This is a genomic window from Pseudomonas sp. RT4P38 (genome assembly GCF_054897765.1).
In genome coordinates this window covers 860,449-975,130 of record NZ_CM142703.1, presented here as the reverse complement: position 1 = coordinate 975,130, position 114,682 = coordinate 860,449, and the positions used below count along the sequence as shown (strand labels likewise).

Genomic DNA, 114,682 nt, shown 5'->3' with positions numbered 1-114,682 from the left:
TCATGATGCGCATCGGTGAATTAGCCCAGGCCAGCGCCGTCAGCCGCGACACGCTGCGCTTCTACGAGCAGCGTGGACTGATCGCGGCGCAACGCAGCGCCAACGGTTATCGCGACTATCCGCCGGACATGGTGCAACTGGTGCTGTACATCAAGACCGCACAGCGGTTGGGATTTACGCTCGCCGAGATCGGCAACAGCGTCGCCGCGCTATGGCAGTCGCCCGATCCGGACAGCGCCGTCACACAATTGCTGCAAGACAAACTCAAACTGATCGAAACCCGAATGGGCGAACTCGGCGCGCTGCGTCACGAGTTGCAACAACGGCTCGGGCAACGTTGTCCATTGAATCCCTGACCTCATTTATCAAGGAAGCCACTTATGTCTACGGTAAAAACCGCACTCATCATCGGCGCCTCCCGGGGCTTGGGCCTCGGCCTGGTGAAAACCCTGTTGGCCGACGGCTGGCAAGTCACCGCCACCGTGCGCAACCCGCAGAACGCCGAAGCCTTGCAGGCCTTGGGCAAGGTGCGGATCGAAAAACTCGACATGGACGATCAGCAGGCAGTCATCGCCCTGAACCAGCAGCTCAAGGGCGAAGTGTTTGACCTGCTATTCGTGAATGCCGGGGTCAAGGGGCCTGACGTTCAAACACCGGGGGGCGCGACCCTGGCCGAAGTCGGCCAACTGTTCTTCACCAATGCCGTGGCACCGATCAACCTGGCCCAGCGCTTCGTCGGGCAGATCCGCCCGGACAGCGGTGTGCTGGCGTTCATGAGTTCGGTGCTGGGCAGTGTGACCATGCCGGATGCGCCGGAGCTGGCGCTGTACAAGGCGAGTAAAGCGGCGCTGAACTCCATGACCAACAGCTTCGTCACTCAACTGGGCGAACAGAAACTCACCGTGCTGTCGTTGCATCCGGGTTGGGTGAAGACCGACATGGGCGGTGAAGGCGCGGACATTGATGTGGACACCAGCACCCGTGGGTTGGTCGATCAGGTGAATGCGTATACCGGCAAGGGCGGGCATCACTTCGTGAATTACAAAGGCGAAACCATTCCCTGGTAACCACCACCGTTCCCTGTGGGAGCGAGCTTGCTCGCGATAGCGGTTGCACATTCAACATCGATGTCGACCATTAGTCCGCTATCGCGAGCAAGCTCGCTCCCACACTGGATCTGCGGCGCGCAATCTGAGTAAACTCCGCACCTCGTCCCCGCGACGACCCTGGATCAGCAGACAGGGTAATCACTGAGCTGGCAACCCTGAACCCAACTTTCAGAGGAGCCGGCCAACATGCCTGCGACCCGTACCTGGTTAAAAAATCCCCTCGCGATCTTCACTGCCAATGGCCTCGATGCCCGTGGCGGCCTGGTGCTGCAAGACGGTTTGATCGTCGAAGTGCTCGGCGCTGGCCAGCAACCTTCTGCGCCTTGTGGACACGTATTCGATGCCCGCGAGCATGTGATCCTGCCGGGACTGATCAACACCCATCACCACTTCTATCAAACCCTGACCCGCGCCTGGGCGCCGGTGGTCAATCAGCCGTTGTTCCCGTGGCTGAAAACCCTCTACCCGGTCTGGGCCCGCCTCACACCTGAAAAACTCGCCCTCGCCAGCAAAGTCGCGTTGACCGAATTGCTGCTGTCTGGCTGCACCACCGCGGCCGATCACCATTACCTGTTTCCCGAAGGCCTGGAAAATGCGATCGACGTGCAGGTCGAGAGCGTCCGCGAACTGGGCATGCGCGCCATGTTGACGCGCGGCTCCATGAGCCTCGGTGAAAAGGACGGCGGCCTGCCGCCGCAGCAGACCGTGCAGGAAGGCGAAGTCATCCTCGCCGACAGTCAACGCTTGATCGCCGAGTACCACGAACGTGGCGACGGTGCGCAAATCCAGATCGCCCTCGCGCCGTGCTCGCCGTTCTCGGTGACCCCGGAAATCATGTCCGCCAGCGCCGAACTGGCGAACAAACTCGACGTGCGCCTGCACACCCATCTGGCCGAAACCCTCGACGAAGAAGACTTCTGTCTGCAACGTTTCGGGTTGCGCACCGTGGATTACCTGGACAGCGTCGGCTGGCTCGGCCCGCGCACCTGGCTCGCTCATGGTATCCATTTCAACCCGGACGAAATCGCTCGCCTCGGCGCCGCCGGCACCGGTATTTGCCATTGCCCGAGTTCGAACATGCGCCTGGCTTCCGGCATTTGCCCGACCCTGGACCTGACCGCTGCCGGCGCGTTGCTGGGCTTGGGCGTGGACGGTTCGGCGTCCAACGATGCGTCGAACATGATGCTGGAAACCCGGCAGGCGCTGTACATTCAGCGGCTGCGTTATGGCGCCGATAAGATCACGCCGGAACTGGTGCTGGGGTGGGCGACCAAGGGTTCGGCGAGTTTGCTCGGGCGTACCGATATCGGTGAACTGGCGGTGGGCAAGCAAGCGGATCTGGCACTGTTCAAGCTGGATGAACTGCGGTTCTCCGGCAGTCATGATCCGGTGTCGGCGTTGCTGCTGTGCGGCGCTGATCGGGCGGATCGGGTGATGGTCGGCGGCAAGTGGCGGGTGATTGATGGACAGGTTGAAGGGCTGGATCTGAAAGGCTTGATTGCCGATCACAGCCAGGCGGCTCGGCAGCTAATCGCCGGTACCTGACACAACACAAATCAAAACTGTGGGAGCGAGCTTGCTCGCGATAGCGGTGTGTCAGGCACTACTAATGCCAACTGAGACTCCGCTATCGCGAGCAAGCTCGCTCCCACAGGGGTTGTCGTTGTCCTAAAGACCCAGCAGCGACAACATGATGAACGTCGCAAACAACACAAAGTGGGTCATGCCTTCGATGGCGTTGGTTTCGCCATCGTTGAGGTTGATTGCGCTGACGATCAGGGTGAGGAAGATCATCACGGTCTGCACCGGGGTCATCGCCATCTGGAACGGCTGGCCGGTGTAGAGCGCCATCGCTTCCATCACCGGCACGGTCAGGATCACCGTCGACAGTGACGCGCCCATGGCGATGTTGACCACCGACTGCATGCGGTTGGCCAGTGCCGCCCGCAACGCCGTCAGAATTTCCGGCGCCGCCGAGATTGCCGCCACCAGAATCGCGGTGATCACTGGCGGTGCGCCCGTGCCTTCCAGGCCCAGATCGAGGGTCTTGGACATCACTTCGGCCAATGCGCCGATCACCACCACGCCGAATACCAATGTCCCAATACTCAACCCAAGACTGATGGGCTCAGGTTCTTCCTCCGGGACTATCTTGCGACGTTTTTCCGGGTAGCTGTAGCTGAAGAAATAACTGTGCGGCCCGACCTGCATGCGCAGGAACAGGGCGTAGAGCACGATCATCGCGCCGATGGTGAACGCCGAATAAATCTTCCAGTTGGCCTCGGGAATGAACTCCGGCACCACCATGGAAACACCCATGGCGGTGAGAATCATCACGCTGTAGCTGCGCGCCGAGTCGTCGTTATAGGACTGTTCGCCGTACTTGATCCCGCCCATCAATGCGGCCAGGCCGAGGATGCCGTTGATGTCGAGCATCACTGCCGAATAAATCGTGTCGCGCACCAAAGTCGGTGAGGCCTCGTTGCTCATCATGATCGCCAGAATCACCACTTCCACCAGCACCGCGGCCAGCGTCAGGATCATCGTGCCGTAGGGGTCGCCAACTTTTTCCGCGAGCAGTTCGGCGTGATGGGCGACGCGCATGGAGGCCGCGACGATGAATGCGATCAGCACCAGGCCGGCGGTCAACGCAATGGGTTGGCCGCTGTGCAGCATCCAGTGTTCCATCGGGTAAGCGATGAATGCTGCGATCAGGGCAAGCAACAAAAACTTTTCTTGCTTGAGGAGTGTGAGCATTGCGGGCCTTTTTGCCGTGTGAAGCGAAATCAGTGTGATGAGCTACTGACTGCGGGGCGGCGCTAACGTTTCGTTACACCTTAGCGCACCAGTGGATGGCGTGGATTGGCGGGGGCGCACCGGGATCGTTCTGTGATGGTCGGTCGGGCCTCTTCGCGGGCAAGCCTCGCTCCTACGGGTTTCGCATCGCTCTTGTAGGAGCGAGGCTTGCCCGCGAAGACCTTCACTCGGTCTGGAAAGATTTGTTGTCTTGTTGGTCAGCAATTTGCATTGGCCTTGCCAACCTCACAACACCATGGAGTTCAATTTCATGCACAAACGTCCGTTGAAGAAGCTGCTTTGCGCCGTCGTCGCAGCCATCGGTCTGAGCGCCAGCCTGACCGCCAGTGCCGCCGACCCGCTGAAAGTCGGCTTCGTCTATATCGGCCCGATCGGCGATCACGGCTGGACGTATCAGCATGAACAGGGGCGCAAGGCGCTGGCCGAAAAATTCGGCGAGCGGATCACCACTAACTATGTGGAGAACGTCGCCGAAGGTGCCGACGCCGAGCGGGTGATCCGCAACATGGCCAAGGACAACTACGACCTGATCTTCACCACGTCCTTCGGCTACATGAACCCGACCCTGAAAGTCGCCAAACAATTTCCCAAGGTGACCTTCGAACACGCCACCGGCTATAAGCAGGACAAGAACCTCGGCACCTATCTGGCGCGCACGTATGAAGGTCGCTACGTCGGCGGTTTCCTTGCGGCGAAGATGACCAAAACCAAGAAGATTGGTTACGTCGCCTCCTTCCCGATCCCGGAAGTGATCCGCGACATCAACGCCATCCAACTGGCCCTGAACAAGTACAACCCGGGCACCGAGATCAAGGTGGTGTGGGTCAACTCCTGGTTCGATCCGGGCAAAGAGGCCGATGCCGCCAACGCGTTGATCGATCAGGGCGTGGACGTGGTGTTCCAGCACACCGACAGTCCGGCACCGATCCAGGCCGCCGAACGTCGCGGTGTGTATGCCGTGGGCTACGCTTCGGACATGGCGCACTTCGGGCCGAAAGCGGTGCTGACGTCCATCGTCAACGACTGGGGCCCGCACTACATTCAGGCGACCCAAAGCGTGCTCGACCACACGTGGAAGTCGCAGGATTACTGGGGTGGTTTGAAGGAAGGCACGATTGAGTTGCCGATCAGCGATCTGGTGCCGGCGGCGGTGAAAGCCGAGGCAGAGCAGATCATTGCCGACATCAAAAGCGGTGCTTTCCACCCGTTCACCGGACCGATCAAGGATCAGGCAGGCGCCGAGAAAATCGCGGCGGGCGCGACGGCGAGCAATGCGGAGCTGGCATCGATGAACTACTACGTCGAAGGCATGAAAGCCGACATGCCGAAGTAACTCCCGAGGCGAACACAGAACCCCTGTGGGAGCGAGCTTGCTCGCGATGAGGCCATTACATTCAGCATCACCGTTGACTGTAAGTCCGCCATCGCGAGCAAGCTCGCTCCCACAAAAAGCTCATTTCACATCAGGAATGCAGTATGAACAGCCTTCCCATCATCGACATCTGCCCGCTCTACAGCGATGACCAAACCGCCTGGCAATCAATCGCCACGCAAATCGACCATGCCTGCCGCGAGTGGGGCTTCTTCTACATCAAGGGTCACCCGATCAGCGCCGCGCGCATTAACGCCGTGCTCGACAACGCCCAACGTTTCTTCTCCCTGCCCGCCGCCGAAAAACTCAAGATCGACATCACCCAGACCCGCCACCACCGAGGTTACGGCGCCATCGCCACCGAACAACTCGACCCGAGCAAACCCAGCGACCTGAAAGAAACCTTCGACATGGGCCTGCACCTGCCGGCCGATCACCCTGACGTACTGGCGGAAAAACCGTTGCGCGGCCCCAACCGTCATCCGTCGATGCCCGGCTGGGAATCGCTGATGGAGCAGCACTACGTCGACATCCGTTATCTGTCGACGCCGCACCGGGTAATCAGCCCGCTGGGCGTGGACCGTTACTCAATGCCGTTCTTTGCCGAGCCGCACCCGGATACGGCCATCGAATGCCTGCCCGGCTGTCAGGATGAACGGCACCCGGCAAAGTATCCGGCCACCACCTGCGCCGAATTCCTGCTCTCGCGCTTCGCCGACACCTACGCCTATCGACGGGAACAGGAAGCGGTGGGATGAACCGGCTGGTCAGGTTTTACTAATTGTTTCCACGAGCATCTGTAGAATGCACGCCATCTGCACCTGATGAGAAAAGACTATGTACGACTGGCTGAACGCCCTGCCCAAGGCAGAACTGCACCTGCACCTTGAGGGTTCGCTGGAGCCTGAGCTGCTGTTCGCCCTGGCCGAACGTAACAAGATCGCCCTGCCGTGGAGCGACGTCGAAACCCTGCGCAAGGCCTACGCCTTCAACAACCTGCAAGAGTTTCTCGACCTGTATTACCGGGGGGCCGACGTGTTGCGCACCTCTCAGGACTTCTACGACCTGACCTGGGCTTATCTGTTGCGTTGCAAGGCGCAGAACGTGATTCACACCGAACCGTTTTTCGACCCGCAGACCCACACCGACCGTGGCATACCGTTCGAAGTGGTGCTCAACGGCATCGCCGCCGCGCTGAACGATGGTGAGCAGCAACTGGGCATCACCAGCGGTTTGATCCTGAGCTTCCTGCGCCACTTGAGCGAAGAAGAAGCCGAGAAAACCCTCGATCAGGCGCTGCCGTTCCGTGATGCGTTTGTCGCCGTCGGCTTGGACAGTTCGGAAATGGGTCATCCGCCGAGCAAGTTCCAGCGCGTGTTCGATCGCGCTCGGCACGAAGGCTTCCTGACCGTCGCCCACGCAGGTGAAGAAGGCCCGCCCGAGTACATCTGGGAAGCCCTCGACCTGCTGAAAATCCAGCGCATCGACCATGGCGTGCGCGCCATCGAAGACGAGCGTTTGATGCAGCGGATTATCGACGAGCAAATCCCGTTGACCGTGTGCCCGTTGTCGAACACCAAACTCTGCGTGTTCGATCACATGTCTCAGCACAACATTCTCGACATGCTGGAACGTGGTGTGAAAGTGACCGTGAACTCGGATGACCCGGCGTACTTCGGCGGTTATGTCACCGAGAACTTCCATGCGCTGTATACCCATTTGGGTATGACCCAGGATCAGGCCAAGCGTCTGGCGCAGAACAGCCTGGATGCTCGGTTGGTCAAACCGTAGGACTCACCACATAACCACTGTGGGAGCGAGCTTGCTCCCACAGGGTTTGTGTTTAGCCAACGGCTACCGGCTCAGTCAATTCCTCCAGCGTCTTGCCCCGGGTCTCCATCCCGAACACCCAGACCACCCCCGCCGCAATCGCAAAACACATCGCCCCCAGCGCAAACACCCCACCCTGCCCGGTCATCGGGAACACCAGCCCGGTCACCAATGGCCCGAGTAACGAACCCACGCGGCCAATCGCCGAAGCGAACCCCGAGCCCGTGGCCCGCGCCGATGTCGGGTACAACTCCGGCGTGTAGGTGTAAAGCACCGCCCACATACCAAACAGAAAGAACTGCATCAGCAGCCCCGATGCGATCAACAGGCTGACGTTGCCGCCAAACACCGCGCTCTGACCATAAAGAAACGCCATCACCCCGCCGCCGAGCAACGTCACCACGCACACCGGTTTACGCCCCCAACGCTCTACCAGCCAGGCGGCCATCAGGAAACCGGGAATCCCGCCGAGGGAAATCAACACCGTGTAATACACCGACTGGGTCACGGCAAAACCCGACTGCTGCAGCAAGGCACTGAGCCAGGACGTCAGGCCATAGAAACCCAGCAAGGCAAAGAACCAGACGCTCCAGATCATCATCGTGCGCTGGCGATACAGCGGCGACCAGATTTGCTGCAATGCGGAAAAGAAATTACCAGGCGTACTGGCCACTCTCGGAAGGCGGATCGGCTCAGGCAGATCCGAACGTCCCAGAGATGCCCGGACCCGATCTTCGATGCGCAGCAAGACCTTGTCTGCCACGTCATGGTGCCCGGCCTGTTCCAGCCAGCGCGGTGATTCTGGAATGAAAAAGCGAATCGCCAGGACAAACACCGCCGGTACCGCCAACACCAGGAAGATGTCCCGCCAGCCAATCACCGGCAGCAGGAAGTACGACAGCACGCCGGCGGCGACGAAGCCCAGCGGCCAGAAACCGTCCATCAACGCAATGTAACGCCCGCGCCCTTTGGCTGGAATCAGCTCCGAGAGCATCGACTGCGCGATGGGAAACTCCATGCCCATGCCGATCCCCAGCAGGATACGAAACAACGTCAGCGTTTCGACGTTCTGCGCCGTAGAGCACAGATAACTGGCTATCCCCCACAACACGATGCTCCACTGGAACACCGGTTTGCGGCCGAAGCGGTCGGCGAGCATGCCGGACAGTGACGCCCCGACGACCATGCCGAAAAAGCTCGAACTGGCCAGCAACCCGGCCTGTGCCGTGCTCAGGCCAAACTCGGTTTTGATCGAGCCGAGCAGGAAAGTCATCATCGCCAGATCCATGGAGTCGAAGAAAAACGCCAGGGCAATGATGATGAAAATGATCCGGTGATAGCCGCTGATGGGCAGCCGTTCCAGTCGTTCTGCCGCGCTGAAGTCTCGTGTTTCCATGCCACATCCCCTCAATCCGAAAGTCCCCGGACGAGTGTGCGCGATAGCCGCTGGGGGTTACTGCTGGATGCGACCTGTTCGCAGCTCTGAACGACGCCCGAAGCTTCGGACGTCGATCTCGATGCGTCTACAACGCCATTTCCAGCTCGGTTTCCTTGGCGAACCGATGGATTTCACGCTGCCCCGCGGCGGTGATCTGCAAGGCTCGCGAATCGTTGGGCAGGCTCAACCAACCGGACTGCATGAACAATTGCAGCAACGCCGCCCCCAGTGATCCGCCCATGTGTGGGCGTCTTTCGCTCCAGTCCGGACAAGCGCAAGCGACTCGGCTGTTGCGATGGGCCAGCGCCTGGATGAACACACCCCGCGTCGCCAATTGCGTGGCGCCCTTGTGAGTGATCATGACCCGCTGATCGGACTGTTCGATCCAGCCCGCATCCAGCAGGCGCTGATAAAGATCGGCGGCAAGGGTGCCGCCCAGATGGTCGTCGCAAAGCCTGGCGCGCAATAATGACGAAGGCGCCACCGGAGGTTTGGCGAGGGGGGCCGTGCGCTTGAAAACGTCCGGGATTTCCCGAGGCGTGCTGGCCAGGGTGGCGCTGGCCAGTGCCTCTATCGCGGCACCCACTTCGGGCGCAGCAAGACGGAAGAACCGCTTGCGGCCGCGGATTTCGACTTTCAACAGACCTCCGGCGGACAAACGCCCCAGATGTGCACTGGCCGAAGACGGTGACAGGCCGGCCAACAAGGCCAGCTCTTCGCTTTGCCGCGCCGAGCCGTCCATCAAGGCCCACATCATTGCGCTTCGCTTTGGGTCAGCCAGCAGCGTGGCGATCTGGCTGATGCAAGGTGCATGTTCCATGTATTCACTCCCTGTTGAATCGTTTCGTCTACTGCTCAGAGACATCTTGACCAGTAATGTGTCGTCGGCCAAGGCGAGGAAACCGCCATAACCCGGGCAAAGCCTGCCAATCGCACAGGCCATTGCTTCGCAGGTTTCGCAAAGCCGCGGCGATTGACCATGGGGCCTGGCTGACTCGGATGTGGACTCGCCATTGCGAGATCGACGGTGCGTACATGAGGCGAGCGCTAGTATAGGCGGGTTATCCGCCGGTTCCTGCCCTTGGGAAACCATTGGTGGTGATAGTTCCTGAGTGAAATTTCGCTATTTGCCTGCGACTAATGATCGGGGCCCGATAACGTCGGAAATTGGCTACGCAACCGGGCGCATCGGCTGGCGAGCATTTCCCGCAAAAGGTTCACCGGCTTACTCAATTGTGCGCGATGGGCGCACAACAAATTCAGCGGTGCGCGCTCACAGAGCAGTTCCGGCATGAGCACTTTCAATCGACCGGCCAGCACATCGGCGGCGACATCAAGCCAGGATTTGTAGGCAATCCCGGCACCCGCCACGGCCCACAGCCGCACGACATCGGCATCATCGCTGAATCGATCGCCGCTGACGGTCAGGCTGACCTCGCGCTTGCCGTCGTGAAAACTCCAATGATCGTGGACCCGGCTGCCGAGCATGAACAGCAGGCAATTGTGCTGAGCCAGTTGCTCCAGTTGTCGCGGCTCGCCATGACGGGCCAGGTAATTCGGGGCGGCACAGAGGACGCGGCGGTTCTGCGGGGCGATGGGCAGCGCCACCAGGCTTGAGTCTTCCGGCTCGCCGTAACGCAGGGCGATGTCCACCGGTTGGCGGAACAGGTCGGCGATGCGATCGCCCAGCAGCAGGCGCACCGTGAGTTTGGGATGCTCGCGCTGAAACTCGTCCAACCATGGCAACAGCAGATTGCGGCCAAAGTCCGAAGGCGCCGACAGCTGCAAAATCCCGCTGACCTGGTCCTGACCGCTGGCCAATAAACGGCGCCCCTCATCAAGATTGCTCAAGGCGGCCCGAGCGTATTCGAGAAACCCCTCGCCTTCAGCGGTCAACCGCAGGCTGCGGGTAGAACGGGCGAGCAACCGCGCGCCGAGCTGCTGTTCGATGCGCTTCAACGCCGCACTGGCCACCGCGGCCGACATGTCCATCCCACGCGCCGCCGCAGACAGACTGCCCAGGTCCGCCGCCCGGACAAACAACTGCAAGTCATCGAAACGCAGCATTTTTCAGCCTCGATTATCAAAAAAATATTGAAAGAGACTGCTCTTTTAGCGGGTTTTATCTTGCAGAGAAATAGCCAATCATCCATCCCATCGAATTCATCCCGTTCCCGGAGTCGAACATGTCCCAACCTTTTACCGCTATCGCCACCCTCATCGCCAAAGCCGGCCAGCAGGACGCCCTCGAACAGCACCTGCGGGCGCTGCTGGAACCGACCCGCGCCGAGGCCGGTTGCGGTCAATACGACTTGCACCAGGACCTCGCCAATCCTCACGCCTTCTACATGATCGAACACTGGAGCAGCGACGAAGCCCTGCAAGCTCACGACGCCAGCGCGCATATCCAGAACTTCCGCGACAAGGCCGGCGACTTTCTCGAACACTTCGACCTCAAGCGCCTGCGTTCCATCGCCTGATTTCTGCCTTCTTTATTACTGTTCAGGAGCCCCAATGAAAGCCATTGCCTACTACGCCTCCTTGCCCATCAGCGACTCAAACTCGCTGCAAGACATCGAACTGCCGGAACCGGTTGCCGGCCCGCGCGACCTGTTGGTGGAAGTCAAAGCCATCTCGGTCAACCCGGTGGACACCAAAGTGCGCCAGAACGTCCAGCCCGAAGGTGGCGCGGCGAAAGTGCTGGGCTGGGACGTGGCCGGGGTGGTCAAGGCCGTCGGTAATGAAGTAACGCTGTTCAAGGCCGGCGACAAAGTCTTCTACGCCGGCTCCATCGCCCGCGCTGGCGGCAACAGCGAACTGCACGTGGTAGACGAGCGGATCGTCGGCCATATGCCGAAAACCCTCGGTTTCGCCGAAGCCGCCGCGCTGCCGCTGACTGCTATCACCGCGTGGGAATTACTCTTCGAGCGTCTGCAAGTGCGTGAAGGCAAAACCGATGAAGGCCAGAGCCTTTTGATCGTCGGTGCCGCGGGCGGTGTGGGATCGATCCTCACGCAATTGGCCAGCCAGCTCACCGGGCTGAAAGTCATCGGCACGGCTTCCCGCCCGCAAACCCAGAGCTGGGTTCGAGAGCTGGGTGCCGACCTTGTGATCGATCACAGCCAGCCGTTGAGCGAAGAACTCAAACGCGCCGGCCTCGACCAGGTGACCCACGTCGCCAGCCTGACCCAGACCGATCACCACCTGGATCAATTGGTCGAGGCACTGGCGCCGCAAGGCAAACTGGCCCTGATTGATGATCCGAAGGCGCTGGACGTGACCAAGCTCAAGCGCAAGAGCCTGTCGCTGCACTGGGAGTTCATGTACACCCGCTCGCTGTTCGAAACTGCAGACATGATCGAGCAGCACAAACTGCTCAACCGCGTTGCGCAGCTGATCGACGCCGGGACGCTGAAAACCACGGTCGGCGAGCACTTCGGGACCATCAATGCGGCGAACCTGCGTCGTGCCCATGAACTGCTGGAAAGCGGTAAGTCCAAGGGCAAGATTGTGCTCGAAGGGTTCTAATGCGAGACGGCATCGGTGTCGTCCAGGGGAGGATGACACCGTCAGTCAGAAGATTGACCGTTGTCACAATTGCGATCGTATTCGGGTCTACAATCTTGAACTCTGCGGTGCAATCTTTTATGTGACATCTTTTACGAGAGGAGAGATCAGCAATGAAGATCCTGATAAAAGAATTGGCAAAATCCCAGTGGCAGGTCCGCCTGGACCAACACGCCGTGACATTCCGCAGCGAAGCCGAAGCTCGCGCCTTCACCCGCACCCTTGAAGCGCGACTACAAGCACCTCATCAAATTAATGAACACCAGCAGCGCGCTGCTGGCTAAGTTTGTCCTCAGACCTGGGCGTGAGCCAGTGCCCGGGCATTTTGCAAACGTCGGGTGAGCATCGCCACGCTCACCACCAGAATTGCGCACAGGCTGATGACCATGGCCATCGGCATGGCGCTGCCATCGTGTAAAACACCCACCAGTGTTGCTGCCCCGGCGGCGACGCTGAATTGCAGGCATCCGAGCATCGCCGATGCACTGCCGGCGCGAGCGCCCTGCCCGTTCATGGCGCAGGCCGAAGCGTTGGGAAGGATGCAACCGAGGCTGGCGATACAGATAAACAGCGGAATCAGCAACGGCCATAACTGCGCGGTGTGCAACGAACTGACGGCCAGCAGTGCCAGACCCGCGCCGAGGTAGATCCACACGGTGCGCACCAGCAGAAACGCCGGGCCACGCTTGGCCAGCAGTCGCGCATTCACCTGCGCCACCAGAATGAAACCCGCCGCATTGGTCCCGAACAACCAGCCGAAATGCTCGGCCGGTACGCCATAAAGCTTGATGAAAACGAACGGTGAACCGGCGATGTAGGCAAACATCCCGGCGATGGCGATGCCACCGGTCAAGGCGTGGCCAAGGAACAACGGATCCGACAACAGTCGACCGTACTGACGCAACGCGCCGGACAACGGTTGACGCGGCACATGGGCTGGCAGACTTTCCGGCAGCCCGAGCGCCACGGCCAACCCTGCCAGCGCACTGAAACCGCTCAGCACAAGAAAGATCGACTGCCAGCCCGTGGTGTTGACCAACAGCCCGCCCAGCATTGGCGCAAGAATCGGCGCCAGGCCCATCACCAGCATCAGCTGCGAAAAGACTTTCGCCGAACCCACCGCATCGCATTTATCGCTGACCACCGCGCGGGCGATCACCATCCCCGCGCACCCACCCAGCGCCTGAATAAAACGTGCGCCAATCAGCCATTCGAGATTCGGCGCATAGGCACACGCCAGGGAGGCTGCGGTGAACAGGCCGACGCCAGTCAGCAAGGGAATGCGTCGCCCGAAGCGATCCGCCACCGGGCCGTAAGCCAGCTGACCGATGGACAAGCCCAGGAAATACGCCGCCAAGGTCAGCTGAACGTGCTTTTCATCGGTGCCGAAGGCGAGCGCCATCGCCGGGAAGGCCGGCAGATAGAAATCGATCGCCAGCGGACCGAAGGCGCTCAAGGCGCCAAGAATCAAAATGGTACGAAGGTTCATCAGGCATCCAGTTGGACATGAGGTCGGCAGCCCGACAGTCTAGCCGCGCATGGACGCCTTGAACATTCCGTTAGGTCGCTAACTATTAAAAAGCTTCAGGCGACTTTCGCCTCGTAACCTTCTTCGATGATCACCGCGATCACTTGATCCGCCGTCAACGCACTGTCGACGCCGACTTCTTTCGCAGCCAGATCGATACGCACGCTGGCCTCAGGGTCCCTGGCTTGCAGCGCCTGAGTGATGGCTTTGACGCAGTGACCGCAGGACATGCCTTGAACGTTGAACACTTGCATGGGATGACTCCTTGAGTGAGGTTGCGTGCAGTCTCGAGCTTGCCACCATGGCAAGGTCAAGTTCTGAAGTGAGCTGCCGGGCTGGCAATCGGCGTCGCGCTCGGCCAAGCTGCGTCCATCAATGACTCGACATCAGGAGATTCAGCCATGCGCTGGTCAGCTCTCAGCCTGTTTGGCTTTCTCAGCCTTTTCGCCGTCGCGCCCTCGGTCAATGCGGCCGGGGAGGATTACGGCGTACTGATCATTTCCCGCGAGCGCCTGGAAGTCTCGACCAGCTGCGAGATTGGCGTGTATATCCAGGATCAGTTGTCGGCGCGGTTATTCCAGGAACAAAGCACCTCGTTCAACCTGCCGCCGGGCAATGTGTCCCTGCGCCTGAAACTGCTGCCGGGCCAGGCGCCGGGTTGCAACCCAGGCATGCTCGCTCCCGGTTCGCAGAACATCACGCTCAAGGCCGGTGACGTGCTGAAGTTCCGGATTGCGATGACGCAGGAAGGGATGTACCTGAAACCCACTGCCCTCGACTATTGATCGCCACACCGATCGTTCCCACGCTCTGCGTGGGAATGCAGCCCGGGACGCTCCGCGTCCCATTTAAAAGCCGAACGCAGAGCGTCCGTTGAGGCATTCCCACGCAGAGCGTGGGAACGATCAGGTAGCGGTCTTTTGATCTGGGACATAGCGCTTGACCTTGCCCGCATGGCAAGGTTGATCCTGTAGGTATCTTCTACAGGGAGCGTGACCGATGTCCGAATCCACCACTTTCGATCTGCCGATTGCCGGCATGACCTGCGCCAGTTGCGCCGGGCGTGTCGAGCGTGCCTTGAGCAAAGTCATCGGCGCCTCTGCCGTCAGCGTCAACCTGGCCACCGAACAGGCCCGGGTTCAAGCGCCCAGCGACAGCCTGCCGGCCTTGATGGATGCGGTTCAGCAGGCCGGTTACAGCGTGCCGCAACAGAGCCTGGAACTGAGCATCGACGGCATGACCTGCGCCTCCTGCGTCGGCCGGGTCGAACGAGCGTTGGCCAAAGTGCCGGGGGTCAAGAGCGTCAGCGTCAACCTGGCCAACGAACGTGCACACCTTGAGCTGCTGGGTCAGATCGATGCGCAAACCTTGATCGCTGCCGTGGTAAAGGCTGGCTATAGCGCCCGTGTCTGGGAAATTGAACACCCACAAACCGACCATCAGCAACAGCGCCTGCACCGCGAGCGCTGGGCCTTGATCATGGCGATCGTCCTCGCCTCGCCGTTGGTGCTGCCCATGCTGCTGCAACCGTTCGGCGTGCACTGGATGCTCCCGGCCTGGGTGCAATTCGCGTTGGCCACGCCAGTGCAATTCATCTTCGGTGCACGCTTTTACGTCGCTGCCTGGAAAGCCGTGCGTGCCGGTGCCGGCAACATGGATTTGCTGGTCGCGTTGGGCACCAGCGCCGGTTATGGCTTGAGTCTCTATGAATGGGCCACCGCCGCCGGCCGCATGCCGCACCTGTATTTCGAAGCCTCGGCGGTGGTGATTGCCTTGGTGCTGCTGGGCAAGTACCTGGAAAGCCGCGCCAAACGCCAGACCGCCAGTGCCATCCGCGCCCTCGAAGCCTTGCGGCCGGAACGGGCGATTCAGGTGATCGACGGCCGCGAGCAGGACGTTGCCATCAGCGCCTTGCGCCTCAATGATCTGGTGATGGTCAAACCCGGTGAACGCTTCCCGGTGGACGGCGAAGTGGTCGAAGGCCAGAGCCACGCCGACGAGGCGCTGATCAGCGGCGAAAGCCTGCCGGTACCCAAACAACCCGGCGACAAGGTCACTGGCGGTGCGATCAATGGCGAAGGCCGGTTGCTCGTTCGCACCCTGGCCTTGGGCGCGGAAACCGTGCTGGCGCGCATCATTCGTCTGGTCGAAGACGCTCAGGCTGCAAAAGCGCCGATCCAGAAACTGGTGGATAAAGTCAGCCAGGTGTTTGTCCCTACTGTCCTGCTGATTGCGCTGGCCACCTTGATCGGATGGTGGTTGTACGGCGCTCCGATGGAAACGGCGCTGATCAATGCCGTGGCGGTATTGGTGATCGCTTGCCCGTGCGCCCTGGGGTTGGCCACGCCGACAGCGATCATGGCCGGCACCGGGGTGGCGGCGCGTTACGGGATTCTGATCAAGGACGCCGAAGCGTTGGAGCGCGCCCATGAAGTCAGTGCGGTGGTGTTCGACAAGACTGGCACGCTGACTTCGGGTACTCCGCGCATCGCTCATTTGAGCGCCATAGACGGTGACGAAGCGGCCCTGCTGCAAATGGCCGGCGCCCTGCAACGCGGCAGTGAACACCCGCTGGCCAAGGCGGTTCTGGACGCTTGCGCCGAACGCAGCTTGACGGTGGCCGATGTCACCGACAGCCAGTCCCTGACCGGCCGTGGCATCGCGGGCACACTCGACGGTTGTCGATTGGCGCTGGGCAATCGTCGCCTCCTGGAAGAGAGCGGCTTGAGCGCAGGTGAATGGGCGGACTCCGCCACCGCGTGGGAAACCGAAGGCCGGACCCTGTCCTGGCTGATCGAGCAAAGCCCCGAGACACGCGTTTTGGGCCTCTTCGCTTTCGGCGACACCCTCAAACCCGGCGCGCTGCAAGCTGTGCAACAACTCAACGCACGCAACATCAGCAGTCACCTGCTGACCGGCGACAATCGCGGCAGTGCCAAAGTGGTTGCCGAGGCGCTGGGCATCAAGGATGTTCACGCCGAAGTACTGCCGGCGGACAAAGCCGCCACCGTCGCCACACTCAAGAAAACCGGCGTGGTAGCGATGGTCGGTGACGGCATCAACGACGCACCTGCCTTGGCCGCCGCAGACATCGGCATCGCCATGGGCGGTGGCACCGACGTTGCGATGCACGCAGCCGGGATCACCCTGATGCGCGGCGACCCACGGTTGGTGCCGGCGGCGCTGGAGATCAGTCGCAAGACCTACGCGAAGATTCGTCAGAACCTGTTCTGGGCCTTTGTCTACAACCTGATCGGTATTCCGCTGGCAGCGTTCGGCTTTCTCAACCCGGTGCTGGCCGGCGCGGCCATGGCGTTGTCGAGCGTCAGCGTGGTGAGCAATGCGTTACTGTTGAAAACCTGGAAACCCAAGGATCTGGAGGACACTCAATGAACATCGGCCAAGCGGCCCGCCAGAGCGGCCTGAGCGCGAAGATGATTCGTTATTACGAATCCATCGGCTTGCTCAAGGCCGCCCATCGTACCGACAGCGGCTATCGGGTTTACGGCGACGACGACCTGCACACCCTGGCGTTCATCAAGCGTTCCCGGGACCTGGGGTTCTCACTGGAAGAGGTCGGCAAACTGCTGACCCTCTGGCAGGACCGCCAACGAGCCAGCGCCGATGTGAAGGCCCTGGCCCGTCAGCACATTGATGAGCTGAACCAGAAAATCCGCGAACTCGGCCAACTGCGCGACACCCTGCAGGACCTGGTCGAACACTGCCACGGAGATCACCGTCCCGACTGCCCGATCCTCAAGAACCTGGAGTCGGGCTGTTGCGCCCAACCCGCTCGCCCCTGATTGCCAGCCCCTTCACCACCAACAAGGTGGTGAGGGGAATCCCGTGGAACAACAGCACCACGGCACCCGGCGTCCACCATGAATAGAACGGCGCGGCGATCAGCATGCCGACGCCGAACCCGGTCATTTGCAACAGCGTCAGGAAGCTGAAAATCGGCAGGCGCAGGCTGTCCGGCTCACGCTGCAAGCGCGACATCAGGCCGACTTCCGAGAAGCCGTCGCCGAGGCCCGCTGGCAGCGAGAACAGCAGCAGCCCGTAAAGGGTCTGCTGCTGAAACATCAGGATAAAGCCGCAGGACATCAGCAACACCCCAAAGAAAAATCGTCGTTCCAGATTTGCATTGTCCAACCCTTTCAGGAGTCTTGAGCAGGTGTTCGCCTTCGATCAAATGTGGCAACTGGCTGTTGAGGCCGATGGCGAACATCGAGTTGCCGAATCCCAGACCGAACGCAATTAACGGTAAAAGCAGTACGTGTTGGGCGACCGGCAGCACCAGCAACAGGCCCAGCAGCCCGGCGCGCAACAGGTCGAAGGCAATCAGCGGCGTGCGCCCGAGCCAGCGGCGATAGAAAGCGGTGCCGATCAGGCTGGCGAAAATCCCTCCACCCACACGGCATGCGAGGAAGATACCGACGCTCATGGCGCTGTTGCTGAGCAGGTAGACGTAGGTGGCCAGGGCGACCATGTTGAGGAAGGCGCCGAAGTCCGAAACCAGACGGGCGGCGATGATCAGTTGGGCATTGCGGGGGAATGCGGTGTTCACATTCAATCCTTGAGTGTGGTTTGAGCGGTGGACGGTAGACGGATTTGGGGTGGATCTGAAAGCTCCCCCCTCACCCTAACCCTCTCCCCCAGGGGCGAGGGGACTGACCGAGGTGCTCTTTGAGCTACATCGACCTGAGGAATCGAGTCGAACTCAGGATTGGAAAGCAATGAAGTTCAGCTCCCTTTCCCCCTCTCCCCCGTGGGGAGAGGGCTGGGGTGAGGGGTCGATCCATCTGACACCACACAATAGCCCCTACCACCCATAAAAAACCCGGCCGAGGCCGGGTTTTCTTTAACCAATCACTGCATCCAGGGCGGAGGCGGCTCTTCGGTTTTGCCCGGTGGTGCATCATCTGCCGCACGCACCGCTTGCTTACGCTCTTCATCCAGGCGTGCCGCCTCGATCTCGCGCATGATCCCGCCAACGTCGGCCAACTCTTCCGGCTCGTCGAACTCGCCGGTCAAGACACTGGCCGGGTGCAAGGTGCCAGCTTCGAACAAAGCCCACATTTCCTTGGCGTACTTGGTCTTTTTCAACTCCGGCGCAAACCGCCCGAAGTAGGACGCCATGTTGCCAACATCCCGCTCCAGCATGCTGAACGCGTGGTTGTTGCCCGCCGCGTCCACCGCTTGCGGCAGGTCGATGATCACCGGGCCAGTCGGGGTCAGCAGTACGTTGAATTCCGACAGGTCGCCGTGCACCAGACCGGTGCACAACATCAGCACGATCTGCGAAATCAGGAACGCGTGATACTCGCGCGCCTGATCCGGTTCCAGCACCACGTCGTTCAGACGCGGCGCGGCATCGCCATACTCGTCAGCCACCAGTTCCATCAGCAGCACGCCTTCAAGGAAGTCGTAAGGCTGAGGGACCCGAACGCCAGCACCGGCCAGACGGAACAACGCCGCCACTTCGGCATTCTGCCAGGCGTCTTCGGTTTCTTTCTTGCCAAACTTGGAGCCCTTGGCCATCGCTCGAGCCTGGCGGCTGTTGCGCACCTTGCGGCCTTCCTGATACTCGGCCGCCTGACGGAAACTGCGTTTATTCGCCTCCTTGTAGACCTTCGCGCAACGTAACTCGTTGCCGCAGCGCACCACATAAACAGCTGCTTCTTTACCACTCATGAGTGGGCGCAGCACCTCGTCGACCAGACCGTCCTCGATCAGGGGTTCAATGCGTTTTGGAGTCTTCATCAGCTTTTATTGGGGGTCCTTTATTACCAAACACGCGAAAGTCATTCGTTATACGGCAATCCACTCATTCCGGGGAGGGGTTGCCGACCTATGAACGTTCCCATCGACATCAAGAAGCACTCACTGTGCCGGATTAATCAGGCAAACCCGACCCTCGTCATTGGCCGCCCCAGATCATAGCTGAGCCAGCGTCACTTGTAGCGGTAAGGCTTGGAGGGTATTTGCGACAGAAGTTGACACCTGGATTCATACCCTTCGTAGGATTTTTCTTAATAGACCTCAATTTCCGCCTCCATCAACCGAATTCATCAGTGACACAGTGATTTGTCCGACCGTGAAATTCGTCAGGTCAGCAACGCCATGCAACTGTTCTTTGACGGCATCAGCCAGAACGTGGATTACCTGGCGACCCAACCGCTGATCAAGAATTCCGACGACAGCCTCAAGACCTACATGAGCGCCAACGCCGAGTGCATTGCGCAAGGCGAGATGGACAAAAAAATCTTCGCCCTGCTTCAGGACCAGGGCAACAGCCATCCGTCCTACGCCTATGCGATCCTCGGCACCGCGGCGGGCGGTTATGTGTCCTGGCCGGACGATGCGAAGCTGAGCAATTACGATCCGCGCCAGCGCCCGTGGTACAAGGCTGCCCAGGCCAAACCGGGCAAGCCGTTTAGAACCTGATTCAGAACCCCGGTGGCCGTCACTGCTTGAATAACTCTCCCGGGGTGAATCCGAACAGGCTCTTAAACGCCGCAATAAACGCCGAAGTCGAGTCATACCCGCAAGACAGCGCGGCATTGGTCACGCTGTCCCCCTCCTCCAGCAAACTCAGCGAAGACAGCAATCGCATCCGCTGGCGCCACCCTCGAAAGCTCAACCCGGTTTCACGCTGAAAGAGCCGCATCAAGGTTTTCTCCGAGGTGCCCAACCGCTCGGCCCACGCCTGCAACGTCACGTTCAGCTCAGGGCTTTCGATCAGCTCGTTGCACAACCCCAGCAACCGTTCATGGCGCGGCAACGGAAGCGAGAAGCCGACTTCCGGCAGATGTGCCAACTGATCGAGCAACACGCCAACCAGCCGCGATTCCTGGCTGTCGCCCTGTGGATATTCAACCGGCAGCAAACAAAAACCCTTGATCAGCTCCCGGGCCAAAGGCGTCACTTCCAGCACCCGGCAACGCCCGTCCGCCCATTCACAATCCTCGCGGCGTACATAGAGGCTGCGCATTTCGGCGCGCATCGAGGTCACCACCTGGTGTTCGAGATCCGCCGGAATCCAGATTCCCCACTGCGGCGGCGCAAAGAAACTGCCCTCGGCGGTGTGCACGCCGAGAACGCCGCTGATCGCGTAGGAAAACTGCACCCAATCGTGTCGATGAGGCGGCGTCCATGAACCGGCATTGAGACTTTCCGCACGGGCATACAGCGGACGCGGCAGCGCCGTCAGCGTCGGAATTGTCCGCTCTAGGGAAAGTTGTCCGTTAGTCGGCATTGACTGGTCTTATGTCGCAGGACGGCTGATGAGGCCGACGTTAGGCTAAGTCACCAATTCTTACAAATGTATTCGGTGCCGGTTATGCAGGCTTTTAAAGCAGCAACAGGGCAACAGCGTGATCCTCAGCGCTCAATAATCGCCGTGACGCCTTGGCCACCGGCGGCGCAGATCGAGATTAACCCTCGACCCTGCCCCGCTGCCTCCAGCAACTTCGCCAGGCTCGCGACGATGCGCCCGCCGGTAGCGGCAAACGGATGCCCGGCCGCCAGTGAACTGCCTTTGACGTTGAGGCGGCTGCGGTCGATGGAACCCAGCGGCGCATCGAGGCCGAGACGGGTTTTGCAATAGTCCGGATCTTCCCAGGCCTTTAGCGTGCAGAGCACCTGCGCGGCGAAGGCCTCGTGGATTTCGTAGTAATCGAAGTCCTGCAATGTCAGGCCATTGCGCGCCAGCAAACGCGGCACCGCATACACCGGCGCCATCAACAGCCCTTCGGCGCCGTTGACGAAATCCACCGCTGCCGCCTCGCCATCGCGCAAATAGGCGAGGATCGGCAAGCCACGTTCCTTGGCCCATTCTTCACTGCCCAGCAGCACCAGCGACGCGCCATCGGTGAGCGGCGTCGAGTTGCCCGCCGTCAAAGTGCCTTTGGCGCTTTTTTCGAACGCCGGTTTCAGCGACGCGAGTTTTTCCAGAGTCAGGTCCGGGCGCAGGTTGTTGTCGCGGGTCAGGCCGAGGAACGGCGTCATCAAATCGTTGTGCCAGCCTTCGATGTAGGACGCGGCCATTTTCTGGTGGCTCTCCAGCGTCAGTTGGTCCTGTTCGGCGCGCGGAATATTCCAGGTCTGGGCCATCAACTCGCAGTGCTCGCCCATGGACAGGCCGGTGCGCTGTTCGCTGATACTTGGCAGTTCCGGGATCAGATGACGGGGGCGCAGTTGCAGGAAAGTTTTCAGTTTGTCGGCGGTGGTCTTGGCGCTATTGGCTTGCAGAAGGATTTTGCGCAGGCCTTCATTGACGCCAATTGGCGCGTCGGAGGTAGTGTCGACGCCGCCGGCGATACCGCAATCGATCTGACCCAGGGCAATCTTGTTCGCGACCAGCAAAGCCGCCTCAAGACCCGTGCCGCAGGCCTGCTGGATGTCATAGGCCGGCGTAACGGGAGACAACCGCGAACCGAGCACGCACTCGCGTGTCAAGTTCATGTCCCGCGGCAACTTGAGGACGGCACCGGCGACCACTTCGCCCATGCGCAAACCGTGCAGGTTGTAGCGTTCGATCAAGCCTTCGAGCGCTGCGGTGAGCATCGCCTGGTTACTGGCGGTGGCGTACGCCCCGTTGGAACGGGCGAAGGGAATACGGTTACCACCCATAATCGCAACGCGGCGCAGCTGAGTCATGAAAAGCTCCCTATTCTGTGAAGGCTATAACCCACAAGCGTAGGCCTTATCTTGTGGATCGAACGACTAAACGCCATTCGTGGTCCACACTTTGAACCCCAGCTGCTGGAGCGCGTTCCATGTCTGACCGCTATATCGACTTCGCCAATTCGTCCATCGGCCATCGTTTGGTCGGGGCCCTGGGTCTGCCGTCGCCGGTTCGGCTGGAGCGCTGGCAAGCTGGCCGGCTGCGCCCTGTTGAAGGGGCGCTATTGATAGGCGGTGGCCCGCTGACAGAAAAAGTCAGTGCCTTCGCCAACCGCCTGACCGACGCGATTTACAGCTACGGCACCGAGCCTTCACTGGCCACTGCGTGGATTCCCGGCCACGGCCCCAAACTCAAAGCCGTGGTGTTTGACGCCAGTGACCTGGTGCAGACCGATCAACTCAAACAGCTGCGCGAGTTCTTCCAGCCGTTGATTAAAAACCTCGATCACAACGCGCACCTGGTGATTCTGGGGCGCGCGCCGCAGACCTTGAGCGATCCGTTCGCCGCCAGCGCCCAGCGTGCGGTGGAAGGTTTCAGCCGTTCGCTGGCCAAGGAACTGCGCAACGGCGGCACCTTGCAGCTGATTTATGTCGGCGAAGGTGCGGAGGATCAACTGGAAGGCCCGCTAAGGTTTTTCCTCTCGCCCAAAAGTGCGTTCGTTTCCGGGCAAGTGATTCGCTTGAATGCCTGCAACACGCCGGTGATGGACTGGACTCGTCCGTTGTCCGGCCGCAAGGCACTGGTCACGGGTGCTGCACGCGGCATCGGTGCCTCCATCGCCGAAACCCTGGCCCGTGACGGGGCCGAAGTGATCCTGCTCGACGTAGCACCGGCCAAGACTGATCTCGAAGCCCTCGCCGCACGCCTCGGCGGGCGCAGCATCACCCTGGATATTTGCGCCGAAGACACCGCCGCGCAGTTGGTCGAGCAACTGCCCGACGGCATCGACATCGTGGTCCACAACGCTGGCATCACGCGGGATAAAACCCTGGCCAACATGACCCCGGAATTCTGGGACGCGGTGCTGGCGGTCAACCTCAATGCACCGCAAGTGCTGACCAAGGCGCTGCTCGACAGCGGCACCCTGCACGCCAACGGCCGGGTGATCCTGCTGGCGTCCATCAGCGGCATCGCCGGCAATCGCGGGCAAACCAATTACGCAGCGAGCAAGGCCGGACTGATCGGCCTGGCCCAGGCTTTGGCGCCATTGCTCAATGAGCGTGGCATCAGCATCAACGCAGTGGCACCCGGTTTCATCGAAACCCAAATGACCGCGCACCTACCGTTCGGCCTGCGTGAAGCCGGTCGGCGCATGAGTTCGCTGGGCCAGGGCGGCCTGCCGCAAGACGTCGCCGAGGCGGTGGCGTGGCTGGCTCAACCGGGCACCGGCGCGTTTACCGGACAAGCGCTGCGAGTCTGCGGACAAAGTGTTTTGGGGGCTTAGGCATGATCATCGATTGGCACACACTCAACCGCGAACCGAACCTGTCGGGACTGTACGTGCAGGCCGCGACGCGACGCAAAATTACCGGCACCACCCTGCCCGATTCGGGTTTACGCTGCTGGGTCAATGTCGACCCGACGCGCCTGGCGGCCTATCGCAAGGTCTGCGGTTTTGCCGACAACGGCCTGCTGCCGCCGACGTATCCACACATCCTGGCGTTCGCGTTGCAGATGCGATTGCTGACGGCCAAGGAATTTCCGTTCCCGTTGCTGGGGTTGATTCACCTGAGCAACCGCATTCGCATCTTGCGTCCAATGGGCGGTGTGAATCGCGTGCGGGTCAGCGTTCAGGTGCAAAACCTTCAGCCCCATGAAAAGGGCGCAACGTTCGATCTGGTGACCACGCTCGACGATCAGTTGGGGGCGTTGTGGGAAGCTGAAAGCCAGATGCTGTGCCGCGGGGTCAAACTCGAAGGCGAGCCCGTCGAGGACGTGTTGTCATCGACGCTGGAGATGCCGGAGGTGGCCCGCTGGAAAGCGCCGTCGGACATTGGGCGGCAGTATGCCAAAGTGTCCGGCGACTACAACCCGATTCACCTGAGTGCCGTCAGCGCCAAACTCTTCGGTTTCCCTATGGCCATCGCCCATGGGTTGTGGAACAAGGCGCGTACGCTGGCGGCGTTAAGTGAGCATCTGCCGGCGGCGAATGTCGAGATTGCGGTGCAGTTCAGGAAACCGGTGCGGTTGCCCAGTGAAGTGACATTGCTGGCCAGTGCGGCGGGGGCCAGTGGGGATTTACGGTTGGTGGGTGCGGGGGATTTGGTGCATATGGTCGGGCATTGGCGGCCTGTTGCCTGATCGCTCGGCAGTGGTTGTACACCCTCAAAAAGTCAGGTCCCAACGAGTCCCGCTTGAGGCTGCGGAAACAGATTATTAAGTGTCTCCAACAGCCGCACGTGATAAATCGGCTTGCGAAACAAGTCCAGCACCTGCAACCGCAACATGTCACTGACATCCTCCATATCCGCATGCCCCGACGTCACAATCACCGGCAAATGCTGCCGGGACGTATGTTCACGCAACCGCTTGATCAACGACATGCCACTCTCCTCCGGCATCCGCAGATCCGTAATCACCAATGCAATATCGGGATGGCGCGTCAGATGTTGCAGCGCGAGTTTGACCGAGGTGGCGGTAAAGCAATTGAAGCCCTCGCCTTCCAGCAACTCCGCCAGCTCCAACAACGCATCCTCCTCATCATCGACCAGAAGAAGCTGTTGGCGTGGGAGTGTGGGAGAGTTCATGGGCAACACCTGCAATGGACTAAGCGCTGACGTTAGAAGCCCTTTGCGGGGTTGGCAAGTAGCTGACCATTGACAGCAGGCAGGTCAAAGCGCGCCTTGGATGGTGGTAAACATGGTGGTGATAGCCGCGGAGATCGGCGTCACAAACGCCGCTACAGCGACTGCCACCATGCCCGCAATAATGGCGTATTCGATACCCGAGGCACCCTCGGTATCTTTCGCCAGGCTTTTGTAAAAAGCGATTTCGGATTTGATCTTCTGAGCAATTTTCGTAAAGGACATGGCGTTTCTCCTGGACGACGACGGGTGTTGCACGGCCGCAACATGATTCGCCTTTGCCAGCATCAGCATTGTCGGCATTCCCCGTACCCACAACTGTAAGAACGAATTATCACTAAAGTATTAGGTGTTTCATTGACGCCAAAAAAGTCACATTTTCGCCCTAGATACTTACTTTCGTTAGTTATTTTCAGACCAGTAATGGCGTTTTGCTCTAGCTGAGCTACCTTCAAATAGCGAAATAGTTCCATGTTCATAGCTGCCTGATTGCGAAGTTGTCTCGTTGGATGTGACGGGGTCTCAAGCAGCAGGAAAGGGAGAGCCGTCATGAACAGTCGTATCACTCTGGGCCTGGCCGGTTTGTTTCTGGTGGGCGCCATCATTGCCGGTTACTGGGGCCTCACGCTGAGCCGCCAACCCGTTCCCGAGCCTGTCGTGCAATCCAGCGTTGTCTCGACCGCGCCCACGGCCCCGACACCTGCGCCGGTGGAAGACACCACCCGCCAACCGGTGGTGGTACTCCTTCATGACGTGCCGCCATTCGCGCCGATTACTGCCGCCGACGTTGCCCTGGAAAAACTCCGCACCGCCCCCGCCGGCAGCTTGACCCGCCTCGATCAAGCGATTGGCCGTACGCCCTGGCGCGCCCTCACTGCCGGCAGCTGGCTCAATGATGAAAGCTTCGAAGCCGGCAGCAAACTGGCGCGGATGATTCGTCCCGATGAACGCGCCCTCGCGGTGGCGGTGGATGAAGTGATCAATGCCGGTGGGCAACTGACACCGGGGGACTATGTCGATGTGCTGCTGTTTCTGCGCATGGACAACAACAACCTTCAGCCGTCGGCTCAACTGGTGGTGCCGGCCTTGCGGGTACTCGGGGTGGGCGAACAGATGGGGTTGACCAACGATGGTCAACCCGCAAGCCCGGCGCGCAGCAACGAAGAAAAACTCAGGCAGGAACAATTGCGCGCCAGCGCCCGCAGCGTCTTGCTTGCCGTCCCCGAACAACTATTGAGTCGCCTGATGTTGGCGGCCCAGACCGGCGTGTTGCGCCTTGCCGTACGCAGCGCCGATGAAAAACGTCTGGCTCGTTACTGGGCCGGCGAAAGCGATTCATCGGCCAACCTCGCCAGTGCCAACCGCGAGTTGATCCAGTTCAGCCAACTGACCATGACGCCCCCACCCAAACCAGTCGCCACGAGCGGCGGCGCAGCACCGCGCAAATCGAGCGTGGAAGTCATCCGCGGCAATGAAATCACCCAACAAATTCCCTGAGTCGAGCAAGGACGCATCTATGCGCAGTCGTTCCATGCCCATATTCCAAGGCCTGCTCTGGGTCTCTTTGCTGGGCGGTCTGCCGCTCGGCGTAACGTTCGCAGCCGTCGGCAACTGCGCCGCGCTGGGTTCGTTGCCTGCGGTGCTGGAAGTCGGTGAAGGGCTGCAACAGGAGGTGCAATCACCGGTGGCGATCACTCGGGTGGCGGTGGGTGACCCGAAAATCGCCGATGTGCGAGTCAACGGTAATCAGGCGTTTCTACTCACCGGAGTGGCCGCCGGCGCCACCAGCCTGATGGTCTGGACCGCCTGCGCCAGTGCTCCGCGCCAGAGCATGGTGTTCGTTCAGGGCAAGGCCACCGCGGCGATGACCACCGCTACACGGTTACCCTCTGATGACCCCCTGCTACCGTCGCAAGTACAGACCGACATTCGTTTCGTCGAAGTCAGCCGGACCAAACTGAAAGAGGCCGGCACGTCGATTTTCGGCAAGGGCTCCAACAATTTCCTCTTCGGGGCGCCCGGCACGGTACCCAATACCGGCGTGACGCCGGGCGTGGTGCCGCTGTTCAACATTGATCCGCGGATCGCGGTGCCCAGCATCCCGTTGCTCAACGACAGTTTCAACATTGTCTGGGGCGGTGGCAGCAGTAAATTTCTCGGCATCGTCAATGCGCTGGAGGGCAGCGGCTTTGCCTACACCCTGGCGCGGCCGAGCCTGGTGGCCCTGAGCGGGCAGAGCGCCAGTTTCCTGGCCGGTGGTGAAATCCCGATTCCGGTGCCCAGCGCCAACAGCAACAGTTACTCCATCGAATACAAGGAATTCGGCATCCGCTTGACGCTGACGCCGACCGTGGTCAGTCACGACCGCATTGTCCTCAAAGTGGCGCCGGAGGTCAGCGAACTGGATTACAACAACGGCGTGACCATCGGCGGCACCACCGTTCCGGCGTTCACCATTCGCCGCACCGACACCAGTATTTCCCTGGCCGATGGCGAAAGTTTCGTCATCAGCGGTTTGATCAGCACCCACAATGCCTCGCAGGTCAGCAAGTTTCCGGGGCTGGGCGATATCCCGATTCTCGGTGCGTTTTTTCGCAATTCATCGGTCAACCGCGAAGAGCGTGAGTTGTTGATGATCGTCACGCCGCACCTGGTCCAACCGTTGGCTGCCAACGCACAACTGCCGTCGTTGCCGGGTGAAAAACTGCGCAACTACGACCCCAACTGGTATCGCCTGTACTTCCTCGAAAACGGCAACTTCGATAAACGCAGCGGATTATCGCAATGAGCCAGAACCTGAGCCAGACCTTCCTCGCAATCACGCGCAACAGCACCGACCTTGAGTGGCTGCAAGGCGCCCTCGCCCCGTTGGGCCAGGTGGTCAGCGCCGGCGGCGGCAGCCTCGACGAACTGTTGGCGCTGGTGGACGTGACCTTCGCCAGCCTGGTGTTCGTCGGCCTGGACCGCGAACACGTGGTGGCCCAAAGCGCACTGATCGAAGGTGCCCTGGAAGCCAAGCCGATGCTGGCTATCGTCGCGCTGGGCGACGGCATGGACAACCAACTCGTGCTCAATGCCATGCGCGCCGGTGCACGGGATTTCGTGGCCTATGGTTCGCGTTCCAGTGAAGTCGCGGGGTTGGTGCGACGGCTGAGCAAACGCCTGCCGCCGGTGGCCCCGAACACCCAACTCGGTGGCCTGACCGTGCTCTACGGTGTGCAGAGCAACGCCGACGGCGCGTTAATCGCCAACCACATGGCGCAGGTGGTACAGAAGAGTGGTCAGCAAACGCTGTTGCTGGACTTGGGCCTGCCTCGGGGTGACAGCCTGGCCTTGCTCGGGCTGGAGAGTTCGTTTCATTTCGGCGATGCGTTGCGACACCTGCGGCGTCTGGACGCCACGCTGATTGATAGCGCTTTCACAAGCTGCGACGCCGGGTTGCGAATACTCGCCTACGCCAGCGACGATGATCCGCTGGAGCACACCAGCGCCGCCGAGTTGTACATGCTGCTCAGCGCCCTGCGCCAACACTTCCAGCACATCGTGGTGAACCTCACCGGCCAGCCGGACAGCGAAGCGTTGCGCACCTTCGTCAGCCATTGCGACAAATTACTGTGGTACACCGATCAGAACGTACTCGACTGCCGCCGCAACCTGGCGGTACTCAACCTGTGGCGTGAAAAAGGCATGAAGCTCGATCACGCCAGACTGCTGGTGGACCGCTACCTGCGCAACGTTTCACCGGACTCCGATACCCTGGGCAAAAGCTTCGGCATGGAGATCATCGCGACCCTCATCTACAGCCCGGAAGTGCGGCTTAACGCCAAGAACCAAGGTGTGACTCTGTTTGAACTGGCCCCCCGCGAAGGCCTGACTCAAAGCTTGCGCGCCCTCGGCGAACAATTGGCCAAGCGCTCCGAGAGCCTGGCCAAGCCCAAGTCTGGCTGGTTCAACCGCTTGAGGGGTGCGCAATGAGCGGTGAAAAACTCTTCGGCGCCCCCGTACGCACAACCAGCGGCAACACTGACCACGAAGGTCTGAAACTGGTGTTGCACCGCTACATCATCGACGCCATCGAGGAGTCCGGCAAAAACCTGCTGGAGGGTTCGCGGCAGGTGCTCTCGCAGTTCGTCATCGACAAGATTGCCGAGTACATCGCCCGGCTGCACCTGGCCATTTCCCGCTATGAAATGGAGCGTCTGGCCGAAGAAATCGTCGACGAGCTCACCGGTTTCGGCCCCTTGGAAGTGCTGCTGCGGGACCCGGCGGTGACGGAGATTCTGGTCAACGGCCCGCTCAGGGTATTCATTGAACGCGACGGCGTACTGCATCAAAGCGACCTGCGCTTCATCGATGCGCATCACGTCGAACGGGTTATGCAACGGATCCTCGCGCCCCTCGGCCGACGGCTTGATGAGTCGTCGCCGATGGTCGATGCCCGACTGCCCGACGGTAGCCGGGTCAACGCGATCATTCCACCGATTGCCCTCGACGGCCCTTGCCTGTCGATTCGAAAGTTTCGCAAGGACATGCTCAAAAGCTCCGACCTGATGGCGATGCAAACCATCGATCAGGCGATCTTCGACTTCATTCAGGAGGCCGTGGGCAAGCGCTGCAACATCCTGATCAGCGGCGGCACCGGCACCGGCAAGACCACGCTGCTGAACATTCTCAGCCAGTTGATCAACCCTCACGAGCGAATCGTCACCATCGAAGACGTCGCCGAACTGCAACTGGGCCACCCTCACGTGGTGCGTCTGGAAACCCGACCACCGAATGCCGAAGGCCACGGCGAAGTGAAGGCCAGTGACCTGATTCGCAACGCCTTGCGGATGCGCCCGGACCGAATCATCCTCGGCGAGATTCGTGGCGTCGAAGTGCTGGACGTACTCACCGCCATGAACACCGGCCACGACGGTTCCATGAGCACCGTGCACGCCAACAACGCCCAGGATGCGCTATTGCGCCTGGAGACATTGGTGGGCCTGACGGGACGCACCATCGCCGAACGCACCCTGCGGCAAATGATCTGCGCCGCACTGGACGTAGTGATCCAGCTGACGCGCATGCCCGACGGCCGCCGCTGCGTCAGCGAGGTGGTGGAGGTAGTCGGCATCCGCGATGACGTCTATGTCACCAATACCTTGTTCCGGCTCGACCGGCGCAGCGGTTTCGGTTTTATGCGTGAGGCGGTCAACCCCGCGGGCGACAAACTGCGCCGTGAGTCGGCGCTCTCTCCCTCTGCGTACTGAGGCCACAGCATGCTCAAACCGCTGCTGCTCATTCTCGTTTGCCTGATCTTGCTCGGGCTGTCGATCCGCCTGTTCTACAACGGTTTGCGCCAGACCGGCACCGAGCGTGTGCTGGGCCGTCTGACTCAGGGGCAACCGGAGCCAGTGGTGGCAAAATCGTCCTGGTCGGGTGTGGAGCGGGCCTTTTTGCGCGCCGGCCTCGGGCGTCCCACTGAACGACTGGGGGTGTGGTTGCTGCTCTGGGCCTTTGGCATCTTGCTCGGATTTGCTACCAGTGGCTGGATCGGCTTGCTGGTTCTGTTACTGCTGCCGCCGCTGATTCTGCGCCTGTATGTCAATTGGCGTTATCAGCGCCGACTCCAGCGCATGATCGAACAACTGCCACAAATGCTCGATCACACAGTGCGCAGCCTGAAGTCCGGGCGGACCCTGGCCGATGCGGTGCTGGGCGCCATCGACGCCGCCGAAGATCCGCTGAAAAATGCCATGGGCCGTGTTCAGCGCAACGTGCAGCTGGGGGTCAGCCTGCCGGACGCCGCCTCTGACCTCGCCGAGCTGTATGAGAAAGACGAACTTCGCCTGTTCGCACTCGGTTTAAAGGTCAATCACCGCTATGGCGGCAATGCCAGCGAATTACTGGAAAACCTGATCAAGATGATCCGTGAGCGCGAGCAGGCTGCGCGCCAACTCAGGGCCATGACCGGTGAAACCCGGGTGACCGCTTGGGTCCTGGGCTGTTTGCCGATTGGTCTGGCCGGCTATTTCCTGGCGACCAACCCCCTCTACTTGCTCGCCATGTGGCACGACGATTCGGGGCAAATCATGCTCGCGACAGCGTTCGGCCTGCAGGTGGTGGGCAGCCTGGCGCTCTGGCGCATGTTGCGCAGCGTATGAAAATGCCTCTGCTGATCAGCGCGCTGCTGTTTCTGGGCGCTACATTATTACTGCTCGGCAGTTTGCTGGAACAGCAGCGACGGGCTCGTCAGGTGGCCCGACGGCTGGACGGCAAACGGCTGAATGACGACCGTGTGGGTCACTGGCTGCAGGTGCTGGGTAGCAGCCGGATCGGCCAACGCTCGGTCAATCTGGATAATGAAACCCAAACCCTGCTCAATCGCCTCGGCTGGCGCAGCGCTCGGCGACGCTCGCTGTTCGCGGCCTTCCAGGTGGGCGCCCCGGTGTTGGCACTGGCCCTGAGCTTGCTGGTCCAGGGGGTATTTTTCCCGCACGTGGACAACCAATGGCTCATCCCCGCCTTTGCCACCGGCATCGGCTACCTGCTCCCAAAACGCCTTTTGACCGCAGCCGCCCAGAGCCGGCAAAAACAGTTGGCGACCGAGATTTCCACCTTCATTGCGCTGCTGCGCATCTTGTTCGAATCGGGCATGGCGGTAGAGCAGTCGCTGCGAGTGTTGAGCATTGAAGGCAAACAATTATTGCCGGCCCTTACCCATGAGTTGCGTCTGGTATTGGCCCGGGTCGATTCCGGCCTGGAACTGGGCGAAGAACTGAACAAGGCCACTCGCCTGCTGGCCGTCGATGAGTTCACCGACACCTGCGTCATCCTTCAGCAGTTGATCCATCAGGGTGGCGGCGCGATGAAATCCCTGCTGGCGCTCAAGCAACTGCTCGATGACCGGCGCCTGACACGCCTGCAGGAATACATCTCCAAGATGTCCGCCAAAATGTCCGTCGTGATGATGCTGTTTCTCTTCCCGGCGTTATTGATCGTACTGGCCGGCCCGGGCTTCACCGCCCTGTCCCGGGCCTTTGCTTCCTAGAGGGAACGATATGAAAGCCATCATTGCCGGGTTGAGTCTGTTGTTATTAGGCGGTTGCGCGAGTAACGGCGCGACACCCTGGAGCGCCCTGACCAACACCGCCAGTTGCGCCAAGCTGACGTCCGATGAACAGCTGTCGCTGAACCTCGCCGATGACATGGCCAATGACGGCAAACTGCACGCCAGCCTCGCTAACTTGCAAAGCCTGCCCGACAACCTGGCGGATGTGCGCCTGCGCAAGGCCAAGGTTTATCGACTGCTGGGCCGCAGCGAAGCCGAACCGTTATACCGCAGCCTGCTCGGCAGTTGCCTGGCCGCCGAAGCCGAACACGGCCTGGGTCAACTCGCCGCCGCCAGGGGCGACAACGGCATGGCCCAGGCCCACTTGCAACGGGCCGCACGGCTAGCGCCCACCGACGAGAAAATCCGCAACGACCTGGGCGTGGTGTACCTCAATCAATTACGCGTCGAGGATGCGCGCTTCGAATTTCTGACGGCCATGGAGCTCAAGCAAAGTGATCAGCTGGCGGCGTTGAATCTGGTGACGCTGCTGATCTACCAGGACGACTGGAGCCGCGCCGCCGAACTGGTCAGCCGCCTCGGCCTGAGCCCCGCTCAGGTCACCGAAGCCCAGGCCCGCGCAGAAAGACTCAAGACCCCAAGCAAGCCCGGCCCGACGGCCACGAACCACGTTGCCGCCGTCGCCACATCGCCCCTTCAATAGGGAGAAGCCCTGATGAAACCGACCGCCCTCTACTGCCTCGGCCTGCTGGCCCTGCCCCTCACCACCCACGCCATCGACGCCGGCCCCGCCTCGCCCCAACAGCAGGAAACCGAAGGCTGGCTGCAACTGCAACGCAGTAACAAGGCGGCTTCCCAGAAACCGCAAACCTCAACCGCGACCGAGCGCGAGCTGAGCATGCAGCGGTGGCTAAAAAGCTATCAGCATGAGATCCCGGAGTACTTTGATCAGTATGAGAGCGGGCAGGTGGACGGTGGGACCGGGGGGTAGTCTTGATCCGGGATTTGTTGTGCCTGAACTGCCGCTTTCGCGAGCAAGCTCGCTCCCACAATAAATCGGGTACGCCTTTCGCTTCTCACATTGATCAGTATGAGAGCGGGCAGGTGGACGGTGGGACGGGGGGTAGTCTTGATCCGGGATCTGTTGTGCCTGAACTGCCGCTTTCGCGAGCAAGCTCGCTCCCACAATAAATCGGGTACGCCTTTCGCTTCTCACATTGATCAGTATGAGAGCGGGCAGGTGGACGGTGGGACGGGGGGTAGTCTTGATCCGGGATTTGTTGTGCCTGAACTGCCGCTTTCGCGAGCAAGCTCGCTCCCACAATAAATCGGGTACACCTTGCGCTTCTCACCACTCAACAGGCCGAGCGTTAGCTCGCCTGCAGCTCTTGATCTTGATCTTGACCACCCGCCCCTTCGGGAGGCTGAGTGGAGGTGTTCATCTGGGGGGAGGCGCGAAGCGCCGTTCGACGCAGTCGAACACATCGAGAGGAGGTTGAAGCGAAGCCAACCGGAGGCGATGCCCCCAGATGAATGCCGGAGCGAAGGAACGCCGAGCCTAGGCGAGGGGCCGGACGCTCGGGGCGAGCGTTTTTTTGCTTACTTTTTTTAGGCGTTTGTAAAAAAAGTGAGTTGCCGTAAGGGCGAAACCCTAAGCGGCCGTTACCGCAGCAACGGATATGTACGCAATCAACCAAATACAGGTCGGCTGTCAGGCCGCCATTGCACGCAAGCCAGCGCCCACATTTTTATCGAGCGGTGACCCGCTGCCGCAACCCGGACTGAATGGGCGTCAAAGCAAGCGCCAACTGCGTCCGATTATGCATATGCGTCAACCGCAACACCTGCGACACATAAAGCTTCACCGTGTTCTCGGTAATCCCCAACTCACAGGCAATCTGATAATTGGTCTGCCCCTTGCCCACCAACCGCGCCACATCCAACTGCCTTGGCGACAGATGACTGAAAATCGCCGGAATCTCAACCCGATCCACAGCACTGACATCGTCATCAGAAGCATCCGGGGACGACGGCCCACGCCGGACCTTATCCAGATCCTGATACAGATCATCGATCGACTCGGAGAGATACTGCAGCTTCTGATTCAAATGCCCCAGCTGCACACTCCTCAGCCGCTCCTGCAACGCCACTTGCTGACGCGCAATCCCGTCGAGCAACTCATGCAGATCAATCGGCTTCTGATAATAATCGGCAAACCCGGCCCGCAACGCCTTGATCACATCCTGTTTGTCCGCGCGCCCGGTGAGCATGATCGCCTCGAACGCCCGGTGCTTGCCGGATAGCCGCTGCAACGTCTGAACCAATTGAATCCCGTCCAGGCCGGGCATGTGCAAATCACAGAGCACCAGGCCGATCGCCTCGTCCTCACTGAAACGCTCGACCGCCTGCCGGCTGGACTCGCAAGGCACACAGCGATAACCATTGCGCTCAAGAAATTCACAAAGCTGCTCAACGATCAGCCGCTGATCGTCAACCACGAGGATTTTCATTGCCGAGGTAGGCTTGTTCACGTGCAACTCCCTGCTGACCACTCCTGTACCGACAGCCACAGGCGGTACAACTACTGGTTTGAAAGTAGACGTACTATCCGACTCTGTACATAGAACGGGCGACTAGTGAAACCAGGCGAGTGTGAGCAACAGGCCCACAAGCGCGAAGGGCGCAAAAGGCTGTTTCTTTGACATTCCAGGCTCCAGATATCGAAGATGATGCCTAAGCCCCTGACCCATATGAAGCCAGACTCTTGGCGCCAGCAGCAGCCAGAGCACACTGGTCAATCCGGCGCCAATGAACACGCCGAGCAGGTGCATACCGTCCGTCGCCAGCCCCAGGGCGGTCATGAGTTTCACATCGCCTGCGCCCAGACGTCTGAGCGCATAACCGGGCAAGGTAAAGGCCAGCGCAAGCAAACAAGCCCAACCGCCCTGCACCGCCTCGGCCCCCAGCCAGGTGGTGCCTGTCCACAGCAGATAGGCCAGCGCCAACACTCCTGCGCCAAGGGTCAGGCCATTGGCAATGTGCCGTTCTCGAGCATCCTGTGCTGCGCATAGCGTCAGCCAGATCAGTAGGACAAAGTTCTGCATCCGTAAAAAACGTCCGTTTTGGCTGAATGATTCTATGCTGATATCACGTAGTGAAGGACAGGGTAGACGCAGTCATGAAAACAGGCCTCCCCCGCAAGCAAAAAGGCGCTGTAGCGATTGAATTCGCTTTGGTGTTCCTCATCTTTTTCGCCGTGTTTTATGGGATTGTCACGTACAGTCTGCCGCTGTTGCTGATGCAATCGTTCAACCAGTCGACCGCCGAAGCCGTGCGCCGAAGCGTGGCACTGGACCCGAGCACCCCCGGGTACGACACCGCGGTAAAAACCGTCGCCACCACGGAATTGAGCCGGCAGCTGGCCTGGATTCCCGCCGCACTGAATTTCAATATCGCCACCGACGCCAGCGCCACCTACGTGGGCGGGGTGTTGAAGGTCAGCATCAACTACCCCACCAGCAAACTGCAGCAGGTCATCCCGTTTCTGAACCTGCCGGGGATTGGCCAAGTGCCCAATCTGCCGGCGACTCTCACCGCCAGTTCGAGCCTGCAATTTTGAGTTCCGCAGACAAACTCTTCGGCCGCCTGCTTAACCGCCATCCGCCTCAGCCGCTGGACACGCCAGACTCCCTGAGCGTGCAAAGTGTCGGCTTGCAGGTGCATCTGGATGCCGAAGGTCGAGTGATTCACCTGACCGGCCCGCTGCGGCATGTGCTGGCCCAGCAGAAGCCCGCTGCGCAAGCACCGCACCTACTCGATTTCCTCATGCCCCACAGCTGCCTCGCCGTTGAAGGCTCGCCTGCGGATTGGCTGGGGCAGACGCTGGATCTGGATTTCTACAGCCTCAGCGGACAACCCCTGCACCTGCGCGGCTGGGTCCAGCCGTTAGCCGATGCCTGGCTGTTGCAGTTACTGGACATCGGTGACTTGTTGCTCGAACGCCGACAATCACGCAGCCGCGAGCAATGCCAGTTGCTCGCGACGCAGATCGGCGAGCAGTTACGCCTGTGCAGCCTGACGCGCTTGCCCGAGGTGCTTGTAGAACAATTGCAAGGCCTGACTCAGCGCTTTCGTATTCCATGCGTCGCGGTGGCCCTGCTCGATGAACAGGAAGAAGGCTGGCAGATCCATCAGCATTACGCAGCGTTCGATGCGCCCCGATTGTGGCAAAACACTCAGCGCCTGGGCACCGGCCTCGACAGTCTGAACGGCTCTGCGCCGCAATGCCTGCCCCCCGGTGAACATCCCCGCTTGCAAGGCACCTTCGGTAATGCCGAAGGGTTCGCGGTGCCCTATCACGATGCGCAAGGTGTGGTCGCCTGGTTGCTGTGTGGCTTTTATCCGGTGCAGCAACATGCACCCGACATGAATGATCGCGACTGGTTGCAGCTCGCCGCCGCGCTCGCGGGCCCGTTGCTGGAGCGTTTGCGCGAGCACCGGCACCAACTGCAACTGGAGCGGCTGGAGTCGTTGCAAGCCTTGCTCGGCACCGGCTGGTGGGAAGTGTTCAGCGACACTCGCGAGGTGCAATTGGCGCCGTCGCTGGCCAGTACTCTCAACCTTTCGAGCGCCCGATTGCCGCTACACGACTGGCTTGATCAGGTGCATCCCGCCGACCGTGAAGAGCTGAGCAGTCGCCTGCAAGCCTTACAGGACGAAGGCACCCCATTGCTGCTGTGCGTGCGCCTGGCACAAACCCCGAACTGGCATCGCCTTCAGGGACAGGCCCTGGGTGTCGGCAAAAACCGGCGACTGGTGGGCTTCATGCTCGACATCAGCGACATCAAAAACCAGGAGCAAAACGCTGCAGCGGCCCATGCCCGACTGGACAATCTGATCGCCAGTTCACCGGCGGTGATCTACGTGCAGCGCTACGTCGAAGGTGCGCTGCAACCGACGTTTTTCAGTGACAGCCTGCTGCCGCTGCTCGGCTGGACACTGGCTGATTGCGCGGCGGGGACGTTGGTTGAAAGGGTTCATCCCGAGGACCGCGATCAGTATTTCGAGCGCACCCGACGCCTGTTGCGAGAAGGTTCGGTACGCACCCGCTACCGGTTGCGCGACAGTCGCGGCGATTACCACTGGATGCTCGATGAAGCCAGACTGCTGCGCGATGACCTTGGCCTGCCGGTGGAAGCCGTCGGCCTGTGGCTCGACGTCACCGAAGCGACCCTGGCCGCCGAGCAGGTGAAACAAAGTGAAGAACGTTACCGGATCCTGGTGGAAGACTCGCCGGCGATGATCTGCCGCTACCGCCCCGACCTGACCCTGACCTTCGGCAACCGTCCGCTGGCGACGTATCTGGAGTGCCAGCCCGAGCAATTGCCAGGGGTGAATCTGGGCACCTGGATGTCGCAGGAACAGCGCGAAGCGTTTCTCCAGCGGCTCAGCCGACTCAGCCCGGAGTTCCCGGTCAGCACCGCGGAAATCAATCTGCAACTGCCGGGACGGGAACATGCCTGGTGGGTATGGTCGGATCGCGGGGTGTTTGATGAGGACGGCCGCTTGCTGGAGATTCAGGCCGTGGGCCGCGACAACACCGAGGTCCGCCGCGCCCAGCAGCAGCTCACCCAGAGCGCCAAAATGGCCACCCTTGGCGAAATGGCCACGGGGCTGGCCCATGAAATCAACCAGCCGCTGAACGTGATGCGCATGGCCATCGTCAATGTGCTCAAGCGCCTGAGCAACGGCGATGCACAAATCGATTACCTGACCGACAAGCTCAACCGCATCGATGCCCAGGTGCAGCGCGCCGCCCGGGTGGTGGATCACATGCGGGTGTTTGGCCGCCGCTCGGAGATCGAGCAGCATCCGTTCAATCCGGCGCAAGCCATCGAAGGCACGCTGTCGCTGCTGGCCGAAGGGATGCGCGGCAAAGGGGTCGATCTGCGGGTCAGCGACACCAGATTCGACGTGCAGGTGCGCGGTCATGTCGATCAACTCGAACAGGTGTTGATCAATCTGATGGTTAACGCGCGGGATGCGTTGCTCGGTAAACGCGAGGCCGACCGCGAGTTCAAGCCGTGGATCTCGGTGTACGTCGAACGAGATGCGCAGTCGGTGCGGCTGTGGGTCGAGGACAACGGCGGTGGTATCGATCCACGACTGCTGGAGCGGATTTTCGAACCGTTCTTCACCACCAAACCCGTGGGTGTCGGCACCGGGCTCGGGTTATCGGTGAGTTACGGCATCGTCGAGAACATGGGCGGAAAACTGAGCGTTAGAAACTCGGTCGAGGGCGCACGGTTTTGTATCGAACTGCCGATTGCCGCCGACGATCAGATCACCAGCGTCGCTCGTCCTGAGTGACAGCTGAGGTTGGCACCGACATCGACTTTGTTCAGATCGATTCCCAGACTGAGCAGCAGCGTGTTGATCAAGGTGTCGAGTAACGGGCTGAGCACGCTGTTGATCGCGTTGACCAGCAATGTTGTGACGCTGCTGAGGATTGCTCCCAGACCACCGACCAGACTGCCCGTCGGGCCGTACATGTTGACCTTGATATTGGTCAGCGTGTCGGTAAGGCTGCTGACGATATTGCTGGTGGAATAGGAATAGTAGAACGGTGGCTGGTTGATCTCCGGCAGGCTGGTGGCCGGCGGTGCAGAATAGACGTGGGGCATGTTGGCGTTCTGCGCCACGGTCGTGTCGGCCATGATACTGATGCCGCCGCCGACGCCCGGAATCCGTGGGTCGCAGGAAATGGGCAGGAACAGAATCCTCAGACAGGTTTTCACCCCGATATCGATCACCTTCAACGGCTGCACCACTACCGCCGGTGGCGTGGTGTTGCTGCCGAAAGCGGTGGCTGGGTCGATCTTGCCGATCTTCAGATTTACCAGCGAAGTGCTGGTGTTGGTGGTCAGGGTTTTGTTGGTGGTACTGACGCAACTGTAGGCAGTGACATAGCTGTTGGCGCTGGCAACGTCCAGCGCCACGTCGATACGTATCGGTGGCGGCAGCACGATGATGTCGGGAGTCTGACAGGGCACGAGCAAGGCACAGGTCAGTGAATTGAGCACTCCCACCAGGTTGAGATTGAGCAAGGCGTTGAGTGTGTTGGTCAGCGGGCCTGCCAGATCAGCCACCGCATTGATCAGCGCCACGATGGAATCGAGCACCGGCAAGTCGATCGACAGCAATGTCCTGATCTGGGCAGTTCGCACATAGATGCGGTTGGGCCCCAATGGCGCCAGCGCGGCGTTTTTCGGATTGCCGATGGCCGACAGCTGCGCAGGCTCCAGCACCTGCACCCGGGCGGTGATTTGCGCCAGGCCCGCCAGGTTGATCGGCAACGTCGCCACCAGGCCGTTTTTCTTGTTGGCCAGTTGCACGACAGCTTCGATCAGGTCGAACACCTTCAGATGGGTCGCCAGCGCCGAAATGTTGCTGCCAGTCTCGACGTGCAGCAGGTTACCGAGTACCACCGTCGTCGTGCCAGCCGCGACCTTGAGCGCCTGCAAACTCCCAATTGTCGCCGTCGCGCCGAGCGTGCCGCCAGGGTCCAGCACATTGACGACAGTCTGGATCAGTTGGCTGACGGCAACGGTAGTGCCCAGCACCTGGTCATACCCGGCGGCGCTGAGGTTAAGGTCGACCTTCAATCGGTCAAGGTAACCGAGCAGGCTGATGTTGGTGTTCACCAACCCGTTCCAGCCCGCCACAGTGATGTTGACATTGCCGCCCAGCAAACCACCAAACAGCGCGTTGAGGGTGGCGGACTTGCTGGTATCGACGCTCAGCGCCGTACTGCGGATGGTCAGCGAAGCCAGGGGTGGCGGTAATGCGGCCACAGCGGTGGCCGTCAGGTTAATAGTCGCTCCACGTGGGGCGCCACCGAACAGGGCGCCGACACCGCCGGCGAAACTCTGCTGGACCGGATGGCTGGCGATCACCCGAATGGCTTCGCTCTTGCTTGGGTCGGCGCCAAATACTCGAAGGTTATTGGCATCCAGGGTCAAGGCGCCGCAAGCGACCAGCAGATTGCGATTGGGGTCAGGAAGGGTGAAGTCGTTGCGGTTTGCGCTGGCGGTGGCATAGACGGTGGCGGTGTTGCCCGCGGCGCAATCACCCCCTCGGGTGGACGCCTCAAGTGCGGCCATGTCCGCTACGCGCTGAAGGTCGCGTTTTTCCAGGTATAAACGACCGCTGTCGACCACAATCAGCAAGAACATCAGGGCCATGCCCAATGTCAGGGCCGCCATCAAACCGATCGCCCCCCGTTGCCGGGACGGGCTGCGAAACTGCAAACGGGGAGACATCACGCACTCCTTTGCCGGTGCACAGTCGAGGGCTACCTCCATGGATGAACAGCAGTGTAGACAACACTTGGCTGAACTGCCGGCAACATGCCATTGCGGACAACAAAAAACACTGTGGGAGCGAGCTTGCTCCCACAGTGGTTGGGTGGTGTTTATTTCGGTGGATAGTTGGCGAGGATTCGCCCGACTGTTTCACGTATCGCATTGGCGCGATCAGACGGATTGCGCGTACTGCTGAGCATCTGCTCGTCACTGCCGCGCCACACCAGCTTGCCGTCCTTGCCATCCAGCAGGTCGATCTGGATGATCGCCACTTTGTAGCTGACGTTACGGGTTTCGTTGTACATCGGCCCACCCCAGTAGCCGTTCCATGGATTACCCCAAGCGCCGCCGCCGTAGTGGGTGGTTACTTGTTGCTGGCGCTGTTCGACGATCAGATAGGTCTGCACGCTCAAATCGCCCTTTTGGCCACCCGCAGCCGGACGCAGGCCACGCTGATCCAGCTGATCGGTCACTGATTGGCGTATGCGTTGTTCAGTCAGGTCGCTCTTGATCCGTGGGTCATCGGGGCGATATTGCAGGGCGGGTTCTTTCCAGCTCCAGCTGCGATAGGCGGCGAAGTCGCGGCTGGCATCGAAGTCATGATTGACCTGGTTGGCGCAGGCACTGAGCAGCACGGCCACAGCCAGTAAAGCGAGACGGCGGAACATGGTATTTCTCCGGTAGAAGACATGAACCTGCGCAATGCTTCTTAACGACAGAAGCTAACCAGGAGGATACGCCGACATCGCCTTTTCTACAGCCTCCCGTATCGCATCGGCACGCTCGCTCTGGCTGCCTCGGTTGCTGGTTTCGGCGCTGGCACTCCACACCGGTTGACCGGTGCCGGCATCAAACAGATCAACCCGCACCACCACGACCTGTTCCTGATAAGTCCGAACGATCGGCACGGTGTTGTACATGCCGTAACCGCTGCCGTAGCGGTTGTAACCGCCATAACCGCCGCCGTAATAACCATAGTCGTCCCGAACCTGACGCACGCGGGTTTCCAGGCGCAGGTCGGCGCTGACAAACAGATCCGCCGGGCGATTGTCGTGCAGCGGGCGCAAGCCTCGTTGATCGAGGGCATTGCTGACGGCTTCGGCGACCTGCGCCGAATCCGCCCAGGCGCTGCCCGGCGGCAGCTGCCCGTTGAGCCAGGCCCAACTGCGGTAGCGCCCGTAGTCACGCGGCGGCGCCGGGTAGGCGCTGCGGTCAAAGGTGTTGGCCGCCTGAGGCGGCGCGGGTGGCAAGGGGTTGGATGACGCCACATAAGGATTGCTGCCCTGACAGGCCGCCAACCCGAGACAGATCACCAATAACCCCGAACGACTGTTCATTTCGCGCTCCGATCAGACCGGCCGACAGATCCAGTGCAAGTAGCGCCCAAGCCCGGCAAAACTTGGGTGACGACGGTGGGCCAGTTCCATTTCCAGCAAATCCACCAGTTCGGCGCGGGCCTGGAATTCCACCGGCATGTAGTCGTGAAAAACTCGAACCCCGCTCTGGGTTTCGACCTGCCACAGGCCCTCAAGTTGCGCCGCCAGTTCACGTGGATCAAGGGGCTGCTGCGGCGTCAGGCTTTGCTTTTCACCGGCCATGTCGTTCTTGCGCATCTTGCGGAAGTGGCCTTTGAGCAGGTTGCGATAGATCAGCGCATCGCGGTTGTAGAAGGCCAGGGACAACCAGCCATCCTGCTTGGTCAATTGATGCAGCACCGGCAGGATCGCATGCGGTTCGGCCAGCCATTCCAGCACGGCGTGGCACAGCACCAGGTCGTAGGGTTCGGTGAGTTGGCCGAGCAGTTCCTGCCACGGCGCCTGTATGAACGTCGCTGTTTGCCCGGCGTCGGCAAAGCGCTGGCGGGCGCCTTCGAGCATCGGTTCGGCGGGTTCGGCCAGCGTGACCTCATGACCGCGCTGGGCCAGCCACAACGACATGTGGCCCAGGCCGGCGCCGATGTCCAGGACTCGCAGCGGCCGGTCCGGCAAGGTTTCGGCCAGGTCGGCCTGAAGCACCGCCAGACGGATCGCGCCTTTGGCACCGCCATAGATTTTTTCGGCGAAGCGGGTCGCCAGCTGATCGAAATGACGGTCGCTCATCAGCTGAACCTCCGTTCGCTGTCCGCGAGTTTGCTGCGCACCACTTCATTCATGTCCAATCCCAACTCGCTGCACAGCAGCAGTAGATAGAGCACGATGTCGCCGATTTCCTGCCCGGCATGGGCCAGTTTGTCAGCCGGTAACTGGCGCGACCGGTCTTCGGTCAGCCACTGGAAAATCTCCACCAGCTCGGACATTTCCACGCTCGCGGCCATCGCCAGGTTTTTCGGGCTGTGAAATTGCCGCCAGTCATTGCGGTCACGGATGGCGTGCAGGCGTTCGGTCAGTTCAACAAGGTTCATCGGGCTCTCCTGAAGGCGTATAGCTTCGGGGGGATGAGGAGTGAAGGCAAGCGGCAAGCGCTGCAAAACCACTATGCTTGGAGGGAACTCGGCACCCTGCTCGATAGCCCAAGGCTCAAGTCCGGCAACCACGCCACCACTTTCATCAAGGACGCTCACGACATGCAGGTAGAAAGTTTTTTCGAATGGCTCGGCCAGGCACTCGGTTCGGTTATCCGTTTCATCGTTGACGGCCTCAGTGGCTTGTTCAATCTGTTGAGCCACGCTGGCAGCAACTTTGTCGAAGGGCTGTCCCGTGCGCTGGGCATGGACACGTCAATCATCAGCATCATCGCGTTGATTCTTGGGTTGATGCTGTTGTGGTCGGCGATTCGGGCGTTCATGAATGCGTCGATCATCATGGGGATCATTTGGTTGCTGTTGGGGCTTTGGTTGTTGAGTTGGATAATCCACTAACACCACCCATCCCTGTGGGAGCGAGCTTGCTCGCGATGAGGCCGGCACATTCACCATCCATGTTGATTGTCAGACCGCCATCGCGAGCAAGCTCGCTCCCACAATGGATCGCTGCAGACTTCCAATGTGTCGCTACAATGCCGCTCCCCCAAGGAGCCTGCATGTCCAACCTGATCGCCGACTGGCGCGACCGCCCAACCCATCGTCGAGTCTGGGCGCTCGCTGCCCCCATGATTCTCTCGAACATTTCCGTACCGCTGGTGGCGTTGGTCGACAGTACAGTCATCGGCCACTTGCCCCACGCTCATCAGTTGGGCGCCGTCGCGGTTGGGGCCAGCCTGTATACCTTTCTCGCCTGGGCAATGGGTTTTCTGCGCATGGGCTCCACCGGGTTCGCCGCACAGGCCGCCGGGCGTGGGGACGGCGCGGCGTTGCGGCAGATTTTGCTGCAGGGTCTGTTGTTGGCCATGGGCCTGGCCATTGTCCTGGGAGTACTGGGTGTCCCGTTGAGCGGCGTCGCGCTGCACTTCATGCAGCCGTCGGCGGAGCTGGATCAACTGACCCGCGAGTTTTTCCACACCCGCCTGTTCGGTCTGCCGGCAGCGCTGGCCAGTTATGCGCTGGTCGGCTGGTTCCTCGGCACTCAGAACGCCCGGGCGCCGCTGGCCATTCTGCTGAGCACCAACCTGGTGAATATCGCGCTGAACCTGTGGTTCGTCCTCGGGCTGGATTGGGGCGTGGTCGGTTCGGCCCGAGCGTCGGTGATCGCCGAATGGACCGGCGCGCTGATCGGCCTTCTGATGACCCGCAACGCCCTGCTCGCCTATCCCGGCCACATCGCCTGGGCCGCGCTGACGCTGTGGCAGAGCTGGCGGCCGCTATTGGCGGTCAATCGCGACATTTTCATCCGCAGCCTGGCGCTGCAATCGGTGTTTTTCCTGATCACCGTGCAAGGCGCGCGGCTGGGCGATGCCACCGTCGCCGCCAACGCGTTGCTGCTCAATGGCTTGTTGCTGACTGCACACGCGCTGGACGGTTTGGCCCACGCCGTGGAAGCCCTTTGCGGGCATGCCATCGGTGCTCGCGATCGAGGGTCTCTGCGCCGCTCATTGGTGGTGGCCTGCGGTTGGTCGTTGCTGGCGAGTCTGGGTTTTGCCGTGCTGTTCCTGTTCGCCGGGCATCTGTTTATCGAGATGCAAACCGACATTCAGAGCGTGCGCGACACAGCGTTTATCTACCTGCCCTACCTCGCGACGCTGCCGTTGATCGCGGTCTGGAGTTACCTGCTCGACGGGCTGTTTATCGGCGCCACCCGTGCCCGGGAAATGCGCAACGGCATGCTGCTGACGGTGATTCTGTTACTGCCGTTTGCCTGGGTGTTGAAAGGTTTTGGCAACCATGGATTGTGGATAACGTTTCTGTTGTTCATGTTGCTGCGCAGCCTGACCCTCGGCGCTTTTGCCTGGTATCTGCACAAGAGCGACGGCTGGTTTGCAGGCAACGCTCACTGAGTCGGCGTGGCTTCGATGAAGGCCGTGACCTCACCAAAACGCCGCCGATTGCCAAGCTGGACAGCCGCCGGAGCGTGCTCGCCATCGATGTCGAACCTCGTGTTCAGGGCTGATCGTTCTGCCACAGATTGCGCAGGTTATCGAGACGCTCCTGTTGGGTGAAGCCCGGCAACGGTTGCGCAGGGAACGCGCCAGGGTACTGCAAGCGTAGCCATAACCAGCCATCGAGCACCCGACGTTCGCTGAAACCCAGCGCCAGCCCTTCTTGCACGTGGGACCACAGCGTGTGGTATTCGGTCCCGGTAGATTTGCTCCAGTGCCAAGTGTGCTGTTCCAACACGCAGGTTTGCAGTTTTTCCCGATGACGAGGGCTGAGGTTTTCTTCAGCCGCCAAAGGGCTGACGGTAAGCCTCGGGTTGACCAACTGTTGCCAACCCTGACTGCCGACTGCGCGGTCGGCCCAGGTCCCGCCGAACCAGCGCAACTGGCTGATCGGACCCAGCCAGCGGCTCAGCTCCAGCGCATCGCAGGCATCAAAAAAGTAACTGGCGGTATGTGGGTTGTAGTAACTCAACAAGGCCCGGTGATGCGAGTCGAAAGTGACCGTGAGCATCCGGCGCAAATGCGCCAGCAACTGCGACGACGACGTCTCACTGGCGACCAGCAAGCCTCGCCAGAGTAACGCTTCGCTTTGGCACAACCCGGCCAGCGCAGGGCATGTCCGAAGGTCGATCAGGGCCGGTCCGACTTCACGCAATGCATGCCACTCAGTGCCTTCGAACAACCAGAACCACCGGGCATGCGCAAACTTCTGTTGCAGCGCCGCCCGAGCCTGTGGCGCACCCGGTACATCCAGCAATAACCATTGCGGGGTCGCGGCGATCATGCCGCACCGCTCTGGCCAAACCGCATCGCTGCCCGGCAGGTGCAAAGGGTTTGCGTGCAATGGCTGAAACTGCCACCACCGGGCAGCAGGCACAGCAACATCAAGGGCTCGCCCGACTGCAGCCATCCCTGCAGCCATCCCTGCAGGCCTTCAATGGGCGGGCAATCATTGGGCGTGACGGGGGTTTTAGCCTCTTGAACAGGCGTAGGCATGTGAATAAACCCGGTGATCAACGGCTGATCCGGATCACCCTCGATAAAGCTCACCACGACCTCAGCCCCCTCACTCAACTGCGTGACTGCCGCGCCCCCCAGTTCAGCGGCCAACGGCAGCCAACAGTGACTGGGCGCCGCACCCTCGCCCTGATAGAGCCAGTCAAATTGCACGGCAACCGGTCTGGACGGATCAGGCCGCGATTCATCGATGTCGACCACCCAAGCCCGTTGCAGGCTGTGCATCGTTGGTTTCACTGCAGAGTGAGGCGACACAAAAGGCACCTCCCAGTGAACCGCGCGGATCTGGTTGCTGTAGGGGGCCATTGGATCCTGGCTCCCCTGATGCTCGACATGGGTCAGCAGCCAGAGATGATTCCAGTCGGCGATCGGATGGTCGGACAGCGGCATCAGCTGACCACTGCGCAGCGACGTCAGATCCGAACGACCTTCGGCACTTTGCGGGGTTCGTCGTCCTCCCTGAAGCTCGAATTGGCGCACTGCCGGTTGCTCGCGCTCGACCTGGAAACGTGCATGTTCACCGAGGCGAAAATGCCCCTGACCCTCACCGAAAACCACGCAGCTCGCGTCCGCACGGTGTTCGAAGTGGTAATGAAGCTGTTCCTGGGCACACAAGCGCTGGAGAAATTGCAGGTCCGATTCCCGGTACTGCGTACAGAAATCACGGGCCGGGTAATCGCCACTCAGCTCGAAACGACGATCCTTGCCGACAATGCCATGTTCCTTGAGCACCTGATCAAGGATTTGCGGTACGGAGCGCGCGCTGAAGATTCGCTGACTGAAGCGCAGGGAAAGGCAAGCCAGCTTCGGCCTCAGACGTATGCGACAGAGCCTGACAGCCGGGTCATGGTCATGCTGGACGAGTCCATGCAATTGTCCGTGGAAGCCGTTTCCCGCAGGCCCGACGCGCAAAAAGGCCGGGCGGTACAGCAGGCTTGCAAGGTCGAGTGTCAGGTCATCGATGAGCAGATCCACGTCGAACACAAAAGGCTCGCTGATCGCTTCTCGACCGGTAAACGCCAAGACCTCAAAGGAGTCGGGCAGACCTGCTACATCCAGACGAAATGACGGCTCGTTGACTGGATCGAACATCGGCGATTCTCTACAGGAGGGGCGGCCGGGGATTCTCTCCGAGAGAGTTGGCCGAGTAGAGTGCCGAAGTACAACTTAGGAAATGACCTACGCGAAAAGAAGACCACATCGCTTGGATGGCTAGGAATGTGGGCCATTTCGCTTGAAATCAGAGAGGCTTCCCACCAGGTCATCTGAAATTTCCGCTATTAACGGTACATTTTCAGACAACCTGATGAGAGCGGTGCCTTACCTCAAGAAGACAGGTAAGACGAACGGGTCAGGCCCAGACGCAAAGCATCGAGGAACTGGGTGCGCTCGGCAGCAGTGATGCGCGCACTGGCGCACTTGTCGCGGTAGTGGGTCATCAGCTCTTCCGGCGACAAGTGCACATAACGCAGCATGTCTTCGATGGTGTCGTGGGTTTCGATACCCGCGTGGTACACGCTGCCGTCGGCATTCTGGTAGATGTTCACCGAATCGGTGTCACCGAACAGGTTGTGCATGTCGCCGAGGATTTCCTGGTAGGCGCCGACCAGGAAGATACCCAGCAGGTAGTCTTCGCCTTCGTTCAAACCGTGAACCGGCAGGCTGGTTTCGATGCTCTGCTCGTCGACGTATTGCTTGATCTTGCCGTCCGAGTCGCAGGTCAAATCTTGCAGCACAGCACGGCGCAGCGGCTCTTCGTCGAGACGGTGCAGCGGCAGGATCGGCAGCACCTGACCGATGGCCCAGGTGTCCGGCAGGCTCTGGAATACCGAGAAGTTGCAGATGTACTTGTCGGCCAGCTTGTCGTTGAGTTCGTCGAGCACCTGACGGTGGGAACGCTGACGGGCCTTCAACGAGTTGTGCAGGCGACGGCATACGGCGAAGTAGCATTGCTCGGCCAGGGCTTTTTCCGCCAGGGTCAGCTTGCCATCGGCGTACTGGGTCGCGATGTCGCTCATATAGTGCGTGGCGCGCCAGTAGGTTTCGGTGACCATCTCGATGTCGGTCGGGCCCAGCAGGTCAACCAGCCACTGCACGGTTTCCGGCAGTTCTTCCTTGTTCTCGATCTGCGGCACGTCGTCGTTGTGTTTCTCGACGTCGGTCACCTGCACCACCAGCATGGCGTGGTGGGCGGTCAGGGAGCGGCCGCTCTCGGAGAAGATGTTCGGATGCGGCAGGCTCTGCGCGTCGCAGAACTCCTTGAGCATCCCGACCACGACACCGGCGTAATCGTCCATGTCGTAGTTGATCGAGCTGGCGTTGCGCGAGTGCGTACCGTCGTAGTCCACGCCCAGACCGCCGCCGACGTCGATGTGGTCAACCGGCAAGCCGAGGTTGCGCAGTTCGCCGTAGTAGCGAATCGCTTCCTTGAAGCCGTGTTGGTAGTCCGCCAGGTTGGCGATCTGCGAGCCCATGTGGAAGTGCAGCAGGCGAATGCCCTGATCCAGACCAGCCGCGCGGAAACGCTCGACCACCGACAGCAGTTGCGCCGCCGACAGACCAAACTTGGATTTCTCACCACCGGTGTCGGCCCACTTGCTCGACGCCAGGGACGACAGACGCACGCGCAGGCCAACCTGAGGCTTGACCTTCAGCGAGGCGGCTTCTTCGATCACCAGCGCGACTTCGGATTCTTTCTCGATCACGATGAACACGTTGTGGCCAAGCTTCTGGCCCATCAGCGCCAGACGAATGAACTCGCGGTCCTTGTAACCGTTGCAGACGATGGTGCCACCCTTCGGCGCCAGCGCCAGCACGGCCAGCAGCTCAGGCTTGGAACCAGCTTCCAGACCGATGGACACGTCTTGAGTCGCGATGATGTTCTCGATCACCGCTTCCTGCTGGTTCACCTTGATCGGGTACAGCGCAGTGTACTTGCTCTGGTATTCCAGACGCTCGATGTTGGCATCAAACGCGCCGGTCAGCTGGCGCACGCGGTCTTGCAGAATGTCAGGGAAACGCACCAGCAACGGCAAGGACAGGCCGCTTTTGCGCAGCTGGTCAACTTGCTCGAACAGGTCGATAGGCGAACTGGTCGGACCGTTCGGACGAACTTCGACGCGACCGGCATCATTGATCGCGAAATACCCGGCCCCCCAATGGCGAATCCCGTAAACACTGCGGCTGTCCGCAACTGTCCATTGGCTGCCATCGTCTTTGCGTGTGCGTCGTACGGACATTGAAGTCCCCTATAAAGAAGTCATAGAGCGTCGCCTGGGTTCAGGCCGGCGCAGTCTAAAGAATGAAAATGACGGTTCGTCAACGAGGGGATAGACCTCGCTGACCGCAGTGAGTTTAGAAACCGGTCAGAACAGGCTCTGTGAAAACCATGTAGACGACGTCAGGCCTGCTGTCAGGACTGGATCAAGCCGAGGGTGGTTTTCACAGAGGCTGCTAGCCGCCGGACTTCTTCGCTTTGAAACCGAGTTTGATCAGCTCGGCCAAGAGTAGCTCGACATGATCGCCCTGGATTTCAATGATTGCGTCTTTCAACGCCCCGCCGGTCCCGCAACGTTTCTTCAACGTGGTGGCCAGGTCCTTGAGCGCGTCTTCGGGCAACGGCACGCCGGTGATGGTGGTCACCGTCTTGCCGCCACGGCCCTTGCTTTCGCGACGCACGCGAGCGATGCCGTCGCCGGCCGGGATAACGGTTTGTTTGCAGATACAGGCATCCACCGGTTTACTGCAATCCGGGCAATGACGACCTGCGTCGGTGGAAAATACCAGGCCACCAAGGGCGGCGAAGGATGCGGCTTTTTTGGCCACCGGCAATCCTCTTGGGAGGACAAAGACTGGTCGCGGCAACCTGGGCAGGTGCCATCGACCGCGAAGCCCCACTCAGGCAGGGGCAGCGCTACTGAGCCAGGCAATGCCGGTTCAGTTTGAAAAGGTCGCGCAGTGTAACGGCAAAAAGCCGACTTGCTAAGAGCCAATCGGCGCCAATTTATGCCTCTTATGCAACGTCCGACCCACGGGCCCGAAGATAGCGCTTCAACGCGGCCAGAGAGTCCGGGCAATAAGGCTTTTGCTGGATTTCCAGCAGGACCTGATCGACGGGGATAAAGCGCGCTTCCAGCACCTCTTCAGGTTGCAGGATCAACGGGCCGTCCCACACCGCCGAAAACGCCGAACACCACAGCCGATTGCCGGTGTCTTCGAAGAAAAAGTGATCATGGGCGGTCAGTTCCACACCGCTGACGCCCAGCTCTTCTTCCAGCTCGCGGGCGGCCGATTCGGCGTAGGTTTCGGTCGCAAGCACCATGCCCCCCGCCGCCACGTCCCAGAAACCTGGATAAATGGCTTTGCTCAGCGTGCGTCGATGCACGCAGAGTTCACCGACGGAATTGAACAGCATGATGTAAGTGCCGCGCCCGATCAGCCCGCGTTCGCGCAGGTCGGAGCGGACCAGGGCGCCGAGCAGGTTGTCCTGCTCGTCAACCCAGGCGATCTGTTCGGCATCCGAGGCCGCGCGATGGGCGGCCTCCCGCACGCTATCGAAGGAGCTATCAACCATGACTCAGCCCTGATTAAGCAGTTGGCGCAAATCGATCACTGCGGCGTTGGCCCGGGAGATGTAATTGGCCATGACCAGCGAGTGGTTGGCCAGCACCCCGAAGCCGCTGCCGTTAAGGATCATCGGGCTCCAGACCGGTTCCTGCGAGGCTTCCAGCTCACGAATGATCTGGCGCACGCTGACAGTGGCGTTCTTCTTGGCCAGCACGTCGGCGAAGTCGACTTCGATGGCGCGCAGCAGGTGGGACAAGGCCCAGGCCTGACCGCGCGCTTCGTAGAACACATTGTCGATCTGCATCCACGGGGTTTCGACGATCTCTTCGTCAACCTGTGGCACCTGACCTGGAGCGACGACTTCAGTTTTCAGCGCGGTGTTGAGCTTGACCCGGCCAACACTGGCCGACAGCCGTTGCGACAGCGAACCCAGACGGGTGCCGACATCGCCCAGCCAGTTATTCAGGTTGTCGGCGCGGGCATAGAACAGCGCGTTTTTCTGCGACGGATCGGACAGGCGCGCCTGATAACGGCTCAGGGAATTGATGCCTTCCAGGTACTCGGACTCACTGGACGGCAGCACCCAGCTCCTGTTGTCGAAGTTGAAACGCGGCTCGGCCTTGGCCAGGTCGGAGTCTTCGGCAGATTGCGATTGCGAGCGGGCGAAGTCTTTACGCAAGGCACGCGTCAAGTCACGGACCTGGACCAGCACGCCATATTCCCAGCTCGGCGTGTTGTCCATCCACAGACCCGGCGGGAAACGGTCGTTGGAAATATAGCCACCCGGCTTGGTCAACAAAGTACCGGCGACGGTCTTGAGGGTTTCGACCGTGGTGTAGCCGATGACCATTTGCTTGCCTTCTTTCTCGGCGGCCATCTGGGCATTCTGCTGAACCGGGAACAGTGCAGGTTCCTGGCTCCAGTACCAGCCCAGCGCAATAGCCACCAGCAAGTAAATGGCAATCAGAGTGGCCAGCGCCCGGCTGAACAACAGGCCACCCAAGTAACTGCGGGTGGCCGATTTCGGTTCAGCGGCACGTTCAGGCGCGCTGCCCGCGCGATTCTTCCAGTCCAGCATGGCGATATCCTTTCAATCACTTGAGTTCATCGATTCGACCACAACCATACAACAACGTGCCTTTGGCCGGCACCTGCCGTTGGGTTAATCCAAAAAAATTACGGCCGAACCTGCGGCAATCGTTGCCGATAAATTCAAGCGTCCATACATGCGCTATACGCCTATGACCTCCATTGAAATCTGCCGCACCTCGGCCTGCGCAAAAAGATGGGCGATGCCTTCGCCGTCGGTTCTTCTCTGGACAGCCTGCCCGTCCACGGTTGCGATGTAACGCTGCTGCACCAGCGGCTCGGCCGTTATGCTGTCAACGAGGCGGAAAATCCTTGGCGATCGTGAGGCCTGGGCTGGCGGATTTTTCATCAATTCAATGATCTTCTGATCGAAGATCCGGACCGGTATTGGCCAGTCGCCGTAGTCGGCCTCAGCCCGGATCAACCACCACGATCCACGATCAAGCTGTTCCAGCACCTCGCTGTCGAAATCGATCAGCAGGCCCGCACGCAGCTCTTCAAGGCCTTCGATGGGTTGCCGATCAAGCAACGCCTGGCGCACGTGATCCAGCGCTTGCTCACTGGAATAGGCATGTTGGCGCTCCCACGCAGACAGATGAAACTCATTGACCAGCCTCATACCTGCTCCTCGGCGCGCCATTCATCGGAGCCCATGGTCCGGCTGATCTCATGCCGCCAATAGATCCGTCGGTAACTGAAGTGGACCTTTTCCAGCTGAGTCAGGTGAGCAGTGCCGGGGTCCTGACAATGCGGCATGAGCACTTCAGCGCCGATAATCACCGCGTCTTCCAGCTCCATCGTATAGAAATGCTCCTGCGTTCCGTGAGCCGAGGTGCGATACCACTCGACGCGGCACTGGCTGAGCAACTCCCCGGAACACAGAGCGATGTTAATCAGCGGTGATGCCTTGTCGATTGTCTTGGTGATGACCAAGGGTTTGTGCATCCGGCGCCCCGCTCCTGACCCTTTGGGCACGAAAATGCCATGGCTCAGGGCTTGAATCATGATCTGGTCTTCACGGCCCAACTGATAGACGTTGCCCACTGACGCCTCGGTGAAGGCGCCGGCGCTGATCAGGCCTTGTCGTTCGCCGTGAAGGGTCATAAAGGCGGGGGTTGGCATGAGGAAACTCCTTTTTTTACTTGGGTTGCGGGGGCGGAAAATGAAGGGGTTCGTCGTACATGTTTTCGATTTCGTCGAAGGGCGTCCAGGGTTTCGCGACTGAGAGGTCGATGAGGTATCGCTCTTCGGTTGGATTTCTAGAATCCTTGAAACGGCCGAGTACCAGCACGGCCTGATACTTGTCGCCGGCCAGCCAGTAGGATCGCCCGGCCAGAATTCCTCGCCGGAGCCACGCCCGCCATTCGGGCGTATCGGCAATCGTGGGATTGTCTCGCAGCAACCTTGGCACCCAACCTTTGGCGCGCCACTGGTCTTGCAGGTCGAGAACCACTTTCAGCGCGTCGTCTATCAGGAGTGGCTCGACCTGTGGGGACATGCGGATGCTGTAAATGACATTGTCGTTATAACCGACCGTAAAAAAACGCGCCGCAGGCGTGGTGAATCCGAACTGCGGGTCGACGAATCGCAACCGTGCATCGGTCTTGGGAATGCCGTAAGTGATGTGCCCGCGTATCGGCGAAGTAACCGTGGCGGAGGAGTTTCTGCTCAGGTCCTCATACGTCCCGCCCAGCTCTACAGCGACCTCAAGTTCGCCCCACAGAGGTTGCGTCAGCTGATGTTTGGCAGCCAGCGCCAAGACCGCCAGCACCAGCAGCCCTGCGCCACAACGCCAACCAAACCGCCGTGACCGCAGATTCACAGGCTTGCACCCCGCGCTGCTATCTCGCTGATCGACTGCTCCAGGGCACTACGCTGATGGTCGCTGAGCAACTGATCAAAGCGTCTTGCGGCCTGGAGCACGAAGGCCATTCGCTGCCCGAGGTCCGACAAGTCCGCCAGCGGGTTATTGCCAAAACCGATGGTGCGCCCGTCCTCCACGCGCTGGCATTGGCTAGTGAGCGTCAACTCAATCGCCTGGGCTACACCCGAAGGAAAGCCTGTGACGTAGGCGGCATGATTGCCACGCAGCAACGCCACCAGTTGGCGGTCTTCGTAGATGACCGGCTGCAGGATGTTTTTCTGCTCATGCCACGCCAGATACTCCACGCTACCGGCTATCTCCCCAGCGTGTATAGCTTCGAACGCAAGCAAAATCTCGGGCTGATTCAGCCCAAAAGGTAGCTTCTCTCGATCCACCGGCCACAGCACAGGAAATGCCGGATGATCAAAAATCCCCGCCCGCGCTCCCAGGCATTTCTGCAGCTCTTTCAACCCGCGCTTCGCATAAAACGCATGCAGCGGAAAAACATCCAGAAACAGCGTGGTATTTCCCAGCGCCATCATGTCGTGCACATGCCGGAATTGCTGTTGAACGAGCGACAAGTCCTCCCCTTGCGAACGGAAATCCACAGAGGGCACCGGATTACGCGAGTCGGCTTCTTTATAGTCACGCAATTCCTCTGCCTGTTCGGACATCTTGTCCCGAGTCAACAACCCTGACTCACGGCGGCTTTCCCGCAAACGCTGCCGCGCTTCATGCTCATCGCGAATGAGTTCGATACTGTCCGCCGCGTGGAGCAATCCGCAGCCGACCTGCTTGGAGGCAAATGCCGCCAGCCCGGCCCACTGAAACCTCGGGTCATGCAGCCACAGCCGGGCGTAAGCCGCATTAATCGCACGATTACGCTCCACTGGATCAGCGATCAGAACCCCGCCGGGGGCGACGATGTTTTCGGCCTCGCGCTGGTAGCGACGCCAAAGACATGAGCACGTAAGAATCGGCACATCGGTAACAAGCGTCTTGCTGCCATAAAGCCGCACCTCCTTACATTCACACTCAGCAACCGGCGTGCTGTTGTGGTTCAGGCGCTGCTCATCGCAGGGGTGTTCTTTGAAACACTGGGTCATGGTTTGCGGACGGCTTCCAAGGGAATCCCTGAACCCTATCAGCCGCAAATCCCGATCGGATCATCTGTGCGGAAAATCAGAAATACCTGACAGACGAAGCTCGCCGAGCCCTGGGAATTTGCCTTGAAATGATCAGGAGACGTCCTGAAACACCCGTTTCATCAGGCTCTATCGGTCAGTGATCCCCCGATCGATACTCATCGGTCACAACCTGAATAACGTCGCTTTGCAGTTTATTGACGTGCGACACTCATGCGATCGAAAAAGAGGTGCTAGCATAGAGCCACCAGTCGATCTCAGCATGCACCCTAACTAGTAGTCAGGATATGACCGAGCCAGAAGACCCCAGCCGTGAGCGCCTCAAGCACCACTTTGCCCAGCGGGTAATTCATCAGGCACGTCAAATTCTTGAGATATGGCAGCGCCTGCAATGCAGTGAGTGGTCCACCACCGACTTATCGGAACTGAGCGAGGCCAATCTGCGCCTGCTGCGTTTCGCCGAGCGCTTCGAACAACCTGAACACACCCAACTGGCGCGCCACATCGGTCAGTCGCTGGAGGCGGTCGACGCCAATCGCGGACGCCTGAGCAGCGGACTGATCACTGACCTCAATCGCTTGATGCAGCGCCTGTCACGCACCGGCTTGCGCCATGGCGATCAGCTGGACCAAACCTTTCTGCCGCCCCTGCGCAAGCCGATTTACGTGATGCTACAGGATCACGATCGTGCCGAGCGTCTGGCCAAGCAGCTTGAATTTTTTGGGCTCAGCGCTCAAGCCCTCGACAGCGTTTCGGCGTTTCGCTCCTCAATGGTCGAGCGCTTGCCTGCAGCGATCGTCATGGACGTGGACTTCAGCGGCCCCGGCATCGGCCTGAAACTGGCCGCCGAAGCACAGGAAGGTCTCGACCACACGCTGCCCTTGTTGTTCTTCAGCCTGCACGAAACCGATACCCCGACCCGCCTCGCCGCCGTGCGCGCCGGTGGCCAGGAATTCCTGACCGGCACCCTCGAAGCGTCGAGCCTGCTGGAAAAAATTGAAGTCCTGACCTGCGTCGCCCAGTACGAACCTTATAAAGTGTTGATCATCGACGACTCCCGTGCCCAGGCCTTGCACACCGAGCGCCTGCTCAACAGCGCCGGGATCGTCACGCGGACCTTGATCGAGCCGATCCAGGCCATGGCCGAGCTCGCGGACTTCCAGCCAGACCTGATTATCCTCGACATGTACATGCCGGCCTGCACCGGCACTGAACTGGCCAAAGTGATCCGCCATAACGACCGTTATGTCAGCGTACCGATCATTTACTTGTCGGCCGAAGACGATCTGGACAAGCAGCTCGACGCCATGAGCGAGGGCGGCGACGACTTCCTGACCAAACCGATCAAGCCGCGACACCTGATCACTACCGTGCGCAACCGCGCGGCACGGGCACGCAATCTGAAGGCGCGGATGGTTCGCGACAGCCTCACCGGGCTGTACAACCACACGCACATCCTGCAATTGCTCGAAGACTGCAGCTTCCGCGCCCGCCGCGAGTGCAAGCCGTTGAGCTTTGCGATGCTCGACATCGATCACTTTAAACGGGTCAACGACAGCCACGGCCACCCCATGGGCGATCGGGTGATCAAGAGCCTGGCGCTGTTTCTCAAGCAACGCTTGCGCAAGACCGATTTCATCGGCCGTTATGGCGGTGAAGAATTCGCCATCGTCATGCCGGACACCGATCTCGAATCGGCCCACAAAGTGCTCGACGAGATCCGTCGACGCTTTGCCGAGATTCACTACCCGGCCCAACCGCAGGACCTCTGGTGCACGTTCAGCGCCGGGGTGGTGGAACTGTGCGAAAACTCCGACAGCCTGACGATGGCCAGCCAGGCAGACGAAGCGCTGTACCGCGCAAAGGACGCCGGACGCAACCGCGTTCAGGCCGCGCGGACGCCAAAGCAAAGTGCCACTTTTTCATCGGAATCAACCCATTCGGTCATAACCCTGTAACAGAAACGCAATAACTTCAGGCACTTACCATTCTGCCGTTGGTAGACCCGCAATGCGCCTGAAGCTGCTGACCAATCTCAATACCCTCCTTTTAGTCGCCGTGTGCGTGGCCCTTGGCGCCACACTTTGGTGGTCGCAAAAGGCCCTGGAGCGCCCCTATTTATTGATGGAGCGTTACTTGGGCTTATCCCAGCAATTTCAAAATGAAGTCGCGCGTAACATCGGGGACTATCTCGCCAGCGGCGATGCCCTGCGCCTGAGCAGCGCCAGCCAAGCCATTGACGGCCTGCAAAAGGAACTCGGCGAGTTGCCGCCGGCATTGGCCGACACGTTGCATCCGAGCCTGTCGAACCTGGAAGAGTTCAGCAAAACCGATCTGCTGGCGGCCGGTAAGCTGGCCGGTGATCCGCAAGCGCTGCTGCTGCAAGCCGAACGCGAACTCGGTGCCAGCCTCGATCAACTCAGCCAATACGCCAGCGCTAACGCGGCGTATCTGACGCCGCTGCTCGCGGCCTCCCAGCACTTGGGCAAACTGTCTCTGGCCCGGGACAAACTGGTCAGCAGCGGCCGCAGCGAACTGGCCGCCGATGTCGAGCGCGAAGTCAGCAACATCCGCACCCAGGCTGAGCTTCTGGACGCCTTGCCGCTGCTGGGCGTGACGAGCAAAAGTGAATCGAACACGGATGATTTCGCGGCGATGATGGGCCTGGAGAATACCGAAAAAGCCGTCGCCGAAGAGGCTGGCGTCGGCCTCAAGCGTGAACTGAACAGCCTCCTCACTCGCTACCCGGCCGAACTGGCACGCACACGCGACCAGATCCAGAAACGCACCGACCTCAGCGCCGCCACTCACCTGAAAATCGCCGCCGTTCAGCAGGCCATCGCCGGGCTGGAACCGGTGGTTCGCGCCCAGCACGGACAGATTCAGGGCGAAGTACGACTGATGCAAGGGGTGATGATCGGGCTGATTCTGTTGATTGCATTGCTCATCGACACCCTGCAACGACGCTTGGCCCGAACCCTGACCAACCTCGCGCCGGCCCTCTCGACCTGGGCCGAGGGCGACTTCAGCCGGGACATTGAATTGGGCGCGACCAATCGCGAATTGCATGATATTCAAGCTTCGCTCAATCGCTTGCGCGCCTATCTGGTCGACTTGGTGGGGACCATTCGCCTCAACGCCGAACAGGTCGCCGGTAGCAGCCGAACGCTGGCCGAGTTGAGCAATGACCTGCACAGCGGCGCCGAACATCAGGCCGGCGACACGGCGCTGATCCGCGATTCCCTCGGCGAACTGGAAGCGACCATTCAACAAGTTGCCGGCGATGCCAGCCAGGCTGCCGATGCCAGCCGCCATGCTGGACTGGCGGTGGAGCATGGGCAGAAGGTCATCGGCCTGAGTCTTACCGGCCTGCATGCGCTGGTGGGTGAAGTGCAAGGCAATGCACAGATGATCGAGCACTTGGCCGAGGAGTCTGCGACCATTGGCGGCGTGCTGACGGTGATCCGTTCGATCGCCGACCAGACCAACCTGCTGGCCCTGAACGCCGCCATCGAAGCGGCCCGCGCCGGGGAAATGGGTCGAGGGTTTGCGGTGGTGGCCGAAGAAGTTCGCTCACTGGCGCAACGCACCGCGGGCGCCACCGCAGAGATCCAGACATTGATCGCGGGACTGCAAACCGCCGCACGACAATCAGTAGAAGGCATGCGCGCCCAGGTCGAACACGCCGAAGCCACCGCCAATCAGGCCCAGGCCGCCGACGGCGCACTGGATAAAATCGTCGGGGCGATCCAGACCATTTCCGACACCGCCGTGCGCATCGCCGATGTCACCGCCCAGCAGAGCGGTGCTGTGAGCGAAATCCGTGATCACAGTGAGCGGATTCACCAATTGGGTGGGGATAACTTGCTGCGTATTGGTCAGGGCCGTGAGCAAGGGGAGCATTTGTTGGTGCTGGGTGGGCGATTGCATACAGCCGTCCAAGCCTTCCGCGTCTGAAAGATCGCCTTCGCGAGTAGGCTCGCTCCCACATTTAACCGAGTTCATCCATGAGAATGCGGCCGAATGTGGGAGCGAGCTTGCTCGCGATGGCGTCAGAACAATCACCACAGGACTCGCCCTGCACACCCGACCGCCGTCCGCTATCATGCCCTCACTTTCGATACGCGAGATTGTCATGCGCCGTTTGCTCTGCCTGCTGCTTTTAGTGCTCGCCCTGCCGGCCACCGCCGCCGGGTTGCTGGAGAGTCGGCCCAGTTCGACGTTGGGCTCGATCAACAACAGCGCCGACTTCCTGCCGGTGCGCGAAGCCTTTCAGCTGAGCCTGGTCGAAAGCACGCCGCAATCAATCAAGCTGCGTTTCATCGCTACAGAGGGTTACTACCTCTATCGCCATCGCTTTCAGTTTCGCGCTGATCCAACCGATGTTGGCCTGGGCGCCGCGCAACTGCCCAAGGGCGAACAGAAACACGATGAATACTTCGGCGATGTCGAGGTCTATCACGGGGTTCTCGATGTAGAGCTGCCGCGCACCGATCAACGCGCCTTTACCTTGGCCGTGACCTATCAGGGTTGCGCCGACAAAGGGTTGTGTTACCCACCCGAAACCGAGCGACTGAGTATTGATGGCGGCGCAGGCGCGACACCCGCCTGGAGCTGGCGCGAACTGGCGTTGTTTTTCCTCGCAGGCCTGGGCCTGACGCTCACACCGTGTGTGCTGCCGATGCTGCCGATCCTGTCCGGCGTGGTGTTGCGCGGTCAAGTGGGTGGTTTACGCGGCTTCAACCTGTCACTGGCCTACGTGCTGCCAATGGCCGCCTGCTTCGCTCTGCTCGGCGCGTTGATGGGGATGTTCGGCGCACAGCTCAACCTTCAGGCGCGGCTGCAATCGGCGTGGGTGCTGGTGCCGTTCGCAATGTTTTTTGCACTGTTTGCCTTGGCAATGTTTGGCGTCTTCGAACTCAAACTGCCTCACGCCCTAAGCAGTCGCCTGGACCGAATCGCCGGTCGCACCGAAGGCGGTTCGTTGTGGGGCGCCGCGGTGCTCGGCGTGGTATCCAGTCTGCTGGTTTCACCCTGTGTCTCGGCGCCGCTGGCCGGCGCGCTGCTGTACATCAGCGCCAGCGGCGATGCATTGGGTGGCGGTCTGAAATTGTTCATGCTCGGTCTCGGCATGGGCGCACCGCTGTTGCTGGTCGCCACCGGTGGCGCCGCCTGGCTGCCGAAAAGCGGACCCTGGATGATTTATGTGAAAAACGCGATCGGCGTTTTGTTGCTGGGGCTGGCGATCGGTCTGCTCAGTCGAGTACTGCCGGGCCAGATCACGTTGTTGTTGATCGGCTTGCTGGCCGCTGGTGTCGGGTTGTTCATGGGTGCGCTGGAGTTCGTCTACAAACCGCCGAGAAAACGCCTGGGCCAACTACTGGGAATGTTCTTCCTGTTTTATGCGCTAGCGTGTTGGTACGGCGCATTCAGCGGCCAGACCGATCCGCTCAATCCGATTGGCCAGCCGCGCATTACCATGGGTACCGAGCAATCGCAAAACACCAGCGCCTGGCAAACCATCAGCACCCCGGCGGAACTGGGCCGCGTCCTCGCCGAAGCCAAATCTTCAGGCACCCCACTGCTGCTCGACTGGTACGCCGACTGGTGCATCAGTTGCAAAGTCATCGAACATGAAGTGCTCAACGACGCCAAGGTCGTCGAACGCCTCAAAGGCTATCGACTGATCCGCTTCGACATCACCGCCAGCAACGCCGAGCAACGCGCCCTGCTCGACCGCTACAAACTGTTCGGCCCGCCGGCGCTGATGTTTTTCGGCAAGGACGGGGTCGAACACACCGATGTGCGGGTAATCGGCGAGATAAACGCCCGTGACTTCGCCGAACGTGTCGCGAAAGCAAATGACCGGATTTAATAACCCGGTCATATATTTCGCGCAAACATCGGCCATCGTGCTGGCTATTGCATAGAACTGGACAGTCACAAAGGCTTTGCGGCATAGTCGCCGAGTTCTGACAATTGCACACAGATCACAAGGAACAGCAGATGGCGACGCTACTGGTTCTGCACGGACCCAACCTGAACATGCTCGGCACCCGTGAACCGGGCACCTACGGCGCTACGACACTGGCGCAGATCAACCAGGACCTGGAACGCCGCGCCCGTGAAGCCGGCCACCATTTGCTGCACCTGCAAAGCAACGCCGAGTACGAATTGATCGACCGCATCCACGCTGCCCGCAGCGAAGGTGTGGACTTCATTCTGATCAACCCAGCAGCTTTTACGCACACAAGTGTCGCATTACGTGACGCGCTGCTGGCGGTGAGCATCCCATTCATCGAAGTGCATTTGTCTAACGTGCACAAACGCGAACCTTTCCGCCATCACTCTTACTTCTCCGATGTAGCGGTGGGAGTGATCTGCGGCCTTGGCGCCAGCGGTTATCGACTGGCCCTGGAGGCCGCCCTAGAGCAGCTTGAAAGACAGGCAACAGCTTGAACAACAAGCGTAACGCCCCTGACCGACCCTTGGGAGTTGATGATTCATGGATATCCGTAAAGTTAAGAAACTGATCGAATTGCTGGAAGAGTCCGGCATCGACGAGCTCGAGATCAAGGAAGGCGAAGAGTCCGTACGTATCAGCCGTCACAGCAAGACCCCGGCTCAGCAGTACTACGCACCGGCTCCAATGCATGCTCCGGCGCCGGCGCCTGTTGCTGCTGCCCCGGTTGCCGCTGCCGCTCCTGCTGCTCCGGCCGCGCCAGTGCTGAACGGCAACGTTGCCCGCTCGCCTATGGTCGGCACCTTCTATCGCAAGTCTTCGCCAAGCTCGCCGTCCTTCGCTGAAGTCGGCCAGACCGTGAAGAAAGGCGACACCCTGTGCATCGTCGAAGCCATGAAGATGATGAACCACATCGAAGCTGAAACCAGCGGTGTGATCGAATCCATCCTCGTCGAAGACGGCCAGCCGGTTGAGTACGACCAACCGCTGTTCACCATCGTTTGAACCGCGGAGAGACTTTGATGACTGCGAAGTTGGAAAAAGTTCTGATCGCCAACCGCGGTGAGATCGCCCTGCGGATTCTGCGTGCCTGCAAAGAGATGGGCATCAAAACTGTCGCCGTTTATTCCACGGCCGACAAAGAACTGATGCACCTGGGTCTGGCGGACGAATCCGTCTGCATCGGTCCGGCATCGGCTGCAAAGTCTTATCTGCACATTCCGGCGATCATCGCCGCGGCTGAAGTGACCGGCGCTACCGCCATTCACCCAGGCTACGGTTTCCTTGCGGAAAACGCCGACTTTGCCGAACAGGTCGAGAACTCCGGTTTCGCGTTCATTGGCCCGAAAGCCGACACCATTCGCCTGATGGGCGACAAGGTATCGGCCAAGCACGCCATGATCGCAGCCGGCGTTCCAACCGTTCCGGGGTCCGACGGCCCGCTGCCTGAAGACGAAGAAACCGCTCTGCGCATCGGTCGCGAAGTCGGTTACCCGGTGATCATCAAAGCCGCTGGCGGCGGTGGTGGTCGCGGCATGCGCGTCGTGCATAAAGAAGAAGACCTGATCTCCTTCGCCAAACTGACCCGCACCGAAGCGGGCGCAGCGTTCGGCAACCCGATGGTCTACCTGGAAAAATTCCTGACCAACCCACGCCACGTGGAAGTTCAGGTGCTTTCCGACGGCCAGGGCCACGCCATCCATCTGGGCGACCGCGATTGCTCGCTGCAGCGTCGTCACCAGAAGGTTCTCGAAGAAGCGCCGGCACCGGGCATCGACGAGAAAGCACGCGCTGAAGTCCTCGCTCGCTGCGTCAAGGCGTGCATCGACATCAACTACCGTGGCGCGGGCACTTTCGAGTTCCTGTACGAGAACGGCGCGTTCTATTTCATCGAAATGAACACCCGCGTACAGGTCGAGCACCCGGTCTCTGAAATGGTTACCGGCATCGACATCGTCAAGGAGATGCTCAGCATCGCCGCTGGCAACAAGCTGTCGTACACCCAGGATGACGTGGTTATCCGCGGTCACTCGCTGGAATGCCGGATCAACGCCGAAGACCCGAAAACCTTCATGCCAAGCCCAGGCACGGTCAAGCATTTCCACGCGCCAGGCGGCAACGGCGTTCGCGTCGATTCGCACCTGTACAGTGGCTATGCCGTTCCGCCGAACTACGATTCGTTGATCGGCAAGCTGATCACCTACGGCGCAACCCGTGACGAAGCCATGGCGCGCATGCGCAATGCGCTGGACGAAATCGTTGTCGACGGGATCAAGACCAACATCCCGCTGCACCGCGATCTGGTCCGCGACGAAGGCTTCTGCAAAGGTGGAGTCAACATCCACTACCTGGAACACAAGCTGGCTGGCCAGCATTAAGATGTGATCCAGACTAACTAAGCCGCTTTCGAGCGGCTTTGTTGTTTCTGAAGGTTTCATCCACTCCCCTGTGAGGCTTAACTGACAGGCACTGGCCTGTCCGGGCTGGCTATAATCGCCCTCAAATCAGCGCAACGCCGACGAACCAGAGCCCGCCCATGCCTGAAAAACTGCCAATAAACCTGAACGACCTGCTGCGCCAGCGGACTGTCGAGGGCGAGCGAATCGAATACAAAACGGGCTGGAATCCCGATCCGATCATTCGCACGCTCTGCGCCTTCGCCAATGACTTTGAAAACCTGGGCGGCGGGTATGTGGTGATTGGGCAAGATTGCGACGCCAACGGTCAGCCGGTTTTTCCTCCGTCAGGTCTTGCCGATCAGGCGCTCGACAAGATCCAACTTGAACTGTTGGCAGCTTGCCAATCGATTCAACCCGCCTATTTTCCAGTACTGAGCATGGAAGAAGTTGAAGGCCGCAAGCTGATCGTTTTGTGGGCACCAGGCGGGCAGAATCGCCCGTACAAAGCCCCGGCAGCGGTGACAGCCAAACATCGGAGCCTGCATTACTACATCCGCCGCTACAGCAGCACAGTAGAAGCCAAGGGAGAAGTCGAACAGGAACTCTTGGGTCTTGCTGCCAAAGTGCCTTTCGATGATCGCTTCCACCAGAAAGCCCATGTCAGCGACCTTTCCAAAGCGTTGATGCACAACTTCCTGCAAGAAATTGGCAGCGCCCTCGCGGAAGACGCTGACAACCTTTCTATTGAGGCACTGGGCCGACAAATGAACGTCGTGGGCGGCCCAACCGAATCACCGTGGCCCAAGAACGTGGGCCTGATGTTCTTCAGTAACACCCCGGAACTGTTCTTTCCCGGCACGCAGATTGATGTGCTGTGGTTTCCTGAAGGTGCTGGCGGCGACCGCTTTGACGAAAAAATCTTCAAAGGCCCTCTGGCAACCATAACCCGTGAGGCTCTGGCCTATATCCAGCGTAATTACCTGCATCAAACAGTTATCAAACACACGGACCGCGCCGAAGCTACAAGGGTCTGGAACTTCCCCTATGCGGCAGTTGAAGAGGCATTGGTCAACGCCGTGTATCACCGTTCCTACGAAGAGCGCGAACCGATTGAGGTCCGCATCTGTCAGGAAGAACTTGTGATTTTGAGCTTCCCTGGACCTGATCGCTCAATCCGCCTCGAAGACCTGCGAGCCGGTCGCGCCGTGAGCCGCCGCTACCGTAACCGGCGAATTGGGGAGTTCCTGAAAGAACTCGACCTGACCGAAGGCCGGTCGACTGGGATCCCGAAAATCCTCAAGGTCATGGCTGCCAATGGTTCGCCCGCGCCGCTCTTTGAAACCGACGACGACCGGATCTCGTACGTCGTGCGGTTGCCCGCACATCCTCAATCGCAAACCACCGACGCAAAAACTACGGAAGTCACCATGGAAGTCACCATGGAAGTCACCATGGAAGTCGCTGCGCTTTTGAAGGTCGTTGTTGGCGACATGAGCAGGCAAGAACTTCAGACTGCCATGAGCCTGAAAAACGCCGACCACTTCCGTAAGGCTTACATACTGCCGGCCATCGCTGCCGAGGTCTTGGAAATGACGCTGCCCGAACAACCGAACAGCCGTCTGCAACGCTATCGCCTAACGAACAAAGGCCTGCAATGGCTCAAAGCCAATAATGCAAAGAACCCGCATTAAGATGTGATCCAAACCAACAAAGCCGCTTTCGAGCGGCTTTGTTGTTTCTGAAGGTTTCATACTGTGAACGCGAGCAAGCTCGCTCCCACAAAACCTCCGCGCTCGCGTAAACTTGCGCGCTTCGCGCAGCCCGCTAGGCTGCAATCAACATTTTTCAAAGGTGCCCGCCATGCCTTGGCTGCAAGTCCGTCTAGCCATCAGCCCAGAACAAGCCGAAACCTACGAAGACGCTTTCCTTGAAGTGGGCGCCGTCTCGGTGACCTTCATGGACGCCGAAGATCAACCGATCTTCGAGCCAGAACTCAACACCACGCCGCTGTGGTCCCACACGCACCTGCTGGCCCTGTTCGAGGACGGCACCGAAGCCGCCAGCGTACTGGCCCACCTTGAGTTGCTGACTGGCAGCCCGCTGCCCGAGCATCACAGCGAAATCATCGAAGACCAGGACTGGGAACGCAGCTGGATGGACGGTTTCCAGCCAATGCGATTCGGTCAGCGCCTGTGGATCGTCCCAAGCTGGCACGCCGCACCCGAGCCTGACGCCGTAAACCTGCTGTTGGATCCGGGCCTGGCGTTCGGCACCGGCACCCACCCAACCACCGCGCTGTGCCTGGAATGGCTCGACGGTCAGGACCTGAAAGACTGCAACGTGCTGGACTTCGGCTGCGGCTCGGGGATTCTGGCCATCGCCGCCCTGCTGCTGGGCGCCAAGGAAGCCGTCGGCACCGACATCGACGTCCAGGCCCTGGAAGCCTCCCGCGATAACGCTGGGCGCAACAACATTGCCGAAGCGCTCTTCCCACTGTACCTGCCGGAAGATCTGCCGCAGGTTCAGGCCGACGTGCTGGTGGCCAACATCCTTGCCGGCCCGCTGGTTTCCCTGGCGCCGCAATTGTCCAGCCTGGTCAAGCCGGGTGGCCGCCTGGCGCTGTCGGGCATCCTCGCCGAGCAAGGTGAAGACGTCGCCAAAGCCTACGCTCAGGACTTCGATCTGGACCCGATCGCCAATCGCGATGGCTGGGTGCGCATCACTGGCCGTCGGCGCTAGAATGAGCGCCTGCATAAACCGGATCGCCGCATGACCGACAGCTTCGTCACCCAGTGCCCGCATTGCCAAACCAGCTTCCGCGTCAACCATACTCAGTTGAGCGTGGCCCGCGGAGTGGTTCGTTGCGGCTCGTGCTTGCAGGTGTTCAATGCCGCCAAGCAGCTGCTTGAGCAACGGGCCGGCAAGGACGCGATCCCGCCGGTTGCCCCGGCCATCGTCGAACCAACGGAGCCGCGGGCCATCAGCCAAAAGCAATGGACCGCCGCCGAGCTGGATCTGGACAGCCTGGACCTGGACGAAGAACTCGCTCGCCTCGAACAACGGGAGATCCAGCCGACCACGGAATTCGGCCGGCCCCGCGAAGACAATCTGAGTGCCAGCCGGGATACCGTCGAGCACGAAGAAGCGCCGTGGCCCGACAGCCTGTTCAGCGAATCGGCTGCCGATCGTGCGCAGACCACTGAAGCCGACTTGCCAGAGCTGGAACTCGATCCGAGCAAATACTCGCGCACCGAACCTTCGCTGTCCCTGGAACCGGTGGAACTGGACGACGAACATCTGCCGCCACAGCTGCGCCTGCACGACCCACTCGACGCACCGATGCATCACGAACGCCTGTCGGCGACCGATGACATCGACGACGATCTGCCCTCGATCGAACCTGTACGCAAAAAGCGTGAGCCGGCTGTCCGCGCTGAAGCCCTGCACGACCTGACCGATGACCCACTGCAACTGGACTGGCAAAAACGCCGCTCACCCTGGGGTCGCCGACTTTTCTGGCTGCTGCTGATCCTGCTCGGCGCGGCGGCGCTCGCCGGCCAGTACATCGCTTACCATTTCGACGAACTGGCGCGCCAGGATCAGTACCGTCCGTGGTTCCAGCAACTGTGCCCCCGGATCGGCTGCACGGTGCCGTCCAAAGTCGACATCGCCAAAATCAAAAGCAGCAACCTGGTGGTCCGCAGCCACCCGGACTTCAACGGCGCACTGGTGGTCGACGCGATCATCTACAACCGCGCTCCCTTCTCCCAGCCTTTCCCGCTGCTGGAGTTGCGTTTCGCCGACCTCAACGGTCACCTGATCGCCAGCCGTCGCTTCAAACCCGGCGAGTACCTCAATGGCGATCTCGAAGGAATGGTGGAAATGCCTCCGCAAACACCGATCCACATCGCACTGGATATCCTCGATCCAGGCTCAAAAGCGGTGAATTACAGCCTGAGTTTTCATTCGCCCGAGTGAAACGGTTCAGTGTTACGGCTTTGACGGCATATTTCTGACTTTGACCGCTCGTACCAAACCGCTGGCGATAACAAAATCACTGTTCAGATTTTGTTCAATTCAGCCTTTATCCAGTCATCGAGAGCGGGTATCATGCCAACCCTTTTTCGAACTCTCATGATCCGGCCCCACAACAGGGAAGTCCTATGTCGGCGGTACGCATCGGTCCATATACATTGCACAACGGCTTGATTCTCGCCCCGATGGCGGGGGTCACCGACCAGCCCTTTCGTCAGCTGTGCAAGCGACTGGGCGCAGGGCTTGTAGTCTCGGAAATGGTCACCAGCGACATGAGCTTGTGGAACACCCGCAAATCGCGGATGCGCATGATCCACGAAGGTGATCCCGAGCCCCGCTCGGTACAGATCGCCGGTGGCGATGCGCAGATGCTGGCGGATGCGGCCCGGGCCAACGTCGAACTGGGCGCACAGATTATTGATATCAACATGGGTTGTCCGGCGAAAAAGGTCTGCAACAAGGCCGCCGGGTCCGCGCTGTTGAAGGATGAAGCATTGGTCACCGAGATCCTGCAGGCCGTAGTGGCTGCGGTTGATGTGCCGGTCACCCTGAAGATCCGTACCGGCTGGGACCGGGACAACAAGAACGGCCTGACCGTGGCGAAGATCGCCGAGCAGGCAGGCATTACGGCGTTGGCGGTTCATGGCCGCACCCGTGCCGATCTGTACACCGGCGAAGCCGAGTACGACACCATTGCCGCGATCAAGCAGGCCGTGTCGATTCCGGTCTTTGCCAATGGCGATATCGATTCGCCAGAAAAGGCCCGGTACGTGCTTGATGCGACCGGTGCCGATGGCCTGCTGGTAGGCCGGGCCGCTCAGGGGCGGCCATGGATTTTTCGTGAGATCGATCATTTTCTGCGCACCGGCGAGAAACTCCCGGCACTGGAACTGATCGAGGTGGAACGCATTCTGCTAGAGCATCTGGCTGCGCTGCATGTCTTCTATGGAGACGTCATGGGCGTACGCATTGCTCGAAAGCATGTGGGCTGGTATCTCGCAACCTTGCCGGGCGCCAGGGAGTTTCGCGCCCACTTCAATCGTTTGGAAGATACGGAAGCACAATGCGCCAACGTTCAGGGCTTCTTCGCCGAACGTAACAAGAGCCTGACAGGGGACGGAGACGAGGTGGCCGCATGACGATGATGACCGAGACTTTAGTGAGTGGAACAACACCCGTGAGCGACAATGTGAATTTGAAACAGCACCTCAATACGCCGAGCGAAGAAGGTCAGACCCTTCGCGGGAGTGTCGAGAAAGCGCTGCACAATTATTTCGCCCACCTTGAAGGCGCTGCCGTCACGGATGTGTACAACCTGGTGCTCTCCGAAGTCGAGGCTCCCCTGCTCGAGTGCGTGATGAACTACGTCAAGGGCAACCAGACCAAGGCCAGTGAGCTGCTCGGACTGAACCGAGGCACGCTGCGCAAGAAACTCAAGCAGTACGATCTGCTGTAAGCATTCAATCAAACCAGAAAGGCGCCCGCGTAAAAACGGTCGCCTTTTTTGCTGACTCCTTTGCTTTTGATGGAAATTGAAATGACCGACCAGACTACCCGCCTGCCGATCCGCCGCGCCTTGATCAGCGTTTCCGACAAGACCGGGATCCTCGAATTCGCCAAAGAGCTTGAAGCCCTGGGCGTCGAGATCCTCTCCACCGGCGGAACGTTCAAGCTGCTGCGCGACAACGGCGTTGCCGCAGTGGAAGTCGCGGATTACACCGGTTTCGCAGAAATGATGGACGGCCGGGTAAAAACCCTGCACCCGAAAATCCACGGCGGGATCCTCGGTCGTCGCGGTATCGACGACGCCATCATGAACGAGCACGGCATCAAGCCGATCGACCTGGTAGCGGTCAACCTGTACCCGTTCGAAGCCACCATCAACAAGCCAGGCTGCGACCTGCCGACCGCCATCGAGAACATCGATATCGGCGGCCCGACCATGGTCCGTTCGGCTGCAAAAAACCATAAAGACGTGGCCATCGTGGTCAATGCCAGCGACTACGCCAACGTTCTGGAAAGCCTCAAGGCCGGCGGCCTGACCTACGCTCAACGTTTCGACCTGATGCTCAAGGCCTTCGAACACACCGCCGCCTATGACGGTATGATCGCCAACTACATGGGCACCGTGAACCAGGCGGCTGACACCCTCAGCACCGAAGGTCGCAGCGAATTCCCGCGCACCTTCAACAGCCAGTTCGTCAAAGCTCAGGAAATGCGCTACGGCGAGAACCCGCATCAGAGCGCGGCGTTCTACGTTGAAACCAAGCCTGCGGAAGTGGGTATCGCCACCGCGACCCAACTGCAAGGCAAAGAGCTGTCGTACAACAACGTGGCCGACACCGACGCCGCGCTGGAATGCGTGAAGAGCTTCGTCAAACCGGCCTGTGTGATCGTCAAGCACGCCAACCCGTGCGGCGTTGCCGTCAGCCCGGACGCCGAAGGCGGTATCCGTCAAGCCTACGAACTGGCCTACGCCACCGACACCGAATCCGCCTTCGGCGGCATCATCGCCTTCAACCGCGAGCTGGATGCTGAAACCGCCAAGGCCATCGTCGAGCGTCAGTTCGTCGAAGTGATCATTGCCCCAAGCGTCAGCGAAGAAGCCCGCGCCATCGTGGCTGCAAAAGCCAACGTACGCCTGCTGGCCTGCGGCGAGTGGTCGGCTGATCGCGCCGCTGCCTGGGACTACAAGCGCGTCAACGGTGGCCTGCTGGTGCAGAGCCGCGACATCGGCATGATCGGCGCCGACGACCTGAAAGTCGTGACCAAACGCGCGCCGACCGAGCAAGAGATCCACGACCTGATCTTCGCCTGGAAAGTCGCCAAGTACGTTAAGTCCAATGCCATCGTCTACGCCAAGAATCGCCAGACCATCGGTGTCGGCGCTGGCCAGATGAGCCGCGTGAACTCCGCTCGTATTGCGGCGATCAAGGCTGAGCACGCTGGCTTGCAGGTGCAAGGTGCAGTCATGGCATCGGATGCATTCTTCCCGTTCCGCGACGGCATCGACAACGCGGCCAAGGTCGGTATCACTGCGGTGATCCAGCCAGGCGGCTCGATGCGTGATAACGAAGTGATTGCTGCTGCAGACGAAGCCGGCATCGCCATGGTCTTTACTTGCATGCGCCACTTCCGTCACTGATTTTGCTCTTGTAGGAGCGAGGCTCGCCCGCGAAGGCCTCACCTCGGTCTGGCTGACGCACCGAGGCGTTCCCTTCGCGGGCAAGCCTCGCTCCTACCGGTTTGGTGCAGTGGCGGATGCCGCGTACCGTTAGCCAGGCAGCTCAGGCTGCCCCCACAGAATTAGCGTCATCCGAGGTTTTTGAAATGAATGTTTTGATCATTGGCAGCGGTGGCCGTGAACACGCCCTGGCCTGGAAAGTGGCTCAGGATCCGCGCGTGCAGAAAGTGTTCGTGGCTCCGGGCAACGCCGGCACCGCCATTGAAGCCAAGTGCGAGAACGTCGCCATCGACGTGCTGGCCCTTGAACAACTTGCAGATTTCGCCGAGAAAAACGTTTCACTGACCATCGTCGGCCCGGAAGTGCCGCTGGTCGCTGGTGTCGTCGATCTGTTCCGCTCCCGTGGCCTGGATTGCTTCGGTCCAACCGCTGGCGCTGCTCAGCTGGAAGGTTCGAAAGCCTTCACCAAGGATTTCCTGGCGCGCCACAAGATCCCGACCGCCGACTACCAGAATTTCACCGAGATCGAGCCTGCCCTGGCTTATCTGCGTGAAAAAGGCGCACCGATCGTGATCAAGGCCGATGGCCTGGCCGCCGGTAAAGGCGTGATCGTTGCCATGACGTTGACCGAAGCCGAAGACGCCGTGCGCGACATGCTGGCGGGTAACGCCTTCGGCGACGCCGGTTCGCGCGTGGTGATCGAAGAGTTCCTGGACGGCGAAGAAGCCAGCTTCATCGTCATGGTCGACGGCAAGAACGTATTGCCGATGGCCACCAGCCAGGACCACAAACGCGTCGGCGACGGCGACACCGGTCCGAACACCGGCGGCATGGGTGCTTACTCCCCTGCCCCGGTCGTGACTGCTGAAGTGCACAAGCGCGTCATGGACCTGGTGATCTGGCCGACCGTGCGCGGCATGGCCGATGAAGGCAATGTCTACACGGGCTTCCTGTACGCAGGTCTGATGATCGACAAAGCTGGTAACCCAAAAGTCATCGAATTCAACTGCCGTTTCGGCGACCCTGAGACCCAACCGGTGATGCTGCGTTTGCAGTCGAGCCTAGTGTTGCTGGTCGAAGCGGCGCTGGCGCAAGCGCTGGACAAGGTCGAAGCACAATGGGATCCGCGTCCGAGCGTCGGCATCGTGCTGGCCGCGGGCGGTTATCCGGGTGACTACGCTAAAGGCGTTGCCATCAAGGGCCTCGATGCAGCCGCAGCACTGGAAGGCAAAGTCTTTCACGCCGGTACTGCGCTCAAGGATGGTCAAGTGGTAACGGCTGGTGGTCGGGTACTCTGCGCCACGGCAATGGGTGCCAGCGTCGATGCCGCTCAGCAGCAGGCTTACAAGCTGGCGGCCAAAATTGACTGGGAAGGCTGTTTCTATCGCAAGGACATTGGCTACCGTGCCATTGCCCGCGAGCGTGGCGAAAATCAGGAATAAGAGCGCCTTTCGGCCAGGCAAGGGCTTCGGGCCCTTGCCTGACTATTCCGGCGCCGCGCATAGTTATATTCTGGCATCAACCTACGAAGGGATTTCGCCGTGCGCTGGCTCAGGATTGCCATAGGTTTCACCGTCACTCTGCTGACCTTGCTCTGCATGCTCCCGGCCCAGGCCGCGCAAGGCAGTGGCTGGGCGGTATTGCTCGACGAACAGGGCGACCTCCAGCTCAGCGACATCCGTTCCGCTCGCTACACCAATCAATTCAGCCCCATTGAACTCGACCGCCTCACCGCCGCCGAGCCCGATGGCGCGTTATGGTTGCGTTTCAGACTCGCTCCAGGCAAGCATGAACAGTTGCTGCGGGTGTTCGCTCCCGACCTGTCGCACCTCAATCTGTATGTGCTGGACGGCGACACGCTGATCGAGCAACTGAACACCGGCACCGGCCAGCCCCAGGCTGAACGGCCACTGCCCAGCAGCGACTTCATGTTGCCGCTGCCACAAAACGAAAAACCTCTCGATGTTTACCTGCGACTGGTCTCCGACCATCAGTTGAGGCCTTACATCACCCTGCAGTCGGCGGTCATGACCGCGGCCAATCAGAATCAGACGCTGATCTACGGACTGTTGTTCGGTTGCCTCGGGATGTTGATCCTGTACAGCCTCGTCCGCTACGCCTATACCCGCTCACGCAGCAGTTTCTGGCTGGCCGGATGCGAAGCATTGTTGATGCTCAGCCTGTTGCTGTTGCTGAATCTGGCAGGGCCTTGGCTGCCGAACTGGCACGCGGTGCAGACACCCGGCGCCTACCTTGCCTTGCTGCTGACGGCGCCGTGCGGCCTGATGTTCGCCTATCGCTTCTTCGCCCCACTCGGCCCGCACCCGCTGAACAAGCTGCTGCTGGGGGACATTCTGTTCATCGTGGTCTGCGGCTTGCTGCTGTTATTCGTCAACACGCTGCCGCTGAACATCATGACCTACGCCCTGGTCGCGCTGGCAGGTCTGAGCATGTTGTTCGTCAGCGCCTATCACTGGCAAAAAGGTTATCGCCCGGCGCGCCTGTTCGTCGCGGCGATGGTGGTGTTCAACATTGGCACTCTGATCATGTTGCCGGCACTGCTGGGATTGACCCTGGTCGCACCGCAGGGCTTGATCATGACGCTGCTGGGGTTAATCTGCATCAGCGGCGTGTTGATGAGCATTGCACTGAGCGAACGTCAGCGCAGCATCACCGAAGACCGTTTCAGCGTCAGCCGCGACCTGGCCGCCAGCAACGCCGAGATCAACGCCAAGGCCGAATTCCTGGCAAAAATCAGCCACGAAATCCGCACCCCCATGAATGGCGTGCTGGGCATGACTGAGCTGCTGCTGGGCACGCCGCTCTCGGTCAAGCAGCGCGACTATGTACAGACCATCCACAGTGCCGGCAACGAACTGCTGACACTGATCAACGAGATTCTCGACATCTCCAAGCTCGAATCCGGGCAGATCGAACTGGACGATGTGCAGTTCGACCTCAACGCACTGATCGAAGATTGTCTGAGCATCTTCCGCGCCAAGGCCGAACAGCAGAACGTCGAGCTGATCAGCTTTATCCAGCCGCAAGTGCCGCGCGTCATCAGCGGTGACCCGACGCGCCTGCGCCAGACCCTGCTGAGCCTGCTGGAAAACGCCCTGAAGAAAACCGACGAAGGCGAAATCCTGATCGTCGTCGCGCTCGATGAGCGCAGTGCCAAACCGCGCTTGCGCATTGCCGTACAGGACAGCGGTGAGCCGATGGACGCCGAAGAGCGCGACGCATTGATGCACGCCGAACTGCACAGCAAGCACTTCCTCTCGGCCACCCGTCTGGGAGGCAACCTCGGGCTGGTGATCGCCCGTCAACTGATTCGCTTGATGCAAGGAGAGTTCGGCATCAAGAGCGGCGCCAACCAGGGCAGCACGTTGTGGCTGACCCTGCCGCTGGACCCTGACCGCCTCGAACACCCGACGTCCGACCTCGATGGTCCACTGCAGGGTGCACGGGTGTTGGTGGTGGACGACAACGACACCTGCCGCAAAGTGCTGGTGCAACAATGCAGCGCCTGGGGGCTGAATGTGAGCGCCGTACCGTCCGGCAAGGAAGCACTGGCGCTGCTGCGCACCAAGGCCCACTTGCGCGATTACTTCGACGTGGTCCTGCTGGACCAGAACATGCCCGGCATGACCGGCATGCAATTGGCCGCCAAGATCAAGGAAGACCCGAGCCTGAACCACGACATCCTGCTGATCATGCTCACCGGCATCAGCAACGCACCCAGCAAGATCATCGCGCGCAACTCCGGGATCAAACGCATCCTCGCCAAGCCGGTGGCCGGCTACACCCTCAAGACGACGTTGGCCGATGAGCTGAACCAGCGAAACAAGGGCCTTTCCATCTCACAGCATTTACCCGTCGGCCCGACTTTACCGGTGAAAGTGCCAAGCGATTTCCGCATCCTGGTGGCCGAAGACAACAGCATTTCGACCAAGGTGATTCGCGGCATGCTGGGTAAGCTCAACCTGCAGCCGGACACTGCCAGTAATGGCGAAGAAGCCTTGCAGGCGATGAAAGCCCAGCGGTATGACCTGGTCCTGATGGACTGCGAAATGCCGATCCTCGACGGCTTTTCCGCGACTCAGCAATTGCGGGCCTGGGAAGTCGGTAATCAGCGGACTCGCACGCCGGTGGTGGCGCTGACCGCACACATTCTCGCCGAGCACAAAGAACGTGCGCGCCAGGCCGGCATGGACGGGCACATGGCCAAACCGGTCGAGCTGTCGCAACTGCGCGACCTGATCGAGCATTGGGTGGCCCAGCGTGATCAGCAGATCCGGGCAGCGACTCAAACGTCCTGAGCCGACAGACCCCGCAGCGCCTGATAGACTCCCCTCGACTTCCCTCGCCAGTGAGCTTGCACCATGCTCCACGTGTTGTTCAGCGTTTACCTGAAGATGCTGGTGCTTTACAGCCCGTTCTTCGTGTTGTCCTGCTTCATCAGTCTGACCCGCGGTTATTCGCGCAAGGAACAACGTCGGCTGGCCTGGAAAGTGGCGACAGCCACGCTGGTCTCCAGCGTCTTGCTGTACCTGTTCGGGCGGGTGATTTTCAGTGTTTTCGGCATCACCGTGGACGCGTTCCGCATCGGTGCCGGCAGTGTGTTGTTTATCTCGGCGCTGGGCATGGCCCAAGGCAAGTCGGCGGTGCAGACAGACAATGTGCAGCAGGACGTGACCATCGTCCCGCTGACCATTCCCCTGACGGTCGGCCCCGGCACCATCGGTGCGCTACTGGTGATGGGCGTGAGTCAGCCTCATTGGGACGACAAACTCACGGCCATTCTCAGTATTGCCCTAGCCAGTTTCACCGTCGGCGTAGTCCTTTATCTGTCCAACCGCATCGAGCGCATTCTCGGTGACCAGGGCCTGCAGATTGTCAGCCGGTTGATGGGGCTGTTTGTGTGTGCGTTGGCGGCGCAGATTATTTTCACCGGAGTGAAGGGGTATCTGGTGCCCTAAGCCACACCCACTCGCCTCGTCCAAACGATCAATGACCCAGTATCCCGTATATGAAACATCTTCGGGATACTGGGTAGAAAAGGGAGACGCCCCCGAATGAGGTCGTCATCCTTACGGCTGATCGAGACGGCCGGAGTGGGATTGCCGTTGCGAACCGAGCCACTGCACAACGTTCTCTGCATTCTCCTCATAGCTCTTGATGTTAAATCGAGCTATAACAAAACCAGTTTTCACGCCCCCCTGCACTTGGGTTGGATCGAAAACATGATCAATGAGGTTCACCCCCACGTCCTCAACGGTCTCGAAAAGCACCGTAGCAACTGTAAGAAGTCCCTCTTTGTCAACGATGCCTAATTGCATCTTGATATGAGTTTGCCCTTTCGTCACCGTATGATCACGGAACATCCTGGCAAGTGGTGTACTTTCAGGCAACGCAGCAAGTAGCTTGGAAGCGATATCCAGACAACTTTTCTGCGCACCTGAAAGGTGATCCCCAAAAACGCCGAACAGAATATTTGTAAGCGTGAATCGCTCGCCGTCAGCAGGTAACGACATTTTCTGTTATTCGTACAAACTCCAGCCACAAGACTCCAAAGACTCCTTGAAAACTTCGTGCCATTCCACAGTCACCGAGTTTTCGAAAAAGTCCTCGTCTGCGCAAAGCTGGGAAAAAAGAGTCGAATCCTGCACGCTCTGCCGTAAAGACTCTGACAATGATCGGGACAGTAATAAAATACTGCATGTACTTATGTAAACTGAATATTCCATTATTCAACTCTCCCCAAAAAAGCCAGCGCTTTTCTCTTTCAGCAATTTTAAGACCTACGACGACTAAACCTTTGCTTCAGCACTTCCTTCCGATGCTCGCCAAGATATTGTTCAATGTCACTTCGAAACTCTTCATAACGAGCAGGATTAAAGGTGACGAACGACTTCCCTCGAAAAATTTCCAGTGCAGAAGACTGCCAGTTTACAAAGAGAACCCCGCCGTTGTGCGAAGAACCTGTCTGTTTTACTGACGCAGTCGAGGCGATTAGAATACCGTTCTCCAACTGCTCGCATGGAATGACAGACAGTCGTGCACCTTCGGGTATTTTTACCTCGCGATTGAAAAGATTCAAGGTTTTCTCATCATCCCTCAAGCCACCAATTGTGGATTCTATTACTCCACCGAGCACAGCCGCAGCTGGCACACTGGCCTTCACACCGTCCAATATTCCTTTAACGATATCTTTAATCACATAGTCCATATTGACACGCAAAGAACTCTCGGAGTACCGAGTGTAACCATCCTCGGCAATGAAACATCCAAGATCCATTAAGCATCGGACAAATTCCTCATACCATGGCTGAGTATTCTTTCCATTGGGAACCTCGTAATTAGCCTCCATAACGGCCATTGTCATCAAGTTCTCCATCATCGCCATATTGCTAAGCGACATACCCTTACCATAACCAACTAGCGCATCGCCCAGCATCACCGCATCGAGCTCCTTTGTCGGGCTGTCATCTTGCTGTACGGCCAACGCACGCGGACGAGGGCCAACGGACGCCAGCGCCTTACGCTTGTTAACGCGGGCCTTTATCAACTCAACGCTTTGCGCAACGCCAATTACACTCTCAAAATCTTTCATAACTATTCCTTTTTTATCCAATTGACCGCTCCTGCGGACTAACGCCAATCTAACTCATCACTTCCTTATACAACACTCCCCACTGATTACTGAATATGTAAGGGCAAAAACAACTTCACATATGACTGAACAAAAAACCAGACACACACTAAAAACCTAATGGCTTTTAAATTTTCGCCAATGGTTGTATTCATACAATCCAAACAATGCAACCTCGTACAAACACAAAGAAAATTCAACATCAACTCTGACGAGATATCACCCATGAATGAACTACTCTCCGGACTGGTAACCGGCCCGACTCTGGCTTCCTATGTTGAAACAATGTCCTTGAGCGACCACAACGACTTGGCAGACAGCCAGAATGTTGCAACCAAATCGGCCGACCTCGGTTACTACCGTTATGCCGACTCAGATAGCTGGTTTTTAGAATACCTGGAAACAATGGATTACTTGGGCTGGACCGTAAACAGTGAAATTAAAGAACTTAAACATAACGACGTAACCATGTCTTTAGCAGACTATATTGTATGGATGCTCAAGGACCCTATTGAAAAAAATGCAATGATTGACACGTTCGACTCCTTGAAGTCCAACAACCCAGCAATACTGTCGCTGGGTGAAGAAACCGGGGAAGGGCAAACATTACAAGTTATACCAGCCAAGTATGACTCACACGGCAACCTTTTTATAACAATCATTCAAGTGCAGTTGTTTTCCGAAACAAAAAATAGTGATTTTTTATTCTGGAGCTGGGAAGATCGATCAGCAAAAATTATTCGTCGAACTGTACATCTAATGTTAAATCGAGAAAAACTCGGGCATAACAGAGCGCGCCTCAAACTGTTAATTGATAAGTACCGTATGGCGCGATTTTCCTTGAGAAAAAAGAACTCATTCATTGAGTCCCTTTGAAACTCCATGAGCCTGTTTGTCTGCGCCCTTGCGGCGCAGATCATTTTTACCGGGGTGAAGGGGTATCGGGTGCCCTGAGCGGCGGCCGCTTACCCTGCGACTGCCGATTCCGTCAGCAGCTCTTGCAGGGTTGCACTGCCAATCTTGCCTATTCTGTCCCGTAACCGCGCCACGAACATCGATATCGGATGTGACTGCAATGCTTTAAACGCGAGGAACACTTCACCGCGCAATGCCGGGTCGGCCGAACACACATCACGGAAGATCAGGCAGTGCTCGCTGTCCGGGTCAACGATGACCAGATGCTCCTGGACAATCTCGAATAACAGTTTTTCAGGCTGATCGAACGCCCAGATCAATTTGCCTGGAATGGCGGGTATTTCATCCAGCGCATGTCGACAGTCGACGATGACCGAGTCCAGTTTCAGCCAGACTGCCTTCGTCAGATGACACGTCACGGCGCCCTGCCCCAATCGCAGAATCAACGTATTGACGTCATCGGGAATCAGCGGCAAGAGATCGCGCTGGGCCGTCTGCCCTTCGACGACCAGCACTTCACCGTTGCGCTGAACATAATCGAACGGCCCGATGCTTCGCATGTCCGGATAGATATGCACCCATCCATCCTGGCGCTCATGCAGCAACACGTTGACCTGGTCTTGAGTGCCGAGCAGCGCAAAATCCCGCGGCAGGTTTTTACCAGCAATCCGGATCAGCCGGGCACTTTGTACGTCATACCATTGCAAGCTGCCAGGTTCGGACTCCACAGACACAAACTCAGGATGTTCCGCCGCTTCCAGTAACAACTGGAGATCTTTGATCAAGTGTTCGCCATGCACGCTCACCCAATCGTGGCGGACCCCAGTGATGATCTCCGCCTCCTGATAACGAAGCTCCAGTGATACGCCGTCAACGGTTATCCCGCGCAATCCGGCGGCGTCAATCGTCACGTCGGCGAACCGCCAGTCCTCCCACTCCCGCTGATAAGCCGGCAGGCTGTCGCTCAGTAACAATTGCGGGCCGGCGCCAAATGCTTGATCGAGCTGCTGTGGATCGATGAAATTCTGGGTCCAGATCTCACCGTTCGATAGATCAAACAGCCAGACCGCTTGATTGTCCGGGGTTACGCCGAGCAAGCGAACTTCCTTGTCGAGTCCTGGATCGCATAGCACCAAACGGTTATTCACGTACCAGGCGCACAAGTTGCCGCTACCGGTGAAATTGCGCACACCGACAATCGCAAAACCCTTGCCCGGATATTGCTCGGCAATTGGCTCCAGCGCCCGCCACCATTGAGCACGATCCTTGAGCCACTGCTCGCTCAAGCCGCCCAGTTGCACCTCGCCTTGCGAGGTCAGGTTGAAAAACAGTCCGTTTTTATCGAGCGCCACATAGCCGCCCTCGACGACCACAACCTGCTTGAGCTCGGCAAGCGATACCCATCGGTGGGTCCACTGCCCTTTGCCCTCTGTCACGATCCATTGCAGACGGCATAGTTTCTGAACGAGTCGGTCGTAAATGACGAATACATCGCTGTCGTCGGCCATCGACAATAGCATCAGATCGTTCAGGTTCTTGATCAAGTCGGCCCAGCCACGAGCATGTTTCGGGCCAGGCTGCGGATGGATGAGCAGTCGGTCGCGGCTGCGAATCCACACCATGTCTCGGACTGTCGGCTCCCACTTCCAACAGATCGAAACGTAAGCTGCCGGCTGCCAGTCGACCGTTGTCACACCGTTACGCTCTGGGGAAGCTATCCACGTCAAATACTCGCCCAGTACCGATGACCAGTCGGCCAGTTTATCGCTGGCAAATAACACTGCCTGTAGTTCCGGCGCCATGTCGTGAGTAACGGAACTCAACAACAGTTGCCCTTCATGAATCAGGTACCGGTATTGCCTGGCGGGTTGATTACCGACGACGTATTCCTGCACGACATGAATCACACCCTGAGCGTCCGCTTCAATACTGCGAATGGCGCTCTCGCCGTTTTGGAGCAATAAACGATACCGATTCTTGAGTAACCCTGTGGCGGCATCGACTTGCCAGATCACGAAACCCTCGGGGTCGTAAAAATATGCAAATCCATTGACTACCACCGATAGCTGCGGCTCGTTGATGGCAAGCACATCCTCGTTGCGGACATAGAGGAAGCGATCTTCGAGGGAGTCATACCAGGCCGTGGTGTAACGCGGCTCCTGCGGATCCTCGAACGGGATCAGATAGGGATGGACCGGTGTGTACGGCAGCACCAGTCGATGCGCCTGCGCAAGGTTCTTGTAGTGTTCCAGCAATGCCTGTTCATCGAGTCCGTCTGACGCCGTCTGCTCGAGAAGGTCCAACTGGCGTTTACCGCGATTGACGTTGAACAGTTGGTCAGCCGTCCTGATCAGCACCTCGTGGAGACCTTTGCCGGAAAACGTCACGTGGACGCTGCCTACGTACAGTTCGCCCGAAGACTCGATCCGGATCTCACGTTCACTGGCCCAGCTAGCCTGCAACACCCAGCGGCAACGCTTCAGGCTCGGTGAGACGAGGCTGATGTTTGCCCCGGGATTGAGCGTCACTGAACAGGAGGCGTCTGCGCCTGTCAGCTGATAGGACAATTTTCCGTGCCAGACTTTCGGCAAAACGGGGATCACCAGTGCACGTTCCACCGCATCCAGTTGCACCTCGATGAGCGTTTCGCGATACACCGGATTCAGGCGATAAAGAATGTAATCGGAAGGAAAGGAATAGAACGAAAACCGAAACAGCCACTGGCCGTCCGATTGCTTTTTCTCCAGGCGCCGGGCGGTATCGAAACCGGGATCGTGACGTGAGGTGGCAAAGGGCAGAGCCTTGTACTCATAGCCGTAACAGGTTTGCGGCGTACACGGCAGCACGATAGTTTGTCCGCCGGGCGGTGCAAATCCGATCTGTGCGGGCAGTCCCAGCTCCCGGCGGATATTGATCGCCCGCGCGTAATCGGGGTCGAAGTCCGGCACGCCGAAATGATCGCGCAGGGGATACAGTTTCGGACTGTCGAGCATCATCTTCCCGGCATTCAGGTCGATGCTTTTTACGATCAGTGAGGGCTGCGCAACCCAAGCAGCCAGAGCACCATCGTAACGGTAGCCGCCCCCGCGATAGGCCCGCTCCATGTCGTCGAAAAACGTCCCGACCTCCTGCGCCTCGCGCGCGATATTGGCAAATCCTTGGGCCAGTGCTGCCACACCAATGGCCAATCCACCGAGAATCACCCCCGCACCACCGAGCACCGCCGCGGCGGTCGATGCGCCGACCAGCCCGGCACCGATGCCGCCCGCCGTTAACACCAGGCTGGCGGAATCGAATGTCAGCTGAGTGCCGAACTGAGCTTTCTCGACGTCGGTTTGCGCCGTCGTCAACTGATAGACATCAAAGCCGACATTGGCCAGCCCCAACACAGCGCCGACACCTTCGTTGGCCGCATGCCCCAAGGCCTCACCGACTACCGGCGCGCACGTGCGGGCGATGATCTTTTCTTCGCCCAGCGCGGTGCGAACCAACTGCACCAGACCCACCACATCCACGACATTGCCATGCACCAATTGTGCATAGTTGACGTACGCGTGCAGGCGCACGGCGGTGGTCAATGTCCGGCCATCTCCTTCCCGCCCTCGCAAGGCGTTCATCAACGCCTGGATGGTGAAGCCTGCGTTAAGGGTGTGGACACTGCCGGCTTCGGTCGGATCCAGCACGCCGCCCGTCTCGACCGGTTTGCGCGCCAGGGTTGAAAACTGTTCCGACAGCCAGTTCTTGATCCGCAGCAGCCGGTGATCGTCGCTGAGCACCTGAATCACGTGTTGCGGGTCTGACGGATTGATCAGACTCACCCGGTACTTGCCCTCGGGCGTGATCTCCAGCGTTTCGAACAACGGCACCAACGGCGTTGCCGACGGATGCAAATCCTGCAAAGAGGCAGCAGCGTGCGCGATCTGCTGTCCCCACCAGTGGCTGTCCAGCTCCAACAAACTGCTGCCCAGGTGCGAATTGTCGAGCAGCGATTTTCCGTGGGCACTGTTCAAACGCTGGCGAATCGCATGCGCCGGTTTTCCCGGCAAAAGTTCGGGCTTGAGCAGATGCGCCACCTCGAATCCGGCAGACAGTTTCAAGGCGGCTACCTTTTCACCCTGCAATTCGATCAGATCAAACACCGGCCGGGCTTCAGAGCCATAGGCAGCGTAATAGCGGGCCATACCCAGTTTCTGGAAGAAGTGCTCCAGTGCCCGCTTGAACATGGCCGGATGCTCGAATTCGCACAGACCGAAGTTGGGGTCATAAAAATGATAAGTGGCGAGTCCTGCGTTGACGGTCTTGGCCACCAGCATCGAATGATTATCAGAGTTGAGCATCAGCGTACGGGTGCCAGCGTGTTTCTCAAGTGCGGCAGTGACCTGATCCAGATCCGCGCGTTCAAGCGGCGTCCCGACCTCACTCAGTTGCACGTCCCGCAGCTCTTCCAGCGCTTGCACAAAGGCTGCCGAATCATCTTGCCCAGGTTCGATCACCGCCAGAAAGAAACGCTCGCGCAAGCGCCTGGAGGCCATATCATCCTGCGCAAGGGCCGCGCTCATCACCAGCGCCAGCGGATAACAACGCCCGCCAATCGCCTCGCCACCGCTATGCAGCAGCAGATCCTGGGGAACCAGTTGAACGCTGCTGGCCTCGAAATCATCGAGTACCTGCGCCAACCGTTCGCCGAGCTGAATGCGATGTTCAAGGGTGGCCACTTGCTGGATCCGCGCCACACGACGGCCCCACTGAAACAGCGTCGACGCCTGTTTCAAGGCGGCTTTTTTCAGTTCCAGCGCGCTGTCGGACAACATCGGCGCCTGATCCAGATCGCTGGCCAGGCCGGCCATGAACCCCGCAGCCTTACGCTTGTACAGTTGCCGCTCAATAACGGCGTAACGGCCGGAAGCGCCCTGTTCGGCAACGCTATTGGCTAAGTTGTCCAGTTCGCTGGCGGACTCCACAAAGCGCTGGTTATGCAATGAATCCAGCCCTAACAACACGCCCAGCGACAGCCTCTGCAAAGGGCTTGCATCAATGAAGTGTCGGGAGCCACTGGCGATGTCACTCAGCACTTCATCGACCCCAAGGTTTCGAATTTGCGCATCGCTCAGGAAGGCTGGAGTAAGCACCTCGGAAGCCTGGCTCCTGATTGCCTGGCGATCATCAAAACTCAGCGGCAGCGGTTCCTCGAAGCGGATTGCACCATTGTGTCCCTGCCTCATCGCCTCGATGAACGGCTCACCAAGTCCATCGACCAATCGCTGCAACACGTCGGTCAACAGCACCGCTCGTCCTTCGATCAAAGGCCAGCCTTGTTCGAACTCAATCGTCGAAGACTGAAGAAGTTGCGCGAGATCGCCCTTGTAACGGGTCGTGTATCGGCCTTCGCGCCAACGTTGCTGCTCGTCGCTGACCCACTTCACCCCGTCGGTTTCATTGTCTTTCCAGGAATGATCCAGCTCCTCTTCGGTATCGCGGTTGACCGTCGAGTGCGTCGCAATGGCTGCCTCTTCGCGCACAGCCTCGGCAACCGAGGGTGTCAAGTACGCTTTGGCGTAATCGGTCATGCCGTCACGTAAGGCACCCGGGCCGGTCAGATAGATTGTTCCTTCGCTCTGAAGGCGAATGCCGTCGCGGAAGTAGGACGCCACAGCACTCGCCAGAAAGGCTGCGGTTATTTCTTCTTCCATTTGCAGCCCAATCAGCGGCCCATAGGTTTTTTCCAGCACGTCCTGCGCCAGCGGCGCCATGAGGTCAAAATCGCTCAATGCAACACCTCGCTGCGCGGCCAGCCGAGTCGACGCATCAATCACTCCATAGTTGAAACGGAACCGCTCGATCAAGGTTTTCAATACCGCCGAGCCGGGATGTGCCATCAGAAATGCATTGGTTAACGTAGTGTCTTTGGGTAGTGCGCGCAGCATAAAAGGTCGAGCCATCTGATCCGCCGGGGCCTGGAACACCTCGCTCAGGCTTGGCCGTTTTTGCGCAAAAGCCTCCAGTGCCGGCATATGTTCTGGAGCAATGGTCCCGTAATAGCTTGAGGATGCCTGACGCCCAGGCATCCATTCAGGATTGTTGTTCAGCAACAACTGCAGAACGCCCAAACGGGCATCGGAGGTCAGACCGCTGACGTCGACTGCGCCCAGGGTTTTCGACAACGGTGGAAGGTGGTCGACATCGGTATAACTGCCACCTTCGGCATACAGGACTTCGGCGCGCACCACATCGGACGCCGCCGCCAGATTGCCGCGCAAACGCATCTCCCGATCGTAGATATCCTGCAGTTGCAGCGGTACTGCGCCAGCATCGAGATCGCGCAACTGGAAGCCACCCTCGGCCATCTCCAACATGCTGCGACGATTGCCTTCCTTTAACGCTTCCAGCTCCGCCGTATTCTGGCCATAGGCCCGGCTCAGCAAATCCATCCGGGCGTCATCGGCGGATTCCCCTTTCGCCACCGCCGTATTGATGTGCGCATACATCTGTTGTTTCAGAACAATGGCGCGCTCCTCGTACAGGGTAGCCAGCTCATCTTCGGAGATGCTCTTATCCGCGACCTGCAACAGGGCATCTGCCTTGGCGGCTTCAACAATCAGTTTGTTGGTTTGCCAGGCCAGCAGCGCATCGCTGTCATACCAGAGATTGAGGGTGTAGCCATGCTCGGCCAACACCTGTTTCCATACATTTAGGTAATCGCGCTGAATGACGCCAAGACCTCCGCCGAGCCAGACAAAGTGCAACGTCTTGGGAACTTCCGTCGCCACCACTTTCATCTGCTCGACACTGAACTGAAGACGCGACTCATAACGTTCGACTCTGTCATGTATCTGCGACAAATCCACGGCACCATCAGCAATGCGAGTCGACGGCGCTGCGAGGCTGCGCTTCACTCGATGCTTGTCCAGCAACTGTACCAGCGCCTGTTTCAAGAGCCCCAATGGCTCGAGCAATCTGGGCGACTCCAGCAAGCTGATACAGGCAAAGTAATAACGGATCACCGCATCGTATTGCTCGCTATTCCTATACGGCAACAGCGCTCTCTCAAGATCAGACAACTTGAAAAGGCTGACGAACTTGACATAGCCGCCACTGTTTTTAACTTTCGCGTCCTGCATGGAAAACACACTCCTGGATTTATTCTATTAATTAATATGCCAACAAGCAGACACATAAAAACACCGCCGCCGGACGTGGAGCCCAGCGACCCTTTCACTCATGCCAAAGACACCACTAAAAACATGATTAATAAAACGCAAACTTAAAAGTTTGTTTTGCTTGATAGTGCATCAATACGATAAAAAGACCCGCAGTCCGAAAGAGCCGGCTCTATTGAGACCCTGCGGCTTTCTTGATCATTTCACCCAACACGACATACCCCGCATCGCCCTGGGTGTCCCTCAACATCTCCAGCAATCGTTCAAGGCCAAACCTATGGTCATGCCCCCGGAGCTTGATGCTGACTTCCAATGGCATCCTTGATTCTCCATCCTGAGGATCCCAAGGAACACCGCCCACTGTCCGTCGGCTCGCCCGGAGACGTCGAATACACGGTTCAGCTCGGGTACAAAATACTTGTAGCGATCCGGAAAGCTTTCGACTTGCAGAACCGAGGCATGGGCATTACCCGATATGAGTACTTTCAAACGCGACTGCAACTGATCAGTCGTCTCACCGCGAACGTAAGACCATTGATTTTCCACGCTCACGATCCGTGCAGGCCGGTTGTCCAGCAACTCCAGATTCACGCCTTCACGGGTTCGCCCCCGTAACCCTTGCCCGTCGGTCAGCACCTCGGCAAACGACCAGCCAGACCAGACTTTTTGCGCGACCGGCAGGTGCTCGGGATGCAGCACACGAGCGCCATTGGCAAAGGCCGGCCGAACGGCTTCGAACCCGATTAGCCTCTGGCGATAGATCTGCCCTGCTGCAACATCGAGCAGCCAGCCCGCTTGCCTGTCGGGGGTCAGCCCGAGCAACGCCAGCGCTTTGCCATGACCGATGTCCGCCAGCAGAAGCTGTCCGTCGATGCACCACGCCGCCAGGAAGGTACTGTCGGAACCGATGGCCAGGCCAATAATCGGAATCGGCCTACCCGAATGTTCTTTCACCAACTCAGGTAACGCCGTGAGCCAGTCTGGATGCTGCTCGAGCCAGCGTTGGCCGACGCCGACGAACTTCAGTGCGCCGTCCATCTCGATCTCACACAGCCGGCCATCCGCCTTGGTGGCGATGTAGCGGCCGGCAGTGGATGAGACCTCTACAACATCGCTCTCGATGATTTCGTCACGGAACGTAGAAGGCTCGTCCAGATCCCTAAATCCACGGAAGAGAACGTTGCGCTCCTTGTCGTAGAAAAGCATGGCGTCATTATCGACGTGATCCCACATCAGCATGATTCTCTGAGTGAGTCCTATGCCATCGCGAAAATACTGGTTGTCATGCAGACGAATCCAGACCGAATACTGGAACTCCTCCCACAGATACATACGCCCGCAAATGAATTGAGCGGACGTCCAGTTGGCAATCGATGCAGCCATACCGGGCGTCTCATCCGCAAAGGAATGAGGCTGCCCGAAGGCGTCGATCGGATCCCTCCAGTCCTCCACGTCGCTGCCAAAAAATTGGTCGTGACGAAACGTTCCCCAGGTATTGATGCCAACGAACGTCAGGGACTGATCGGAGATCAGGTACTCCAACGTATAGTCGTAGGTCCGTTTCCTCTTCATTTTCTGCACCACGCGCAGTTTCCCGTCTGCGGTCTGCTCGCAACCGCTGATTGTCGAACCGCTTTGCGGATTCATCAGGCGATAGCGATGGTCGGCCGTTCCGGTGGTCGCTTCGACACGCCAGAGGGTCGGATGGTCTGGATGATAGAACCAGGCGTGTTGACCGCTGGCGCCACCCAGAAGGATCCCGTCGTTGACGGCAGCCGGGAGATTGCGTGCGTAGAGCACCCGATCCTGCGCCACATCGTAGTATCCGGTGGTGTACGCCGGTGCGGATCGGTCGTTGAACGGGATCTCGTAGTTGTGCAACGGCACATACGCAGAAGACAGCCGCTTCTCGTGCGCCCGCTCGCGAATCCGGGCCAGAGCAGCCTGCAGTGCAGTCTTGTTCGTTCCGGTGTCCAATGTGACGGACAGCAACACCCACTGTTGCTGGTCTTGGTCGAACCGGAAAAGCCCCCCGTTCGCCAGTTCGAGGAACCCTTCCAAGACTCCGAAACCCTCGACCTGGACGCCGTCGATGGTCAGGATTGTATTCTCCAACGTAACCTGTTTCTCACTGACCCATGGTGCACGAATCATCCAGCTGACCGACTCGCCGAGAGTGCTGTTCCTCAAGGCAACCGCCACGATTCCGGGAGTCAGGCAGAGCTGATAGAGACCCGAGTGAGCGCTGATTACGTAGGAAATGCAGTTTTTCCATTCCCTCGGCAACTCTGGCACCAACAATTGCCGGACATGAGCGTCCAGGATCACGGCTATCTTCGTCGGTTTGTAGACTGGGTTGAGCTTGTAGAGGATGTGCGGGAACGGGGTATTGGCAAAGAAGTAAAAACGACGCTCACCTTCCTCGTCATATTCCAGCTTGCTCACCGTGCTGTTGTGCAGGCTCGGGTACCAGGTTCCCGAAGGAAGGTCTGACGCCTTAACGTCGGACTCGCCTTCCTTCGGCACATAATCGAATCCTGCCGACCCCAGTTGGTACTCATAACCGTAGTAACAAATCGGCGTACACGGCAATACCACTGTCCGTGTCGGTGGAGTCCCCGGATCCAGCACTACGAAATCTGGCAGCTCCAATGCTTGGCGGATGTCGATGGCCCGGTGCAACTGCCCGGGATTCGTGTCGGGCTGCGGCAGTTCCAGACCTCCGCGTACCATCGGGTAAAATTTCTGGCTGTCGAACCCGATGCGTTTTTTCGGCAGGTCCAGATGAGTGATGACCGCCTCCGGTTCGAAGCGCAAGACCCCGTCCTTGCTCGTGTAAGCGGCGACTCCGTAAGCGTCCACGATATTGCGCAAATGCTCGCCCACGGCCCTGGCCTTGTCGCTGATTTGCCCCAGGTTGCTGGCGATGGCCGTCACACCGATGCCCACGCCCAGCAACGGCACCGACAGGATGGCCGCTGCCGCGCCGACGGTTCCACCCACGGCCAGTGCAACGACATCCAGCCCCAGTGCCGCCACGTCGAACACCAATTGCGTGGCCAGCCGCGAACGTTGCTCCTGGTTGTTCGCTACGGCCAGGCCATAGATGTCGAAGCCAATGTTCACCACGGAAAATCCGATTCCTACCCCCGTGGACGCACGGCCCAACAGCCGCCCGGACAGCGACGACTGGCGTATCGCCAGGGCCTGCTCACTGGCGGCGACCTGACGAACCAGATTGATGATCTGCACCGAATCACTCACCACGCCATAGCCCAGTTGGGCATAACTGACATAGACCTGCACCTGAAGAGCGACTGCCAGCGCCGGCACTTGCTCCTCCCCGGCCTGATACTCACGGTTGCGCATTTCGGTGATCAGGGTCTGGATGACGAAGGCAACACTCAAGCGGCTTCCACCGGGCCGGTGTTGTTGCCCGCAACCCTCTCCAGCAAACCTCGAATATGTTTTTTTAACTTGATAAACCGCGAGTCGGCGGTGGTGACCTTGACAGCATCCAAGGGATTGCGGGCGTCCACCATCGTCAACGTGTAACCCGTCTCCGGACTGCCCTGAACCGTCTCCAGCAATGGCAAAAATTTACGCCCCAGGTCATTTTCGCTGCGCAAACGGCTGGTCGCCTCATCGAATTCACGCGCCCAGTAACGTCCGTCCAGTTGCGCCAGACTGGCCCCCATCCGGGCGTTTTCCGACAGTGAGCGCGTGCGCTGAACAGCCTGTCGTTCCCATACTGTGGCGGTCTGACCGGACGCAACCGGTCCGTCATTCAACAAGCGGCCTACTTGCACTTTTGATGGCAGGATCCTGTCGGCAATGGCCGCAGGATTGAGTTCGATGACGTTGAATGACGGGGTGGCAGACAGGCCGTACAACCTGGCCAATTCGGCGTTGCCATGACTCAGGTAGCGCTCAATTCCCTCCTTCAGCGACTGCACCTGGTCAAATCCATACACGGCGAAATTGGGATCAAAGAAACGATAGAAACTGCTGTCGCCGACGACGACTTTCGCCAGAAGCAGCGCATGATTGCCAGTATCGAGCAGCAACACGCTCGTGGTGGTTTTCGCTTCCAGCGTCTGCAGGATCTTTTCCAGGCTGTTGGTTCCCAGTGGCGTTCCGGCGTCGCTCATGGCGACGCCGAGCAACTCATCCAGAGCCTGCATCAATACCCGGGAATCGGCGTCATCGGGCATCAGACTGGCACTGGCCACCCGGCCGACCAGCGTTCGCTCGGCGCTCACACCCCTGCTCAGCGCCACCGCCATGAGCAATGTCAGTGGGTAGCACCGACGGCTCGGGTCGCCCGGTGTGCGCGCCAGCAAATCCTGAGGTAACTGCCGCGCGGAAAGGGCGCCGGCCTGAAAAAACTGTTCACGAACCTGCGCAGCACGCTTGAGAATTTGCGTGTGATATTCCCGTTGCGCGGTGCCGTTGACTTGCGCGATACGCTGCCCCCACTGGTTCAAGCTCGGGGGTTCGGTCAACGCGAGTGCCTTCAGCTCCCGCGCCGTTTGCAGGCCGGGGACGCCGCCCTGCGCAAGGCCTGCTTCGAATGCCGCAGCCTTGTGTTGGTGCAGGGTTTTCTCGATCATCGCGTAACGGGCAAACACCCCGCCATCAGCGGTTTCCCGGGCCAGCTTGAGCGCGTCTTGCCAGGCGTTGGCAAAACCCGTGGCATCGAGGCTCTGGGCGCCGAACAAACCGCCCAGCACAACGCGCTGCAGCGGGCTCAATTGTTCGATAGGAAGCGAACCGTGTTCGAGACGGGCGAACAACTCATTGAGGTTCGCGGCTTGCTCTGCACCGAGCGACGGCGGGAGTTCGCTGACGGGTTGGGCGAGGATCTGCTGGCGTTGGTCGAAGCTGAGGCTCAACGGTTTGTTGAGTATCATCTCGCCGCTGATCTTGCTTCGCATCGCCTGGATTAAGGGCTCGCCCAGATCATCCATCAACTGTTGCAGTACAGCCGTCATCAACACCGGCCGGCCTTCTATGACGGGCCAGCCTTTTTCGAGAGTAAGGGTCTGACCTTTAAGCAATTCATTTACATTGCCCTTGTAACGTAGGTTATAGGCCCCTTCCTCGATCTTTTTTGCTTCAAGTTCGAACCATGCAGTTTCCGTCCTGGCGTTGTCTTTCCAGCTGTGGTGGGTCTCCTCTTCGGTTGCCAGATTAAAACCGTCAAACAGATTGACCCTGTCACTGACTGGTTGGCGAGCACCAGAAACTCCATGTTCAACGACGAAATCACTCAATCCGCTCGATACCGCACTTGGCCCGCTCATGGCAATGGCCGATTGGTTTCATGGGCCAGCAGCGCGTCACTGTCGTACCAGAGATTAAGGCTGTACCCATCGGGCCCCGCCATCTGCTTCCAGACATTGATGTAATCACCCTGGATTGCCCCTATACCTCCTCCCACCCAGACAAAGTGCAGTTTTTTGGGTACGGCTTTGGCAGTACTCAACAACTCCACGGTGGTGGTCAAGCGAGTATGGTAATCCGCCAGAGTTGCTCGAAGTTGTTGCAGTTGGGTCTTCGAGGCATTGGCTGGAATTGAGTCGATAACTGCCTTAAGCAAACTGACCGCCGTCAGCTGTTCGGACAAACTGGAGGCCGTGACAGCACCTTCGTAATAACGCAGCGCCTTGCCTTGATATTCCGAATTTAACTGGCGCGTGATGACGAACTCCAACTTTTCCTGTTCAACAGATCTAGAAAAATCTCGGCCAATCAGCCCCCCTGCCTCTGCACTTTTCAATTGAATATCCTTTTTCATTGAGCAAACTTGTTATTCAAAAAATAACGTCAACTTGCACAATCCATCAACTCGCAAGGAATTCAATTAATGTCAGAACAAGGGAAAAACCTACATCAACTGCTTACCGCACAACCCTATAAATAAGACTCAACCCAACGGCGTCGAGGTGCGAGTGCTTTATAATTCACGCATTACAACCCACGCTCTTTGTATGTCCAATTATAAGAATTGAAACTTGGGCAAATAACAAACCCACAACAACAGTAGGAAACGGCTGCCAAAAGGGTGTATCAGAGAGATTCGAGAGTCGACGGGATACGATCCAGTGCAGCGGCCCTGCAAAGGGCCGCCCGATTTCAGGAGGCGGGTTTAACGCCATACCAGCGCGGGGTGTACACCCAGTTTCCACCCTCGGCGCGAGGGAACACGCAGGTGGCGGAAGAACCAATCAGCACCATAGTGCGCATGTCGACCTGATCGGGGGTCAGTTCGCCGAGCGTGGTAACCCGTAGCGACTGGCCAGGACGGCCAATGTCGCGGCCCAGCACCACCACCGTTTCTGGTGTGCGATGCCGGCCGACGATTTCCAACGCCTGTCCCAGTTGCCATGGCCGCGCACGGGAAATCGGGTTATAGAAGGCCAGCGCAAGATCGGCTTCAGCGGCCAGATTCAGGCGCTTCTCGATGATCGACCAGGGTTTGAGGTTGTCCGACAGCGACATCACGCAGAAATCGTGGCCCAGCGGCGCACCGGCCTGGGCGGCGGTGGCGAGCGAGGCGGACACGCCCGGCAGAATTTCCAGATCGACGCTGTGCCAACTCGAATCACTCGATTCGTGCAACGCCTCCAGCACCGCCGCCGCCATGGCGAACACGCCAGGGTCACCGGACGAAACCACAATCACCGAACGGCCTTGCGCCGCCAACTCGAAGGCGTGACGAGCGCGCTGCATTTCTTCGCGGTTGTCGGTGCAATGCAGCACCTGATCTTCGCGGAACGGGCCGGCCATGCGTACGTAGGTTTCGTAGCCAAGCACGTCGGTGGCCCGCGCCAGTTCAGTTTTCACGGCGGGCACCATCAGTTCGGCGGCGCCGGGGCCGAGCCCGATCACCGCCAGCCGTCCGCGCGTGCGGCCGATTTGCGTCACGTCCAGCGGCTGTTCGGCCACGGCTATCGTAATGTCGCGGGCCGTCGCAATGATCGTCATATCGAGCGTGCCCAGGTCGCTCACGGAGGTGACAAACCGCAACGGTACACCCAGCTCCAGCGCCGCCTCACGCAATGCCGGACTCGCCATCTCATCCTCAGCCGCCACGAGACAGGCCAACGACTGCACCGCCACGTTCGCTTGCTGCAACGCCACGCGAATCGTATCCGGCAGATCCGCCACCCCGGCACTCACCGCTACCGCGACGCTGCGAGGATAGATCAGCAATTCATTGGCGCTCGCCTCACGCTCGGCGCTGCCGACATGGATCGAGCGCTGCGCCTGCGGATCTTCCGGCAACTGCGCCTGATCCAGCCACGGCGCGGCGCCCTCAATGCGCACGCTGTGTCCGGCGAGCAGATCGGAAACGAAACGCTTGCCCGACTCCAGATCGCCCAGCGCGTAACCGCTGGGCGGATTGAGCAGGCAGGTGCCGAAACGCAATTCGCCGCTGGTGGTGATTGCCGCAGCAACCTCGAGACCGGCAGCAATCTCTCGCGCCATGACGTTCACGCCACCTAGGCCACCGAGCAGCGGCACCACGGCGCTGCCATCTTCAGCCACGGCCAGCACTGGCGGCTCGGCGCCTTTTTCCAGCAGTAACGGCGCCAGGGTGCGGATCACAATGCCGGCCGCACACAAGGCGATAATCGGCGTGTCCTGCTGATAGAACTCACGCAAGGTGGCGCCGAATTCGTGATAGACGCGGTCCGCGCCTTCCACCCGTTCGGCCAGACCATGAATCAAAGCGCCAGGGTATAGCTGCGCAATCTTGCGCGCGGTCGCGAGGCTGCCATTGCCGAGAATGACAATCGCGGGAACTGGACTGGACATCAGCCTTGCCACCTTTCACCGGGAACAATGATCAGTGAGAAGTACGGCGACGACATCGGCTCGACCTGATCCAGTGGGACAATTTTCTGATTGGCCATGGTCGCGCGTTCAACGTACAGCGCACGTTCCGCCAGCCCGAGTTCTTCGAGCACCTGACGAACCTTGGGAAAGTTGCGCCCCAGTTTCATGATCACGGCGGCATCGGCATCGGCCAGACGACGCTTGAGATCGTCGGCGGGCAATACACCCGACAGGACGGACAAACTCTGATTGCGATACACCAGCGGTGCGCCCAGCACCGAGGCACCGCCGAGCATCGAGCAGACACCCGGCACGACTTCGGCTTCATAGCGCTCAGCCAGACGATCGTGCAGGTACATGTAGGAGCCGTAGAAGAACGGATCGCCTTCGCAGATCACTGCCACGTCACGGCCAGCGTCCAGGTGCGCGGCAAGTTCTTCGCCGGCCGCATCGTAGAAATCGCTGATCACTTGTTCATACGACAGCGGCGCCGGCAACGCTTCGGTGGTCACCGGATACACCAGCGGCAGCAGCGTTTGCGCGTCCTGCAAGTGCGCCTCGATGATGCCGAAGGCGTTGCCTTTTTTGCCCTTGGCGACGAAGTACGCCACCACCGGCGATTCGCGCAGCAGGCGCAGGGCTTTGACGGTAATCAGTTCCGGATCACCGGGGCCGACGCCAAGACCGATCAAACGTCCAGGTTGCTGCATCATTCGATCTCCGTAGCGAGGGCATTGACGGCGGCGGCGGCCATGGCGCTGCCGCCCAACCGGCCTTGCATGATGACGAAAGGCACACCGCGACTGTCCGCCGCAAGCATCGCCTTGGATTCGGCGGCACCGACGAAGCCCACCGGGAAGCCGAGAATCAGCGCCGGTTTCGGTGCGCCGGCGTCGAGCATTTCCAACAGATAAAACAGTGCGGTCGGCGCGTTGCCGATCACCACCACGCTGCCTTCCAGATCCGGACGCCATAGCTCCAGCGCAGCGGCGGAACGGGTGTTGCCCAGCTCACGAGCCAGTTCCGGAACGCTGTCGTCGCGCAGGGTGCAAATCACTGGGTTGCTGGCTGGCAAACGCGCACGGGTCACACCTTCGCTGACCATCCGCGCGTCGCACAGAATCGGCGCACCGGCGGCCAGCGCCTCACGCCCGGCCTTGCCCGCGCCTTCAGAAAATTGCAGGCCGTCGATGGCGTCGACCATGCCGCAAGCATGGATCACACGGACCGCGAGTTTTTCCAGGTCGGCCGGAATACGCTCGAGGTTGGCCTCGGCACGAATGATCGCGAAGGAGTTGCGATAGATCTCCTGACCGTCGCGGATGTAATCAAGCATCAAGGGGGCTCCGTGAGCGGGCGTCGAGCAAGGCTGCGACCGCTTCAATAGTAAGGTTGCGTGCGTGCAGCGCGCCGAAACCCGGCTGCGCTGCGTCGCGAAAATAGAGGTCGTAGTGACCGGGGCTGACCGCCAGCAACGTCACTGGAGCGCGATGCGCGGCGGCACAGGAGCGCGGACAACCGGACAGATGTACGTTGAGCGCTTGTGGCAGCAAAGTCGCCAGATGACGGGCATCACATTTGGTATCGGCCAGGCCTTTGCCGCAGCCGTTGGAACCGGTGCAAGCGATCAGCCGGGACAGCGGTTCAGTGGCCTGGGTCAACAGGTTCAGCCGTTGCAGATTGTGGACGACTTCAACAGCGTCGGCCTCACTCACGTTGGGCAATAACAGGCTTTGCCAGGGAGTGAAGCGCAGACTGCCGTCACCAAATTGGCGCGCCAGTTGTGCGACACCACGCAGGGTTGCCGGATCGAGACGACCGAGGGGTGGCACCGCGCCGACGTAGAACAGTGCAGCATTGTTCTGCGGATGAACGCCGATGTGCAGATCCTCCGGCACTGGCGTGCGTTGCCAACTACTGACGGATTGCAGCGACACCCGTTGTCCGAGCCTTTCGAGGAACACCGCCGTTGGGTATTCGTCGAGCAGATGGCGCATCCGCGCCTGCTCCGGCCGTGCCAGTTCAAGGAACAACTCCAGCACTGCCACCACCAACGCATGCCCGTATTCAAGCTTCACCGCTGCCAACGGTCGATCGCTCGGGCAACCGGCCAGACCGAATGCCAGCAAGGTTTCAGCATTGTGTTCGAACGCCGACAGCCACACGTCGTGCGGATGTTCGAGCATGGCCAAGGCCTCACCGCCATCCAGTTGCACGGCGAACTTGGCGCTCAGTTCATGGAAACGCGGATGGCTCTGCAGAGTGTCGAGGATCTGCTCGGCAAGTGTGCAGGTGTCGAAGTGCATCTGCCGGTCAATCCCGGCGGCCGGACTGAGCATCAGGTTGCGCACATCGTCGCCGGCGGCGGTTTGCGGCCCGAGGCCGGCGGCCAGCAGGCCCTCGATCAGCAGCGCGGATTGCTGGCCGATCCCGCGAATCTGCAGATTGGCCCGGTTGGTCGCCTCGATGGCCCCGCCGGCGAAACGCTCGGCGGCATCCGCCACTGCGTCAGCCTGATCTGCCGTGATCGAACCGCCATTGAGCTTGATCCGGCAGATCCCGCCGTCCAGCGCCTGGACGATACGCAGCAACCCCGGACAGGCCGAGGGGCGGATGGCGGTGGACATCGGGCGTTCGTTCAAAGGGGTGACCGGCAATGTGGGAAGAGCGCTTCGCGGACGAAGCGCGGTATTATGCCTGCTTTGTCCGGCAGCATGAAAAGTCTGCCCGTCGGAACGGCCGGTCGACCCGGCGATATGCGCGTCGCAGGCAGCTGAACCCGGAGTAATGCCTCAAATTAACGCGATGATCTGCTCCTGGCGCCGAGCGCCCAATAATGAAACGACCTTTGCCCTGGAAAGGTCGTAGTCCTCGGGATCTAACAGAGCCTTGTAACCATCGACCGACACGTTACCCAGGATTTTTTCAGTATTGAAACGATGGCAAAGAAGATTACCGACAATAACTTCATCGAACTCGAAAGCTATTACCACCGTCGTTATGGCGAGACCTTGAGTGATGAAACCGAAGGTGAACCGTATCCATCTCCCATTGTGCAAAACATGCTGTTGCAGCACTTCACTCGCGAGAGCGGCAGATGCCTGACCAGACAAAAGCTTTAGACTTGTATCCAGCGCATTTGCAGTCGCTACAGGCATCCACTGACGCGGAATCTGTTGCATTAACCCGACCAAGGTAAAACTTCCGGGCATCGGCACAGGAAGACTTACATTCGGATTGCCCAGCAGCATTGCGCCCGTAACTCTCATCGCCATCTTGTTGGCGTGAGTCCAGGGCTCGATCTCCGAGAAATCGGGAACCTTATGAGAAGCGACTGTTTGAGAGTAGAGCAGCGCGTCAAGACCGTCGTGCCTGTCCGATTCCGGCAATTCATCCGCGACCAGAATGACCGCACCAGCGCATATGAAAGTTTTAAAGCCAACACCTGCGTTCATTGATACCTCCCTAATAAAAGTCAGAGGCTTACACCCCTGACTTCAATGAAATTCAGGCTGCGCCAAACTCATAGCTCAGCGCTTTTTCACGCTGCTCGGTCAATGCCTTGACGATCAGTGGTTCGACCATCAAGTAGTCTTCTTCGTCCATAGTCATGGTGGCTGATCCGTTGAAAATCTCGACACTGGAAGAAGTCCATTCCACAAACAGCACTTTGGTCGGCTGAGCCGCGGCAATGTACTGCACAGCAGCAATGGCCATGGTGACAGTACCGTCAGCGTCCTCCACAGCACTGGACATGCAGAAATTACCGCCCTCGGCCTTCTTCGAGTTACGTTCAAAAAGTGTCAACGCTTCAGGCTCATCCTTCAGCGCCTCCATGGTGGCGTCGGCCACATCCGAAAGCACTTTCAGTACCGCTGCGCCCTGCCCCACCGCTGCGGCCAGCGCTGTATGGAGAACAGAAAGCGCAAGATTATCCATGGTCAGTTTTTGGGAAGTTGCCTTGTAGCGATTATAAGGTTGACTAAAGGCAAACCAGCCCGACAGCTTCATAAGTCTCATGAACTCGTTGTAACGCTGTTCTTTCTGACTGGCACTCGGGTATTTAAGCAAGGCAACCAGATCTGCGTACATATAAGTATTCTTGACAATACGCTTGCTTCGCTTGGACATGCTCGCATCAAAACCAGCGATACCTGTACCCATGATGGCCGCATTCAGTTCGTCCTTGTCGATGGGCAAGTTGGCGCTAGAGGACACTCTCAGCGAACGCGGTACTGGCTGCGCAGAAATGAGCTTATTGCACTCTTCAATTAATGCAATACGTTGAGCCGCAGAAGTTACTTGACTGGACAACAGGGTCATAACAGTGATTCCTTTTAGTTTTTTTAAACGCCTCCATGGCGTAAATTCAAACTAACTTTCAAGCACAACTTAATCAACTTACAACAGATTCAAATCATTTCAGAGCAACCACCGACTGGGTCACGCATACTCACACGACAACGAATTCGCCCCAGACTTCATCTCGTCAACTCGATCTCCCTCATCCGCATTTCTTTGACTGACGCGCTCAATTCTGCTCGGTACTTATCCATCTGTCGTGGCGTGATCACGAATCGCCGAGATTGAATGTCAAGTTGCGATCTTGAGTGCTCCACATCCCAGAACAGATAAGTGGACACCCAGTTGGCATTGAGCAAGCGAACGTTACTGATCACTATCTCAAGCTCGTTATGGCGATTGTACTGCGCTGGTGAAAAACGGAAATCGCCCCACTGCCGCGCACTGTCCGCGAACAAATCAAGCCCCGCAGTGTTGTGCTCGAGCAGTTGAAAAGTCTCTGTCATCTGTTTGATCTTTACCCTGCTTAACAGCGTAGACAAGGACTTCGACCAACTGCCCAGCAAGTCACCGGAAAAGTCCTTCTCAACAATTATCACGGGGTCGTGCTCCAACCCCCAACCCGCAGACCAAAGTGTCCCCGAGTAAAACTCGAACCAAGGTCCAGGTTCGCGATTCCTGCTATGGCGAAGGTCAGCGCGATACTCCGCCCAGCGCATGCTGTCCTTGATGTACTGCTTATCCTGCTGGGTCAGTCCGGAAAGAAATGCCAACAAATTACTACCGAGTACGGTTGAACTACTTTCTTCAGAGAGCTGATGGGTTTGTTGCAGCGTGTCGTTCATATGTATATCCATAATTGATTATCTGCCTTCCTGGCAGTTACCTATTAACGTACGCACACCCCTTAGAGATACAGGCTGTACGTCATGCAAAACCAACCTACCAATAAAATAAAAACTTCTAAAGAAACAACATCGACATTTGATGTCTGGTAGCACTTGAAAAATGGAAAGCAGTCAGTTCGAGGAAGCCGCGCTATCATGCCGCCCCTTAACGATAAACGCGTGATGAGGAACGGCATGACCCCTTGGCTGACGGTTGTAGGCATCGCTGAAGACGGCTTTAAAGGTCTTGGTAAAAATGCCCGGCGCGCGCTGATGGGCGCCTCACGAATCGTCGGCGGCCAGCGCCAACTGGACTTGCTGCCGGTGTGCATTCGTGGCGAACGCCAATTGTGGCCGAGCCCGTTCTCTCTCGCGCCGGTGCTGGAGCGGCGCGGCGAAGCGGTGTGCGTGCTGGCCAGCGGTGATCCGATGTTCTATGGCGTCGGGGCCAGCCTTGCGCGTCAGGTGCCAAGTGCAGAAATGCTGGTCCTGCCCGCGCCGTCCTCCTGCTCGCTGGCGGCAGCCCGACTGGGCTGGCCTATGCAGGATGTGGCGACGTTGTCGCTGGTTGCGCGACCGTTGGCGGCGCTCAATGCCCATCTGTTTAGCGGCGTACGCCTGTTGTTACTGAGCAATGACGGTCAGAGTCCGGCAGCTGTCGCAGCGCTGTTGCGCGAGCGTGGATTCGGCTCGAGCCGATTGAGCGTTCTGGAACATTTGGGTGGCACTGCTGAACGCCGCGTCGACAGCACCGCCAACGACTGGAACAACCCGGCCATTGCCGATCTCAACGTGATCGCCGTCGAGTGTCTGGCCGATGCCAACACCCCACGTTTGTCGCGGTTGGCCGGCCTGCCGGATTCGGCGTTCAAACATGACGGTCAACTGACCAAACGTGATGTGCGCGCCATCACCCTGGCCCGTCTCGCCCCAACGCCCGGCGAAGTGCTCTGGGATGTCGGCGCCGGCAGCGGCTCGATCGGCATTGAATGGATGCGCGCCCACCCGAGTTGCCGGGCGCTGGCCATCGAAGCCGATGAAGGGCGGCAGTTGTTGATCGAACACAACCGCGATGCCCTCGGCGTTCCCGGCCTTCAATTGATTCGCGGCAGTGCGCCGCAGGCCTTGGCCGGGCTCGAGCGTCCGGACGCGATTTTCATCGGTGGCGGCGTCACCCGCGAGGGCGTGCTCGACACGTGCTGGGCCGAACTCAAACCCGGCGGCCGACTGATCGCCAACGCGGTCACGTTGCAAAGTGAAATGACCTTGATGACCTGGCGCGAGCAGCACGGCGGCGAGCTGACGCGCATTCATATCGCTCAGGCGCAACCGTTGGGCGACTTCGATACGTGGCGTCAGGCGTTGCCGATTACCTTGCTGGAAGTGACGAAGCCTTTCGATGCGTGACGAAACCGCCGAACAACCCGCACCGCTGCGCAGTGGCCTGACCACCGGCAGCTGCGCCACCGCCACCAGTCTTGCGGCGGCTCGTCTGTTGCTCAGTGGCGTGGAAGCGGACGCCGTCGAGATCATTCTGCCCAAAGGCAAACGGGTGCAAATGCGCCTGGAATTCTGTCGGTTGAGGGACGGCGGCGCCGAAGCCGGAACGATCAAGGACGCAGGCGACGATCCGGACGTGACCCACGGCGCCCTGCTCTTTTCCCAAGTGCGTCTGCACTGCGAGCCGGGCGTGCACTTCAGCGCCGGCCGCGGCGTGGGCACCGTCACCCGGCCGGGGCTGGTGCTGGGCGTCGGCGAGCCGGCGATCAACCCGGTACCACGCAAGATGATCACCGATCACTTGACGCTGCTGGCCGAGGAGCTGGATTACCGGGGCGGCTTCGAAGTCACCATAAACGTCGAGGACGGCGAAGCCCTGGCGCTGAAAACCATGAACCCGCGACTGGGGATTCTTGGCGGCTTGTCGATCCTCGGCACCAGCGGCATCGTCCGGCCGTTTTCCTGTGCGGCGTACATTGCCTCGATCCATCAAGGCATCGACGTCGCCAAAACCAATGGTTACTTGCACATCGCCGCGTGCACCGGCAATGCCAGCGAAGACACCATGCGCCGGGTCTACGACTTGCCGGAAATCGCCCTGATCGAAATGGGCGACTTCGTCGGCGCCGTGCTCAAACATCTGCGCAAAGTACCGGTGGATAAACTCAGCCTGTGCGGCGGCTTCGGCAAGATCAGCAAGCTAGCGGCCGGGCACATGGATTTGCACAGTCGGCATTCGAGCATCGACCTGCCGCAACTGGCCGAGTGGGCGGCTGCGGTCGGGGCGGATGAGGCGCTGCAATCAGCGATCCGTGAGGCCAACACCAGCCAGCAGGCGTTGGCGATGGCCAGCGCTGCGGGGATCGCCCTGGGTGATGCGGTGTGTCAGCACGCCCTGGACTTTGCTCGCAGCGTGGTGCCGGCGCAGGTTCAGGTCGAAGTGTTTGCCATCGATCGCCAAGGTGGGGTTGTCGGCCATGCGGGCGCTTTTCAATGAAGCGTGTGTTGTTGCTCGGTGGCGTGACAGAAGCCTTGGCCATCGCTCGGACCCTCGGGCCAGAACACATTTATAGCCTGGCCGGTGTCGGTCGCGTACCGACCGATTTGACCTGTCAGGTTCGCGTTGGCGGCTACGGCGGTGCAGAAGGTCTGGAGCAGTTCATCCGCGATGAAGGGATCGATCTGCTGCTGGACTCAACCCACCCCTACGCCGCACAAATCAGCCAGAACGCCGCCACTGCCGCACAGTTGAGCGGCATTGCGTGCTGGGCGTTACGGCGTCCTGCCTGGCAACCACAGGCCGGCGATGACTGGCGGGATGTCAGCGATTGGGCCGAGCTGATCGAAGCACTGAAACCCTTTCGCCGACCCCTGTTCACCCTTGGCCGCGAACCGTTGCAGCACTTGCATGAAATCCCGCCGGAGCAATTCTGGACCTTGCGTGCACTGGACGTTTACCCGGGCAATGAGCGCTGCGAAGTCATCGGCGCGCGTGGGCCGTTTCTGATTGAAGATGAACGTGCGCTGTTTGAACGTCGACAGATTGATGTGCTGATCAGCAAAAACAGCGGCAGCACCGCGACCGAGCCGAAACTGGAGGTGGCACGCGAGCGTGGGGTGCCGGTGATTGTTTTGCAGCGACCGGTGTTGCCGGGGGTTGATCGGGAGTTCGGGTCGGTGACAGAGGTGTTGGCAGCCCTATCGGTGTCAGACGATTCCTGAGACCTGCATAACCTTGCGACTTTGCCGGCAACACTCTCGGACGGAGCCGGCTATCCACTTCTATGGCTTCAATCCTATAGTCCGTGTCTCTCTGGCCCTATCAAGCACACCACCCCACTACTCATAAGGGACGACTAGCTTCGACCCAAGGAAAGTGCGGCTTGCCAACCTGTATCCCAAGGAATACGATCGAACATGATCGACTTCGAACGATCCCGAGCTTTTGCCGATTGGCTTGATTTACTGAGAGACACCATTGGCAAGGCTCGGATCATCGCGAGGCTCCGAGCTACTGAACATGGAAATTTTGGTGATTGCGAACCGGTAGGCGGAACTGTTTATGAAATGCGTGTGCATTACGGTCCCGGCTACAGGATGTATTTCACCCGCCGAAGTGAAGTGGTTTACCTGCTGCTGGTGGGAGGTGACAAGTCGACTCAAAAACGAGACATAAAACGCGCAATTCAAATGGCGCAAAACATCGGTAATGAGGAGTAAATCATGGCCGAACAATTCACCCGTTTCGATGCCGCCGAATTTCTAAAAACACCAGAAGAAATGGCCGCTTACCTGGATGCCTGTTTTGAAGAGGATGCTGGCGACGGAGTGCTCATACGTGCAGCCCTTAACGACATAGCCCGAGCAAAGGGCATGACACAGATTGCCCGCGATGCAGGTCTGGGTCGTGAAAGTCTGTACAAAGCATTGGGCAGCACTGGCAATCCGGAATTCGCTACTATCATGAAGGTTATGAAAGCTTTGGGCCTGCGCTTGCACGCCAGTACTCTCTGACTGCGCTGCGACACCACACCGCACGCCGCTTTTTTACTTATCGGCCCTGATCAGGCTAAATAGCCGCGCCTGATCGCCCACCCAACCGGATTTTGCCCATGTCCCGACAACGGCTCGCATTTGCCTGGATCGCCTGCTTCGCAGTGCTGTTCAACATGCTCGCCATGCCGATGACGGGAGCGATGGCGCAGACGGCGAAATCACCCGCCGAGCAGTTGTTGTGGGGCAGTTTCTGTTCGTCCAGCGGCACCAAGATGGTGGCGATTTTCCTGGGCGATATCGAACAGAAAGTCCCGCAGAACGACGATCATTCCAACATGCAACATTGCTGGTGCTGTTCAGGTTCCGCGCCGTTGGTGGCGCTGCCCGGGCATGTGCCGCAGCTGTATTTCGCGCGTTTCGATGCCAATCGAAGCCTGACTCTCGCCTCTCTCGATACGCCGACACCGCGCCAGCAATGGCCGAGCCTCAACCCTCGCGCCTCCCCTCTGGTTTGATTCCTCCTCGCAATTGACCTGCGTTTTGAATCGCTCTGGAGAACTTCCATGTTGAACAAACTCATCGTCCTGGCCGCGTTGCTGTTGCCTGCCTGCTTTGCCAATGCCCACGAATACAAGGCCGGGGAGCTGGAAATCGCTCACCCCTGGTCGCAGGAGTTGCCGCCCAACGCGCCGACCGTAGCAGCCTATTTTGTCATTCAGAACACAGGCAAAACCTCTGACCGCCTGCTCAGCGTCGACTCGCCGATAGCAGGCATTGCTCAACTGCATGAGCACGTCATGCAAAACGACCTGATGAAAATGCAGCAGGTGCCGAGCGTTGAAGTCCCGGCCGGCGGCGAAGTCACTTTTGCGCCGATGGCCTACCACGTGATGCTGCTGGAATTGAAAGACCGCAGCCTGTTGAGCGACGGCAAACGCTTCCCGCTGACGATGCATTTCGAGAAGTCCGGCGACGTGACGGTCGAAATCGCGGTGCAGAAAAAAGCACCGGACGGCATGCAAGCACACGTGCACGCTCAGTAATCGACAGAGCTGAAAACGTCCATGCGCCCGCTTAGCGCCAGGTCATCCGCACACCGTCGTCAGCCGTTAAGCCTGACGCGCGGCAGCTGGATCAGCCTGTTCGCCATGCTGATGATCTTTATCGGCCCGCTGATTTCTCAGTCGATGCCGATGGATCAACGCGCCTCGTCGATGTCGATGAAGATGTCGAAAGACATGAGCATGGACATGTCGGCAATGGAGCACGCCGACCACGGCGCGCAACCCGCCGCCGAGCACTGCCCGCCCAAAGCCTCGGACCACGCGCTCTGGGAAAAATGCGGTTATTGCAGCCTGCTGTTCAATTGCCCGGCGCTGACTGGCGGCCAGTCCTTCATCGCGTACGACACGCCAAAAGCCACCACTTTCACCCCCCCTTCCCCCCGACTGGGCCACGCCCGGCAAACCTTCTTCCCCGGCGCCCGCACTCGCGCCCCACCCATCGACGCGTAAACACCCACCCCGATCTCACACGGTCCGCAAGACAGCCAAAGCAACCTGTGGGAGCGAGCTTGCTCGCGAAGAGGGAGTGTCAGTCAACATTAATGTCGTCTGGCACACCGCTTTCGCGAGCAAGCTCGCTCCCACAGGGATTGCGTCGGATACCGGCCGTGTCGTTTACGACTGTTCGATGGAAATTGTCATGTCCAGGTTTTCTGCTGACACACGCTTGCGTCCTGCCCAAGTTTCTTTTGCCCCGAACGAATCCAGTATTCGTTTCAGGCACGCCACCGCCTTTCTTTGCGGTGCACTGCTGACACCGACGGTGCTGGCCGATGAACACGCCGGTCACAGTGAAGAACTGAGCCCAACGGTGATCACCGCCATCGCGCCGAGTTCGCCGCTGACCATCGTCACCAACCCCAAAGACCCGCGCCAACCAGTGCCGGCCAGCGACGGTGGCGACTACCTGAAAACCATCCCCGGCTTCGCCCTGGTGCGCAATGGCGGCACCAACGGCGACCCGGTGCTGCGCGGCATGTTCGGCTCGCGACTGAACATCCTCACCAACGGCGGCCAGTTGCTTGGCGCCTGCCCCGGCCGAATGGACGCACCGACCTCGTACATCTCGCCGGAAACCTACGACAAACTGACCGTCATCAAAGGCCCGCAAAGCGTGCTCTGGGGACCAGGTGCATCCGCCGGGACCATCCTCTTCGACCGTGAGCCGGAAAGCTTCGGCGAACTCGGCACCCGGGTGAACGCCAGCGTGCTGGCTGGCTCCAACGGGCGTTTCGACAAAGTGGTGGACGCCGCTGCCGGCGGGCCGCTGGGTTACGTGCGAGTGATCGGCAACACTGCGCATTCCGACGACTACAAGGACGGCAACAACGACACCGTGCCGTCGCGCTATGACAAATGGAACGGCGATGTGGCGGTTGGCTGGACCCCGGACGCCGACACCCTGCTGGAACTGACCGCCGGCAAGGGCGATGGCGAAGCCCGTTACGCCGGGCGCGGCATGGACGGTTCGCAATTCAAGCGCGAAAGCCTCGGCTTGCGTTTCGAGCAGTCGAACATCGGTGATGTGCTGGATAAGGTCGAAGCGCAGATTTACTACAACTACGCCGACCACGTGATGGACAACTACACCCTGCGCACGCCGTCCGGCACCGGCATGATGGCCGGCCCCATGGCTTCCAACGTCGACCGTCGAACCCTCGGCGCACGGATCAAAGCCACTTGGCGCTGGGCCGATGTGCAGTTGATCAGCGGCATCGATGCGCAGACCAACGAACATCGCCAACGCAGCGCCATGGGCATCGACGTCTACAAGGATCTGCCGCGCAACAAGGACGCCGACTTCCACAACTACGGCGTGTTCAGCGAATTGACCTGGTACGCCGCCGACCGTGATCGGTTGATTACCGGTGCACGCCTGGACCGCGCCTCGGCCAAGGATTATCGGCAGACCACTGGCTCGGGGATGATGACTCGCGCCAACCCGACCGCCGACGATACCCGCGCCGACACCCTGCCAAGCGGCTTCGTCCGTTACGAGCATGATCTGGCGGACAGCCCGACCACGCTGTATGCCGGCATCGGCCACACCCAGCGTTTCCCGGATTACTGGGAGCTGTTTTCGCCCAAATCGGGGCCCGCCGGATCGGTGAATGCCTTCGATTCGATCAAGCCTGAGAAAACCACCCAGCTCGACTTCGGCCTGCAATACAAGACCGAAGACCTGGAAGCCTGGGCCTCGGGGTACGTCGGGCAGGTGCGCGATTACATCCTGTTCAACTACACGCCCGCAATGATGGGCATGACCTCGCAAGCACAAAACATCGACGCACGAATCATGGGCGGCGAATTGGGTGCGGCCTACAAGCTGACCAGCCATTGGAAAGCCGACGCAACCCTGGCCTACGCCTGGGGCAAGAACAGCAGCGACGGCAACGCACTGCCGCAAATGCCGCCGCTGGACGCACGTTTCGGCCTGACCTACAGCGCAGACAACTGGAGCGCCGGTGCCTTGTGGCGGGTGGTTGCGGCGCAAAACCGCATCGACCAGAACAAGGGCAACGTCGTCGGCAAGGACTTCGACAAGACCTCGGGTTTTGGCGTGTTCTCGCTCAATGGCGCCTACCGGATTAACAAAAACTGGAAGGTCAGCACCGGCGTCGACAACCTGTTCGGCAAGGCGTATGCCGAGCATTTGAACCTGGCTGGCAACGCCGGTTTCGGCTACCCGGCCAATGACCCGCAAGCCATTAAAGAACCGGGGCGCACGCTCTGGACCAAAGTGGATATGAGTTTCTAACAAGAAAGTCGAGAGATCGCAGCAGCGATCTTTCGACAAATAACTGGATCGCCAAGCGGAGCACAACCGATGAAACAGCCCACAGTGAATTTCTACAACCTGGCCTGGCGCTGGCATTTTTATGCCGGTCTGTTCGTCGCACCTTTCATGGTAATGCTGGCCCTGACCGGCATCATTTACCTGTTCAAACCGCAACTCGATCCGTTGATGTACGGCAGCCTGCTGAACGTCCCGGCCGGGCATCACAGCGTCCCGGCCGACGACCTGCTCAAGCGGGTAAAAGCGGCGTATCCACAAGGCCAGATCAAGCAGTACCTGCCGCCGGTCAACGCCGAACGCAGCGCGCAATTTGTCGTGCTCAATGCCGGCAATGAGCTGAACGTGTTCGTCGATCCCTACCAGGGCGACATCCTCGGCGAGCAAGACGCGAAGAAGAATCTGCAAGCGGTTGCGCGAGCGATTCACGGCGAGTTGATGATCGGCACCGTCGGTGATCGACTGATCGAACTGGCCGCCGGTTGGGGCGTGGTGCTGGTGGTCTCCGGCGTCTTTCTGTGGTGGCCGCGTGGCCAGGCAGCCGGAATTTTGTGGCCTCGGTTGAGCAGTCGCGGTCGAGTGCTCTGGCGTGACCTGCACGCGGTAACCGGGTTCTGGGGCGCGTCGTTGCTGTTGGTGATGCTGCTCAGCGGCATGACCTGGACCGGGTTCTGGGGCAAGCAATATGCCGAAGTGTGGAATGTCTTTCCGGCAGCGATGTGGGATGACGTGCCCAAGTCTGATGTCGAGGCCCGCAGCCTCAACACCGCCACCCGCCAGACCGTGCCATGGGCGATGGAAAACACGCCGATGCCGATGTCCGGCGACCATGCCGAACACATGGCCCACGGCGGCGCGCAAGCCGGCCCCGCCGCGCCGACCATCAGTTTGCAGGACGTGCAGAACATCGCTGCGCAACGCAAGGTCGAACCGGGTTACAGCATCACCTTGCCGACGACCGCCACCGGCGTGTTCACCATCGCGGTGTTCGCCGACGACCCGCGCAACGACGCCACCTTGCATGTCGATCAGTACACCGGCGACGTCCTCGCCGACGTGCGCTACGCCCAATACGGCACCGTCGCCCGCGCGACGGAAATCGGCGTGATGTTGCACGAAGGCAAAATGTTCGGCCCGCTCAATCAGATCATCGTGCTGCTGATCTGCCTGATGATTCTGCTCAGCGCCGTCAGCGGTGTGGTGATCTGGTGGAAGCGCCGTCCAGAGGGAAAATTCGGTGTTCCGCCGCTGCGCCATGACCTGCCGAAATGGAAAACCGCGATGGTCATCATGTTTGCCCTGGCGGTGGCGTTTCCGTTGGTAGGCGCTTCGCTGGTGGTGGTCTGGCTGCTCGACCGGGTGCTTTTGTCGCGAATGACTACAAAAACTCAAGCGGCCTGATACTCAAAAACGCTAGCCGCGGTGCAATGGGTTAAATTTTTGCACCGCGCGCTACCCCTGTGGACAGGCCCACAGGGGCAATCGTCGCGCCCCAATGTGGCGCACCTCTTCGCACCAACGCGCCAGGCGCGATCCTTCATGGTGCGCCGCCCAAACCGTGCAACCGCTCTAATGCGACATTTCCCTGCCTTTTGCCGACCAGGCACAGCCCTTGCTAAAGACCCTTCAGTAGTCCGCATCTGCCACCCAGAAAATTCATAAGTTCATGGAGATCGCACAATGAAGCGTCGCAGCTTGATCAAGGCTTTCACACTCACGGCATCCATTGCCGCGATGGGCATGACCTGGACTGTCCAGGCCGCCGAGACCATCAAGGTCGGTATTCTGCATTCGTTGTCCGGCACCATGGCGATCTCCGAAACGTCGCTCAAAGACATGGCGTTGATGACCATCGACGAGATCAACGCCAAGGGTGGCGTGAACGGCAAGATGCTCGAACCCGTGGTCGTGGACCCCGCGTCGAACTGGCCGCTGTTCGCCGAAAAGGGTCGTCAGTTGCTGACCCAGGACAAGGTCGCGGTGGTGTTCGGTTGCTGGACGTCGGTGTCGCGCAAGTCGGTATTGCCAGTGTTCGAGGAGCTCAACGGCCTGCTGTTCTACCCCGTGCAATACGAAGGCGAAGAGATGTCGCCGAACGTGTTCTACACCGGCGCCGCGCCGAACCAGCAGGCGATCCCGGCGGTGGAATACCTGATGAGCGAAGAAGGCGGCAGCGCCAAGCGTTACTTCCTGTTGGGCACCGACTACGTCTACCCGCGCACCACCAACAAGATCCTGCGTTCGTTCCTGCACGCCAAAGGGGTGGCGGACAAGGACATCGAAGAGGTCTACACCCCGTTCGGCCACAGCGACTATCAAACCATCGTGGCCAACATCAAAAAATTCTCGGCCGGTGGCAAGACCGCGGTCATCTCCACCGTCAATGGCGACTCCAACGTGCCGTTCTATAAAGAGCTGGCCAACCAGGGCCTGAAAGCCACCGATGTTCCAGTCGTGGCGTTCTCCGTCGGCGAAGAAGAACTGCGCGGCATCGACACCAAACCGTTAGTGGGCAACCTCGCGGCGTGGAACTACTTTGAGTCGGTGGAGAACCCGGCGAACAAGAAGTTCGTCGCTGACTGGAAAGCCTACGCCAAGAAACACAACCTGCCGGGCGCCGACAAAGCGGTGACCAACGACCCGATGGAAGCCACCTACGTGGGCATTCACATGTGGGCGCAAGCGGCTGAGAAAGCCAAGTCCACCGACGTCGACAAAGTCCGCGAAGCCCTCGCTGGCCAGACCTTTGCCGCGCCGTCCGGTTACACCCTGACCATGGACAAGACCAACCACCACCTGCACAAACCCGTGATGATCGGCGAGATTCAGGCGGACGGTCAGTTCAACGTGGTGTGGCAGACCGAAGGGCCGATCCGTGCCGAGCCTTGGAGCCCGTATATCTCGGGTAACGACAAGAAGCCGGATTATGCGGTGAAGAGCAACTGAGGCGGATCTGGAGTTTGGGGCGGGTCTGAGATCCACCCCTCACCCTAACCCTCTCCCCAGGGGGCGAGGGGACTGACCGAGTTGTCTGGTCGAGCTACCTCGACCTGCGCAATCAAGTCGAACTCAGGATTTGAAGAGCATGAAGATCGACCCCCTTTCCCCCTCTCCCCATTGGGGAGAGGGCTGGGGTGAGGGGTCGATTTAACAGGAACACCACCAATGCCCACTGCCCTTTACCGCTTCATCCTCGCCATCGCGCTCTTATTGCCGATGGCCGTACACGCCGGCGACGCCGAAGACTTCGTCGCCGCCAATCCCGTGCAGCAAGCCAAGCTTCTGGAAGCCTGGGCCGCGCAGCCCGATCCGGCTCGCATCGAACTGATCAACGCCTTGCAGCGGGGCGCGCTGACCGTCGACGGCCAACCGAAAACCCTGCGCCTGAATAATCGCCTTCGCGGTCTGATCGACACCGCGCTGGCCAGCCACCAATTGCTCGCCACCGACGCCAACCTCCGTCTGGCCGCCGCGCAGCAATTGCAGAAAAGCGCTAAACCTGCGCAGCTTGCATTCCTCGACCAGCAACTGGCTGGCGAAAAAGACCAAAGCGTTCACGCAGCTTTAAGCCTGGCGCTGGCCAATCTGCAACTGGTGGACACTAACCCGGCCGTGCGCCTTGCCGCTGTGCGTCTGCTCGGTGAAACCGGCGATCCACTGGCCCGCACTCGCCTCGAAAGCCTGCTGCAACCCGGTGTCGAAGCCGACGCCGGCGTACGTACCGCTGCCGAAACCAGCCTCGCTCAAGTCAAACGCAAACTGCTGATTGGCGAGATCCTCGGCCAAGCCTTCAGCGGCATGTCGTTGGGTTCGATTCTGTTGCTTGCCGCACTCGGTCTGGCGATCACTTTTGGCCTGCTCGGCGTGATCAACATGGCTCACGGCGAGATGCTGATGCTCGGCGCGTACTCGACGTACGTGGTGCAGTTGATGTTCCAGCGCTTCGCCCCGCAAGCCATCGAGTTCTACCCGCTGATCGCCTTGCCGGTGGCATTTTTCGTGACCGCCGCTATCGGCATGGCGCTGGAACGCACGGTGATTCGCCACCTCTACGGCCGTCCGCTGGAAACCCTGCTCGCCACGTGGGGCATCAGCCTCATGCTGATTCAGCTGGTCCGATTGATGTTCGGCGCGCAGAACGTTGAAGTGGCCAACCCGGCCTGGCTGTCGGGCGGGATTCAGGTGCTGCCCAACCTGGTGCTGCCGTACAACCGCATCGTGATCATCGCGTTCGCGCTGTTTGTGGTGGTGCTGACCTGGTTGCTGCTGAACAAGACTCGCCTCGGTTTGAACGTTCGCGCCGTTACCCAAAACCGCAACATGGCCGCCTGCTGCGGCGTACCGACCGGTCGCGTGGACATGCTCGCCTTCGGCCTCGGCTCGGGCATTGCCGGGCTCGGTGGCGTAGCCCTCAGTCAGATCGGCAACGTCGGCCCGGACCTTGGACAGAGCTACATCATCGACTCGTTCCTGGTGGTGGTGCTCGGCGGTGTCGGTCAGTTGGCCGGTAGCGTGCTGGCAGCCTTCGGCCTGGGCATCGCCAACAAAATTCTCGAACCGCAGATCGGCGCGGTGCTGGGCAAGATCCTGATCCTCGCGCTGATCATTCTGTTCATTCAGAAACGTCCGCAAGGCCTCTTCGCACTGAAAGGACGGGTGATCGACTGATGAACCAGCCCCTGATGCTCACAGCCACGCAAAAGGCTGGCCCCAAAGTCACGATCACTGTTGGCGCGGTGATCCTCGCTCTATTACTGGCGTTGCCGTTGCTGTCGTTGTTGCCGCCGGACAGCGCGTTTCATGTCTCTGCGTACACGCTGACGCTGGTGGGCAAGATTCTTTGCTACGCGATTGTCGCGCTGGCCCTCGATCTGGTTTGGGGGTACGCCGGTCTGCTGTCCCTTGGTCACGGTTTGTTCTTCGCCCTCGGCGGCTATGCGATGGGCATGTACCTGATGCGCCAGGCCTCGGGCGATGGCTTGCCAGCGTTCATGACCTTCCTGTCGTGGACTGAATTGCCGTGGTACTGGACCGGCACCAGCAGCTTCCTTTGGTCGATGTGTCTGGTGGTATTGGCGCCGGGGTTGCTGGCGCTGGTGTTTGGCTTCTTCGCCTTCCGCTCGCGGATCAAGGGCGTGTATTTCTCGATCATGACTCAGGCCCTGACTTTCGCCGGAATGCTGCTGTTCTTCCGCAACGAAACCGGGTTTGGCGGCAACAACGGCTTCACCAACTTCCGCACCATTCTCGGGTTTGGCATCACCGAACCGGGCACCCGCGCGGTGCTGTTTTTCGCCACCGTGGTGTTGCTGGTGGCGAGCCTGTTCATCGGTTGGCGCCTTGCGCAGAGCAAGTTCGGCCGGGTGTTGACCGCGCTGCGAGATGCGGAAAACCGCCTGATGTTTTGCGGCTACGATCCGCGTGGTTTCAAGCTGTTTGTCTGGGTGTTGAGCGCAGTGCTCTGCGGCCTGGCCGGCGCGCTGTACGTGCCGCAAGTCGGGATCATCAACCCCAGTGAGATGTCGCCGACCAACTCCATTGAAGCCGCAGTTTGGGTGGCGCTGGGTGGTCGCGGCACGCTGATCGGCCCGCTGCTCGGCGCCGGTGTGGTCAACGGCATGAAGAGCTGGTTCACCGTGGCCTTCCCGGAGTACTGGCTGTTCTTCCTCGGCGCGTTGTTCATTGTCGTGACCTTGTACCTGCCCAAAGGCGTGATCGGTCTGCTGAAAAAGAGAGGTGAATCATGAGAGTCACTGCGACGGCTGAATTCATGCTCGAACCGGCGTTTTTTCCAGTGGAGCCCAACAAGGACGCCGGCAGCAGCCGCGAAGCCATCGGTCTCGGCCAGCGCGTCGGCCCCGGCCTGAATACCCGCCACGGCACGATTCTGACGCTTGAAGACATCAGCGTCAGCTTCGATGGCTTCAAAGCGCTGAACGACTTGAATCTGTACATCGGCGTCGGCGAATTGCGCTGCATCATCGGCCCCAACGGCGCGGGCAAGACCACGCTGATGGACGTGATCACCGGCAAGACTCGCCCCAGTCACGGCAAAGCCTGGTTCGGTGAAACCCTGGACCTGACGCAGATGAGTGAAGTGCAAATCGCCCAGGCCGGCATCGGTCGCAAGTTCCAGAAGCCGACGGTGTTCGAAGCCTTGAGCGTGTTCGAGAACCTTGAACTGGCGCAAAAAACCGACAAGTCGGTGTGGGCCTGCCTTCGGGCTCGTCTGAGTGGCGAACAGAAAGACCGCATCAGCGAGGTGCTGGACACCATTCGCCTGACCAGCTCGGTCAATCGCCCGGCGGGCTTGTTGTCCCACGGTCAGAAGCAGTTTCTGGAGATCGGCATGTTGCTGATGCAGGACCCGCAACTGTTGCTGCTCGACGAGCCGGTGGCGGGCATGACCGACGCCGAAACCGAATTCACCGCCGAACTGTTCAAGAGCTTGGCGGGCAAGCATTCGCTGATGGTGGTGGAGCACGACATGGGCTTCGTCGGCTCCATCGCCGACCACGTCACCGTGTTGCACCAGGGCAGCGTGCTGGCCGAAGGGTCGCTGGAACAGGTGCAGGATAACGAGCGCGTGATTGAGGTGTACCTCGGTCGCTAGCTTTCAGGGGAATTTGAACATGCTGCAAGTTGACAAGCTGCACCAGTATTACGGCGGTAGCCACATCCTGCGGGGCCTGACGTTTGAGGTGAAAGTCGGCGAAGTCACCTGCCTGCTCGGGCGCAACGGCGTGGGCAAGACCACGCTGCTCAAGTGTTTGATGGGGTTGCTGCCAGCCAAAGAGGGCGCGGTGAACTGGGAAGGCAAACCGATTACCACGTTCAAGCCACACCAGCGGGTTCACGCCGGGATCGCTTATGTGCCTCAGGGTCGGGAAATTTTCGGCCGGCTGACCGTGGAAGAAAACCTGCTGATGGGCCTGTCGCGATTTCCCGGCGCTGAAGCCAGGGAAGTCCCGGCGTTCATCTACGAGCTGTTTCCGGTGCTGCTGCAAATGAAGCAACGGCGCGGGGGTGATTTGTCCGGTGGCCAACAGCAGCAATTGGCGATCGGCCGAGCGTTGGCCAGTCGTCCACGCCTGCTGATCCTCGACGAGCCCACCGAAGGCATCCAGCCGTCGGTGATCAAGGAGATCGGCGCGGTGATCAAGAAGCTCGCGGCGCGCGGCGACATGGCGATTTTGCTGGTGGAGCAGTTCTACGATTTCGCCGCCGAACTGGCCGATCAATACCTGGTGATGTCGCGTGGCGAGATCGTGCAGCAGGGTCGCGGAGAACATATGGAAGCCGAGGGTGTACGCGGTTTGGTAACGATCTAATCTCTAGCGTCCTGACGATAATTAGAAACCATGAATTTACCTCTTCCCACCGTCCTGTTTACCCCCAGCTGGCACGCCGAGTTGGAACTCGGCTACGCCCGATTCGGCGACAGTACGCGCCCGGTTCAGCGCCGCCACAAAGGCCCGCTGCGGGTGCAGAAACATCTGTATGCCGAAGGACCGGAGGTTTGCCAGCACATCATCGTGCACCCGCCGGGCGGGATTGCCGGCGGTGATCGGCTGGACATCTCGGCCAGTGTCGGGCGCGATGCCTGGGCGCAAATCACCAGCCCTGGCGCGGCCAAGTGGTATCGCGCAGCGGGGCCCGCTTATCAGCAGCTGGATTTGAAAGTGGCGACCGGTGCGACACTTGAATGGTTGCCACAAGAGACGATCATTTTCAGTGCCGCCCAGGCTGAACTCAGCACGTGCATCGACCTTGAAGGCGATGCCCGATTGTTTTACTGGGATGTGGTGGCGCTGGGCAGGCCGGCCAGCGGCGAGCGTTTCGACCTCGGCCATTTTCAGGCGCAGCTGGACATCCGCCGCGACGGCCAGTTGCTCTGGCATGAACGCCAGCGCATTGTCGGGGATGACGGATTGCTTGATTCGCCGATTGGGCTGGATGGGCAACCGGTGTTTGCGACGTTGCTGGTGACTGGGGAGGTTGATAGTGAATTACTGGAGAGGTGCCGTTCGTTGACCCATGACGTGCGGGGGGATTTGACGCAGTTGCCGGGGCTTTTGGTTGCTCGGTGTCTGGCGGGTGAAGCGTTGCTGGCGCGGGGCTGGTTGATTGATTTGTGGCGGTTGCTCAGACCCGCGTTGCTTGGCCGCGACGCCATACCACCCAGAATATGGAGCACCTGAATTGCTTTTCTGTGGGAGCGAGCTTGCTCGCGATAGCGGTGTATCAGGTAACTCGGATGTTGAATGTCCCGACGCCATCGCGAGCAAGCTCGCTCCCACAGGGATTGTATTCATAGATCCGAATACCTTTTTTACTGCCTAGATGGATTCCAAACGATGGACCTGACCCCACGCGAAAAAGACAAGCTGCTGATCTTCACCGCCGGCCTCGTGGCCGAGCGGCGTTTGGCTCGCGGCGTGAAACTCAACTACCCGGAAGCCATGGCCTACATATCCGCAGCGCTGCTCGAAGGCGCCCGTGACGGCCGTACCGTGGCCGAACTGATGCACTTCGGCACCACCCTGCTCAGTCGCGAACAAGTGATGGAAGGCATCCCGGAAATGATTCCGGAGATCCAGGTCGAAGCGACCTTTCCCGACGGCACCAAACTGGTCACCGTTCACCAACCGATCGCCTGAGGCCGCGCCATGACTTACCCCATTCGCGATGCAGCGCATGCCGACTTGCCGGCGATCCGCGACATCTACAACGACGCCGTGCTTAACACCACGGCAATCTGGAACGAA

Annotated in this window: 101 protein-coding genes and 3 pseudogenes (1 of these 104 cut by a window edge); 62 read left to right on the top strand and 42 right to left on the bottom strand. The window is 59.5% G+C overall.

Annotation, left to right across the window (positions count from 1 at the left end):
• The first annotated feature begins 5 nt into the window (after window positions 1-5).
• From ACYZT7_RS04405 to ACYZT7_RS04395, 3 genes are all read left to right on the top strand, one after another.
• Complete coding sequence (locus ACYZT7_RS04405) at window positions 6-356, top strand: MerR family transcriptional regulator (RefSeq protein ID WP_462041737.1); 351 nt, start codon at window positions 6-8, stop codon at window positions 354-356.
• 24 nt (window positions 357-380) lie between these two features.
• Window positions 381-1,067 carry an SDR family oxidoreductase gene (locus ACYZT7_RS04400; protein ID WP_462040099.1) on the top strand — a complete coding sequence of 229 codons (687 nt, stop codon included), beginning with the start codon at window positions 381-383 and terminating at the stop codon, window positions 1,065-1,067.
• A 228-nt stretch (window positions 1,068-1,295) separates the two neighbouring features.
• Window positions 1,296-2,654, top strand: a complete 1,359-nt coding sequence (locus tag ACYZT7_RS04395; protein WP_462040098.1) for an 8-oxoguanine deaminase — start codon at window positions 1,296-1,298, stop codon at window positions 2,652-2,654.
• A gap of 123 nt (window positions 2,655-2,777) precedes the next feature.
• Here the strand turns inward: ACYZT7_RS04395 and ACYZT7_RS04390 are convergent, their stop codons facing one another.
• Window positions 2,778-3,866 carry a calcium:cation antiporter gene (locus ACYZT7_RS04390; RefSeq protein ID WP_462040097.1) on the bottom strand — a complete coding sequence of 363 codons (1,089 nt, stop codon included), beginning with the start codon at window positions 3,864-3,866 and terminating at the stop codon, window positions 2,778-2,780.
• A gap of 310 nt (window positions 3,867-4,176) precedes the next feature.
• Here ACYZT7_RS04390 and ACYZT7_RS04385 point away from each other — a divergent pair, with 310 nt between their 5' ends.
• The 3 genes from ACYZT7_RS04385 to ACYZT7_RS04375 all read left to right on the top strand — a co-directional run bounded on the left by ACYZT7_RS04385 (window position 4,177) and on the right by ACYZT7_RS04375 (window position 7,089).
• Window positions 4,177-5,259 carry a BMP family ABC transporter substrate-binding protein gene (locus tag ACYZT7_RS04385; protein ID WP_462040096.1) on the top strand — a complete coding sequence of 361 codons (1,083 nt, stop codon included), beginning with the start codon at window positions 4,177-4,179 and terminating at the stop codon, window positions 5,257-5,259.
• Window positions 5,260-5,402: 143 nt separating this feature from the next.
• Window positions 5,403-6,056, top strand: a complete 654-nt coding sequence (locus ACYZT7_RS04380) for a 2-oxoglutarate and iron-dependent oxygenase domain-containing protein (protein WP_462040095.1) — start codon at window positions 5,403-5,405, stop codon at window positions 6,054-6,056.
• 79 nt (window positions 6,057-6,135) lie between these two features.
• A complete protein-coding gene (locus ACYZT7_RS04375; protein WP_462040094.1) occupies window positions 6,136-7,089 on the top strand; it encodes an adenosine deaminase in 954 nt (317 codons plus the stop codon).
• Between the two features lie 52 nt (window positions 7,090-7,141).
• Here ACYZT7_RS04375 and ACYZT7_RS04370 read toward each other — a convergent pair whose 3' ends face one another.
• From ACYZT7_RS04370 to ACYZT7_RS04360, 3 genes are all read right to left on the bottom strand, one after another.
• Window positions 7,142-8,524, bottom strand: a complete 1,383-nt coding sequence (locus ACYZT7_RS04370; RefSeq protein ID WP_462040093.1) for an MFS transporter — start codon at window positions 8,522-8,524, stop codon at window positions 7,142-7,144.
• 127 nt (window positions 8,525-8,651) lie between these two features.
• Window positions 8,652-9,386, bottom strand: a complete 735-nt coding sequence (locus ACYZT7_RS04365) for an ArsR/SmtB family transcription factor (RefSeq protein ID WP_462040092.1) — start codon at window positions 9,384-9,386, stop codon at window positions 8,652-8,654.
• Between the two features lie 317 nt (window positions 9,387-9,703).
• The gene (locus tag ACYZT7_RS04360) at window positions 9,704-10,633 is read right to left on the bottom strand and encodes a LysR family transcriptional regulator (protein ID WP_462040091.1); all 930 of its coding nucleotides are present in this window, start codon (window positions 10,631-10,633) and stop codon (window positions 9,704-9,706) included.
• Between the two features lie 119 nt (window positions 10,634-10,752).
• Between ACYZT7_RS04360 and ACYZT7_RS04355 the strand changes: the two genes are divergently transcribed.
• The 3 genes from ACYZT7_RS04355 (at window position 10,753) to ACYZT7_RS04345 (ending at window position 12,417) form a co-directional block, all read left to right on the top strand.
• Window positions 10,753-11,046: a putative quinol monooxygenase gene (locus ACYZT7_RS04355; protein WP_462040090.1), complete on the top strand. Its 294-nt coding sequence runs from the start codon at window positions 10,753-10,755 to the stop codon at window positions 11,044-11,046.
• 34 nt (window positions 11,047-11,080) lie between these two features.
• Window positions 11,081-12,094: a zinc-binding alcohol dehydrogenase family protein gene (locus ACYZT7_RS04350; RefSeq protein ID WP_462040089.1), complete on the top strand. Its 1,014-nt coding sequence runs from the start codon at window positions 11,081-11,083 to the stop codon at window positions 12,092-12,094.
• Window positions 12,095-12,246: 152 nt separating this feature from the next.
• A complete protein-coding gene (locus ACYZT7_RS04345; RefSeq protein WP_282376845.1) occupies window positions 12,247-12,417 on the top strand; it encodes a hypothetical protein in 171 nt (56 codons plus the stop codon).
• Window positions 12,418-12,425: 8 nt separating this feature from the next.
• Here ACYZT7_RS04345 and ACYZT7_RS04340 read toward each other — a convergent pair whose 3' ends face one another.
• On the bottom strand, window positions 12,426-13,622 hold the full coding sequence (locus tag ACYZT7_RS04340) for a multidrug effflux MFS transporter (RefSeq protein ID WP_462040088.1): 1,197 nt from the start codon (window positions 13,620-13,622) through the stop codon (window positions 12,426-12,428).
• A gap of 95 nt (window positions 13,623-13,717) precedes the next feature.
• Window positions 13,718-13,915 carry a heavy-metal-associated domain-containing protein gene (locus ACYZT7_RS04335; RefSeq protein WP_462040087.1) on the bottom strand — a complete coding sequence of 66 codons (198 nt, stop codon included), beginning with the start codon at window positions 13,913-13,915 and terminating at the stop codon, window positions 13,718-13,720.
• A gap of 147 nt (window positions 13,916-14,062) precedes the next feature.
• On the opposite strand from ACYZT7_RS04335, the gene ACYZT7_RS04330 reads away from it, so the two are divergent.
• The 3 genes from ACYZT7_RS04330 to cueR all read left to right on the top strand — a co-directional run bounded on the left by ACYZT7_RS04330 (window position 14,063) and on the right by cueR (window position 17,464).
• Window positions 14,063-14,446, top strand: a complete 384-nt coding sequence (locus ACYZT7_RS04330; RefSeq protein WP_462040086.1) for a hypothetical protein — start codon at window positions 14,063-14,065, stop codon at window positions 14,444-14,446.
• 214 nt (window positions 14,447-14,660) lie between these two features.
• Window positions 14,661-17,054: a heavy metal translocating P-type ATPase gene (locus ACYZT7_RS04325; protein WP_462040085.1), complete on the top strand. Its 2,394-nt coding sequence runs from the start codon at window positions 14,661-14,663 to the stop codon at window positions 17,052-17,054.
• Window positions 17,051-17,464 carry a Cu(I)-responsive transcriptional regulator gene (gene cueR, locus ACYZT7_RS04320; protein WP_008156539.1) on the top strand — a complete coding sequence of 138 codons (414 nt, stop codon included), beginning with the start codon at window positions 17,051-17,053 and terminating at the stop codon, window positions 17,462-17,464. Before ACYZT7_RS04325 ends, cueR begins: the two co-directional genes overlap by 4 nt.
• On the opposite strand, the pseudogene ACYZT7_RS04315 reads toward cueR, so the two are convergent.
• Window positions 17,418-18,150: pseudogene (locus ACYZT7_RS04315) on the bottom strand (hypothetical protein). The gene cueR and the pseudogene ACYZT7_RS04315 overlap by 47 nt on opposite strands.
• Window positions 18,151-18,530: 380 nt before the next feature.
• Window positions 18,531-19,424 (bottom strand): PA4780 family RIO1-like protein kinase, encoded by an 894-nt coding sequence (locus tag ACYZT7_RS04310; protein WP_123369234.1) that lies wholly within the window; start codon window positions 19,422-19,424, stop codon window positions 18,531-18,533.
• 321 nt (window positions 19,425-19,745) lie between these two features.
• Between ACYZT7_RS04310 and ACYZT7_RS04305 the strand changes: the two are divergent.
• Window positions 19,746-20,105 (top strand): annotated as a pseudogene (locus ACYZT7_RS04305) (methyl-accepting chemotaxis protein); the annotation flags it as partial.
• A gap of 22 nt (window positions 20,106-20,127) precedes the next feature.
• On the opposite strand, the gene ACYZT7_RS04300 reads toward ACYZT7_RS04305, so the two are convergent.
• Window positions 20,128-20,919 carry an AraC family transcriptional regulator gene (locus ACYZT7_RS04300; RefSeq protein ID WP_462040084.1) on the bottom strand — a complete coding sequence of 264 codons (792 nt, stop codon included), beginning with the start codon at window positions 20,917-20,919 and terminating at the stop codon, window positions 20,128-20,130.
• A gap of 125 nt (window positions 20,920-21,044) precedes the next feature.
• Window positions 21,045-22,322, bottom strand: coding sequence for an acetyl-CoA C-acetyltransferase (locus tag ACYZT7_RS04295; protein ID WP_462040083.1), 1,278 nt, complete (start codon window positions 22,320-22,322; stop codon window positions 21,045-21,047).
• Between the two features lie 119 nt (window positions 22,323-22,441).
• Here ACYZT7_RS04295 and ACYZT7_RS04290 point away from each other — a divergent pair, with 119 nt between their 5' ends.
• Both ACYZT7_RS04290 and ACYZT7_RS04285 read left to right on the top strand, forming a co-directional pair.
• A complete protein-coding gene (locus tag ACYZT7_RS04290) occupies window positions 22,442-23,794 on the top strand; it encodes a 3-oxoacyl-ACP reductase (protein ID WP_462040082.1) in 1,353 nt (450 codons plus the stop codon).
• Window positions 23,795-23,796: 2 nt separating this feature from the next.
• Window positions 23,797-24,651, top strand: a complete 855-nt coding sequence (locus ACYZT7_RS04285; RefSeq protein WP_462040081.1) for a MaoC family dehydratase — start codon at window positions 23,797-23,799, stop codon at window positions 24,649-24,651.
• A 32-nt stretch (window positions 24,652-24,683) separates the two neighbouring features.
• Here the strand turns inward: ACYZT7_RS04285 and ACYZT7_RS04280 are convergent, their stop codons facing one another.
• Entirely contained in the window at window positions 24,684-25,097 is a 414-nt protein-coding gene (locus ACYZT7_RS04280) for a response regulator (RefSeq protein WP_462040080.1), read from the bottom strand.
• An 84-nt stretch (window positions 25,098-25,181) separates the two neighbouring features.
• A complete protein-coding gene (locus ACYZT7_RS04275; protein WP_462041736.1) occupies window positions 25,182-25,379 on the bottom strand; it encodes a Flp family type IVb pilin in 198 nt (65 codons plus the stop codon).
• A 324-nt stretch (window positions 25,380-25,703) separates the two neighbouring features.
• Between ACYZT7_RS04275 and cpaB the strand changes: the two genes are divergently transcribed.
• Genes cpaB through ACYZT7_RS04235 form a run of 8 tightly spaced genes read left to right on the top strand, consistent with a single transcriptional unit; the run spans window position 25,704 to window position 33,199 of the window.
• A complete protein-coding gene (gene cpaB / locus ACYZT7_RS04270; protein WP_462040079.1) occupies window positions 25,704-26,651 on the top strand; it encodes a Flp pilus assembly protein CpaB in 948 nt (315 codons plus the stop codon).
• Between the two features lie 19 nt (window positions 26,652-26,670).
• Window positions 26,671-27,942: a type II and III secretion system protein family protein gene (locus ACYZT7_RS04265; RefSeq protein ID WP_462040078.1), complete on the top strand. Its 1,272-nt coding sequence runs from the start codon at window positions 26,671-26,673 to the stop codon at window positions 27,940-27,942.
• Window positions 27,939-29,129: an AAA family ATPase gene (locus ACYZT7_RS04260; protein ID WP_462040077.1), complete on the top strand. Its 1,191-nt coding sequence runs from the start codon at window positions 27,939-27,941 to the stop codon at window positions 29,127-29,129. The genes ACYZT7_RS04265 and ACYZT7_RS04260 overlap by 4 nt, the downstream gene beginning before the upstream one ends.
• On the top strand, window positions 29,126-30,406 hold the full coding sequence (locus ACYZT7_RS04255; RefSeq protein ID WP_462040076.1) for a CpaF family protein: 1,281 nt from the start codon (window positions 29,126-29,128) through the stop codon (window positions 30,404-30,406). Before ACYZT7_RS04260 ends, ACYZT7_RS04255 begins: the two co-directional genes overlap by 4 nt.
• Before the next feature lie 9 nt (window positions 30,407-30,415).
• Window positions 30,416-31,300, top strand: coding sequence for a type II secretion system F family protein (locus ACYZT7_RS04250; RefSeq protein ID WP_462040075.1), 885 nt, complete (start codon window positions 30,416-30,418; stop codon window positions 31,298-31,300).
• Window positions 31,297-32,187 (top strand): type II secretion system F family protein, encoded by an 891-nt coding sequence (locus ACYZT7_RS04245; protein ID WP_462040074.1) that lies wholly within the window; start codon window positions 31,297-31,299, stop codon window positions 32,185-32,187. Before ACYZT7_RS04250 ends, ACYZT7_RS04245 begins: the two co-directional genes overlap by 4 nt.
• Window positions 32,188-32,197: 10 nt before the next feature.
• Window positions 32,198-32,911 (top strand): hypothetical protein, encoded by a 714-nt coding sequence (locus ACYZT7_RS04240; protein WP_462040073.1) that lies wholly within the window; start codon window positions 32,198-32,200, stop codon window positions 32,909-32,911.
• Between the two features lie 12 nt (window positions 32,912-32,923).
• Entirely contained in the window at window positions 32,924-33,199 is a 276-nt protein-coding gene (locus tag ACYZT7_RS04235) for a DUF3613 domain-containing protein (protein WP_462040072.1), read from the top strand.
• A 757-nt stretch (window positions 33,200-33,956) separates the two neighbouring features.
• Here the strand turns inward: ACYZT7_RS04235 and ACYZT7_RS04230 are convergent.
• Window positions 33,957-34,739, bottom strand: coding sequence for a response regulator (locus ACYZT7_RS04230; RefSeq protein WP_462040071.1), 783 nt, complete (start codon window positions 34,737-34,739; stop codon window positions 33,957-33,959).
• Between the two features lie 102 nt (window positions 34,740-34,841).
• On the bottom strand, window positions 34,842-35,312 hold the full coding sequence (locus tag ACYZT7_RS04225) for a prepilin peptidase (RefSeq protein ID WP_462040070.1): 471 nt from the start codon (window positions 35,310-35,312) through the stop codon (window positions 34,842-34,844).
• 74 nt (window positions 35,313-35,386) lie between these two features.
• On the opposite strand from ACYZT7_RS04225, the gene ACYZT7_RS04220 reads away from it, so the two are divergent.
• Both ACYZT7_RS04220 and ACYZT7_RS04215 read left to right on the top strand, forming a co-directional pair.
• Window positions 35,387-35,827 carry a TadE/TadG family type IV pilus assembly protein gene (locus ACYZT7_RS04220; RefSeq protein ID WP_449645821.1) on the top strand — a complete coding sequence of 147 codons (441 nt, stop codon included), beginning with the start codon at window positions 35,387-35,389 and terminating at the stop codon, window positions 35,825-35,827.
• Entirely contained in the window at window positions 35,824-38,577 is a 2,754-nt protein-coding gene (locus ACYZT7_RS04215; protein ID WP_462040069.1) for a PAS domain-containing sensor histidine kinase, read from the top strand. The genes ACYZT7_RS04220 and ACYZT7_RS04215 overlap by 4 nt, the downstream gene beginning before the upstream one ends.
• On the opposite strand, the gene ACYZT7_RS04210 is transcribed toward ACYZT7_RS04215, so the two are convergent.
• The 5 genes from ACYZT7_RS04210 to ACYZT7_RS04190 form a co-directional block, all read right to left on the bottom strand.
• Window positions 38,547-40,529: a pilus assembly protein TadG-related protein gene (locus ACYZT7_RS04210; protein WP_462040068.1), complete on the bottom strand. Its 1,983-nt coding sequence runs from the start codon at window positions 40,527-40,529 to the stop codon at window positions 38,547-38,549. The genes ACYZT7_RS04215 and ACYZT7_RS04210 overlap by 31 nt on opposite strands.
• Window positions 40,530-40,681: 152 nt before the next feature.
• Entirely contained in the window at window positions 40,682-41,239 is a 558-nt protein-coding gene (locus ACYZT7_RS04205) for a DUF4136 domain-containing protein (RefSeq protein WP_462040067.1), read from the bottom strand.
• Window positions 41,240-41,293: 54 nt separating this feature from the next.
• Complete coding sequence (locus ACYZT7_RS04200) at window positions 41,294-41,908, bottom strand: DUF4136 domain-containing protein (protein ID WP_462040066.1); 615 nt, start codon at window positions 41,906-41,908, stop codon at window positions 41,294-41,296.
• A 12-nt stretch (window positions 41,909-41,920) separates the two neighbouring features.
• Window positions 41,921-42,670 carry a methyltransferase domain-containing protein gene (locus ACYZT7_RS04195; RefSeq protein ID WP_462040065.1) on the bottom strand — a complete coding sequence of 250 codons (750 nt, stop codon included), beginning with the start codon at window positions 42,668-42,670 and terminating at the stop codon, window positions 41,921-41,923.
• The gene (locus ACYZT7_RS04190) at window positions 42,670-42,972 is read right to left on the bottom strand and encodes a MazG-like family protein (RefSeq protein WP_462040064.1); all 303 of its coding nucleotides are present in this window, start codon (window positions 42,970-42,972) and stop codon (window positions 42,670-42,672) included. Before ACYZT7_RS04190 ends, ACYZT7_RS04195 begins: the two co-directional genes overlap by 1 nt.
• A 162-nt stretch (window positions 42,973-43,134) precedes the next feature.
• Between ACYZT7_RS04190 and ACYZT7_RS04185 the strand changes: the two genes are divergently transcribed.
• Both ACYZT7_RS04185 and ACYZT7_RS04180 read left to right on the top strand, forming a co-directional pair.
• On the top strand, window positions 43,135-43,428 hold the full coding sequence (locus tag ACYZT7_RS04185) for a hypothetical protein (RefSeq protein ID WP_109627794.1): 294 nt from the start codon (window positions 43,135-43,137) through the stop codon (window positions 43,426-43,428).
• Window positions 43,429-43,589: 161 nt separating this feature from the next.
• The gene (locus ACYZT7_RS04180; RefSeq protein ID WP_462040063.1) at window positions 43,590-44,939 is read left to right on the top strand and encodes an MATE family efflux transporter; all 1,350 of its coding nucleotides are present in this window, start codon (window positions 43,590-43,592) and stop codon (window positions 44,937-44,939) included.
• Between the two features lie 103 nt (window positions 44,940-45,042).
• Here the strand turns inward: ACYZT7_RS04180 and ACYZT7_RS04175 are convergent, their stop codons facing one another.
• From ACYZT7_RS04175 to ACYZT7_RS04130, 10 genes are all read right to left on the bottom strand, one after another.
• Complete coding sequence (locus ACYZT7_RS04175; RefSeq protein ID WP_462040062.1) at window positions 45,043-45,825, bottom strand: DUF4123 domain-containing protein; 783 nt, start codon at window positions 45,823-45,825, stop codon at window positions 45,043-45,045.
• Window positions 45,822-47,150, bottom strand: a complete 1,329-nt coding sequence (locus tag ACYZT7_RS04170; protein ID WP_462040061.1) for a contractile injection system protein, VgrG/Pvc8 family — start codon at window positions 47,148-47,150, stop codon at window positions 45,822-45,824. Before ACYZT7_RS04170 ends, ACYZT7_RS04175 begins: the two co-directional genes overlap by 4 nt.
• A 233-nt stretch (window positions 47,151-47,383) precedes the next feature.
• Entirely contained in the window at window positions 47,384-49,297 is a 1,914-nt protein-coding gene (gene speA / locus ACYZT7_RS04165; RefSeq protein WP_462040060.1) for an arginine decarboxylase, read from the bottom strand.
• 214 nt (window positions 49,298-49,511) lie between these two features.
• Window positions 49,512-49,883, bottom strand: coding sequence for a translation initiation factor Sui1 (locus tag ACYZT7_RS04160; RefSeq protein WP_449645810.1), 372 nt, complete (start codon window positions 49,881-49,883; stop codon window positions 49,512-49,514).
• Between the two features lie 187 nt (window positions 49,884-50,070).
• Window positions 50,071-50,631, bottom strand: coding sequence for an NUDIX hydrolase (locus ACYZT7_RS04155; RefSeq protein WP_462040059.1), 561 nt, complete (start codon window positions 50,629-50,631; stop codon window positions 50,071-50,073).
• Between the two features lie 3 nt (window positions 50,632-50,634).
• On the bottom strand, window positions 50,635-51,702 hold the full coding sequence (locus tag ACYZT7_RS04150; RefSeq protein ID WP_462040058.1) for a DUF2333 family protein: 1,068 nt from the start codon (window positions 51,700-51,702) through the stop codon (window positions 50,635-50,637).
• A gap of 153 nt (window positions 51,703-51,855) precedes the next feature.
• Window positions 51,856-52,332: a hypothetical protein gene (locus tag ACYZT7_RS04145; RefSeq protein WP_462040057.1), complete on the bottom strand. Its 477-nt coding sequence runs from the start codon at window positions 52,330-52,332 to the stop codon at window positions 51,856-51,858.
• Complete coding sequence (locus ACYZT7_RS04140) at window positions 52,329-52,835, bottom strand: Hcp family type VI secretion system effector (RefSeq protein WP_462040056.1); 507 nt, start codon at window positions 52,833-52,835, stop codon at window positions 52,329-52,331. The genes ACYZT7_RS04145 and ACYZT7_RS04140 overlap by 4 nt, the downstream gene beginning before the upstream one ends.
• Before the next feature lie 16 nt (window positions 52,836-52,851).
• Complete coding sequence (locus ACYZT7_RS04135; protein WP_462040055.1) at window positions 52,852-53,535, bottom strand: hypothetical protein; 684 nt, start codon at window positions 53,533-53,535, stop codon at window positions 52,852-52,854.
• On the bottom strand, window positions 53,532-54,683 hold the full coding sequence (locus ACYZT7_RS04130; protein WP_462040054.1) for a DUF2515 family protein: 1,152 nt from the start codon (window positions 54,681-54,683) through the stop codon (window positions 53,532-53,534). The genes ACYZT7_RS04135 and ACYZT7_RS04130 overlap by 4 nt, the downstream gene beginning before the upstream one ends.
• A 326-nt stretch (window positions 54,684-55,009) precedes the next feature.
• On the opposite strand from ACYZT7_RS04130, the gene gcbA reads away from it, so the two are divergent.
• From gcbA to ACYZT7_RS04055, 15 genes are all read left to right on the top strand, one after another.
• Window positions 55,010-56,680 (top strand): diguanylate cyclase GcbA, encoded by a 1,671-nt coding sequence (gene gcbA, locus ACYZT7_RS04125; RefSeq protein WP_462040053.1) that lies wholly within the window; start codon window positions 55,010-55,012, stop codon window positions 56,678-56,680.
• A 52-nt stretch (window positions 56,681-56,732) separates the two neighbouring features.
• Window positions 56,733-58,679, top strand: a complete 1,947-nt coding sequence (locus ACYZT7_RS04120; RefSeq protein ID WP_462040052.1) for a methyl-accepting chemotaxis protein — start codon at window positions 56,733-56,735, stop codon at window positions 58,677-58,679.
• 178 nt (window positions 58,680-58,857) lie between these two features.
• Window positions 58,858-60,597: a protein-disulfide reductase DsbD gene (locus ACYZT7_RS04115; protein WP_462040051.1), complete on the top strand. Its 1,740-nt coding sequence runs from the start codon at window positions 58,858-58,860 to the stop codon at window positions 60,595-60,597.
• Between the two features lie 131 nt (window positions 60,598-60,728).
• Window positions 60,729-61,181 carry a type II 3-dehydroquinate dehydratase gene (aroQ, locus tag ACYZT7_RS04110; protein ID WP_017336343.1) on the top strand — a complete coding sequence of 151 codons (453 nt, stop codon included), beginning with the start codon at window positions 60,729-60,731 and terminating at the stop codon, window positions 61,179-61,181.
• Window positions 61,182-61,227: 46 nt separating this feature from the next.
• Entirely contained in the window at window positions 61,228-61,689 is a 462-nt protein-coding gene (accB, locus tag ACYZT7_RS04105) for an acetyl-CoA carboxylase biotin carboxyl carrier protein (RefSeq protein ID WP_283182790.1), read from the top strand.
• A gap of 17 nt (window positions 61,690-61,706) precedes the next feature.
• On the top strand, window positions 61,707-63,062 hold the full coding sequence (gene accC / locus ACYZT7_RS04100; RefSeq protein WP_462040050.1) for an acetyl-CoA carboxylase biotin carboxylase subunit: 1,356 nt from the start codon (window positions 61,707-61,709) through the stop codon (window positions 63,060-63,062).
• Between the two features lie 158 nt (window positions 63,063-63,220).
• The gene (locus ACYZT7_RS04095) at window positions 63,221-64,774 is read left to right on the top strand and encodes a Fic family protein (RefSeq protein ID WP_462040049.1); all 1,554 of its coding nucleotides are present in this window, start codon (window positions 63,221-63,223) and stop codon (window positions 64,772-64,774) included.
• A gap of 169 nt (window positions 64,775-64,943) precedes the next feature.
• Window positions 64,944-65,822: a 50S ribosomal protein L11 methyltransferase gene (gene prmA / locus ACYZT7_RS04090; protein ID WP_462040048.1), complete on the top strand. Its 879-nt coding sequence runs from the start codon at window positions 64,944-64,946 to the stop codon at window positions 65,820-65,822.
• Between the two features lie 30 nt (window positions 65,823-65,852).
• Window positions 65,853-67,061 carry a DUF3426 domain-containing protein gene (locus ACYZT7_RS04085; RefSeq protein WP_462040047.1) on the top strand — a complete coding sequence of 403 codons (1,209 nt, stop codon included), beginning with the start codon at window positions 65,853-65,855 and terminating at the stop codon, window positions 67,059-67,061.
• 185 nt (window positions 67,062-67,246) lie between these two features.
• Complete coding sequence (dusB, locus tag ACYZT7_RS04080) at window positions 67,247-68,257, top strand: tRNA dihydrouridine synthase DusB (protein WP_131058896.1); 1,011 nt, start codon at window positions 67,247-67,249, stop codon at window positions 68,255-68,257.
• A complete protein-coding gene (gene fis, locus ACYZT7_RS04075) occupies window positions 68,254-68,574 on the top strand; it encodes a DNA-binding transcriptional regulator Fis (RefSeq protein WP_007907419.1) in 321 nt (106 codons plus the stop codon). The genes dusB and fis overlap by 4 nt, the downstream gene beginning before the upstream one ends.
• Before the next feature lie 81 nt (window positions 68,575-68,655).
• Complete coding sequence (gene purH, locus ACYZT7_RS04070; protein WP_462040046.1) at window positions 68,656-70,263, top strand: bifunctional phosphoribosylaminoimidazolecarboxamide formyltransferase/IMP cyclohydrolase; 1,608 nt, start codon at window positions 68,656-68,658, stop codon at window positions 70,261-70,263.
• A gap of 185 nt (window positions 70,264-70,448) precedes the next feature.
• Window positions 70,449-71,744 carry a phosphoribosylamine--glycine ligase gene (gene purD, locus ACYZT7_RS04065; protein ID WP_462040045.1) on the top strand — a complete coding sequence of 432 codons (1,296 nt, stop codon included), beginning with the start codon at window positions 70,449-70,451 and terminating at the stop codon, window positions 71,742-71,744.
• A gap of 99 nt (window positions 71,745-71,843) precedes the next feature.
• Window positions 71,844-74,621 (top strand): hybrid sensor histidine kinase/response regulator, encoded by a 2,778-nt coding sequence (locus ACYZT7_RS04060; RefSeq protein WP_462040044.1) that lies wholly within the window; start codon window positions 71,844-71,846, stop codon window positions 74,619-74,621.
• Between the two features lie 63 nt (window positions 74,622-74,684).
• Entirely contained in the window at window positions 74,685-75,281 is a 597-nt protein-coding gene (locus tag ACYZT7_RS04055) for a MarC family protein (protein ID WP_007937197.1), read from the top strand.
• A 111-nt stretch (window positions 75,282-75,392) separates the two neighbouring features.
• Here the strand turns inward: ACYZT7_RS04055 and ACYZT7_RS04050 are convergent, their stop codons facing one another.
• Together ACYZT7_RS04050 and ACYZT7_RS04045 are read right to left on the bottom strand one after the other, a co-directional pair.
• Window positions 75,393-75,836: a hypothetical protein gene (locus ACYZT7_RS04050; RefSeq protein WP_462040043.1), complete on the bottom strand. Its 444-nt coding sequence runs from the start codon at window positions 75,834-75,836 to the stop codon at window positions 75,393-75,395.
• A gap of 260 nt (window positions 75,837-76,096) precedes the next feature.
• The gene (locus ACYZT7_RS04045; RefSeq protein ID WP_462040042.1) at window positions 76,097-76,936 is read right to left on the bottom strand and encodes a hypothetical protein; all 840 of its coding nucleotides are present in this window, start codon (window positions 76,934-76,936) and stop codon (window positions 76,097-76,099) included.
• Window positions 76,937-77,179: 243 nt separating this feature from the next.
• Between ACYZT7_RS04045 and ACYZT7_RS04040 the strand changes: the two genes are divergently transcribed.
• Together ACYZT7_RS04040 and ACYZT7_RS04035 are read left to right on the top strand one after the other, a co-directional pair.
• Entirely contained in the window at window positions 77,180-77,830 is a 651-nt protein-coding gene (locus ACYZT7_RS04040; protein ID WP_462040041.1) for a hypothetical protein, read from the top strand.
• A 6-nt stretch (window positions 77,831-77,836) separates the two neighbouring features.
• Window positions 77,837-77,908, top strand: a pseudogene (locus tag ACYZT7_RS04035) (MarC family protein); the annotation flags it as partial.
• An 11-nt stretch (window positions 77,909-77,919) separates the two neighbouring features.
• Here the strand turns inward: ACYZT7_RS04035 and ACYZT7_RS04030 are convergent.
• The 11 genes from ACYZT7_RS04030 to ACYZT7_RS03980 all read right to left on the bottom strand — a co-directional run bounded on the left by ACYZT7_RS04030 (window position 77,920) and on the right by ACYZT7_RS03980 (window position 98,018).
• Entirely contained in the window at window positions 77,920-84,987 is a 7,068-nt protein-coding gene (locus tag ACYZT7_RS04030) for a TcdA/TcdB pore-forming domain-containing protein (protein WP_462040040.1), read from the bottom strand.
• Between the two features lie 282 nt (window positions 84,988-85,269).
• Window positions 85,270-88,434 (bottom strand): TcdA/TcdB pore-forming domain-containing protein, encoded by a 3,165-nt coding sequence (locus ACYZT7_RS04025; protein ID WP_462040039.1) that lies wholly within the window; start codon window positions 88,432-88,434, stop codon window positions 85,270-85,272.
• Window positions 88,431-90,332 (bottom strand): hypothetical protein, encoded by a 1,902-nt coding sequence (locus ACYZT7_RS04020; protein ID WP_462040038.1) that lies wholly within the window; start codon window positions 90,330-90,332, stop codon window positions 88,431-88,433. The genes ACYZT7_RS04025 and ACYZT7_RS04020 overlap by 4 nt, the downstream gene beginning before the upstream one ends.
• The gene (locus ACYZT7_RS04015; RefSeq protein WP_462040037.1) at window positions 90,329-90,826 is read right to left on the bottom strand and encodes a TcdA/TcdB catalytic glycosyltransferase domain-containing protein; all 498 of its coding nucleotides are present in this window, start codon (window positions 90,824-90,826) and stop codon (window positions 90,329-90,331) included. Before ACYZT7_RS04015 ends, ACYZT7_RS04020 begins: the two co-directional genes overlap by 4 nt.
• Window positions 90,827-91,164: 338 nt before the next feature.
• On the bottom strand, window positions 91,165-92,850 hold the full coding sequence (gene cobJ / locus ACYZT7_RS04010; protein ID WP_462040036.1) for a precorrin-3B C(17)-methyltransferase: 1,686 nt from the start codon (window positions 92,848-92,850) through the stop codon (window positions 91,165-91,167).
• Window positions 92,850-93,581, bottom strand: a complete 732-nt coding sequence (locus ACYZT7_RS04005) for a precorrin-2 C(20)-methyltransferase (RefSeq protein ID WP_033053597.1) — start codon at window positions 93,579-93,581, stop codon at window positions 92,850-92,852. Before ACYZT7_RS04005 ends, cobJ begins: the two co-directional genes overlap by 1 nt.
• Window positions 93,581-94,207, bottom strand: a complete 627-nt coding sequence (locus ACYZT7_RS04000) for a precorrin-8X methylmutase (RefSeq protein ID WP_462040035.1) — start codon at window positions 94,205-94,207, stop codon at window positions 93,581-93,583. Before ACYZT7_RS04000 ends, ACYZT7_RS04005 begins: the two co-directional genes overlap by 1 nt.
• Window positions 94,200-95,498 (bottom strand): precorrin-3B synthase, encoded by a 1,299-nt coding sequence (cobG, locus tag ACYZT7_RS03995; protein ID WP_462040034.1) that lies wholly within the window; start codon window positions 95,496-95,498, stop codon window positions 94,200-94,202. The genes ACYZT7_RS04000 and cobG overlap by 8 nt, the downstream gene beginning before the upstream one ends.
• 165 nt (window positions 95,499-95,663) lie before the next feature.
• Window positions 95,664-96,326, bottom strand: a complete 663-nt coding sequence (locus tag ACYZT7_RS03990) for a hypothetical protein (protein WP_462040033.1) — start codon at window positions 96,324-96,326, stop codon at window positions 95,664-95,666.
• A gap of 52 nt (window positions 96,327-96,378) precedes the next feature.
• Window positions 96,379-97,194 (bottom strand): hypothetical protein, encoded by an 816-nt coding sequence (locus ACYZT7_RS03985; RefSeq protein WP_449644976.1) that lies wholly within the window; start codon window positions 97,192-97,194, stop codon window positions 96,379-96,381.
• Between the two features lie 158 nt (window positions 97,195-97,352).
• Window positions 97,353-98,018: a hypothetical protein gene (locus ACYZT7_RS03980; protein WP_462040032.1), complete on the bottom strand. Its 666-nt coding sequence runs from the start codon at window positions 98,016-98,018 to the stop codon at window positions 97,353-97,355.
• Window positions 98,019-98,255: 237 nt separating this feature from the next.
• Here ACYZT7_RS03980 and cbiE point away from each other — a divergent pair, with 237 nt between their 5' ends.
• From cbiE to ACYZT7_RS03890, 18 genes are all read left to right on the top strand, one after another.
• A complete protein-coding gene (gene cbiE, locus ACYZT7_RS03975; RefSeq protein WP_462041735.1) occupies window positions 98,256-99,467 on the top strand; it encodes a precorrin-6y C5,15-methyltransferase (decarboxylating) subunit CbiE in 1,212 nt (403 codons plus the stop codon).
• On the top strand, window positions 99,460-100,557 hold the full coding sequence (locus tag ACYZT7_RS03970; protein ID WP_462040031.1) for a cobalt-precorrin-5B (C(1))-methyltransferase: 1,098 nt from the start codon (window positions 99,460-99,462) through the stop codon (window positions 100,555-100,557). Before cbiE ends, ACYZT7_RS03970 begins: the two co-directional genes overlap by 8 nt.
• Entirely contained in the window at window positions 100,554-101,282 is a 729-nt protein-coding gene (locus ACYZT7_RS03965; protein WP_462040030.1) for a cobalt-precorrin-6A reductase, read from the top strand. The genes ACYZT7_RS03970 and ACYZT7_RS03965 overlap by 4 nt, the downstream gene beginning before the upstream one ends.
• A 195-nt stretch (window positions 101,283-101,477) precedes the next feature.
• Window positions 101,478-101,780 carry a type II toxin-antitoxin system RelE/ParE family toxin gene (locus tag ACYZT7_RS03960; protein ID WP_462040029.1) on the top strand — a complete coding sequence of 101 codons (303 nt, stop codon included), beginning with the start codon at window positions 101,478-101,480 and terminating at the stop codon, window positions 101,778-101,780.
• A 3-nt stretch (window positions 101,781-101,783) separates the two neighbouring features.
• Window positions 101,784-102,074 carry an addiction module antidote protein gene (locus ACYZT7_RS03955; protein ID WP_149630208.1) on the top strand — a complete coding sequence of 97 codons (291 nt, stop codon included), beginning with the start codon at window positions 101,784-101,786 and terminating at the stop codon, window positions 102,072-102,074.
• Window positions 102,075-102,172: 98 nt separating this feature from the next.
• The gene (locus ACYZT7_RS03950) at window positions 102,173-102,571 is read left to right on the top strand and encodes a DUF2946 domain-containing protein (RefSeq protein WP_462040028.1); all 399 of its coding nucleotides are present in this window, start codon (window positions 102,173-102,175) and stop codon (window positions 102,569-102,571) included.
• A gap of 48 nt (window positions 102,572-102,619) precedes the next feature.
• Window positions 102,620-103,099, top strand: a complete 480-nt coding sequence (locus ACYZT7_RS03945) for a copper chaperone PCu(A)C (RefSeq protein ID WP_462040027.1) — start codon at window positions 102,620-102,622, stop codon at window positions 103,097-103,099.
• 21 nt (window positions 103,100-103,120) lie between these two features.
• The gene (locus tag ACYZT7_RS03940) at window positions 103,121-103,570 is read left to right on the top strand and encodes a DUF2946 domain-containing protein (RefSeq protein WP_462040026.1); all 450 of its coding nucleotides are present in this window, start codon (window positions 103,121-103,123) and stop codon (window positions 103,568-103,570) included.
• A 190-nt stretch (window positions 103,571-103,760) separates the two neighbouring features.
• Complete coding sequence (locus tag ACYZT7_RS03935) at window positions 103,761-105,878, top strand: TonB-dependent copper receptor (protein WP_462040025.1); 2,118 nt, start codon at window positions 103,761-103,763, stop codon at window positions 105,876-105,878.
• Between the two features lie 69 nt (window positions 105,879-105,947).
• Window positions 105,948-107,315 carry a PepSY-associated TM helix domain-containing protein gene (locus tag ACYZT7_RS03930; protein ID WP_462040024.1) on the top strand — a complete coding sequence of 456 codons (1,368 nt, stop codon included), beginning with the start codon at window positions 105,948-105,950 and terminating at the stop codon, window positions 107,313-107,315.
• Between the two features lie 279 nt (window positions 107,316-107,594).
• A complete protein-coding gene (urtA, locus tag ACYZT7_RS03925) occupies window positions 107,595-108,860 on the top strand; it encodes an urea ABC transporter substrate-binding protein (protein WP_461968251.1) in 1,266 nt (421 codons plus the stop codon).
• 219 nt (window positions 108,861-109,079) lie between these two features.
• Window positions 109,080-110,582, top strand: a complete 1,503-nt coding sequence (urtB, locus tag ACYZT7_RS03920) for an urea ABC transporter permease subunit UrtB (protein ID WP_462040023.1) — start codon at window positions 109,080-109,082, stop codon at window positions 110,580-110,582.
• Window positions 110,582-111,661 (top strand): urea ABC transporter permease subunit UrtC, encoded by a 1,080-nt coding sequence (urtC, locus tag ACYZT7_RS03915; RefSeq protein WP_462040022.1) that lies wholly within the window; start codon window positions 110,582-110,584, stop codon window positions 111,659-111,661. Before urtB ends, urtC begins: the two co-directional genes overlap by 1 nt.
• Entirely contained in the window at window positions 111,658-112,527 is an 870-nt protein-coding gene (gene urtD / locus ACYZT7_RS03910) for an urea ABC transporter ATP-binding protein UrtD (protein WP_462040021.1), read from the top strand. The genes urtC and urtD overlap by 4 nt, the downstream gene beginning before the upstream one ends.
• Window positions 112,528-112,546: 19 nt before the next feature.
• Window positions 112,547-113,245, top strand: coding sequence for an urea ABC transporter ATP-binding subunit UrtE (urtE, locus tag ACYZT7_RS03905; protein ID WP_462040020.1), 699 nt, complete (start codon window positions 112,547-112,549; stop codon window positions 113,243-113,245).
• Between the two features lie 30 nt (window positions 113,246-113,275).
• Window positions 113,276-114,115: an urease accessory protein UreD gene (locus ACYZT7_RS03900; protein ID WP_462040019.1), complete on the top strand. Its 840-nt coding sequence runs from the start codon at window positions 113,276-113,278 to the stop codon at window positions 114,113-114,115.
• A gap of 156 nt (window positions 114,116-114,271) precedes the next feature.
• The gene (gene ureA, locus ACYZT7_RS03895; protein WP_033055605.1) at window positions 114,272-114,574 is read left to right on the top strand and encodes an urease subunit gamma; all 303 of its coding nucleotides are present in this window, start codon (window positions 114,272-114,274) and stop codon (window positions 114,572-114,574) included.
• A gap of 9 nt (window positions 114,575-114,583) precedes the next feature.
• Window positions 114,584-114,682, top strand: partial view of a GNAT family N-acetyltransferase gene (locus ACYZT7_RS03890; protein ID WP_462040018.1) — the 5' portion only. 435 nt of this gene lie beyond the right edge of the window; only the first 99 of its 534 coding nucleotides appear in the window; it begins with the start codon at window positions 114,584-114,586; its stop codon lies beyond the right edge, outside the window.

Coding starts and splice junctions, on each gene's coding strand:
- ACYZT7_RS04365 (WP_462040092.1), bottom strand. CDS start 9,386: ATGGAACATGCACCTTGCATCAGCCAGATCGCCACGCTGCTGGCTGAC.
- ACYZT7_RS04055 (WP_007937197.1), top strand. CDS start 74,685: ATGCTCCACGTGTTGTTCAGCGTTTACCTGAAGATGCTGGTGCTTTAC.
- cbiE (WP_462041735.1), top strand. CDS start 98,256: ATGACCCCTTGGCTGACGGTTGTAGGCATCGCTGAAGACGGCTTTAAA.
- speA (WP_462040060.1), bottom strand. CDS start 49,297: ATGTCCGTACGACGCACACGCAAAGACGATGGCAGCCAATGGACAGTT.
- ACYZT7_RS03990 (WP_462040033.1), bottom strand. CDS start 96,326: ATGAACGCAGGTGTTGGCTTTAAAACTTTCATATGCGCTGGTGCGGTC.
- ACYZT7_RS04085 (WP_462040047.1), top strand. CDS start 65,853: ATGACCGACAGCTTCGTCACCCAGTGCCCGCATTGCCAAACCAGCTTC.
- ACYZT7_RS04340 (WP_462040088.1), bottom strand. CDS start 13,622: ATGAACCTTCGTACCATTTTGATTCTTGGCGCCTTGAGCGCCTTCGGT.
- aroQ (WP_017336343.1), top strand. CDS start 60,729: ATGGCGACGCTACTGGTTCTGCACGGACCCAACCTGAACATGCTCGGC.
- ACYZT7_RS04330 (WP_462040086.1), top strand. CDS start 14,063: ATGCGCTGGTCAGCTCTCAGCCTGTTTGGCTTTCTCAGCCTTTTCGCC.
- ACYZT7_RS04290 (WP_462040082.1), top strand. CDS start 22,442: ATGTCTGACCGCTATATCGACTTCGCCAATTCGTCCATCGGCCATCGT.
- ACYZT7_RS03985 (WP_449644976.1), bottom strand. CDS start 97,194: ATGACCCTGTTGTCCAGTCAAGTAACTTCTGCGGCTCAACGTATTGCA.
- ACYZT7_RS04250 (WP_462040075.1), top strand. CDS start 30,416: ATGCTCAAACCGCTGCTGCTCATTCTCGTTTGCCTGATCTTGCTCGGG.
- urtB (WP_462040023.1), top strand. CDS start 109,080: ATGCCCACTGCCCTTTACCGCTTCATCCTCGCCATCGCGCTCTTATTG.
- prmA (WP_462040048.1), top strand. CDS start 64,944: ATGCCTTGGCTGCAAGTCCGTCTAGCCATCAGCCCAGAACAAGCCGAA.
- ACYZT7_RS04295 (WP_462040083.1), bottom strand. CDS start 22,322: ATGACTCAGCTGCGCCGCGTTGCGATTATGGGTGGTAACCGTATTCCC.
- ACYZT7_RS04000 (WP_462040035.1), bottom strand. CDS start 94,207: ATGCTTGATTACATCCGCGACGGTCAGGAGATCTATCGCAACTCCTTC.
- ACYZT7_RS03960 (WP_462040029.1), top strand. CDS start 101,478: ATGATCGACTTCGAACGATCCCGAGCTTTTGCCGATTGGCTTGATTTA.
- ACYZT7_RS03945 (WP_462040027.1), top strand. CDS start 102,620: ATGTTGAACAAACTCATCGTCCTGGCCGCGTTGCTGTTGCCTGCCTGC.
- ACYZT7_RS03940 (WP_462040026.1), top strand. CDS start 103,121: ATGCGCCCGCTTAGCGCCAGGTCATCCGCACACCGTCGTCAGCCGTTA.
- ACYZT7_RS04205 (WP_462040067.1), bottom strand. CDS start 41,239: ATGTTCCGCCGTCTCGCTTTACTGGCTGTGGCCGTGCTGCTCAGTGCC.
- urtA (WP_461968251.1), top strand. CDS start 107,595: ATGAAGCGTCGCAGCTTGATCAAGGCTTTCACACTCACGGCATCCATT.
- ACYZT7_RS04265 (WP_462040078.1), top strand. CDS start 26,671: ATGCGCAGTCGTTCCATGCCCATATTCCAAGGCCTGCTCTGGGTCTCT.
- ACYZT7_RS04155 (WP_462040059.1), bottom strand. CDS start 50,631: ATGGTTGATAGCTCCTTCGATAGCGTGCGGGAGGCCGCCCATCGCGCG.
- ACYZT7_RS03955 (WP_149630208.1), top strand. CDS start 101,784: ATGGCCGAACAATTCACCCGTTTCGATGCCGCCGAATTTCTAAAAACA.
- cpaB (WP_462040079.1), top strand. CDS start 25,704: ATGAACAGTCGTATCACTCTGGGCCTGGCCGGTTTGTTTCTGGTGGGC.
- ACYZT7_RS04210 (WP_462040068.1), bottom strand. CDS start 40,529: ATGTCTCCCCGTTTGCAGTTTCGCAGCCCGTCCCGGCAACGGGGGGCG.
- ACYZT7_RS04175 (WP_462040062.1), bottom strand. CDS start 45,825: ATGATCGCCGCGACCCCGCAATGGTTATTGCTGGATGTACCGGGTGCG.
- ACYZT7_RS04395 (WP_462040098.1), top strand. CDS start 1,296: ATGCCTGCGACCCGTACCTGGTTAAAAAATCCCCTCGCGATCTTCACT.
- ACYZT7_RS04050 (WP_462040043.1), bottom strand. CDS start 75,836: ATGTCGTTACCTGCTGACGGCGAGCGATTCACGCTTACAAATATTCTG.
- ACYZT7_RS04190 (WP_462040064.1), bottom strand. CDS start 42,972: ATGAACCTTGTTGAACTGACCGAACGCCTGCACGCCATCCGTGACCGC.
- ACYZT7_RS04240 (WP_462040073.1), top strand. CDS start 32,198: ATGAAAGCCATCATTGCCGGGTTGAGTCTGTTGTTATTAGGCGGTTGC.
- ACYZT7_RS04310 (WP_123369234.1), bottom strand. CDS start 19,424: ATGAAGACTCCAAAACGCATTGAACCCCTGATCGAGGACGGTCTGGTC.
- urtC (WP_462040022.1), top strand. CDS start 110,582: ATGAACCAGCCCCTGATGCTCACAGCCACGCAAAAGGCTGGCCCCAAA.
- ACYZT7_RS04245 (WP_462040074.1), top strand. CDS start 31,297: ATGAAAATGCCTCTGCTGATCAGCGCGCTGCTGTTTCTGGGCGCTACA.
- fis (WP_007907419.1), top strand. CDS start 68,254: ATGACGATGATGACCGAGACTTTAGTGAGTGGAACAACACCCGTGAGC.
- gcbA (WP_462040053.1), top strand. CDS start 55,010: ATGACCGAGCCAGAAGACCCCAGCCGTGAGCGCCTCAAGCACCACTTT.
- ACYZT7_RS04170 (WP_462040061.1), bottom strand. CDS start 47,150: ATGTTCGATCCAGTCAACGAGCCGTCATTTCGTCTGGATGTAGCAGGT.
- cobJ (WP_462040036.1), bottom strand. CDS start 92,850: ATGTCCAGTCCAGTTCCCGCGATTGTCATTCTCGGCAATGGCAGCCTC.
- ACYZT7_RS04375 (WP_462040094.1), top strand. CDS start 6,136: ATGTACGACTGGCTGAACGCCCTGCCCAAGGCAGAACTGCACCTGCAC.
- ACYZT7_RS03900 (WP_462040019.1), top strand. CDS start 113,276: ATGAATTTACCTCTTCCCACCGTCCTGTTTACCCCCAGCTGGCACGCC.
- cueR (WP_008156539.1), top strand. CDS start 17,051: ATGAACATCGGCCAAGCGGCCCGCCAGAGCGGCCTGAGCGCGAAGATG.
- ACYZT7_RS04350 (WP_462040089.1), top strand. CDS start 11,081: ATGAAAGCCATTGCCTACTACGCCTCCTTGCCCATCAGCGACTCAAAC.
- ACYZT7_RS04030 (WP_462040040.1), bottom strand. CDS start 84,987: ATGCAGGACGCGAAAGTTAAAAACAGTGGCGGCTATGTCAAGTTCGTC.
- ACYZT7_RS04120 (WP_462040052.1), top strand. CDS start 56,733: ATGCGCCTGAAGCTGCTGACCAATCTCAATACCCTCCTTTTAGTCGCC.
- ACYZT7_RS03965 (WP_462040030.1), top strand. CDS start 100,554: ATGAAGCGTGTGTTGTTGCTCGGTGGCGTGACAGAAGCCTTGGCCATC.
- ACYZT7_RS04040 (WP_462040041.1), top strand. CDS start 77,180: ATGAATGAACTACTCTCCGGACTGGTAACCGGCCCGACTCTGGCTTCC.
- ACYZT7_RS04335 (WP_462040087.1), bottom strand. CDS start 13,915: ATGCAAGTGTTCAACGTTCAAGGCATGTCCTGCGGTCACTGCGTCAAA.
- ACYZT7_RS04180 (WP_462040063.1), top strand. CDS start 43,590: ATGTCCAACCTGATCGCCGACTGGCGCGACCGCCCAACCCATCGTCGA.
- urtD (WP_462040021.1), top strand. CDS start 111,658: ATGAGAGTCACTGCGACGGCTGAATTCATGCTCGAACCGGCGTTTTTT.
- ACYZT7_RS04360 (WP_462040091.1), bottom strand. CDS start 10,633: ATGCTGCGTTTCGATGACTTGCAGTTGTTTGTCCGGGCGGCGGACCTG.
- ACYZT7_RS04005 (WP_033053597.1), bottom strand. CDS start 93,581: ATGCAGCAACCTGGACGTTTGATCGGTCTTGGCGTCGGCCCCGGTGAT.
- ACYZT7_RS04385 (WP_462040096.1), top strand. CDS start 4,177: ATGCACAAACGTCCGTTGAAGAAGCTGCTTTGCGCCGTCGTCGCAGCC.
- purH (WP_462040046.1), top strand. CDS start 68,656: ATGACCGACCAGACTACCCGCCTGCCGATCCGCCGCGCCTTGATCAGC.
- ureA (WP_033055605.1), top strand. CDS start 114,272: ATGGACCTGACCCCACGCGAAAAAGACAAGCTGCTGATCTTCACCGCC.
- ACYZT7_RS04140 (WP_462040056.1), bottom strand. CDS start 52,835: ATGCCAACCCCCGCCTTTATGACCCTTCACGGCGAACGACAAGGCCTG.
- ACYZT7_RS04225 (WP_462040070.1), bottom strand. CDS start 35,312: ATGCAGAACTTTGTCCTACTGATCTGGCTGACGCTATGCGCAGCACAG.
- ACYZT7_RS03950 (WP_462040028.1), top strand. CDS start 102,173: ATGTCCCGACAACGGCTCGCATTTGCCTGGATCGCCTGCTTCGCAGTG.
- ACYZT7_RS04275 (WP_462041736.1), bottom strand. CDS start 25,379: ATGTCCTTTACGAAAATTGCTCAGAAGATCAAATCCGAAATCGCTTTT.
- accC (WP_462040050.1), top strand. CDS start 61,707: ATGACTGCGAAGTTGGAAAAAGTTCTGATCGCCAACCGCGGTGAGATC.
- ACYZT7_RS04015 (WP_462040037.1), bottom strand. CDS start 90,826: ATGAAAAAGGATATTCAATTGAAAAGTGCAGAGGCAGGGGGGCTGATT.
- ACYZT7_RS04145 (WP_462040057.1), bottom strand. CDS start 52,332: ATGAGGCTGGTCAATGAGTTTCATCTGTCTGCGTGGGAGCGCCAACAT.
- ACYZT7_RS04115 (WP_462040051.1), top strand. CDS start 58,858: ATGCGCCGTTTGCTCTGCCTGCTGCTTTTAGTGCTCGCCCTGCCGGCC.
- ACYZT7_RS04285 (WP_462040081.1), top strand. CDS start 23,797: ATGATCATCGATTGGCACACACTCAACCGCGAACCGAACCTGTCGGGA.
- ACYZT7_RS04345 (WP_282376845.1), top strand. CDS start 12,247: ATGAAGATCCTGATAAAAGAATTGGCAAAATCCCAGTGGCAGGTCCGC.
- ACYZT7_RS04300 (WP_462040084.1), bottom strand. CDS start 20,919: ATGCCGACTAACGGACAACTTTCCCTAGAGCGGACAATTCCGACGCTG.
- cobG (WP_462040034.1), bottom strand. CDS start 95,498: ATGTCCACCGCCATCCGCCCCTCGGCCTGTCCGGGGTTGCTGCGTATC.
- ACYZT7_RS03935 (WP_462040025.1), top strand. CDS start 103,761: ATGTCCAGGTTTTCTGCTGACACACGCTTGCGTCCTGCCCAAGTTTCT.
- ACYZT7_RS04255 (WP_462040076.1), top strand. CDS start 29,126: ATGAGCGGTGAAAAACTCTTCGGCGCCCCCGTACGCACAACCAGCGGC.
- urtE (WP_462040020.1), top strand. CDS start 112,547: ATGCTGCAAGTTGACAAGCTGCACCAGTATTACGGCGGTAGCCACATC.
- dusB (WP_131058896.1), top strand. CDS start 67,247: ATGTCGGCGGTACGCATCGGTCCATATACATTGCACAACGGCTTGATT.
- ACYZT7_RS04020 (WP_462040038.1), bottom strand. CDS start 90,332: ATGAGCGGGCCAAGTGCGGTATCGAGCGGATTGAGTGATTTCGTCGTT.
- ACYZT7_RS04405 (WP_462041737.1), top strand. CDS start 6: ATGCGCATCGGTGAATTAGCCCAGGCCAGCGCCGTCAGCCGCGACACG.
- ACYZT7_RS04380 (WP_462040095.1), top strand. CDS start 5,403: ATGAACAGCCTTCCCATCATCGACATCTGCCCGCTCTACAGCGATGAC.
- ACYZT7_RS04400 (WP_462040099.1), top strand. CDS start 381: ATGTCTACGGTAAAAACCGCACTCATCATCGGCGCCTCCCGGGGCTTG.
- ACYZT7_RS03970 (WP_462040031.1), top strand. CDS start 99,460: ATGCGTGACGAAACCGCCGAACAACCCGCACCGCTGCGCAGTGGCCTG.
- accB (WP_283182790.1), top strand. CDS start 61,228: ATGGATATCCGTAAAGTTAAGAAACTGATCGAATTGCTGGAAGAGTCC.
- ACYZT7_RS04200 (WP_462040066.1), bottom strand. CDS start 41,908: ATGAACAGTCGTTCGGGGTTATTGGTGATCTGTCTCGGGTTGGCGGCC.
- ACYZT7_RS04355 (WP_462040090.1), top strand. CDS start 10,753: ATGTCCCAACCTTTTACCGCTATCGCCACCCTCATCGCCAAAGCCGGC.
- ACYZT7_RS04185 (WP_109627794.1), top strand. CDS start 43,135: ATGCAGGTAGAAAGTTTTTTCGAATGGCTCGGCCAGGCACTCGGTTCG.
- ACYZT7_RS04370 (WP_462040093.1), bottom strand. CDS start 8,524: ATGGAAACACGAGACTTCAGCGCGGCAGAACGACTGGAACGGCTGCCC.
- ACYZT7_RS04220 (WP_449645821.1), top strand. CDS start 35,387: ATGAAAACAGGCCTCCCCCGCAAGCAAAAAGGCGCTGTAGCGATTGAA.
- ACYZT7_RS03930 (WP_462040024.1), top strand. CDS start 105,948: ATGAAACAGCCCACAGTGAATTTCTACAACCTGGCCTGGCGCTGGCAT.
- purD (WP_462040045.1), top strand. CDS start 70,449: ATGAATGTTTTGATCATTGGCAGCGGTGGCCGTGAACACGCCCTGGCC.
- ACYZT7_RS04130 (WP_462040054.1), bottom strand. CDS start 54,683: ATGACCCAGTGTTTCAAAGAACACCCCTGCGATGAGCAGCGCCTGAAC.
- ACYZT7_RS04095 (WP_462040049.1), top strand. CDS start 63,221: ATGCCTGAAAAACTGCCAATAAACCTGAACGACCTGCTGCGCCAGCGG.
- ACYZT7_RS04280 (WP_462040080.1), bottom strand. CDS start 25,097: ATGAACTCTCCCACACTCCCACGCCAACAGCTTCTTCTGGTCGATGAT.
- ACYZT7_RS04195 (WP_462040065.1), bottom strand. CDS start 42,670: ATGAGCGACCGTCATTTCGATCAGCTGGCGACCCGCTTCGCCGAAAAA.
- ACYZT7_RS04150 (WP_462040058.1), bottom strand. CDS start 51,702: ATGCTGGACTGGAAGAATCGCGCGGGCAGCGCGCCTGAACGTGCCGCT.
- ACYZT7_RS04260 (WP_462040077.1), top strand. CDS start 27,939: ATGAGCCAGAACCTGAGCCAGACCTTCCTCGCAATCACGCGCAACAGC.
- ACYZT7_RS04390 (WP_462040097.1), bottom strand. CDS start 3,866: ATGCTCACACTCCTCAAGCAAGAAAAGTTTTTGTTGCTTGCCCTGATC.
- ACYZT7_RS04325 (WP_462040085.1), top strand. CDS start 14,661: ATGTCCGAATCCACCACTTTCGATCTGCCGATTGCCGGCATGACCTGC.
- ACYZT7_RS03980 (WP_462040032.1), bottom strand. CDS start 98,018: ATGAACGACACGCTGCAACAAACCCATCAGCTCTCTGAAGAAAGTAGT.
- ACYZT7_RS04235 (WP_462040072.1), top strand. CDS start 32,924: ATGAAACCGACCGCCCTCTACTGCCTCGGCCTGCTGGCCCTGCCCCTC.